The organism is Streptomyces sp. CA-251387, from assembly GCF_050936625.1.
Classification (GTDB): Bacteria; Actinomycetota; Actinomycetes; order Streptomycetales; family Streptomycetaceae; genus Streptomyces.
This window is the reverse complement of record NZ_JBNJMJ010000001.1, coordinates 450473-564000: the sequence shown is the minus strand read 5'-3', so window position 1 is coordinate 564000 and position 113528 is coordinate 450473. Positions and strand designations below refer to the sequence as shown.

At 71.3% G+C, this 113528-nt stretch carries 96 protein-coding genes and 5 pseudogenes (1 of these 101 cut by a window edge); 52 read left to right on the top strand and 49 right to left on the bottom strand.

Translation table 11 applies throughout. The features are described 5' to 3' along the window. The first annotated feature begins 122 nt into the window (after positions 1-122). From ACQEV2_RS02565 to ACQEV2_RS02550, 4 genes are read left to right on the top strand one after another with little or no spacing between them, the layout of a single operon-like run. Entirely contained in the window at positions 123-818 is a 696-nt protein-coding gene (locus ACQEV2_RS02565) for a type 1 glutamine amidotransferase domain-containing protein (protein ID WP_433036053.1), read from the top strand. 3 nt (positions 819-821) lie between these two features. Further along, positions 822-1388, top strand: coding sequence for a TetR/AcrR family transcriptional regulator (locus tag ACQEV2_RS02560; protein ID WP_433036051.1), 567 nt, complete (start codon positions 822-824; stop codon positions 1386-1388). Positions 1389-1432: 44 nt separating this feature from the next. Beyond that, positions 1433-2935, top strand: a complete 1503-nt coding sequence (locus tag ACQEV2_RS02555; protein ID WP_433036049.1) for a purine-cytosine permease family protein — start codon at positions 1433-1435, stop codon at positions 2933-2935. Continuing rightward, entirely contained in the window at positions 2932-3477 is a 546-nt protein-coding gene (locus tag ACQEV2_RS02550; RefSeq protein WP_433036047.1) for a cysteine hydrolase family protein, read from the top strand. Before ACQEV2_RS02555 ends, ACQEV2_RS02550 begins: the two co-directional genes overlap by 4 nt. Before the next feature lie 19 nt (positions 3478-3496). Here ACQEV2_RS02550 and ACQEV2_RS02545 read toward each other — a convergent pair whose 3' ends face one another. Next, positions 3497-4450 carry a peptidoglycan-binding domain-containing protein gene (locus tag ACQEV2_RS02545; RefSeq protein WP_433036045.1) on the bottom strand — a complete coding sequence of 318 codons (954 nt, stop codon included), beginning with the start codon at positions 4448-4450 and terminating at the stop codon, positions 3497-3499. Positions 4451-4571: 121 nt separating this feature from the next. Beyond that, positions 4572-5918 (bottom strand): phosphoribosyltransferase family protein, encoded by a 1347-nt coding sequence (locus tag ACQEV2_RS02540; protein ID WP_433036043.1) that lies wholly within the window; start codon positions 5916-5918, stop codon positions 4572-4574. A 324-nt stretch (positions 5919-6242) separates the two neighbouring features. Here ACQEV2_RS02540 and ACQEV2_RS02535 point away from each other — a divergent pair, with 324 nt between their 5' ends. Beyond that, entirely contained in the window at positions 6243-6644 is a 402-nt protein-coding gene (locus tag ACQEV2_RS02535) for an SseB family protein (protein WP_433036040.1), read from the top strand. Between the two features lie 183 nt (positions 6645-6827). Then, a complete protein-coding gene (gene pqqB / locus ACQEV2_RS02530) occupies positions 6828-7691 on the top strand; it encodes a pyrroloquinoline quinone biosynthesis protein PqqB (RefSeq protein ID WP_433036037.1) in 864 nt (287 codons plus the stop codon). 10 nt (positions 7692-7701) lie between these two features. Here the strand turns inward: pqqB and ACQEV2_RS02525 are convergent, their stop codons facing one another. The 6 genes from ACQEV2_RS02525 to ACQEV2_RS02500 all read right to left on the bottom strand — a co-directional run bounded on the left by ACQEV2_RS02525 (position 7702) and on the right by ACQEV2_RS02500 (position 12861). After that, positions 7702-8091, bottom strand: coding sequence for a MarR family winged helix-turn-helix transcriptional regulator (locus ACQEV2_RS02525; protein ID WP_433036035.1), 390 nt, complete (start codon positions 8089-8091; stop codon positions 7702-7704). Positions 8092-8179: 88 nt separating this feature from the next. Next, a complete protein-coding gene (locus tag ACQEV2_RS02520) occupies positions 8180-8530 on the bottom strand; it encodes a VOC family protein (protein ID WP_433036032.1) in 351 nt (116 codons plus the stop codon). Positions 8531-8691: 161 nt separating this feature from the next. Further along, entirely contained in the window at positions 8692-9723 is a 1032-nt protein-coding gene (locus ACQEV2_RS02515) for a LacI family DNA-binding transcriptional regulator (protein ID WP_433036029.1), read from the bottom strand. After that, positions 9720-10628 (bottom strand): carbohydrate ABC transporter permease, encoded by a 909-nt coding sequence (locus ACQEV2_RS02510; RefSeq protein WP_433036026.1) that lies wholly within the window; start codon positions 10626-10628, stop codon positions 9720-9722. Before ACQEV2_RS02510 ends, ACQEV2_RS02515 begins: the two co-directional genes overlap by 4 nt. Beyond that, positions 10625-11548: a carbohydrate ABC transporter permease gene (locus ACQEV2_RS02505; protein WP_433036023.1), complete on the bottom strand. Its 924-nt coding sequence runs from the start codon at positions 11546-11548 to the stop codon at positions 10625-10627. The genes ACQEV2_RS02510 and ACQEV2_RS02505 overlap by 4 nt, the downstream gene beginning before the upstream one ends. Beyond that, entirely contained in the window at positions 11545-12861 is a 1317-nt protein-coding gene (locus ACQEV2_RS02500) for an ABC transporter substrate-binding protein (protein WP_433036020.1), read from the bottom strand. Before ACQEV2_RS02500 ends, ACQEV2_RS02505 begins: the two co-directional genes overlap by 4 nt. Before the next feature lie 182 nt (positions 12862-13043). Between ACQEV2_RS02500 and ACQEV2_RS02495 the strand changes: the two genes are divergently transcribed. The 3 genes from ACQEV2_RS02495 to ACQEV2_RS02485 all read left to right on the top strand — a co-directional run bounded on the left by ACQEV2_RS02495 (position 13044) and on the right by ACQEV2_RS02485 (position 17271). After that, positions 13044-15065 carry a beta-galactosidase gene (locus ACQEV2_RS02495; protein ID WP_433036017.1) on the top strand — a complete coding sequence of 674 codons (2022 nt, stop codon included), beginning with the start codon at positions 13044-13046 and terminating at the stop codon, positions 15063-15065. A 164-nt stretch (positions 15066-15229) separates the two neighbouring features. Continuing rightward, entirely contained in the window at positions 15230-16798 is a 1569-nt protein-coding gene (locus ACQEV2_RS02490; protein ID WP_433036014.1) for a glycoside hydrolase family 53 protein, read from the top strand. Between the two features lie 185 nt (positions 16799-16983). Continuing rightward, positions 16984-17271, top strand: coding sequence for an ArsR family transcriptional regulator (locus tag ACQEV2_RS02485; protein WP_433036011.1), 288 nt, complete (start codon positions 16984-16986; stop codon positions 17269-17271). Between the two features lie 74 nt (positions 17272-17345). On the opposite strand, the gene ACQEV2_RS02480 is transcribed toward ACQEV2_RS02485, so the two are convergent. Then, positions 17346-18221 carry a ribonuclease BN gene (locus ACQEV2_RS02480; protein ID WP_433036008.1) on the bottom strand — a complete coding sequence of 292 codons (876 nt, stop codon included), beginning with the start codon at positions 18219-18221 and terminating at the stop codon, positions 17346-17348. A 270-nt stretch (positions 18222-18491) separates the two neighbouring features. Between ACQEV2_RS02480 and ACQEV2_RS02475 the strand changes: the two genes are divergently transcribed. The 13 genes and pseudogenes from ACQEV2_RS02475 to ACQEV2_RS02415 all read left to right on the top strand — a co-directional run bounded on the left by ACQEV2_RS02475 (position 18492) and on the right by ACQEV2_RS02415 (position 32338). Next, positions 18492-19454 (top strand): SMP-30/gluconolactonase/LRE family protein, encoded by a 963-nt coding sequence (locus ACQEV2_RS02475; protein WP_433036005.1) that lies wholly within the window; start codon positions 18492-18494, stop codon positions 19452-19454. Positions 19455-19531: 77 nt separating this feature from the next. Beyond that, positions 19532-19993, top strand: a complete 462-nt coding sequence (gene crcB, locus ACQEV2_RS02470) for a fluoride efflux transporter CrcB (RefSeq protein WP_433036002.1) — start codon at positions 19532-19534, stop codon at positions 19991-19993. Further along, the gene (locus ACQEV2_RS02465; protein WP_433036000.1) at positions 19990-20370 is read left to right on the top strand and encodes a DUF190 domain-containing protein; all 381 of its coding nucleotides are present in this window, start codon (positions 19990-19992) and stop codon (positions 20368-20370) included. Before crcB (ACQEV2_RS02470) ends, ACQEV2_RS02465 begins: the two co-directional genes overlap by 4 nt. After that, positions 20367-20740: pseudogene (gene crcB, locus ACQEV2_RS02460) on the top strand (fluoride efflux transporter CrcB). The gene ACQEV2_RS02465 and the pseudogene crcB (ACQEV2_RS02460) overlap by 4 nt, the downstream one beginning before the upstream one ends. A gap of 94 nt (positions 20741-20834) precedes the next feature. Then, complete coding sequence (locus ACQEV2_RS02455) at positions 20835-21674, top strand: undecaprenyl-diphosphate phosphatase (protein ID WP_433035997.1); 840 nt, start codon at positions 20835-20837, stop codon at positions 21672-21674. A gap of 186 nt (positions 21675-21860) precedes the next feature. Continuing rightward, the gene (locus tag ACQEV2_RS02450) at positions 21861-22538 is read left to right on the top strand and encodes a FadR/GntR family transcriptional regulator (protein WP_433054149.1); all 678 of its coding nucleotides are present in this window, start codon (positions 21861-21863) and stop codon (positions 22536-22538) included. Next, the gene (locus tag ACQEV2_RS02445) at positions 22535-23974 is read left to right on the top strand and encodes an amino acid permease (RefSeq protein WP_433035994.1); all 1440 of its coding nucleotides are present in this window, start codon (positions 22535-22537) and stop codon (positions 23972-23974) included. Before ACQEV2_RS02450 ends, ACQEV2_RS02445 begins: the two co-directional genes overlap by 4 nt. A 50-nt stretch (positions 23975-24024) precedes the next feature. After that, on the top strand, positions 24025-25041 hold the full coding sequence (locus ACQEV2_RS02440) for an asparaginase (protein WP_433054146.1): 1017 nt from the start codon (positions 24025-24027) through the stop codon (positions 25039-25041). 117 nt (positions 25042-25158) lie between these two features. Further along, entirely contained in the window at positions 25159-26571 is a 1413-nt protein-coding gene (gene aspA / locus ACQEV2_RS02435; RefSeq protein ID WP_433035991.1) for an aspartate ammonia-lyase, read from the top strand. Positions 26572-26872: 301 nt separating this feature from the next. Continuing rightward, entirely contained in the window at positions 26873-27904 is a 1032-nt protein-coding gene (locus ACQEV2_RS02430; protein WP_433035988.1) for a UDP-glucuronic acid decarboxylase family protein, read from the top strand. Next, the gene (locus tag ACQEV2_RS02425) at positions 27901-29751 is read left to right on the top strand and encodes a glycosyltransferase family 2 protein (protein WP_433035985.1); all 1851 of its coding nucleotides are present in this window, start codon (positions 27901-27903) and stop codon (positions 29749-29751) included. The genes ACQEV2_RS02430 and ACQEV2_RS02425 overlap by 4 nt, the downstream gene beginning before the upstream one ends. Positions 29752-29852: 101 nt before the next feature. Further along, the gene (gene galE, locus ACQEV2_RS02420) at positions 29853-30875 is read left to right on the top strand and encodes a UDP-glucose 4-epimerase GalE (protein ID WP_433035982.1); all 1023 of its coding nucleotides are present in this window, start codon (positions 29853-29855) and stop codon (positions 30873-30875) included. A 35-nt stretch (positions 30876-30910) separates the two neighbouring features. Continuing rightward, positions 30911-32338 carry a UDP-glucose dehydrogenase family protein gene (locus ACQEV2_RS02415; RefSeq protein ID WP_433035979.1) on the top strand — a complete coding sequence of 476 codons (1428 nt, stop codon included), beginning with the start codon at positions 30911-30913 and terminating at the stop codon, positions 32336-32338. Here ACQEV2_RS02415 and ACQEV2_RS02410 read toward each other — a convergent pair. Then, a complete protein-coding gene (locus ACQEV2_RS02410; RefSeq protein ID WP_433035976.1) occupies positions 32272-33906 on the bottom strand; it encodes a right-handed parallel beta-helix repeat-containing protein in 1635 nt (544 codons plus the stop codon). The genes ACQEV2_RS02415 and ACQEV2_RS02410 overlap by 67 nt on opposite strands. 315 nt (positions 33907-34221) lie before the next feature. Here ACQEV2_RS02410 and ACQEV2_RS02405 point away from each other — a divergent pair, with 315 nt between their 5' ends. The 3 genes from ACQEV2_RS02405 (at position 34222) to ACQEV2_RS02395 (ending at position 38099) form a co-directional block, all read left to right on the top strand. Next, a complete protein-coding gene (locus tag ACQEV2_RS02405) occupies positions 34222-35151 on the top strand; it encodes a glutaminase (protein ID WP_433035973.1) in 930 nt (309 codons plus the stop codon). 192 nt (positions 35152-35343) lie between these two features. Next, a complete protein-coding gene (mptB, locus tag ACQEV2_RS02400) occupies positions 35344-36738 on the top strand; it encodes a polyprenol phosphomannose-dependent alpha 1,6 mannosyltransferase MptB (RefSeq protein ID WP_433035970.1) in 1395 nt (464 codons plus the stop codon). Continuing rightward, positions 36735-38099: a glycosyltransferase family 87 protein gene (locus tag ACQEV2_RS02395; protein ID WP_433035967.1), complete on the top strand. Its 1365-nt coding sequence runs from the start codon at positions 36735-36737 to the stop codon at positions 38097-38099. Before mptB ends, ACQEV2_RS02395 begins: the two co-directional genes overlap by 4 nt. Before the next feature lie 83 nt (positions 38100-38182). Here the strand turns inward: ACQEV2_RS02395 and ACQEV2_RS02390 are convergent. From ACQEV2_RS02390 to ACQEV2_RS02380, 3 genes and pseudogenes are all read right to left on the bottom strand, one after another. Beyond that, positions 38183-39016: pseudogene (locus ACQEV2_RS02390) on the bottom strand (D-alanyl-D-alanine carboxypeptidase family protein); the annotation flags it as partial. Between the two features lie 120 nt (positions 39017-39136). Further along, positions 39137-40414: pseudogene (gene rho / locus ACQEV2_RS02385) on the bottom strand (transcription termination factor Rho). Between the two features lie 498 nt (positions 40415-40912). Next, on the bottom strand, positions 40913-41311 hold the full coding sequence (locus ACQEV2_RS02380; RefSeq protein WP_433035964.1) for a nuclear transport factor 2 family protein: 399 nt from the start codon (positions 41309-41311) through the stop codon (positions 40913-40915). A 70-nt stretch (positions 41312-41381) separates the two neighbouring features. Between ACQEV2_RS02380 and ACQEV2_RS02375 the strand changes: the two genes are divergently transcribed. Both ACQEV2_RS02375 and ACQEV2_RS02370 read left to right on the top strand, forming a co-directional pair. Then, a complete protein-coding gene (locus tag ACQEV2_RS02375; protein WP_433035961.1) occupies positions 41382-41939 on the top strand; it encodes a PadR family transcriptional regulator in 558 nt (185 codons plus the stop codon). 5 nt (positions 41940-41944) lie between these two features. Beyond that, entirely contained in the window at positions 41945-42673 is a 729-nt protein-coding gene (locus ACQEV2_RS02370; protein ID WP_433035958.1) for a class I SAM-dependent methyltransferase, read from the top strand. 271 nt (positions 42674-42944) lie between these two features. Here ACQEV2_RS02370 and ACQEV2_RS02365 read toward each other — a convergent pair whose 3' ends face one another. From ACQEV2_RS02365 to ACQEV2_RS02350, 4 genes are all read right to left on the bottom strand, one after another. Beyond that, a complete protein-coding gene (locus ACQEV2_RS02365) occupies positions 42945-43688 on the bottom strand; it encodes a GntR family transcriptional regulator (RefSeq protein ID WP_433035955.1) in 744 nt (247 codons plus the stop codon). Positions 43689-43818: 130 nt separating this feature from the next. Continuing rightward, positions 43819-44985 carry a serine hydrolase domain-containing protein gene (locus tag ACQEV2_RS02360; protein WP_433035952.1) on the bottom strand — a complete coding sequence of 389 codons (1167 nt, stop codon included), beginning with the start codon at positions 44983-44985 and terminating at the stop codon, positions 43819-43821. A 109-nt stretch (positions 44986-45094) separates the two neighbouring features. Continuing rightward, positions 45095-45499 carry a nuclear transport factor 2 family protein gene (locus tag ACQEV2_RS02355; RefSeq protein WP_433035949.1) on the bottom strand — a complete coding sequence of 135 codons (405 nt, stop codon included), beginning with the start codon at positions 45497-45499 and terminating at the stop codon, positions 45095-45097. Positions 45500-45509: 10 nt separating this feature from the next. Continuing rightward, positions 45510-46478: an acetylxylan esterase gene (locus ACQEV2_RS02350; RefSeq protein ID WP_433035946.1), complete on the bottom strand. Its 969-nt coding sequence runs from the start codon at positions 46476-46478 to the stop codon at positions 45510-45512. A gap of 258 nt (positions 46479-46736) precedes the next feature. Here ACQEV2_RS02350 and galE (ACQEV2_RS02345) point away from each other — a divergent pair, with 258 nt between their 5' ends. After that, a complete protein-coding gene (galE, locus tag ACQEV2_RS02345) occupies positions 46737-47774 on the top strand; it encodes a UDP-glucose 4-epimerase GalE (protein WP_433054143.1) in 1038 nt (345 codons plus the stop codon). Here galE (ACQEV2_RS02345) and ACQEV2_RS02340 read toward each other — a convergent pair. Next, positions 47722-49575 carry a glycoside hydrolase family 15 protein gene (locus tag ACQEV2_RS02340; RefSeq protein ID WP_433035943.1) on the bottom strand — a complete coding sequence of 618 codons (1854 nt, stop codon included), beginning with the start codon at positions 49573-49575 and terminating at the stop codon, positions 47722-47724. The genes galE (ACQEV2_RS02345) and ACQEV2_RS02340 overlap by 53 nt on opposite strands. A 157-nt stretch (positions 49576-49732) precedes the next feature. Here ACQEV2_RS02340 and ACQEV2_RS02335 point away from each other — a divergent pair, with 157 nt between their 5' ends. After that, complete coding sequence (locus ACQEV2_RS02335; RefSeq protein ID WP_433035940.1) at positions 49733-50479, top strand: TetR/AcrR family transcriptional regulator; 747 nt, start codon at positions 49733-49735, stop codon at positions 50477-50479. 32 nt (positions 50480-50511) lie between these two features. Here the strand turns inward: ACQEV2_RS02335 and ACQEV2_RS02330 are convergent, their stop codons facing one another. The 3 genes from ACQEV2_RS02330 to ACQEV2_RS02320 all read right to left on the bottom strand — a co-directional run bounded on the left by ACQEV2_RS02330 (position 50512) and on the right by ACQEV2_RS02320 (position 52669). Then, positions 50512-51096, bottom strand: coding sequence for an Rv1733c family protein (locus tag ACQEV2_RS02330; RefSeq protein WP_433035937.1), 585 nt, complete (start codon positions 51094-51096; stop codon positions 50512-50514). 174 nt (positions 51097-51270) lie between these two features. Beyond that, positions 51271-52053, bottom strand: coding sequence for a ferredoxin reductase (locus ACQEV2_RS02325; protein ID WP_433054140.1), 783 nt, complete (start codon positions 52051-52053; stop codon positions 51271-51273). Between the two features lie 10 nt (positions 52054-52063). Continuing rightward, entirely contained in the window at positions 52064-52669 is a 606-nt protein-coding gene (locus ACQEV2_RS02320; RefSeq protein WP_433035934.1) for a sulfite oxidase-like oxidoreductase, read from the bottom strand. Between the two features lie 272 nt (positions 52670-52941). On the opposite strand from ACQEV2_RS02320, the gene ACQEV2_RS02315 reads away from it, so the two are divergent. Then, positions 52942-53760 carry a putative protein N(5)-glutamine methyltransferase gene (locus ACQEV2_RS02315; protein WP_433035931.1) on the top strand — a complete coding sequence of 273 codons (819 nt, stop codon included), beginning with the start codon at positions 52942-52944 and terminating at the stop codon, positions 53758-53760. A gap of 32 nt (positions 53761-53792) precedes the next feature. Here ACQEV2_RS02315 and ACQEV2_RS02310 read toward each other — a convergent pair whose 3' ends face one another. Then, positions 53793-54557, bottom strand: coding sequence for a hypothetical protein (locus ACQEV2_RS02310; RefSeq protein ID WP_433035928.1), 765 nt, complete (start codon positions 54555-54557; stop codon positions 53793-53795). Positions 54558-54726: 169 nt separating this feature from the next. After that, positions 54727-56805 carry a SpoIIE family protein phosphatase gene (locus tag ACQEV2_RS02305; RefSeq protein WP_433035925.1) on the bottom strand — a complete coding sequence of 693 codons (2079 nt, stop codon included), beginning with the start codon at positions 56803-56805 and terminating at the stop codon, positions 54727-54729. A 269-nt stretch (positions 56806-57074) separates the two neighbouring features. On the opposite strand from ACQEV2_RS02305, the gene ACQEV2_RS02300 reads away from it, so the two are divergent. Further along, the gene (locus ACQEV2_RS02300; protein ID WP_433035922.1) at positions 57075-57947 is read left to right on the top strand and encodes a hypothetical protein; all 873 of its coding nucleotides are present in this window, start codon (positions 57075-57077) and stop codon (positions 57945-57947) included. 122 nt (positions 57948-58069) lie between these two features. Continuing rightward, positions 58070-58438: a hypothetical protein gene (locus tag ACQEV2_RS02295; protein ID WP_433035919.1), complete on the top strand. Its 369-nt coding sequence runs from the start codon at positions 58070-58072 to the stop codon at positions 58436-58438. Between the two features lie 46 nt (positions 58439-58484). Here the strand turns inward: ACQEV2_RS02295 and ACQEV2_RS02290 are convergent, their stop codons facing one another. After that, complete coding sequence (locus ACQEV2_RS02290; RefSeq protein ID WP_433035916.1) at positions 58485-59642, bottom strand: M20 family metallopeptidase; 1158 nt, start codon at positions 59640-59642, stop codon at positions 58485-58487. Between the two features lie 120 nt (positions 59643-59762). Here ACQEV2_RS02290 and ACQEV2_RS02285 point away from each other — a divergent pair, with 120 nt between their 5' ends. Both ACQEV2_RS02285 and ACQEV2_RS02280 read left to right on the top strand, forming a co-directional pair. Beyond that, positions 59763-61778: an FAD-dependent oxidoreductase gene (locus tag ACQEV2_RS02285; RefSeq protein WP_433035913.1), complete on the top strand. Its 2016-nt coding sequence runs from the start codon at positions 59763-59765 to the stop codon at positions 61776-61778. A gap of 31 nt (positions 61779-61809) precedes the next feature. Continuing rightward, the gene (locus ACQEV2_RS02280; RefSeq protein ID WP_433035910.1) at positions 61810-62361 is read left to right on the top strand and encodes a PadR family transcriptional regulator; all 552 of its coding nucleotides are present in this window, start codon (positions 61810-61812) and stop codon (positions 62359-62361) included. Between the two features lie 41 nt (positions 62362-62402). On the opposite strand, the gene ACQEV2_RS02275 is transcribed toward ACQEV2_RS02280, so the two are convergent. Together ACQEV2_RS02275 and ACQEV2_RS02270 are read right to left on the bottom strand one after the other, a co-directional pair. Continuing rightward, positions 62403-62945, bottom strand: a complete 543-nt coding sequence (locus ACQEV2_RS02275) for a hypothetical protein (RefSeq protein ID WP_433035907.1) — start codon at positions 62943-62945, stop codon at positions 62403-62405. Positions 62946-63114: 169 nt separating this feature from the next. Further along, the gene (locus ACQEV2_RS02270; protein ID WP_433035904.1) at positions 63115-64092 is read right to left on the bottom strand and encodes a fibronectin type III domain-containing protein; all 978 of its coding nucleotides are present in this window, start codon (positions 64090-64092) and stop codon (positions 63115-63117) included. Positions 64093-64515: 423 nt separating this feature from the next. On the opposite strand from ACQEV2_RS02270, the pseudogene ACQEV2_RS02265 reads away from it, so the two are divergent. After that, positions 64516-65205: pseudogene (locus ACQEV2_RS02265) on the top strand (glycoside hydrolase family 75 protein); the annotation flags it as partial. Between the two features lie 221 nt (positions 65206-65426). On the opposite strand, the gene ACQEV2_RS02260 reads toward ACQEV2_RS02265, so the two are convergent. After that, positions 65427-66188: an SDR family NAD(P)-dependent oxidoreductase gene (locus tag ACQEV2_RS02260; RefSeq protein ID WP_433035901.1), complete on the bottom strand. Its 762-nt coding sequence runs from the start codon at positions 66186-66188 to the stop codon at positions 65427-65429. 114 nt (positions 66189-66302) lie between these two features. Between ACQEV2_RS02260 and ACQEV2_RS02255 the strand changes: the two genes are divergently transcribed. Beyond that, positions 66303-66959 carry a TetR/AcrR family transcriptional regulator gene (locus ACQEV2_RS02255; RefSeq protein ID WP_433035898.1) on the top strand — a complete coding sequence of 219 codons (657 nt, stop codon included), beginning with the start codon at positions 66303-66305 and terminating at the stop codon, positions 66957-66959. Positions 66960-67084: 125 nt separating this feature from the next. Here the strand turns inward: ACQEV2_RS02255 and ACQEV2_RS02250 are convergent, their stop codons facing one another. From ACQEV2_RS02250 to ACQEV2_RS02205, 10 genes and pseudogenes are all read right to left on the bottom strand, one after another. After that, positions 67085-67537, bottom strand: coding sequence for a PTS-dependent dihydroxyacetone kinase phosphotransferase subunit DhaM (locus ACQEV2_RS02250; RefSeq protein ID WP_433035895.1), 453 nt, complete (start codon positions 67535-67537; stop codon positions 67085-67087). After that, positions 67530-68129, bottom strand: coding sequence for a dihydroxyacetone kinase subunit DhaL (gene dhaL / locus ACQEV2_RS02245; protein WP_433035892.1), 600 nt, complete (start codon positions 68127-68129; stop codon positions 67530-67532). Before dhaL ends, ACQEV2_RS02250 begins: the two co-directional genes overlap by 8 nt. A gap of 46 nt (positions 68130-68175) precedes the next feature. Next, complete coding sequence (dhaK, locus tag ACQEV2_RS02240; RefSeq protein ID WP_433035889.1) at positions 68176-69168, bottom strand: dihydroxyacetone kinase subunit DhaK; 993 nt, start codon at positions 69166-69168, stop codon at positions 68176-68178. A gap of 233 nt (positions 69169-69401) precedes the next feature. Continuing rightward, a complete protein-coding gene (locus ACQEV2_RS02235) occupies positions 69402-69788 on the bottom strand; it encodes a transketolase C-terminal domain-containing protein (RefSeq protein WP_433054137.1) in 387 nt (128 codons plus the stop codon). Positions 69789-69998: 210 nt separating this feature from the next. Then, a pseudogene (locus tag ACQEV2_RS02230) lies at positions 69999-71422 on the bottom strand (thiamine pyrophosphate-dependent enzyme); the annotation flags it as partial. A 164-nt stretch (positions 71423-71586) separates the two neighbouring features. Continuing rightward, the gene (locus ACQEV2_RS02225; protein ID WP_433035886.1) at positions 71587-73140 is read right to left on the bottom strand and encodes an aldehyde dehydrogenase family protein; all 1554 of its coding nucleotides are present in this window, start codon (positions 73138-73140) and stop codon (positions 71587-71589) included. 46 nt (positions 73141-73186) lie between these two features. Beyond that, positions 73187-74527 carry an L-lysine 6-transaminase gene (gene lat, locus ACQEV2_RS02220; protein WP_433035883.1) on the bottom strand — a complete coding sequence of 447 codons (1341 nt, stop codon included), beginning with the start codon at positions 74525-74527 and terminating at the stop codon, positions 73187-73189. A gap of 127 nt (positions 74528-74654) precedes the next feature. Continuing rightward, positions 74655-76775 (bottom strand): WD40 repeat domain-containing serine/threonine protein kinase, encoded by a 2121-nt coding sequence (locus ACQEV2_RS02215; RefSeq protein ID WP_433035880.1) that lies wholly within the window; start codon positions 76773-76775, stop codon positions 74655-74657. A 386-nt stretch (positions 76776-77161) separates the two neighbouring features. Further along, positions 77162-79114, bottom strand: a complete 1953-nt coding sequence (locus ACQEV2_RS02210; protein ID WP_433035877.1) for a protein-arginine deiminase domain-containing protein — start codon at positions 79112-79114, stop codon at positions 77162-77164. A 135-nt stretch (positions 79115-79249) separates the two neighbouring features. Then, positions 79250-80155 (bottom strand): EamA family transporter, encoded by a 906-nt coding sequence (locus ACQEV2_RS02205; protein WP_433035874.1) that lies wholly within the window; start codon positions 80153-80155, stop codon positions 79250-79252. Positions 80156-80223: 68 nt separating this feature from the next. Between ACQEV2_RS02205 and ACQEV2_RS02200 the strand changes: the two genes are divergently transcribed. The 4 genes from ACQEV2_RS02200 to ACQEV2_RS02185 all read left to right on the top strand — a co-directional run bounded on the left by ACQEV2_RS02200 (position 80224) and on the right by ACQEV2_RS02185 (position 85651). Beyond that, the gene (locus tag ACQEV2_RS02200) at positions 80224-81078 is read left to right on the top strand and encodes a LysR family transcriptional regulator (RefSeq protein WP_433035871.1); all 855 of its coding nucleotides are present in this window, start codon (positions 80224-80226) and stop codon (positions 81076-81078) included. 407 nt (positions 81079-81485) lie between these two features. Then, positions 81486-82259: an HAD family hydrolase gene (locus ACQEV2_RS02195; protein ID WP_433035868.1), complete on the top strand. Its 774-nt coding sequence runs from the start codon at positions 81486-81488 to the stop codon at positions 82257-82259. After that, positions 82256-84652, top strand: a complete 2397-nt coding sequence (locus tag ACQEV2_RS02190) for a glycoside hydrolase family 65 protein (RefSeq protein WP_433035865.1) — start codon at positions 82256-82258, stop codon at positions 84650-84652. The genes ACQEV2_RS02195 and ACQEV2_RS02190 overlap by 4 nt, the downstream gene beginning before the upstream one ends. A 117-nt stretch (positions 84653-84769) precedes the next feature. After that, a complete protein-coding gene (locus ACQEV2_RS02185; protein WP_433035862.1) occupies positions 84770-85651 on the top strand; it encodes a universal stress protein in 882 nt (293 codons plus the stop codon). Positions 85652-85654: 3 nt separating this feature from the next. Here the strand turns inward: ACQEV2_RS02185 and ppk2 are convergent, their stop codons facing one another. Beyond that, the gene (gene ppk2, locus ACQEV2_RS02180) at positions 85655-86458 is read right to left on the bottom strand and encodes a polyphosphate kinase 2 (protein WP_433035859.1); all 804 of its coding nucleotides are present in this window, start codon (positions 86456-86458) and stop codon (positions 85655-85657) included. Between ppk2 and ACQEV2_RS02175 the strand changes: the two genes are divergently transcribed. The 3 genes from ACQEV2_RS02175 to ACQEV2_RS02165 all read left to right on the top strand — a co-directional run bounded on the left by ACQEV2_RS02175 (position 86457) and on the right by ACQEV2_RS02165 (position 89094). Beyond that, positions 86457-86924 (top strand): hypothetical protein, encoded by a 468-nt coding sequence (locus ACQEV2_RS02175; RefSeq protein WP_433035856.1) that lies wholly within the window; start codon positions 86457-86459, stop codon positions 86922-86924. The two genes, ppk2 and ACQEV2_RS02175, sit on opposite strands and share 2 nt — an antisense overlap. A 65-nt stretch (positions 86925-86989) precedes the next feature. Continuing rightward, a complete protein-coding gene (ctaD, locus tag ACQEV2_RS02170; protein ID WP_433035853.1) occupies positions 86990-88660 on the top strand; it encodes an aa3-type cytochrome oxidase subunit I in 1671 nt (556 codons plus the stop codon). Beyond that, positions 88657-89094 (top strand): cytochrome c oxidase subunit 4, encoded by a 438-nt coding sequence (locus ACQEV2_RS02165; protein ID WP_433035850.1) that lies wholly within the window; start codon positions 88657-88659, stop codon positions 89092-89094. The genes ctaD and ACQEV2_RS02165 overlap by 4 nt, the downstream gene beginning before the upstream one ends. Here the strand turns inward: ACQEV2_RS02165 and qcrB are convergent. The 4 genes from qcrB to ACQEV2_RS02145 form a co-directional block, all read right to left on the bottom strand. Continuing rightward, positions 89043-90551 carry a cytochrome bc1 complex cytochrome b subunit gene (gene qcrB / locus ACQEV2_RS02160; RefSeq protein WP_433035847.1) on the bottom strand — a complete coding sequence of 503 codons (1509 nt, stop codon included), beginning with the start codon at positions 90549-90551 and terminating at the stop codon, positions 89043-89045. The two genes, ACQEV2_RS02165 and qcrB, sit on opposite strands and share 52 nt — an antisense overlap. A gap of 41 nt (positions 90552-90592) precedes the next feature. Beyond that, complete coding sequence (locus ACQEV2_RS02155; RefSeq protein WP_433035844.1) at positions 90593-90943, bottom strand: hypothetical protein; 351 nt, start codon at positions 90941-90943, stop codon at positions 90593-90595. Positions 90944-91018: 75 nt separating this feature from the next. After that, positions 91019-91384 (bottom strand): DUF6479 family protein, encoded by a 366-nt coding sequence (locus ACQEV2_RS02150; RefSeq protein ID WP_433035841.1) that lies wholly within the window; start codon positions 91382-91384, stop codon positions 91019-91021. Positions 91385-91430: 46 nt separating this feature from the next. Next, positions 91431-91835, bottom strand: coding sequence for a ChaB family protein (locus ACQEV2_RS02145; protein ID WP_433035838.1), 405 nt, complete (start codon positions 91833-91835; stop codon positions 91431-91433). A 124-nt stretch (positions 91836-91959) separates the two neighbouring features. Between ACQEV2_RS02145 and ACQEV2_RS02140 the strand changes: the two genes are divergently transcribed. Beyond that, on the top strand, positions 91960-92334 hold the full coding sequence (locus ACQEV2_RS02140; RefSeq protein WP_433035835.1) for a ferredoxin: 375 nt from the start codon (positions 91960-91962) through the stop codon (positions 92332-92334). A gap of 214 nt (positions 92335-92548) precedes the next feature. Then, complete coding sequence (locus ACQEV2_RS02135; protein WP_433035832.1) at positions 92549-93727, top strand: acyl-CoA dehydrogenase family protein; 1179 nt, start codon at positions 92549-92551, stop codon at positions 93725-93727. A gap of 18 nt (positions 93728-93745) precedes the next feature. On the opposite strand, the gene ACQEV2_RS02130 is transcribed toward ACQEV2_RS02135, so the two are convergent. Both ACQEV2_RS02130 and ACQEV2_RS02125 read right to left on the bottom strand, forming a co-directional pair. Further along, a complete protein-coding gene (locus ACQEV2_RS02130; protein ID WP_433035829.1) occupies positions 93746-94141 on the bottom strand; it encodes a hypothetical protein in 396 nt (131 codons plus the stop codon). Further along, entirely contained in the window at positions 94131-94610 is a 480-nt protein-coding gene (locus ACQEV2_RS02125; protein ID WP_433035826.1) for a cupredoxin domain-containing protein, read from the bottom strand. The genes ACQEV2_RS02130 and ACQEV2_RS02125 overlap by 11 nt, the downstream gene beginning before the upstream one ends. Positions 94611-94783: 173 nt before the next feature. Between ACQEV2_RS02125 and ACQEV2_RS02120 the strand changes: the two genes are divergently transcribed. The 5 genes from ACQEV2_RS02120 to ACQEV2_RS02100 all read left to right on the top strand — a co-directional run bounded on the left by ACQEV2_RS02120 (position 94784) and on the right by ACQEV2_RS02100 (position 101024). After that, the gene (locus tag ACQEV2_RS02120) at positions 94784-95365 is read left to right on the top strand and encodes an RNA polymerase sigma factor (RefSeq protein WP_433035823.1); all 582 of its coding nucleotides are present in this window, start codon (positions 94784-94786) and stop codon (positions 95363-95365) included. Beyond that, complete coding sequence (locus ACQEV2_RS02115; RefSeq protein ID WP_433035820.1) at positions 95358-96158, top strand: hypothetical protein; 801 nt, start codon at positions 95358-95360, stop codon at positions 96156-96158. Before ACQEV2_RS02120 ends, ACQEV2_RS02115 begins: the two co-directional genes overlap by 8 nt. An 82-nt stretch (positions 96159-96240) precedes the next feature. Continuing rightward, the gene (locus ACQEV2_RS02110; protein ID WP_433054135.1) at positions 96241-97089 is read left to right on the top strand and encodes an oxygenase MpaB family protein; all 849 of its coding nucleotides are present in this window, start codon (positions 96241-96243) and stop codon (positions 97087-97089) included. 62 nt (positions 97090-97151) lie between these two features. Next, positions 97152-99392, top strand: coding sequence for a tetratricopeptide repeat protein (locus ACQEV2_RS02105; protein ID WP_433035817.1), 2241 nt, complete (start codon positions 97152-97154; stop codon positions 99390-99392). Between the two features lie 54 nt (positions 99393-99446). Then, positions 99447-101024: a phytoene desaturase family protein gene (locus ACQEV2_RS02100; protein ID WP_433035814.1), complete on the top strand. Its 1578-nt coding sequence runs from the start codon at positions 99447-99449 to the stop codon at positions 101022-101024. A gap of 104 nt (positions 101025-101128) precedes the next feature. Here ACQEV2_RS02100 and ACQEV2_RS02095 read toward each other — a convergent pair whose 3' ends face one another. Beyond that, positions 101129-102889, bottom strand: coding sequence for a serine hydrolase (locus ACQEV2_RS02095; protein WP_433035811.1), 1761 nt, complete (start codon positions 102887-102889; stop codon positions 101129-101131). A 127-nt stretch (positions 102890-103016) separates the two neighbouring features. Here ACQEV2_RS02095 and ACQEV2_RS02090 point away from each other — a divergent pair, with 127 nt between their 5' ends. After that, on the top strand, positions 103017-104126 hold the full coding sequence (locus tag ACQEV2_RS02090) for an NAD(P)H-dependent flavin oxidoreductase (RefSeq protein ID WP_433035808.1): 1110 nt from the start codon (positions 103017-103019) through the stop codon (positions 104124-104126). Continuing rightward, the gene (locus ACQEV2_RS02085; protein WP_433035805.1) at positions 104123-105682 is read left to right on the top strand and encodes an acyl-CoA synthetase; all 1560 of its coding nucleotides are present in this window, start codon (positions 104123-104125) and stop codon (positions 105680-105682) included. Before ACQEV2_RS02090 ends, ACQEV2_RS02085 begins: the two co-directional genes overlap by 4 nt. A 43-nt stretch (positions 105683-105725) precedes the next feature. Here the strand turns inward: ACQEV2_RS02085 and ACQEV2_RS02080 are convergent, their stop codons facing one another. From ACQEV2_RS02080 to ACQEV2_RS02065, 4 genes are all read right to left on the bottom strand, one after another. After that, positions 105726-108635: an ATP-binding protein gene (locus tag ACQEV2_RS02080; RefSeq protein ID WP_433035802.1), complete on the bottom strand. Its 2910-nt coding sequence runs from the start codon at positions 108633-108635 to the stop codon at positions 105726-105728. A gap of 183 nt (positions 108636-108818) precedes the next feature. Continuing rightward, positions 108819-109826, bottom strand: a complete 1008-nt coding sequence (locus ACQEV2_RS02075; RefSeq protein WP_433035799.1) for a (-)-alpha-amorphene synthase — start codon at positions 109824-109826, stop codon at positions 108819-108821. Between the two features lie 5 nt (positions 109827-109831). Next, positions 109832-111250 (bottom strand): cytochrome P450, encoded by a 1419-nt coding sequence (locus ACQEV2_RS02070; protein ID WP_433035796.1) that lies wholly within the window; start codon positions 111248-111250, stop codon positions 109832-109834. A gap of 277 nt (positions 111251-111527) precedes the next feature. Then, a protein-coding gene (locus ACQEV2_RS02065; RefSeq protein ID WP_433035793.1) for a penicillin acylase family protein crosses the window boundary here: on the bottom strand, positions 111528-113528 show its 3' portion. It continues 429 nt past the right edge of the window; the window shows 2001 of its 2430 coding nt (coding positions 430-2430); its start codon lies beyond the right edge, outside the window; it ends in the stop codon at positions 111528-111530.

Below are 113528 nucleotides of genomic sequence, written 5' to 3'. Positions count from 1 at the left end.
CCTATTGGATTCCAATGGCAGGGCGCGCGTACGGTCGGGACATCGACGTACTGACGATCTGCATGCACAGCGTCAGGACGCCCAGGAACCCCAGGAACCCCTGACTCTCGAAAGAGCACCCCATGTCGAAGATCCTTTTCGTGATGACCGGCGCCGACCACTGGACGCTGGCCGACGGCACCAAGCACCCCACCGGCTTCTGGGCCGAGGAGGCCGCCGCCCCGTACGAGGCGTTCAAGGCCGCCGGTCACGAGATCGTCGTGGCCACGCCGGGCGGCGTCGTACCGCCTGTCGACCAGGGCAGCCTCGCGGCCGAGGTCAACGGCGGTCAGGAGAACGCCGACCGGATCGCCGCCGTACTCGCCGCGATGACGGAGCTGCGTGCGCCGGTCCGGCTGGAGGACGTGAACCTCGACGACTACGCCGCCGTGTTCTACCCCGGCGGACAAGGCCCGATGGAGGACCTGGCGGTCGACGCCGAATCCGGCAGGCTGCTGACCCTCGCCCTGGAGTCCGGCAAGCCGCTGGGCGTCGTCTGCCACGGCCCGGCCGCGCTGCTCGCCGCCACCCGGGCCGACGGCAGCAACACCTTCGCCGGCTACCGGGTGGCCGCGTTCACCAACGCCGAGGAGTCCCAGGCCGGCCTCGCCGACCAGGCCAAGTGGCTGCTCCAGGACCGGCTCACCGAGGCCGGCGTGCAGGTCCAGGTGGGCGAGCCGTGGGTGCCGAACGTGGTCGTCGACCGCAACCTGGTCACCGGCCAGAACCCGGCCTCCTCCGCCCCGCTCGCCGCCGAGCTGCTGCAGAAGCTGGGCTGAACCATGGCCACCGACCGGCTCGACGAGGTCCTCGACGCCGCCTACGACTGCCTGACCCGGTACGGTGTGCGGCGCACCACGATGGACGACATCGCCCTGCGCATGGGCGTGTCCCGGTCGGCCGTCTACCAGTACGTCCGCAACAAGGACGACGCCTTCCGGCAGCTCGCCGCCCGCCTGCACACCCAGGCGCTGCGGCGGGCCCGGGAGGCGGCCACGGCCGAGGACGCCCCGTACGCGGCACGCATACGAGGCGTCCTCGCCGCCAAGCTCGACCTGGTCCGCCGGCTCACCGGGGACTCCCCGCACACCGCCGAACTCCTCGACGAAAAGGCCCGGTTGTTCGGCGACATCTGCGGCACCTTCACCGCCGAACTACGACACCTGCTGACCGCCCTGTTCGCTCAAGCAGACACCCCCGCCACGCTCGAACCCGCCGAGGCCGCCGAGGTCTGCCTCGCCCTGGTCACCGGCCTCGAATCGGCGCCGGACGGCGAGCGACTGCTCGGGCCCGCGACGGACGCGCTGCTGACGGGCCTGCTGAGCACCCCCGCGCTGTCCCGCCGGTAGGTCTGCGTCTTCCCCGGCGGGGTGAGCGGTGCGACGATGCGGGGATGATCACACCCCCGGACCCCCTCGACGGCAGATCCCCGGGCCGCAAGCTCCAGGTGGAGACCCACGGCCTCGACGTGATCGCCGACACCGAACGCAAAGGCACGCCCCGCACCCTGTTCTGGCCCTGGTTCGGAGCCAACGTGTCGGTGCTGGGCCTGAGTTACGGTGCCTTCGTCCTCGGCTTCGGGATCTCCTTCTGGCAGGCGCTGGCCGCCGGAGTCGTCGGCATCGTCTTCTCGTTCCTGCTGTGCGGGTTCGTCGCCGTGGCCGGCAAGCGCGGCTCCGCGCCGACCATGGTGCTCGGCCGTGCGGCCTACGGTGTACGCGGCAACCGCCTGCCGTCGGTGATCTCCTGGATCCTCACCGTCGGCTGGGAGACCGTGCTCTGTGCCCTCGCCACCATGGCCACGGCGACCGTGTTCGGACGGCTCGGCTGGGGCGGTGGCACCGAGACGAAGGTGGTCGCCCTCGTCCTGGTCGCGGCGTTGACCGTCGTCGTCGGTGTCATGGGCTTCGACCTGATCATGCGGCTGCAGACCGTGATCACCGTGGTCACGGGTGTGCTCACCGTCGTCTACGTCGCCCTCGTCGCCGACCACATCCACTGGTCCGCCGTCAGTGCCGTACCGGCGGGCTCCGCCCAGGAGTTCATCGGCGCGCTCGTCTTCATGATGACCGGCTTCGGCCTCGGCTGGGTCAACGCGGCCGCCGACTACTCCCGCTATCTGCCGCGCACCGCCGCCGGCCGGGGTGTGATCGGCTGGACCGCCTTCGGCGCCTCCCTGGCGCCGCTGCTCCTGCTGGTGTTCGGGCTCCTGCTGGCGGGCTCCTCCCGCGGGCTCAACGCGGCCGTCGCCGCCGACCCCATCGGTGCGCTCACCACGATCCTGCCCACCTGGTTCCTGGTGCCCTTCGCCGTGGTCGCCGTCCTCGGCCTGGTCGGCGGCGCCGTCCTCGACATCTACTCGTCCGGGCTGGCCCTGCTGTCGGCGGGCCTGCGCGTGCCGCGTCCCGTGGCCGCGCTGGTCGACGGCGTACTGATGATCGCGGGCTCGATCTACATCGTGTTCGTCGCCGACGACTTCCTCGGCCCGTTCATGGGGTTCCTCACCACCCTCGGCGTGCCCATCGCCGCCTGGTGCGGCATCATGCTCGCCGACCTGGCCCTGCGCCGCCGCGCCTACGACGAGCCCGACCTCTACCGCCCGACAGGCCGCTACGGCGACGTACCCCTCATCCCGCTGCTCCTGACCCTCATCGCCACCGCCCTCGGCTGGGGCCTGGTCACCAACTCGACGGCGAACTGGCTGGACTGGCAAGGCTATCTGCTCGGCCCCCTGGGCCTCGGCGGCAGGTCCGGCGACTGGGCCTACGCCAACCTCGGCGTCCTCGCGGCCCTCGCTCTCGGCTTCCTCGGCACGCTGGTGCTGCGCCGCGGACGCGTCCGAGCGCAGGAGGCACAGGCACCCAGCCCGACGGCCGAGCAAGGGGCGACCGTATGACCACCGGGTTGCTCACCGTCATCGACATGCAGCGCGTCTTCGCCGACCCCGACAGCCCCTGGGCCGCCCCTCGGTTCGCCGAAGCGGCGGCGGGCGTACGACGTCTGCTGCCGGCCTTCGGGGACAGGGTCACGTTCACCCGCTTCGTGGCGCCCGGCACACCGGAAGGTGCCTGGCGGGCGTACTACGAGCAGTGGCCCTTCGCCCTGCAACCTCCGGACGCCGAACTCTGGCAGCTGACGGACGAGTTCGCCTCCCTCGCACAGCACGTGCTGGACTCCGGCACCTTCGGCAAGTGGACCCCGGAACTGGCCCGACGCGCCACCTCGGAGGGCCGCCTGGTCCTGGCCGGCGTCAGCACCGACTGCTGCGTCCTGTCGACGGCCCTGGCGGCCGCCGACGCAGGTGTCGAGGTGCTGGTCGTCGCCGATGCCTGCGCGGGCGCGGACGACGACTCGCACGCCAAGGCGTTGCAAGTGCTGGAACTGTACCGGCCGTTGATCCGGGTGACGACGGTCGCCGAGCTGCTGGAGGCGACGTGAGTCACCCGCGCACGGCCCGTCAGGGCTCCGAGGTCTCGGATTCGAGTGACGTGCGGGTCGCCCTGCCGTAGACGCCGGACTCGTCCCCGAGGACGAAGCGGGCGAGCTGGTAGCCACGTACGGCGTTCTCGACCTCGCGGTCGTAGTCGCCGTCGGCGTCGCCGCCGTAGAAGCCGATCTGCCGGAGGCGGAGCTGGAGTTCGGTGACCTCAGGTCCCTGGTCGCCGAAGCGCAGGACCGGGGGCTCACCCTCCGGGGCGCTCGGCCCGGTGGTGGGGGAGGCGTTGCCGGTGGCGCCGGGGCTGGACGGGGCCCCGGTCGGTGTCGCGGAGCGGGTCGGGCCGGCCGAAGTGTCCGTCGGGGTCGTACTCGGCGACGGAGTCGGGCTCGCGGACGCCGAAGCGGACGACGTGCTGTGGGGCTGCTCCCCGGGGGAGTTGCCGGTCTGGGCCGAACCGTCGGGCACGGGGGCCCGCACATCGTCGGGCAGGGCACCGTCCCGCGAGGGGCTGTCGTACGAGAAGAGCCCGCCGACGAAAGCCCCCGTCAGCAGCACGGCCACGACGGCGGCCGCCACGGTGATCAGCAGGGTCCGACGACCCCGGCGGGGGGCCGCCCGGACGTCCCCGTCAGGCCCGTCCCGTTCGGCTTCATCGAGCTGGGGCACCTCGGTGAGACCTGGCTCGATGCCGGGCCTGAGATCGGGCTTGGTGCCGGGCTCTCCCGTCGGCGACGAGACGGGCGGGGGCGTGTCGTCCCGGTCCTGCACGTCCCCGGAATCGTCACCGAGCTCCACGAACGGCCGTATCCGCACCGGATCGAAGTCCTCCGCGGCCGCCGCCTCCGCCGTGCGCGCCTCACGACGGGCGTCGGACGCGGCACGGCCGCACGAGCAGGCCGGTGTGCCGTCCGATGCCCGCGGTGTGCCGCAGTCCGGGCAGACACGGGCGCTCGGTGCGTTCGGTTCGCTCACGTGGGGTCCCTCTCCGTGCAGACGTTCGGAATTCAAACAGATCTTCTGCACGCAATCTCCATGAGCCCCGGAATTGACGGAACGGAGCCCTCCGGACGGTCGGGAATCAGCCGCCCGGGTCTTACGCGGACCGGCGTGGCGTCCCCGCGGTGGGCCGGTCGACGTGGGTGGCGAACCAGTCGCGGGCCAGTTCGGCGACCGTGGTGAGGGTGCCGGGTTCCTCGAAGAGGTGGGTGGCGCCGGGGACGACCGCGATCCGGTGCTCGCAGTGCATCCGGTCGGCGGCGAGGCGGTTGAGGCTGAGCACCTGGGTGTCCCGGCTGCCGACGATCAGCAGGGTCGGCGCCCGCAGGCGGGTCAGTGCCGCCGGGGTGGCCAGGTCGGGGCGGCCGCCGCGGGAGACGACCGAACGGACGTCGGAACCGGACAGCGCGGCGGCCTCCAGCGCGGCGGCGGCACCGGTGCTGGCCCCGAAGTAGGCCACGGGCAGGCCCGTTTCACCGCGCAGCCACACGGACGCGGCGTGCAGGCGCCGCGCCAGCAGCAGGATGTCGAAGACGTTGTGCCGGTCGTGCGCCTCGTCGTCGGTGAGGAGGTCGAGCAGCAGGGTGGCCAGGCCCGCGCGGTTGAGGGCGGTGGCGACGTACTGGTTGCGCGGACTGTGCCGGCTGCTCCCGCTGCCGTGCGCGAACGCCACGGCCGCCGACGCCCCGTCCGGCACGACCAGGCGGGCGCCGACCCGCGCGCCGGCGGCCGGGATCAGCACCTCGCGGTTCGACGGCGCTGCCGATGCCGCCTGCCGGGAGGAGGGCGCCGTGGGGGAGCGGGGCGTGGAGCGGGCGGCCTGGGCGAGCAGGGACGTGACATCGGCGTCCGAGACCTGGGCGAAGTCCCGGTACCAGGTGCCCACCGAGCCGAGGATCCGGTGCGTCTGCGGGCAGACGACGTCGTCGGCCACCTGTCGCAGCCGGGCCACGCTGTGGGCCGCCCCGACGGGCACCGCGAGCACGATCCGGGTCGCGCCCTGACCTCGTACGACCCGACAGGCGGCCTCGGCCGTGGCGCCGGTGGCGAGCCCGTCGTCCACGACGACGGCCGTACGTCCGGCGACCGGCAGCGCGGCCCGGTCCTGCCGGTAACCGCGCACACGCCGTTCCAGCTCGCCCCGCTCGGCCGCCTCCACGGCCTCCCGCTCACCGGGATCCAGCCCGGCCGCGTCGATCACGTCCCGGTTGAGGACACGGACCCCGTGCTCGCCGATCGCCCCGAAGCCCCACTCCGGCTGGCCGGGCACCCCCAGCTTCCGCACCACCAGCACATCCAGCGGAGCACCGAGACGCCGGGCCACCTCGGCCGCCACGGGCACCCCGCCCCGCGGCAGCCCCAACACCACCACGTCCGGACCGCGCAGCTCCGCAAGCCTCTCGGCCAGCAGCTGCCCGGCCGCTCTGCGGTCGTCGTAACGCATACACGCCTCCCGCGCCCACGAGGACGGGAGCCTGTCCCTTCCTCTTCAGGCTACGACTGTTCGCCCGCGGCCTCGGCACTCGTGGGCCCCACCATGGCCGAGCCCCTCGCCCGCAGGGTCGGCTGCGACCGGCTGGGGCTGCCGTTCGAGCACATTTCGCTGATTCCCTGAGAGGAGATCCCCTGAGAAGGGATCTCCCTGGGAGCGAGGCCCCGAGAGGCTCCCTGACCACCCGGCCGATCCCCTGGTCAGCCATAGGAATGCTCCCGTCCGGATCGGGTACGCGAGCAGGACCGCCTGACCGCCGCTACCAGGGGATCTGCCATGGAAACACCCGCGAACGACAACACCACCACACCGGCCCGGCGGGCGCTGGACGCGCTGGCCGACAACACCGAGGACAGGGCGGCGATGGACACGCTCGCGAGCAGCGAAGTCCTCGTCCCCGTGCCCGACGACGCCAGCGAGGAGGACGCCACCGACCCGGGCGCCGTGGCGCTGCCGGTCATCGAGCGGGCGGGCGGCGAGCCGGTCGTCCCGGTCTTCACCTCCGAGCCCGCGATGGCCGAGCTGCTGCCCTTCGTCTCCCGCTACCGGCTGGTCCCGCTGGGTGCCCTCGCCTCGCAGTGGCCGGCCGACGACCTGGCGCTCACCATAGACGCCGGCTCGCCGCACCCCCTGACGCTGACGTCGGAGGGCGTACGGACCTTGCTGGCGCGGTCGTAGGGCCGGACAACGACGCCAAGGGGATGAGCGGCACGGAAACCGCTCATCCCCTTCGTGTGCCCACAGCGCCTCTGCTGGGTCGACCCCGCTGCCCGGCCGGTGAAGGTCGGCCGGAACTGCTCCCTGCCGCAGGGTGGTTCGTCCGTATGGAGAGGGAAGATCCCACCGGGAGGCACGAAGGGTTTGGGGGTCGTCTTGAGGGTCGTCCTGCTCGGCACCGCCGCCGGAGAGGGGTTGCCGCGATGGAACTGTTCCTGCGCGCGGTGCGCCGCCGCCCGCGACGGCAAGCTGCCCGCCCGCACCCCGGAGTGCGCGGCCGTCACCGGCAACTCCCGGGACTGGTGGCTGCTGAACACCTCGCCCGACATCCGCGCCCAGCTCACCGCGGCCTCCGCCCTGTGGCCGGGCTCCCGGGACACCCCGGTACGGGGCGTCCTGCTGACGGACGCCGAGGCCGATCACGTGACGGGACTGGCCGTGCTGCGGGCAGGGGCGGGGCTCAAGACGTATGCCGCCCCGCCGGTGCTCGCCGCCCTGGCGCCGGCGCGGGCGGCCCTCGACCGGCACGCCCCGTGGGAGTGGGCGGACAGCCTGACGGAGGGCGGCTTCGTGCTGTCCGGCGGCCTGGTCGTCACGGCGCACCCCGTCGCCGGTGAGGCGCCGGCGTACGCGCCGGGCCGGGCGAAGGACCGCCGCTGGGTGACGGCGTACCGGATCGAGGACCTGGCCACCGGCGGCGTCCTCGTGTACGCGCCCCGCGTGAGCAGCTGGACCCCGATGCTGGACGACCTCGTCGCGGCGGCGGACTGCGTCGTCCTGGACGGCACGCACTTCGCGCCGGACGAGGCGGGGCAGGCGGGGCGCCATCTGCCCGTCTCGGGACCGGGCGGCAGCCTCACCGCCCTGACCCGCCACCCACGGGCCCGGCGGATCTACACCCACCTGGCCGACACGAACCCCCTGGTCGACCCCACCTCGACGGCTCGCGCCCAGGTGTCCGAGGCGGGCGTCGACATCCTCCCGGACGGGTCCGAGTTCGTGCTCTAGCCGCCCGGCGTCAGTCGCCCAGCATCCGCGCCAGCACGGCACGCTGCAACGGCATTACTTCGGCGTGCAGATCACGGCCCCGGCGAGTCAGGGCGACAAACACGCCGCGCCGGTCCTCGGTGCAGACGGAACGCTCCACCAGACCGTCCTTCTCCAGGCGGCCGATGAGCCGGGACAGCGCGCTCTGGCTGAGATGGACCCGTCCGACGAGGTTCTGAACCCGGCACTGAGCCCCCTCCTCGGGTGACTCGGCAGCGAGGATGTCGAGGACTTCGAAGTCGCTCGCGCCCAGCCCGTGCGGGTGCAGCACGCGGTCGATCTCGTTCATCGTGCGCGCGTGCACCGACAGGATGTCCCGCCACCGTTGCTCGAGCCCTGCGTCGGCCGTCTTCACTGCCATACCGGCACGGTAGCACCGATCCGGCCACTCATTGACTGTGCAACTAGTGCATGCGCAAGGGAATCGCGACCGACGGCACGACCGGGGCTCAGGCGGCCGGATCCTGGAGGATCCCGACGAGATTGCCGTCCGCGTCCTTCACGGAGGCGATCAGCCTGCCGCCGCCGACGTCCTTCACACCCTGCAGCGTCTCGGCGCCCGCGTCCACGAGGGCCGCGAGGGTCGCCCTGATGTCGGCCACGTGCCAGTAGGGGACCGGGCCGGTCATGCCCTTGGCGTGTCCGTTGGGGTCCAGGCCGACGTCCTGCCCGGCGTCCTTGAAGCCGACGTAGTACGGCTCGTCCGCATACGGCTCGGTGCCCAGCAGGGCCCTGAACAGGGCCTTCGACCGGTCGAGGTCCTTGACGGGGTAGATGATCGTGTTGAGTCCGGCGGTCATGGTGTCCTCCTCGATGACGTGGGGTCCGACGCGTCCGGCCGGTGGCTTCACGCTAGGACGGGGGAGCGGCCCCGGACTTCTCGATTCCTGACCGATCGCAAGCCGAGGGCCGCTTACGGCAGCCTCACCGTGCGGCGCGCCCTCGGGACCTGCTTACGCCGTTACGTCGACTCCCGCTTCACCAGCTCCGTCGGCAGGATCACCGCCGCCGGGTCCTCGCCGCCGATCTGCGCCAGCAGCACCCGCACCATCTCCGCGCTGATCCGGTCCCAGGGCTGCCGGATCGTGGTGAGCTCGGGGCGGGCGGCGAGCGCGGCGGGGGAGTCGTCGAAGCCGCCGACCGCGACGTCCTGAGGCACCCGGCGCCCGGCCCGCTCCAGCGCCGTCAGCACGCCCTGCGCCATCAGGTCGGACGCGACGAACACGGCGTCCATGCCCGGCGCCTGCGCCAGCAGCCGCTCGGCGCCGGCCTCACCGCTGGCCCGGCTGTAGTCGCCGGAGACGATGAGCCGGTCGTCGATCTCGATGCCCGCCTCGGTGAGCACCTCCTTGTAACCGGCGAGGCGCTCCACACCGCCCGGCGTGTCCAGCGGGCCGGTGACCACGCCGATGCGGCGGCGGCCGACGGACAGCAGATGGCGCACCATGTCCCGGGCGCCGTCCCGGTCGTCCGCCGCCACATAACTGACCTTGGAACCGAGCCCGATCGGCTTGCCGCAGGCCACCAACGGCACCCCCGCCTCACGCAGCTCCTCGGCCACCGGGTCGCCGGAGTGGCTGGACACCAACAGCACCCCGTCGACGTGCCCCGCCGTGATGTACCGCGTTATCCGCCGCCGTTCGTCCCGCGTGCCCGCCAGCATCAGCAGCAGCGGGATGTCGTGCGCCGCCAGCGCCTGCGTGCAGCCGCTCAACAGGACGTTGAAGTTCGGGTCCTCGAAGAACCGCTCCTGGGGCTCCGTCAGCAGGAAGCCGACCGAGTCCGAACGCCCCGTGATCAGCGAGCGGGCATGCCGGTTGACGACGTAACCCGTCTTGCGGATCGCCGCGTTGACCGCCTCCTGCGCGGCCGGGCTGACGTAGTGCCCGCCGTTGAGCACGCGCGAGACCGTGCCCCGTGAGACCCCGGCCTCGCGCGCCACGTCGTGGATCGTCGGCGGTCTGCGTCGGCCCCGCGTGTTGCTCATGGTCATGACTTTACGGCCCCGGAGAGCAGATCCAGGCTCCAGAAGCGCTGGATGACCAGGAAGAGTGCGACCAGCGGGAAGACCGCGAGGAACGCGCCGGTGATCACCAGCGTGTACAACGCGGGTGTGTTGGCACCCTGTTCGAGGAGCGTGTACAGACCCAGCGTGATCGGGAACTTCTCGTCGTCGCTGAGCATGATGTACGGCAGCAGGAAGTTGTTCCAGATCCCCACGAACTGGAACAGGAACACCGTCACCATGCCGGGGATCATCATCGGCAGCGCGATCCGGGTGAAGATCCGCCACTCGCTCGCGCCGTCCATCCGCCCGGCCTCGACCACGTCACCGGGGACGGCGGCCGCGGCGTAGATCCGGGAGAGATAGACGCCGTACGGCGAGAGGATCTGCGGCAGCAGCACGGACAGGTACGAGTCCGTCAGGTCGGCCTTCGCCAGCAGCAGGTACTGCGGGATGGCGAGGATGACCGGCGGCATCAGCACGCCCGCGAGGAGGACGTTGAAGATCGTCTCGCGGCCGCGGAACCGGTAGGTCGCCAGCGCGTACCCACTGAACGCCGACACACAGGTCGACAGCAGCGCGCCGAGACCGGCGTACAGGGCCGAATTGCCCATCCACTCCCAGTACACGCCGTCCCGATAGGCGCTCATGTCCGAGAAGTTGTCCGCGAATCCAGTGCCGGGCAGGAAGGTGAACGTGGAGAACAGCTCGCTGCCGGACTTCGTCGCCGCGATCACCACCCACGCCACGGGCAGCAGGCAGTAGAGCGCGCCGAGCAGCAGCGTGACCGTCGGGATCAGCGCGATCCGGCGGCGCAGCGGTGGCCGGTCCAGGACGGTGCCGGGCGCCGTTCCGGCCGCCGTTCCGGTCTTGCTGACGGCAAGAGAACTCATCCTGCTGCCTCCTGCTTGTTACGACGGTTCGCGGCCCGCAGGAAGCCGAAGGACAGCAGCAGCGTGGCCAGGGCGATGATCGTGGCCTGGGCGGCCGCCGCGTAGATGTCGCCCTTGCCGAAGGCGTCCTGGTACACCTTCATCAGCGGACTCCAGGTCGTGGACACGGAGTTGGTGAGCGGCTTGAGGGTGGTCGGCTCGTTGAACACCTGGAGCGTGGCGATGATCGAGAAGAAGAACGTCAGCACCAGCGAGGGCGCCACCATCGGGATCTTGATCTTCAGCGCGATCTGCAGCGGCGTGGCACCGTCCAGCTTGGCCGCCTCGTACACCTCGGCCGGGATGGCCTGGAGCGAGGTGTAGATGACGATCATGTTGAAGCCGGTGCCGCCCCACACCGCGATGTTCGACAGGGCGAGGTACAGCGGACCGCCGTCCAGCAGGTCCGGCTGCGGCAGGCCCAGCTTCTCCAGCCCGTAGTAGAAGGGGCTGACGTCCGGCAGGTACAGGAAGCCCCACAGCAGCGCGGCCACGACGCCGGGGATGGCGTACGGCAGGAAGATCGCGAGCCGGGTGAAGGGCGCGAGCCGCACCTTCTCGGAGTCGAGCATCAGCGCGAACAGCAGGGCGAGGCCCAGCATCACCGGGACCACGATGCAGCCGTAGCCGAGCACGCGCAGCGCGCCCGCGACCAGTTCGTTGTCGGTGAGGGCGTCCGTGTAGTTCTCCAGGCCGGCCCAGACCACCTTGCGGGCGCCGGCGCCGAGCCCGAGCCCGGAGACCTTCACCTTGCGGAAGCTGAGCCAGATCGCGTAGCCGATGGGCAGCGCGAAGAAGAGCAAGAAGAGGATCGTTGCGGGGAGGAGGAAGGCGTACGGGGCCCCCTTCACCCCGTACGCCTTCCGGCTTGTGCTGGTCACTCGGAGACCTCGAAACCCTGCTTCTCGAGGTCGGCGACCGTGTCGTCCTGCATGGTCTTGAGGGCGGCGGTGAAGTCCGACTTGTCCTTGGCGGCCTTGCCGAAGGCGTCCTTGAAGGTGGTGTAGGCGACGTTCACGTTCGGGCCCCAGGCGGACGGCGCCGTGGTCTCGGCGATCTCCGCGGCCTTCGTGTAGAAGTCGGCCTGGTTGGAGAAATAGTCCGGCGGGGTGCTGAAGGCGCCGCTGAGCTGCGCCGCGGTGGAGGCCGGGTAGATGCCGCTCTTCTTGGCCAGCGCGTTGAGGGCGTCGGCGTCGGTGTTCAGCCAGGCGGCGAACTTCGCTGCGGCCGCCTTGTGCTTGGAGTCCGTGGTGACGGCGGTGGAGGAGCCGCCCCAGCTGCCGGTGACGTTCTGCGACTGCGACCACTGGGGGAGCGGGGCCATGGCCCACTTGCCCTTGGTGTCGGGCGCGGCCGTGGTCAGCGTGCCCGGGGCCCACACGGCGCTGACCCAGGCGATCTGCTTGCCGGTGTTGAGCGCCTTGTTCCAGGCCGGGGTGTACATCGGCTGGTTGTCGATGGCGCCCTCCGCGACGAGGCCGCCCCAGAACTTGGCGACCTTCTGGGAGGCGGCGTCGTCGATGCCGACCTTCCACTTGTCGCCCTCGGTGGTCCACCACTTGGCGCCGGCCTGCTGGGCCAGGCCCGCGAAGAGGCCGGAGTCGTTGGCGGAGAACGTGGTCAGGTCGTTGTCCGGGGCCTTCTTCTTCAGCGCGCGGGCCGTCTCGGCGAACTGCTCCCAGGTGGTCGGGACGCTCAGGCCGTACTTCTTGAAGAGGTCCTCGCGGTAGTAGAACATCATCGGCCCGATGTCCTGCGGCACCGCGTAGACCGCATCCGTGCCCAGCGTGGTCTGCTGCCAGACGCCCTCGGCGAACTTGCCCTTCGCGTCGCCCACCTCGCTCGCTATGTCCGCGACCGCGTCATTGCTGACCAGAGTCGGCAGCGCCTGGTACTCGGCCTGGACCAGGTCGGGGGCCTTGCCGGCCTTGTGCGCGGTGAGGATCTTGGTGACCAGCGTGTCGCCGGACGCCTGCTTCTTCACCGTGACCGTGATCTGGTCCTTCTTGCCCGGGCCCTTGTTCCACAGGTCGACGACCTTGTCCATGCCGGGCGTCCAGGTCCAGTACGTCAGCGAGACCGGACCGGACTCGGTCTCGTTCGCCTTCTCGGAGCCGCACGCGGCGAGAGCGGTGGCGCCGAGGGCCACGGCGATGGTGGATGCCACGAGGCGGGTGCGCTTCGTGATGGGCATGGATCTCTCCCCTGACCTGGGTCTCCGCCTGCTGCGAAGACCTGCCATGCTTCTGTGAGCGTTCACAGTAGAGAAACATCCCGGACACTTGCCAATGGTTGTTGCTGTGCGGGTATGTTGGGCTCGCGCCGCCGACGATGTGTGTGCACGTTCCCAACTGATCGATGATCGGGAGACATTCCATGCCGGAGATCACCCCCAGGGGCCTCACCAGGCTCGCCTTCGGTGGGGACTACAACCCCGAGCAGTGGCCGGAGAGCGTCTGGCAGGAGGACGTGCGGCTGATGCGGGAGGCCGGCGTCACGATGGTGAGTGTCGGGATCTTCTCCTGGGCCCTGCTGGAGCCCTCACCCGGGGTGTACGACTTCGGCTGGATGGACTGCCTCTTCGAGTTGCTGCACGAGAACGGCATCCGCGTGGACCTCGGCACGCCCACCGTCTGCCCGCCGGTGTGGTTCTACCGGGAGCATCCCGAGGCGCTGCCGGTGACGGCGGAGGGGGTGCGCCACGAGTTCGGCTCCCGTGCCGCGATCTGTCACAGCAACGCGGACTACCGCGCGGCCGCCGCGTCCATCACGACCCAGCTCGCCGAACGCTACGGCGACCACCCGGCGCTCGCGATGTGGCACGTGCACAACGAGTACGGCGTCCCCGTCTCGGCCTGTTACTGCGACTCCTGCGCCGCGCACTTCCGCCGCTGGCTCGCGGCGACGTACGAGACGGTCGACGCGGTCAACGACGCCTGGGGCACCGCCTTCTGGGGCCAGCGCTATACCGACTTCGCGCAGATCAACCCGCCGCGCCGTACGCCGACGGCCGTCAACCCGGCCCAGGCGCTCGACTACAAGCGGTTCGCCGACGCCACCATGCGCGAGAACTTCGTGACGGAGCGGGACATCCTGCACCGCCTCTCGCCGGGCGTCCCGGTCACCACCAACTTCATGACGGCCCTCAGCCAGTGCGACTCCGTCGACTACTGGGCCTGGGGCCGCGAGGTCGACATCGTCACCAACGACCACTACCTGATCACCGACGGCCGCCGTACCCACGTCAACCTCGCGATGGCCGCCGACCTGACGCGCTCGGTGGCCGGGGGAGCACCCTGGATCCTCCTGGAGCACTCCACCTCGGGCGTCAACTGGCAGCCCCGCAACCCCGCCAAGGCGCCCGGCCAGATGGCCCGCAACTCCCTCGGCCACGTGGCACGCGGCTCCGAGGGCGCCATGTTCTTCCAGTGGCGGCAGTCCCGGCGCGGCGCCGAGAAGTTCCACTCGGCGATGCTTCCGCACGGCGGCACGGACACGCGCGTGTGGCGTGAGGTGGTCGAACTCGGCGCCTCGCTGGATTCCTTGAGCACCGTGCGCGGCACCCGCACCCAGGCCGACGTGGCGATGCTGTGGGACTGGCACTCGTGGTGGGCGCAGAACCTCGACTGGCGCCCCAGCGAGGACCACGACGCGCGCGAGCGTGCCGACGCCTTCTACGAGGTCCTCTACGACTGCCATCTCACGGTCGACTTCGCCCACCCGGAAGCCGACTTGTCGGCTTATCCCCTTGTCGTCGTACCGGCCCTGTACCTGATGACGGAGAAAGCGGGCCGCAATCTGCGCCGGTACGTCGAGAACGGCGGCACCCTCGTCGTGTCGTACTTCTCCGGCATCGTCGACGAGCACGACGCCGTGCACGAGGGCGCCTACCCGGGACCGCTTCGGGACGTCCTCGGTCTGACGGTCGAGGAGTTCTCGCCCCTGCTCCAGGACCAGCTGGTGCGCATCACCGGCCCGGACGGCTCCGAGCTCAGCGGCGACGTGTGGACCGAGTTCGTCGTCCCGCGCGGCGCCGAGACGGTCTGGACCTACGCCGACGGCCTGACCGCCGGCCACCCGGCCGTCACCCGGCACCGCCTCGGCGAGGGCACCGCCTGGTACGTCTCCACCCGCCTGGGCGCCGAGGGCCTCGACGCGCTGCTCGGCTGGGCGATCGAGGACGCGCAGGTCGCGCCGCGTGTCGACCTGCCGCGCGATGTCGAGGTCGTGCGCCGCACCGGCGAGTCGGGCAGCTACCTGTTCGCCATCAACCACACCGCGTCGGACACCAAGGTGCCGCTGGACGCGCCCGGCACCGAGCTGCTGACCGGTGAACGCGCCGCGGGCCGCCTCGAGGTCCCCGCGGGAGCCGTCCGGGTCGTACGACTCGACGGCTGAGCCGACTCCCCTCCGCCCGCGCGTGCCGCGAGCCGCGGGCGGAGGGGCTCCTCGCCCCGGTGGTCGCGCACCGCACACGCCCGCACCGCAGTGGTGAGGCCCTCGCCGGCCTCCCTGGCGAGGGACACCCCCATCCCCATACGTCGAAGGGACGACGGACGACGATGTTCCATCCCAGACGCACCCTGAGAGTCCTGCTGGTGCCGCTCGCCGCCGGACTCGCCCTCACCGCCCTGCCCGCGCAGACCGCCACGGCGGCGAGCACGCTCACGAACGGCGGTTTCGAGTCCGACGGCACCGGCACCGCCACGCCGTCCGGCTGGTCCACCTACTCGGCGGCCGGCCAGAACTCCGCCTCCTTCACCGAGTCCGGCGGCCACAGCGGGAGTTACCGGCTGACCCACTGGTCGTCCTCGGCGTACAAGGTGGAGACCTACCAGTACCTGTCCGGGCTGACCAACGGGAACTACAAGCTCACCGCCTGGGTCCGCTCCGGCGGTGGCCAGAACTCGGCGTACATAGCGCTGAAGAACTGCGGCGGCGCGGAGCAGCGCACCGACCTTCCGGTCTCCGCGAGCGGCTGGATCCGTATCGTCGTGCCGGTCAATGTGACCACCAACCAGTGCACGATCAGCATCAACAGTGACGCGAACGCGGGCAACTGGATCAATGTTGACGACCTGACGTTCGCGTCCGGTACGGGCGGCACGTCGATCCACGGTGCCGACATCTCCTCCCTCGCCAAGAGCGAGGCCAAGGGCGGCGTCTACAAGACCAGCTCCGGCACCACCGGCGACGCGATCACCATCCTGAAGAACGCCGGCATGAACTACGCGCGCCTGAAGGTCTGGGTCAACCCGGCCGACGGCTACAACAACAAGACGTGTGTCCTGGCGACGGCCAAGCGCATCAAGGCGGCCGGCATGAAGCTGCTGGTCGACCTCCACTACTCGGACACCTGGGCCGACCCGGGCGCCCAGGGCAAGCCGGCCGCCTGGGCGGGGCACTCGTACAGTCAACTCAGTACCGACGTGTACAACCACACGTACGACGTGTTGAACGCGTTGAAGGCTCAAGGCACCACCGCCGACATGGTCCAGGTGGGCAATGAGCTCAACGGCGGCGTGCTGTGGTCCGAGGGTTCCACGGACAACTGGTCGCAGCTCGCCGGTCTGCTCAACTCGGGCTACGACGCGGTCAAGGCGGTCAACTCGTCCACCACGGTCGCCCTGCACCTCGCCAAGGGCGGTGACCTGTCCGGCACCCGCTGGTGGTTCGACAGCGCGGTCGCGAACGGCGTGAAGTTCGACGCGATCGGCCTGTCGTACTACGGCTACTGGCACGGCTCCCTCTACGACTTCCAGACGACCCTCGACGACGCGGCCGCCCGCTACGGCAAGCCGGTCTTCGTCGCCGAGACGGCCTACCCGTTCCGGCTGGACAGCGAGGACTCGCACGAGAACATCATCAACACCACCGGCGAACTGGTCTCCGGCTACCCGGCGAACACAGCCGGTCAGCGCCGGTGGATGAACGACGTGGCGAGCATCGTGGAGGCCGTCCCGAACGGCCGGGGCCTCGGCGTCTTCTACTGGGAGGCGACCTGGACCGCCGTCTCCGGCAACGGCTGGGACCCGACCGACGCCTCCTCCGGCAACGGCTGGGAGAACCAGGCCCTGTTCGGCTACGACGACACGGCCCTGTCGTCGATGGCGTGGTTCAGCCACCGCTGAGTCCCGTGACAAAGGGGCCCGGCCGCACCCGTGCGGCCGGGCCCCTGCGCGTCAGAGCCGAACCTCCTTATTCCGTACGGCCGTTCGGTACCGGACAACGGTCCAGGAGTCCCGGACACGGCGGCTCCGGCTGCGGGACAGTGGGAGGACGCGTGACGACGCGGCCCGACGGAGGGAGGGGCAGGATGCTGAGGACTCCCGTCAGCGCAAGGCGCCTGGACATCCTGGAATGGCTGAAGGACCCGGCCGCGCACTTCCCGAAGCGGCGGCAGGCCGACCCGGTCGAGGACGGCGTCAGCGCGGACGCCGTGGCCGCGAAGCTCGGCGTGCCGCGCAAGGTCGCCGAGGCCCACCTCGGGCTCCTGGTGGCCATCGGCGTGCTGCGCACCAAGCGCATCAGGCGGCGCACCTACTACCGGCGCGACGAGGTGCGGATCGCCGAGGTCGCGCGCATGTTCGAGAAGGGTTGGTAGAGGCGTTGCCCCGGGTGTGCGCTGCGGGCGCCGGACGGGCCCGGTTTCCCGTCGTGTCCGACCGGGCCGTACGTCTACTCGGGCACACCGGGCTGCGCATGGTCCGCGGAACGGTCGGCCGTCGACCCTCGCCCGCGGCGCCGCCGCTTCGGGGCCGTGCGGGTGGGCTCGTCGAAGTCCTCGAACAGCTCGCACAGCAGCCGGCCCACCAGTGCGCCGCCGTAGACCACGAACCCCACGCCGACCAGCCAGGACTCCACCACCAGGACGGTCCCGACCGGGCCGTAGCTGATCGCGTTGGTGACGAGCAGCGGGGTGAACACCAGGTACGAGAACAAGCGCAATCCGACCAGCCCGGCCATGGTGGCGATCGCACCGGGCAGCAGGTCGCGCCAGCGCACCTCACCGCTGAGCAGGAAGTGCGGCCCCCACCAGAAGAACACCAAGCCGACCGCCATGCTCAGCAGGATGCGGGGCGTGCCCTGCAGCACGGTACGGGTCTGCACCTGCGCGTACACATACGCCATGAGCATGATCAGCCAGACCGTCTGCCGCCACACCCGGTGCCAGGGCCCCGCGGGCAGCCGCCAGATCCGCTCGTAGCCGTTCTGGACACTGGCGGCGAAGGACACACCGAACACGGCGAGCAGCGCCACGCTCAGCGCGCTGGTCGTGCTGAGCACCTTGCGAGGCGGAGTGAAGACCTGCGAGAGGGCACGGGCCGACCGGCCGGACAGGTCCATGCCGTCCACCAGCCACAGGGCGAAGCCGCCGCGCGCCAGGGGATCCACGGCCGCCACCACGATCAGCAGCGGAGCCAGCGTGACCAGGGCGAGCGCGGCGAAGCCCATGGCGCGGTGCAACAACTCCAGCTCCTTGCCACGCCGGTAGAGCTCCGCGAGCCCCAGCCGGTGCCATGCCGTGTGTGGCCAGGAGCGCAGGACGTTCAACGCGACCGCCGTGGGTCACGGGCCCCTCTACCGGGGCGGCTGTCGGCGCGCCACCGGGGCGGACGTGACATACGACCACCCTCTCTCCGCCTGTTGTGCGCGCCTGACCGAGTGGCCAGGGGACGTTCTCCGTAAACCGTGGCATACACCTCGCGGACCGGGGCGGATGACACGGCCCGGTCCGGGTACCCGGGCGCCCGTCGTCGTGACGCCCGCACCAGGGTGCATGCCTGCCAGGACCGACTCTCGCGACACCGAAGGTGAGGCTTCATGGACCGTCCCACCGAGCTCGTCCCGCGCCGGTACATGGCGATCGGCGGCCGTGGCCCGGAGGACGTGGTCGCCGACGCCCGGGGCCGGGTGCTGACCGGCGTCGAGGACGGCCGCATCCTGCGCGTCGACGGCCTGACGGAGCTGTCGGCGGCCCGCGTCGAGGTGCTCGCCGAGACTGGCGGCCGCCCGCTCGGCCTCGAACTCCACCCGGACGGAGACCTGCTGGTCTGCGACGCCGAACGGGGGCTGCTGCGGGTCGGCCTCGACGACGGCGTCGTGCGCGTCCTGGCGGACTCGGTGGCGGGGGAGCGCCTGCGGTTCTGCAGCAACGTGGTCGCCCTGTCCGACGGAAGCATCTGCTTCACCGTCTCCAGCCGCCCCTACCCCCTTCACCAGTGGATCGGCGACCTGGTCGAGCACACCGGAACGGGCCGCCTGCTGCGCCTCGCCCCCGGCAGCGAGACCCCCGAGGTGCTGCTGGAGGGGCTGCAGTTCGCCAACGGACTCGCTGCGAGCGCCGACGAGTCCTTCCTGGTCCTCGCCGAGACCGGGGCCCGCCGGCTCACCCGCTACTGGCTCGCCGGACCCCGCGCCGGACACAGCGAGCCCTTCGCCGAGAACCTGCCGGGCATGCCCGACAACCTCTGGCGCGGCACACCGGACGGCCCCATCTGGGTGGCGCTGGCCGGCCCCCGCGTCCCCCCGCTGGACCTGCTCCACCGCGCCGCCCCGGCCGTACGCCGTACCGCCGCCCGCGTCGCCGTGCGCGCCCCCTTCCACCCGACGGGCACGATCGGCGTGCTCGCCGTCGACGACACCGGTCGGTTCGTCCACCACCTGGCCCGCCGCCACTCGGGATTCCGTATGGTCACCAGCGTGTGCGAAACCGGCGGCCGACTGATCCTGGGCAGCCTCTGGGAGCGGGGCATCGCCGTCTGCGAGGCGCCCGTCCCGAAATGAGCCCGGCGTACGCTGTTGACCGGCCGCGATCACCACGCGAGGAGCGGTGACGAGGGCCGGTCAGGAGATGTACGACCATGACAGCCCCGGAGACCGAGACCCTCCGCGCCCCCGCCCCTGCCCCACGGCGGCACGCCTGGCGGACCCAGGCACCGATCGTCGCGGTGGTCGCACTCGGCGGAGCGATCGGCGCCACGGCCCGGTATGCCTGGGCCCTGTGGTGGCCCGCCCAGCCCGGCGGCTTCCCCTGGGCGACCTTCTGGACCAATGTCCTCGGCTGCGCCGTGATCGGCGTGTTCATGGTGGTCATCACCGACGTGTGGGCCGCCCACCGCCTCGTCCGCCCCTTCTTCGGGACCGGCGTGCTCGGCGGCTTCACCACCTTCTCGACGTACGCCGTCGACATCCAGAAGCTGGTGGACAGCGGGCATCCGCGTACCGGTCTGGCCTACCTCGCCGCGACCCTCGTCGCGGCGCTGACGGCGGTGTGGCTCGCGGTGGTGACCACCCGCCGTGTCCTGAAATGGAGGCAGCCATGACGAGGCTGACCGGGCGCGCCCTGCGCGTGACCGTCTTCATCGGCGAGAACGACACCTGGCACCACAAGCCCCTCTATGCGGAGATCGTGCACCGCGCCCACGCGGCCGGACTCGCGGGCGCCAGCGTCTTCCGCGGCGTCGAGGGCTTCGGCGCCTCCTCCCTCATCCACACCTCCCGGCTGCTGTCCCTGAGCGAGGACCTGCCGGTCGCGATCGTGATCGTCGACACCGAGGAACGCGTACGGGACTTCCTGCCGCAGCTCGACGAACTCGTCACCGAAGGGCTGGTGATCCTCGACGACTGCGAGGCCATCAGGTACGTCGGCCGCGACGACAGTCCGGGCACATCGGACACGAAGGGTAAGAAGTCGTCGTGAACTGGCTCCTCGTGATCGCGGGTGCCATGGTCGGTGCCCCCTTCGCTACCTCACCGACCGCGCGGTGCAGCCCCGGCACGACTCGGTGTTCCCCTGGGGCACCTTCGCGGTCAACGTCACCGGCTGCCTGATCCTCGGCCTCCTCACCGGCGCGGCGGCCGCCGGTGCCGCGAGTTCCCACCTCCAGCTGCTGCTGGGCACCGGCCTGTGCGGGGCGCTGACCACGTACTCGACCTTCTCGTACGAGACCCTGCGGCTGACCGAGACCGGGGCGGGGCTCTATGCCGTCGCCAACATCGTGGGCAGCGTGACCGCGGGCCTCGGCGCGGCGTTCCTCGGCGTCTCGATCGCCCAAGCGGTGTGGTCGTAGCCGACCCGACCACGCGTCGTACGCCACGGGCCCACACCCGGAGCTGGTAGGACAGTGCGCGCCACTGTCCCGCCAACCCCCGGAACTGGATCCCATGAGCGCCATCAGCGTCGGTCAGGCCGTCGTCCTCGGAGCCGTCGAGGGGGTGACCGAGTTCCTGCCCGTCTCCTCGACCGGCCATCTGAAGATCGCCGAAGGGCTCATGGGCATCCCCGTCGACGACGACGCGGTCGTCGGGTTCTCGGCCGTCATCCAGGTCGGCGCGATCGCCGCCGTGCTCGTGTACTTCTTCAAGGACATCGTGCGGATCGTCTCCGCGTGGCTGCGCGGGCTGCGGGACAAGGAGGAGCGGTACCACCACGACTACAAGTTCGCCTGGTGGGTGATCTACGCGACGATCCCGATCGTCGCCGTGGGCCTGGCCGCCAAGCCGCTCATCGAGGGGCCGCTGGCCTCCCTGTGGGTGGTCGCGGGGTCGCTGATCGCCGGCAGCGGGGTGATGTGGGCGGCGGATCAGATGGGGCGGCACAAGCGCGGGGAGGACGACACCTCGTTCAAGGACGCGATGCTGGTCGGCAGCTCCCAGATCCTCGCCCTGCTCTTCCCGGGTTTCTCGCGCTCCGGCGCCACGATGTCCACGGCGCTGATGCTCGACCTGGACCGGGTCGCCGCCACCCGCCTGTCCTTCTTCCTCGGCATCCCGGCCCTGACCGGCGCGGGTATCTACGAGCTGAAGGACGCCCTCGGCACGACCGGCACGGGCGCGCTGCCGCTGGCCGTCGGCACCGCCGTCTCCTTCGTCGTCGCGTACGCCTCCATCGCCTGGCTGCTCAAGTTCGTCGCCAAGCACTCCTTCAATGCCTTCGTGATCTACCGGATCGTCGTCGGAGTGCTGCTGTTCGGGCTCTTGGGTGCGGGTGTGCTCAACAGCTGACCTCTGATCGACTGCTGACCCTGGCTCTGGCCCTGGTCCGAGTGTGAACTGTGCTTTCAGGCTTCACACCCGATGAATCTTTCCTTTCAGGTCCCTTGACACCACCCACGGCTCACCCGGAGTATCTCTCCCGTGAACCTGTCAGACAGCCGGACAGCCAGTCAGCCTCCGCGACGCGTCAGCGCCATGGAAGCGGTGCTGGCACACCTCCGTGGCGCCATCGAGCGCGGCGAGTACGCCATCGGCGACAAGCTCCCCTCCGAGGCGGAGCTCTGCCGCACCCTGGAGATCAGCCGCCCCGTGCTGCGCGAGGCTCTCAGGGCCCTGCAGACCATGGGCCTGACCGTCTCCAAGACCGGCAAGGGCACCTTCGTCGTCGCCAACGCCGTCGAGGACCCCACCTTCGGCGACTACGCGGCCAGCGACCTGCTCGAAGTGCGCCGGCACGTCGAGATCCCGGTCGCCGGATACGCGGCCCTGCGCCGCACCCCGGAGAACCTCGACCACCTGGCCCATCTGCTGGACCGGATGGAGCGGGAGACGGACACCACCGCGTGGGTCGCGATGGACACCCTCTTCCACCTGGCCGTGGCCGAGGCGGCCCAGAACCCGGTCTTCCGCCGGGTCATCGAGGAGATCCGCGACGCACTGGCGCGTCAGTCGGCCTTCCTCAACGAACTGGGCGGCCGGCGCGAGCAGTCCAACCGCGAGCACCGGGCGATCGTCGAGGCGCTGATCGACGGTTCCGAACACGACGCGACCGAGGCCATGGCCCACCACCTCGACCGCGTCGAGACGACCCTCACCGACATCGTGCGCCCCGCGCGCACGGACAGCCCCACGGAAGGCGGACCCGAGGCGTGAGCGACCAGCACCTCAAAGAAGAGACGCGCCCCTCGTCCGGTCACGTAGACGCCGGAGACGCCGGCTACAGCAAGTCGCTGAAGTCCCGGCACGTCAACATGATCGCCATCGGCGGTGCCATCGGCACCGGCCTGTTCCTCGGTGCCGGAGGCCGTCTCGCCGACGCCGGCCCGTCCCTGTTCATCGCCTACGCGGTCTGCGGAATCTTCGCCTTCCTCGTCGTCCGCGCGCTCGGCGAACTCGTCCTGTACCGGCCGTCCTCCGGCGCCTTCGTGTCGTACGCCCGTGAGTTCCTGGGCGAGAAGGGCGCGTACACCGCCGGCTGGATGTACTTCCTCAACTGGGCCACCACCGGTATCGCCGACATCACCGCGGTGGCGACGTACACCCACTACTGGGGCATGTTCTCCGACATCCCGCAGTGGGTGATCGCGCTCATAGCCCTGGCCGTGGTCCTCACCGTGAACCTGATCTCGGTGAAGATCTTCGGCGAACTGGAGTTCTGGTTCGCCATCATCAAGGTCGGCGCGCTCGTCGTCTTCATGTGCATCGGTATCTTCCTGCTGGTCACCCAGCAGCCGGTGGACGGCCACACCCCCGGTCCGTCGCTCATCACGGACAACGGCGGCGTCTTCCCGAACGGCCTGCTGCCGATGCTGCTGATCGTCCAGGGCGTCGTCTTCGCCTACGCCTCCGTCGAACTGGTTGGCGTCGCGGCCGGTGAGACCGAGAACCCCGAGAAGATCATGCCCAAGGCGATCAACTCGATCATGTGGCGCGTCGGCCTGTTCTACGTCGGCTCCGTCGTCCTGCTCTCGATGCTGCTGCCCTGGTCCTCGTACAAGGCGGGGGAGAGCCCCTTCGTCACCGTGCTGTCCAACATCGGCGTCCCGGCGGCCGGCGGCATCATGAACCTGGTCGTGCTCACCGCGGCCATGTCCTCCCTGAACTCCGGCCTGTACTCCACCGGCCGCATCCTGCGCTCCATGGCGATGTCCGGCTCCGCCCCGAAGTTCACCTCGGTGATGAGCCGCAGCAAGGTCCCGTACGGCGGCATCCTGCTCACCAGCGGCTTCTGCGTCCTCGGCGTCGGCCTGAACTTCGTAGTCCCCGCAGAGGCATTCGAGATCGTGCTGAACTTCGCGGCGATCGGCATCCTCGCCACCTGGGGCATGATCATGCTCTGTCACCTGCTCTTCTGGCAGAAGACCCAGAAGGGCGAGCTCACCCGCCCCGGCTACCGGCTGCCGGGCTCCCCCTGGACCGAACTCGTGACGCTGGCCTTCCTCGCCTCCGTCCTGGTCCTCATGTACGCCGACGGAGGCGCCGGCCGCACCACCGTGCTGTGCCTGCCGCTGATCGTCGCAGCGCTGGTCGCGGGCTGGTACGGCATCCGTGCTCGTGCCGCGCGCACCTCCACCAAGGCCGACGCGTGAGATCCGTGTCGGTCGACGACCCCTCATCGACCCACGACAACCAGGCAGTGATGTACAGCAGTTCCATAGCGGACGCACCCCTTGTCCGCGAACCCCTGCACGCCCCCGTCGCCCACCTCATACGCGGCGGAATGATCGAAGGCATCCACTACGGCTCCGTCGTCGTCCTCGGCGCCGACGGCGAGGTCCAGTTCCAGCTCGGTGACATCGAGGCCGCCTTCTACCCGCGCTCCGCGCTCAAGCCCGTCCAGGCCGTCGCCATGGCCCGGGCAGGGCTCCCGCTCGACGGCGAGCTGCTCTCGCTCACCGCGGCGAGCCACTCCGGCGAGGAACGCCACCTCGCCGGTACCCGGCGGATCCTCGAACTCGCTGGGCTCACCGAGGACCATCTGCGCAACGTCCCGGACATGCCGTACGACCCCGTCGTCCGGGACACCTGGGTCCGGGAGGGCCGCCTGCCCTCCCGGCTCGCCCAGAACTGCTCCGGCAAGCATGCCGCCATGCTGTACACCTGCGCGCTCAACGGCTGGTCCCTGGACGACTACCTCCACCCCGGGCACCCGCTCCAGCAGGCCATCGCCGAGATTGTCGAGGACCTCACCGGGCAGCGGATCGCGCGGGTGACCGTCGACGGGTGCGGGGCGCCGTTGTTCTCCGTTTCCCTGCACGGGCTCGCCCGCGCCGCCACCCGTATCACCACCGCGGCGCCCGGCACGCCCGAGGCGAGGGTCGCCGACGCCATGCGGGAGCATGCGGAGATGGCGTCCGGCGCCGGGCGGGATGTGGCCGCGCTGATGCGGGCCGTGCCGGGGCTGCTCGCCAAGGACGGTTTCGAAGGCGTTCAGGTTGCCGCGCTGCCCGACGGCCGGGCCGTCGCCGTGAAGATCGCCGACGGGTCCAATCGGGCGCGGGTGCCGGTTGCCGCCGCGGCTCTGGGCAGGGCCGGGGTGGATCCGGGGCTGCTCACCGAGTTCCAGGGTGAGGCGCTTCTCGGGGGTGGCCAGGAGGTCGGGTGTGTGCGGCCCGTTCGTTCGCTGGAGCCAGTTGCTGTTTCGGCATGCGCCTAGGCATGTGCCGGATATCCCGTCTCGCGACTGCGGGCCGTGTGTGGCTGGTCGCGCAGTTCCCCGCGCCCCTGAAAGGGCACTCACCCTCACCTGCATCGAAAGAGGAACCGTTCCCTCATGACCGTCGTCACCCGTAGCGAACACGATCTGCTCGGCGACCGTGACGTCCCCGCCGAGGCGTACTGGGGTGTCCACACCCTGCGCGCCACGGAGAACTTCCCCATCAGCGGGACGCCGATCTCCGCCTACCCGCACCTCATCGATGCCCTCGCCGCCGTCAAGGAGGCCGCGGCCCTCGCGAACGAGGAGCTTGGGCTGCTGGCGCCGGAGAAGGCCGCCGCGATCGTCGCGGCCTGCCGGGAGATCCGTAGCGGCAAGCTGCACGACCAGTTCGTGGTCGACGTCATCCAGGGCGGCGCCGGCACCTCGACGAACATGAACGCCAACGAGGTCGTGGCCAACCGGGCGTTGGAGCTGCTGGGCCACGCCAAGGGGCAGTACCGGTACCTGCACCCCAACGAGGACGTCAACCTCGGCCAGTCCACCAACGACGTCTATCCGACCGCGGTCAAGATTGCGACGGTGTTCGCGGTGCGCGGGTTGCTCAAGGCGATGTTTGTCCTGCAGGACGCCTTCGCCCGTAAGGCCGTCGAGTTCCGTGACGTGCTCAAGATGGGCCGTACACAGTTGCAGGACGCGGTGCCGATGACGCTCGGTCAAGAGTTCTCGGCGTATGCGGTCATGATTGACGAGGACCGGTCCCGTCTTGCCGAGGCGGTCGAGTTGATCCATGAGATCAACCTGGGTGCCACGGCGATCGGTACCGGTCTCAACGCACCCGCCGGGTATGCCGAGTCGGCGCGCCGCCACCTCTCCGAGATCACGGGGTTGCCGCTGGTCACGGCCGCCAACCTGGTCGAGGCGACCCAGGACTGCGGGGCGTTCGTGCAGATGTCCGGCGTGCTCAAGCGGATCGCCGTCAAGCTGTCCAAGAGCTGCAACGACCTGCGGCTGCTGTCGTCGGGGCCGCGTGCGGGTCTTGGTGAGATCAATCTGCCGCCGGTGCAGGCCGGTTCGTCGATCATGCCGGGCAAGGTCAACCCGGTGATCCCCGAGGTGGTCAACCAGGTCGCCTTCGAGGTGATCGGCAACGACGTCGCCATCACCATGGCGGCCGAGGCCGGACAGCTCCAGCTCAACGCCTTCGAGCCGATCATCCTGCACTCCCTGTCGGAGTCGATCACCCACCTGCGGGCCGCTTGTGTGACCCTCGCCGAGCGCTGCGTGGACGGCATCACCGCCAACACCGAGGCGCTGCGCCGGACCGTGGAGAACTCCATCGGCCTGGTCACCGCCCTCAACCCGCACATCGGCTACACGGCCGCCACCGACATCGCCAAGGAGGCCCTCGCCAGCGGCCGGGGCGTGGCCGAACTCGTCCTGGAGAGGGGCCTGTTGCCCGCCGAGACCCTCGCCGACCTGCTCCGGCCCGAGGTCCTCGCGGGCAGCGGCGGGTCGCAGGCGCTGTGACGAGCGGCGCCCGCGTGCCGTGGCCTCGGCCGGGCGCGGGCGCCGTCACACCCACGGATGAAGCGTCGGTGACCCGGCACATACCGGTTCGCGTGACGCGGCGTGGGCGGTAAAGAGTTTGACGGACCGTAGGGGCTACCCGCCGAACGGCGGAGCGTCATTCTCATATATCCGGAAAATCTCATTAATGCTCGTATGCTCCGTTCTGTGGCCACGACCAGGCCGTCTCCTGCCCAGCCACCGGCAATGAAGTCCGGCCGGGCGGAGTGAAGGAAGACTTCGCAGAACTCCGGGAGCATTCATGCGTGTGGCCGTAACAGGCGGTGGGGGTTTCCTCGGGTCACATCTGTGCGAGGCGCTGCTGCGGCGCGGCGATGAGGTGGTGTGTCTCGACGACTTCTCCACCGGCGACGCGGTGAACATCGCCCCCTATCTCGACGACCCCGCCTTCACCCTCGTCCAGGGTGATGTGAGTCGATCCGTGCGAGTGCCGGGCCCCGTGGACGCGGTGGCCCACCTGGCCTCTCCGGCCTCGCCCGCCGACTATCTCGCACGTCCGCTGGAGACACTGGCCGCGGGCAGCCGGGGCACGGAGAACGCCCTGTGCCTGGCCGAGCGCCACGACGCCCGTTTCGTCCTCGCCTCCACGAGCGAGGTCTACGGCGACCCCGAGGAGCACCCCCAGGACGAGACGTACTGGGGGCACGTCAACCCGATCGGACCGCGCAGCGTCTACGACGAGGCCAAGCGGTTCTCCGAGGCTCTCACCCAGGCCTACCGGACCCACCACGGCGTGGACACCGGCATCGTGCGGATCTTCAACACCTACGGTCCGCGCATGCGCCCGCACGACGGCCGGGTCGTCTCCAGCTTCATCGTCCAGGCCCTCGCCGGGGAGCCGCTCACGGTGTACGGCGGCGGCAAACAGACCCGTAGCTTCTGCTACGTCGACGACCTGATCCGCGGGATCGTCGCGATGCTGGACTGCGCCGAGGCCGGTCCGGTGAACCTGGGCAACCCGGTCGAGCTGACCGTGCTGGAACTCGCCGAACTCGTCCTGCGCCTGACCGGAGCCACGACCGAGATCCAGTTCCACCCCCTGCCGGTCGACGACCCCACCCGTCGCCGGCCGGTGATCGCGCGGGCCCGGGAGCGACTGGACTGGTGCCCCGAGGTCGACATCGAGGAGGGCCTGCGCCGCACGGTGGCATGGTTCGCCTCCCGGCCCGACGGCATCACCCACGCGCTCGCGGCGATCCGCGGCGGGCAGCAGGACGGCGTCGCCGCCGCGCAGCCCTGCCCGCTCGGCGTGACGACCTCCGCCGCGTCGTGACCCAGGCCCCCCAGAACCTCGTCGGTCCCGCCACGGACGAGGACCCTGACGCGGCGCTCAGAGCCCATCTGCTGACGCTGTCCGCGGGCAACGTCGTCGACGTGGCGGTCGACGGCCCGGTCTTCGGCCGGCCACGCACCACCCAGGAGCCCCGGCACAAGGTCTGGATTCCGCGCCTGAAGGCGCTGGACCGGCTGAAGGTCACGCTCCTCGCGCTGTGCTGGGCGGCCGCGTTCGTCTGGTTCTGGACGTGGTGGCTGCGGCCCGAGCACCGCGTCGGCTGGGCCGGGTTCGCGGTGAACAGCGCACTGCTGCTCTACCTGTCGCTGCTGCCGCTGTACTTCGTCGTCGTGGTGTGGCGCCTGCGCAGGCTCGCGCCGACCGTCGCCGTACCGGCGCTGCGCACGGCCTTCGTCGTCACCCGCGCCCCGTCGGAACCGTGGGCGGTCGCCCGGCGCACCCTCGCCTCCATGCTCCGCCAGGACTTCCCGCACCCGTACGACGTCTGGCTCTGCGACGAGGACCCGGACGACACGATCCTGACGTGGTGCACGGCCAACGGCGTCGGCGTCTCCTGCCGGCGTGGCGTCCCCGAGTACCACCGGGACACCTGGCCCCGCCGCATGCGGTGCAAGGAGGGCAACCTGGCCCACTTCTACGACCACTGGGGATACCGCGAGTACGACGTCGTGGCCCAGCTCGACGTCGACCACGTGCCCCACCGGAACTATCTGAGCGAGATCGTCCGTCCGTTCGCCGACCCGGCCGTCGGCTATGTCGCCGCCCCCAGCGTGTGCGACGCCAACGCAGGAGCGTCTTGGGCGGCGCGCGGGCGACTGCACCGCGAAGCCACCTTCCACGGACCCATGCAACTCGGCCACACCGACGGACTGGGACCGCTGTGCATCGGCTCCCATTACGCGGTGCGCACCCGCGCGCTGCGGGACATCGGAGGGCTCGGGCCCGAACTGGCCGAGGACTTCTCCACCACCTTCCTGCTCAACTCGGCGGGCTGGCACGGTGCCTTCGCCATCGACGCCGAGGCGCACGGCGACGGCCCCCTCACCTTCGCCGCCATGGTGACGCAGGAGTTCCAGTGGTCGCGCAGCCTCGTGGTGATGCTGCTCGGCATGCTGCCCCGGCATCTGCGGCGCCTGCCCGGGCGGCTCAGGATCCGGTTCGGCTTCGCGCTCTCCTACTATCCGGTGCTGGCGCTGACCACCACGGCGGGCCTGCTGCTGCCCCCGATCGCCGCCGTCACCGGGATCCCGTGGATCAACGTCAACTACGCCGCCTTCCTGCTGCACTTCTGGGCCATGTCCTTCTTCCTGGTGCTGCTGACCGTGCTGCTGCGGCGCCGCGGCCTGCTGCGTCCCGTCGACGCGCCGGTGCTCAGCTGGGAGGGCTGGCTGTTCGGCCTGACCCGCTGGCCGTATGTGGCATGGGGGGTCCTGGCCGCCTGTGTCCAACGCATGCGCCGGAAGAACGTCGTCTTCAAGGTGACCCCCAAGTCCCGCAACGGCCAGGAACCCCTGCCGTTGCGCCTGATGCTTCCCTACCTGCTGATCACGATCGTCCTGTCCGGAGCCGCCGTGGTCGGCCAGCTGACCGGCCCGGCCATCGGCTACGTGTTCCTGTGCCTGCTCGGCTCCACCGCTTACGCACTGGTGACGCTCGCGGTCAGCGTGCTCCACATCCGTGAGACCGCCCGGTCGGCGGGCGTCGGCGTCCACCGGGCCCTGGGCACCGCCGCACTGCCGCTGGCCGCGGGACTGGCCGCCCTGCTCCCGCTGTCCTGGGCCCTGATGCTGTTCCCGACCTACCTGCGCGGCTTCCTCACTAACTGACGGATCGTCACCGACGGTCGGCCGACGGTCCGTTCGCCCCGCCCGCGGCACAGGAGCCGAGCCCCCTCCCACGATCCCTGCTGGACGAAATGAGGTGCCCAGTGCCCGAGACGGTTCTGGTGACCGGCGGCGCCGGCTTCATCGGCAGCCACACCTGTGTCGAACTGCTCGACCACGGTTACGAAGTCGTCGTCGTGGACAACCACGCCAACAGCTCCCCGCACGTACTCGACCGCATCGCCAAGACCGCGAGCCGCCCCCTCACCGCCGCCCACCTGGTCGACGTACGGGACCGGGAGGCACTCGGCCATGTGTTCGCCGCCCACCGCATCGACAGCGTCATCCACTTCGCCGCCCGCAAGGCGGTGGGGGAGTCCGTCGAGCGGCCGGTCGAGTACTACGACACCAACGTCGGCGGCACCTGCGCACTGCTGTCGGCGATGCACGAGCACGGTGTCCACCGCCTGGTCTTCTCCTCCTCCTGCTCGGTCTACGGCGACGCCCGGACGCTGCCCCTGACCGAACACAGCCCGGTGGCCCCCACCAACCCCTACGCCCGGACCAAGCTCATGTGCGAGCGCGTCCTCGAAGACATCTGTGAGCTCCTGCCGCAGATGCGGGTGCTCGCGCTGCGCTACTTCAACCCGGTCGGCGCCCACCCGAGCGGACTGCTCGGCGAGGACCCGTGCGGCGTACCCGACAACCTCATGCCCTACGTCGCCCAGGTCGCCGTGGGCCGGCGGGAGCGGCTGAGCGTCTTCGGGGACGACTACCCCACGCCCGACGGGACCGGCGTACGGGACTACATCCACGTCATGGACGTCGCCGAGGGGCACCGGGTGGCGGTCGGGCACCTCGACGACTCCCCGGGGCTGCGGGTGTTCAACCTCGGCACCGGAGCGGGCACCTCCGTGCTGGAGCTGATCGCCGCCTTCACCGAGGCGAGCGGCCGCCCGGTCCCTCACCAGGTGGTCGACCGGCGGCCCGGTGACGTCGCCGCGCTCGTCGCCGACGCGAGCGCGGTGGCCGAGGCCTGGGGGTGGACCACCACCAGGGACCTCGCGGCCATGTGCGCCGACGCCTGGCGCTTCCAGACCCTCAACCCGGACGGCTACCCACGCTGACCTCGCCGAGGCGGCGTACCACGACAGGAGAACTCATGCGGTTGACCGTCATCGGTACGGGCTACCTAGGAGCCGTGCACGCCGCGTGCATGGCGGACATCGGCCACGACGTCCTCGGCGTCGACACCGACACCACGAAGATCGCGGCGCTGGCGCAGGGACAGGCCCCGTTCTTCGAACCCGGCCTGCCGGAGGTCCTCACCCGGAACAACCGCGGCGGCCGGCTCCGTTTCACCACGTCGCTCCAGGAGGCGGCCGACTTCGCCGACGTCCACTTCGTGTGCGTCGGCACCCCGCAGCGCGCCGACTCCCTCGCCGCCGACCTGACGCACGTCGAGGCGGTGGTCGACGCCCTGGCCGGCCTGCTCACCCGGGACAGCCTTCTCGTCGGGAAGTCGACCGTCCCGGTCGGCACCACTCGCGCCCTCGCCCGCAGGCTGGCCGTCCGCCTGCGCCCCGGCGTGAAGGCCGAGATCGCGTGGAACCCGGAGTTCCTCCGCGAGGGTTTCGCCGTCCAGGACACCTTCAGACCCGACCGGCTCGTCGTCGGCGTCACCTCACCCGAGGCCGACCGGGTGCTGCGCGAGGTCTACGCGCCGATCCTCGCGGCGGGCACCGCCTACGTCAGCACCGACCCCGCCACCGCGGAACTGGTCAAGGTCGCCGCCAACTCCTTCCTGGCCACAAAGATCTCCTTCATCAACGCCATGGCCGAGGTCTGCGACGCCACCGGCGCCGATGTGGTCACCCTGGCCGACGCCATGGGCCATGACGCACGGATCGGCCGCAGGTTCCTCTCCGCCGGCCTGGGCTTCGGGGGCGGCTGCCTGCCCAAGGACATCCGCGCCTTCCTCGCCCGCGCGGAGGAACTGAAGGTGGGGGAGGCGGTGTCCTTCCTGCGCCAGATCGACGAGATCAACCACCGCCAGCGCCGGCGGACCGTCGACGCCGCCTGTCAGCTCCTCGGCGGAACGTTCGACGGGCAGCGGGTCGCCGTACTCGGAGCCACCTTCAAACCGGACAGCGACGACGTGCGCGACTCGCCCGCCCTCGCCGTGGCCGCCGAGATCGCCGACCGCGGCGCCGATGTCGTCGTCCACGACCCCAAGGGTCTCGACAACGCCCGCGCCGTGCTGCCCGGGCCCGCCTACTGCGCCGACGCGACCGAGGCATGCCGGGACGCCGACGTCGTCCTGCACCTGACCGAGTGGAGCCACTACCGGGACCTCGATCCGGCAGCGCTCGCGGACGTGGTCCGGGCACCTCGGATCCTCGACGCCCGCAACGCCCTGGACCCGGCGCTGTGGCGGGCGGCCGGCTGGCACCTGCGTGCACTCGGCCGCCCCGCCTCCGTACCGCAGCCCGGCACGAGCGACGCCCGGCGGGTGACGATCCCTCAGCGCGGCGCTCCCGAGTCGGCCGCCCCCGCCGCCGGCAGCCCGCTCAGCCGCGCCCCGAAGTAGTCCACCGGCCCCGGGTCGACGCCCGCGGCCCGCAGATCGACGGAGGCATCGGACGACGCGCCGGCGCACCGGGCCACCAGTGCGCCGCGCGTGGGGCCGCCGCCGGACACCGACGGTGCGCCGGCGGGCAGGGGGGCCGGGGTGAGACAGGGGTCGGAGGTGGTCCCCGTGGCCCGGGTCCCGAACATCTCCTGCCCCGCGTCTCGGCGCCAGGCGGCCAGATCGGTGTAGGAGCGCCCGCCCCACACCAGGGACCAACCGGCCGTGCCGTGGTAGGCGTTGCCCTGCAGACGCACGGCCGTGGAGTCGAGGTATCCCTGGGCGTCGACCAGGGGGGAGCCCTTCGTGACGAACAGGTTGTTGCGCACGGTGACCCCGCCCAGGCTGGGTTGCAGCCGTAGCGCGGGCGCGCGCACCGGGCCGTTCGCGGTGATCAGCACCGTGTTCCGGTAGATGGCGAGGTCGGTGACCCGCGAGCCGAACGTCACGATGCCGCCGTAGTCCTGGAGTTTGCGGCTGTCGTTGTGGCTGATGTTGAAACGGATCGTGTTCGCGGTGTGGGCGGCGTTCGGCGAGGCGGAGTAGGCGAGGAAACCGGCCCCGTCGTTCTCGTACGACAGGTTGTACTGCATCACCGAGTGCGACACGTTGTTGTCCAGGCCGAACCCGCCGCCGTCCACCGTGGACCCGGTGTGGTTGCGGTAGGAGACGTTGCGCTGGAACGTCACCCGGGTCGCGTCGTACGCCCAGATCCCCTCGGGGCCCTCGACGGCCCTCGGCGCGGAGTACTGCCCGTTGCTGTGGGCCACCGACCGCTCCACCGTGGCGCGGCGGACGCTGCCGAGGACGATGCCGCTTCCGGTGTTGCGGGAGGACGCCGTGGGATCACCCACGTTCTCGTACGCCCTGACCTTCCGCACAGTCACCGACTCATGGGCGTACACAGGCGTGTCGGCGTCGAAGGACGGGCCGTCGGTCACCAGGCCCGCGTCCTGGTTGGTGTGCAGGGCGCAGTCGTTGATCACCACGTCCCGGAAGCCCGACGCCGAGGCGCTGCCGTGCAGCCGGATGCCGTTGCGGAAGCCCGACACGTCGACGCCCGAGACCCGTACGTAGGGCAGCTTGCGGCCGTCCCGGAGATCGCTGACGAACGCGATTCCGTCCTCCGTGCGGTAGGAGGCGCCATCGCCGACGAGGACCAGGTCGCGCACGGTGACGCCGCCGGTGTTGTGCACCTCGATGCCGCGCGAGCCGGCCGCCACGATCGTCGCGCGGCCCTTGCCGTACGAGTCGATCACCACGGGCTTGCGGGGGTCGCCGGCGTCCCCGTCCCCGATGCTCAGTGTGCCGGTGAACCGGGCACCGCCCTTCAGACGCAGTTCGTCACCGGGTTTGAACCGTGTGGCGTCGGCGTGCTCGAGGGTCCGCCAAGCGGTCTGCGGGGTACGGCCGTTGTCGCTGTCGTCACCGTCGGGACTGACGTAGAAGGTCCGTCCGCCCCGCGCATTGTTCTTCAGGGGAACGTGCGGGGTGGGCATCTCGCACCCGGCCAGCAGTACCACCGTCACACACAGGCCCACCGCGGCATGGGACCGCAGCCGGGCAATCCGGCCGCTGGTCCTGATCGCCGGGGCCCGGCGGGAGGCTCGGGTGCATTCGTCTGGCTGGCGCAACGTCTCTCCTGTCCGCTGGGACGAACCGGGATCCGACTCGTGTGGGTCCATCGGCGTTCACCCTGCCGTCAGAGACGGCGAAGAGGCCGGTCAGCGCGCGGTGCAATGACCAACTCACCCCTGATTGGCCGTCGTCCGAAGCGCACGGGAAGTCCCCGGCCCACTCGTCGCCCGACTGTCCCGCACACGCCCCGTAGGGCGCGGTACGGCATGATGATGATCATGTCTTTGCAGTTTCAGCCCGTCCTCGAACGCATCCTGGACGAGGTCGAGCGCACACCGGGCCGGGGCCGGCCCGCCGACTACATCCCGGCGCTCGCGGCCCGCGACCCGCGCAGCTTCGGCATGGCCGTCGCCGAACTCGACGGCTCGGTGTACGGCGTGGGGGACTGGCGCGAACCGTTCTCCACGCAGTCCATCACCAAGGTCTTCACCCTCGCGCTCGACCTCGCCCGCGAGGCCGACGAACTCTGGGAGCACGTGGGCCGCGAGCCCTCCGGCAACCCCTTCAACTCCCTGATCCAGCTGGAGTACGAGAACGGCATCCCGCGCAACCCGTTCATCAACGCGGGCGCCCTCGTCGTCACCGACCGGCTCCAGACCCGTACCGGCGACGCGGCCGGCGAACTCCTCGCCTTCCTCCGCGCCGAGAGCGGCAACCCGACCGTGGACTTCGACCGGGACGTCGCCGCCTCCGAGTCCGCGCACGGCGACCGAAACGCCGCACTCGCCCACTTCATGGCGTCGTACGGCAACATCGACAACCCCGTGCCGGCCCTGCTCGACCAGTACTTCCGCCAGTGCTCCATCATGGCGTCCTGCGCCGACCTCGCCCTGGCCACCACCTTCCTGGCCCGCCACGGCGTTCGCGCCGACGGCACCCGCCTGCTCACCCTCAGCCAGGCCAAGCAGGTCAACGCGGTGATGCTGACCTGCGGGACGTATGACGCGGCGGGCGACTTCGCGTACCGGGTGGGACTGCCCGGCAAGAGCGGCGTGGGTGGCGGCATCATCGCGGTGGTACCCGGGCGGTGCACGTTGTGTGTCTGGAGTCCGGGTCTGGACGAGCGGGGCAATTCGGTGGCGGGGGTGGCCGCATTGGACCGCTTTACGACGCTGACCGGGTTGTCAGTGTTCTGACGGAACCAGTCGACGGGGGATGCGGTCTCGCCCTAGGGGCGCGGTCTGCACATCGCCGCACCAGGCAGACGGGTCGCAGCCTGCAACGCCCAGCACAATCGATCACCGGCCCGTCATACCCCGGCTTCCCCCCGGAGGGAACCCCTTCAACTAACGGCCACTCGGCGTTGACACCCTGACCGAGTGTTGGCCATGGCTTTCCCCGTCGATCTCCGCCGATGCCAGATACTCGGTCTGGCCGGCACCGCCATCCTCGCCCTGGGCGGTGAGACGGCCGGTGCGCTGCCGGTCCGGGAACTCCTGGCACCGTCCTCGGCACACGCAGCCCTGGGCCTGATCGGCGTGTACTTCGGCGTCGTCCTGCTGATAGCGGCCTGGCTGCTGCTCGGCCGGCTCGTGCGCAGCGCCGACCCGCCCACCCCGCGCGCCCTGCTGCTGGTGCTGGCGCTCTGGGCCACCCCGCTGCTGATCGCGCCGCCGCTGTTCAGCCGGGACGTGTACAGCTACCTGGCCCAAGGGGCCATGGTCGACGCCCACATCGACGTGTACGCGTACGGGCCCTCCCACCTCGGGGGCCCGCTCGCGGACGAGGTCGCCCCGCTGTGGCGGCACACGGCTGCCCCCTACGGCCCGGTGTTCCTCGGCGTCGCCTCCGGACTGTCCGGCCTGACCCGCGGCGAACTCCCTGCCGGGCTCCTCGGCATGCGCCTGATAGCGCTGCTCGGCGTGGCGCTGATGGCGGCCGCGCTGCCGCGCCTCGCCCGGCACAGCGGAGCCGACCCGGCCGCCGCGTTGTGGCTGGGCGCCCTCAATCCGCTCGTGCTGCTGCACCTGGTCGCGGGTGCCCACAACGACGCGATCATGCTCGGCCTGCTCGGCGCCGGGCTGGTCGCGGCGCTCGGCCGGTGGCCCATGGCCGGCGCCGTACTCGTCACGCTCGCCGCCCTGGTCAAGGCGCCCGCCGCGCTGGGTCTCGCCGCGGTCGTGCTGCTGCAGATGCGGGCCGGCCACCACCCGGCCAAGGCCGTGCTGACCACGGTGGCCGCGTCCGCCGCCACCACGGTCGCCGCAACGGCCGTCGCGGGCACGGGCTACGGCTGGATAGGCGCCCTGGACACCCCGGTCTCCCCGCAGAACTGGGCGCTCACCAGCCTGCTCGGCCGTGCCACCGCCTCGCTGCTGGAGGAGATCGGCAGCGATCTGGCGCCGCTGGCCGTCCCGGTGTGGCACGTCCTCGGCCTCGTCCTCACGGCGGTCCTCGTGATCCTCATATGGTGGCGCTGGCGCCCGCGCCCGGTGTACGCCCTCGGCCTGAGCCTGGCGGCCGTGGCCGCCTTCGGACCGGCGATCCGCCCCTGGTACGCCCTGTGGGGCCTGTTCCTCATCGCCGCCGCCGCGCCCAGCACCTCGGTACGGCACCGGGTGGCGGCCCTGACCGGAGTGCTCGCGCTCGCCGTCCTGCCCAGCGGCGGCCCCGCGGACGTCAGCCAGCTGGTGCTGGCCGTGTCCGGGGGCGCGCTCGCCGTGGTCGTCCTGTGGCAGGCGCATCTCGCGGCGCAGGCCCCCGCCTTGGAGCGCACCGCATGAGACTTCCGCGCACCGACCGCGCCCGGCTCGCCCTGGTGCTCGTTCTCGCCGCCGCCGTGACCGTCTTCACCGCGACCGTGCCGCTGCTGCGCGACTGGTTCGACCTGCGCGTCTACTACGGCACCGTCGACAGCTGGATCCACCACGGCGGCCGCATCTACGACTACCAAGTGCCCGGCACGACGTACGGCTTCACCTACCCGCCGTTCGCCGCCGTCGTCATGCTGCCCATGGCCCTGGTCGATCTGCACGTCGCGATCGCCGTGGCGCTGCTGCTCAACCTGGCGGCACTGGCCTTCGTGCTGCGCGTCCTGGCCGGACGGGACTGGCGGCGCCACGGCTGGTACGGCTGCGCGCTCGCCGCCTGCGCGCTGGCCCTGTTCGAACCGCTCAGGGACACGTTCAGCTTCGGCCAGGTGAACGTCCTGCTGCTGGCGCTGGTGCTCCTCGACTGCCGGCTGCTGGCCACGGGGCGGGAGCGCTGGGCGGGCGTGGGCATCGGCCTCGCGGCCGCCATCAAGCTGACGCCCGCCGCGTTCATCGGCCTGCTGCTGGTGGCCCGGCGATGGCGAACCGCCGCCGTGGCGACGGCCGTTGCCGCGGGAGGGACGGCGCTGGCCGCCTGGGTGGCCCCTGACGCCTCCCGCTTCTACTGGACGCACGCCATGTGGGACACCACCCGGGTGGGCCGCCTCGACTATGTCTCCAACCAGTCGCTGCAGGGCATCCTGGCCCGGCTGGGCGTGGCGGACCGCGCGGTGTGGGCGGCGGTGGTCCTGCTGGTCCTGGGCGTCTGGGTGGCGCGTACCCGGCGGGCGGCCGCGGCGGGGGACTGGACGGCGGCGTTCGCGCTCACCGGGCTGACCGCCTGTCTGGTCAGCCCGATCACCTGGGTTCACCACCTGGTGTGGCTGCTGCCGTCCTTCGCCGTCCTCGTCCGCGCCGGGCACGCACGGATCGCGGGCGCCCTGTACGCGGTGCTGTGCACCAGTGTGGTGTGGCTGTGGTTCGACGACACGTCCGGCGTGGACGGCTTCCTGGGCAGCAACACGTACACCTGGATCACCCTCGGCCTGCTGCTCCGCCTGCCGGTCGGTCAGTCCTCCTCCGACCGCTCGACGACCTTGCCGCGCAGCACCAGTGAGGTGGCACCGGCCCCCATGCCGGCGGCGCCCGCGATCGCCCAGGCCTCCGCCCAGCCCACCTCGGCCGCCCCGCCCTCCGGCGCCGCCTCCGCCGCCACGGGCCCGGTCGAGGGCCCCGGCCTCGGCTTGACCCGCAAGGCGTCGAGCGACCCCACCGGGTCGACCCGCCCGGCCGCGCCGAACCCCCAGTCGAGCAGCTCGCCGGCCTCCTCGTAGACGGCTGAGCCGCCCGCCCGAGGGTTCAGCACCGTGACGACGAGGGTGCGATCGCCCCGGCGGGCGGCGGCGACGAGGGTGTTGCCCGCCTTGCTGGTGTAGCCGTTCTTGATGCCGATCAGCCCCGGATACGGCTCCACGCCGTCCGCGCCGGTCAGCAACCGATTGGTGTTCCGGATCTCGTACGACCAGCCGTTCCTGCCGGGGAACCAGGCCTCGGCCGTGCCGCAGTACCGCGCGAAGTCCGCGTTGCGCAGCCCCGCCCGGCCGAACACCGCCAGGTCGTACGCCGACGAGACCTGGCCGGGTGTGTCGTAACCGTCCGGCGACACCACCTTGGTGTCGAGGGCGCCCAGCGCACGGGCCTTGTCCTGCATACGGGCGGCCGTGGCGCGCCAACCCCCGTTCAGGGCGGCCAGCACCCGCACGGCGTCGTTGCCGGAGCTGAGGAACACCCCGCGCCACAGATCGGCAACGCGGTACGTATGCCCCTCGGCGACCCCCACGAGACTGCTCCCGGGCCCGATCCCCGTCAGCTCCTCCTCGCGCACCCGGTGCCGGATGCCGACGGGCAGCACCGGCAGCAGGGTGAGGGCGAACAGCGTCTTCAAGGTGCTGGCGGGCGGCAGCTTCCGGTGCGCGTCGTGCGCGGCGAGCACCTCGCCGGTCCCCGCGTCGGCCACCAGCCACGACAGCGCGGAGACATGCGGCAGTCGGGGCGTACCGCCGGTCGGCCGCACATGGGTGCCGGGCCGGTACAGCAGCGTCGGCCGCGGAGTCTTCGCCCGGGATCCGCCCGTCGCATCGGGATCGTGCCCGCTGCGGGCGAACGCGGCGGCGGGCGCGAGCGTCAGCAGCCCGGCCGCGCAGAGCGCACAGGCGGCCGCAAGGGTCCGAGAGGGAAATCCGATAGTCATACCGTCAACGTAGGAACGCCTGCGGCGGACACCGCGCTGCCCGGGCCGAGACCGACCAGCGAGCACCCGGATGCCGCACCCGGGGCCGCAACGGGGCTGGGGAGGCCTCGGTCTTCTCGGTCACGCACCGTCGGTCGGCAGTGTCGGCTGGATCCGCCGCAGGAACGTCGCGTTGTCGGGCGTCTCGCGCATGCGGTCCAGGAGCGTCTCCAGGTTGGACTGGCCGTCCCGGGTCTGCAGGGCCCGGCGCAGGCCGCGTACGGCGGTCAACTCGGCCGGGGGCAGGAGGAGTTCCTCGCGGCGGGTGCCGGACGGGGTGATGTCGACGGCGGGGAAGACGCGGCGAGAGGCGAGGTCGCGGCTCAGGCGCAGCTCCATGTTGCCGGTGCTCTTGAGCTCCTCGAAGTAGAAGTCGTCGGCCCGGGAGCCGGTTTCGACCAGCGCGGTGGCGAGGATGGTGAGCGAGCCGCCCTCCTCCGCCAGACGTGCGGCGCCGAAGAACCGCTTGGGCCCGTGCAGCGCCGCGGCGTCCACGCCGCCGCTGAGGGTACGGCCACCGGACGCGGCCGCGTTGTTGTGCGCCCGGCACAGCCGGGTCAGGGAGTCGAGGAGGATCACGACGTCCTCGCCGGCCTCGACGTGCCGCTTGGCCCGCTCGATGACGAGCTCGGCCAGCGCGATGTGCTGCTTGGGCGCCTGGTCGAAGGTCGAGGCGTAGACCTCGCCCCGCACCGAGCGCCGCATGTCGGTGACCTCCTCCGGGCGCTCGTCGAGCAGGACGACCATGAGGCGGCACTCCGGGTGGTTGCCGGCTACGGCCGCCGCGATCTGCTGGAGCAGGACGGTCTTGCCGGTTTTGGGCGGGGCCACGATCAGGCCACGCTGCCCCTTGCCGAGCGGCGCGATCAGATCGGCGACCCGCCCGGTCAGGCCGGACGCCGGGTGCTCCAGGCGGATCCGCTCACGCGGGTGAAGCGGCGTCAGCTCGCCGAAGCGGCGGCGGTTCTTGTCGGGGGCGCGCCCGTTGACGCGGGCGACTTCGGTGAGGGCGCGCCGGTCGCCGAGTACGCCCTCGACGAGGTCGCCCTTGCGCAGGCCGTGCCGGCGGATCAGCGCGGCCGGAAGCTGGAGATCGGAAGGCGACGGCAGGCAGCTCATGGCGCGCAGGTGGCCCTTGCCGCCCGCGTCGATGTCGAGGACGCCGGTGACGGTCCGGGCGAGCTGCTGCTGGACAGGAGGGTTTTCGAGTGTAGGGGCGGTCATGGTGGTGGGTCCTTTCACGGACGGAAGACATGAGACATGCGGAAGGAAGGGGTGAGCCGCAGACAGTGGGAAGGCAGACAGAGCGCCTTCGGGCGGCGGGAACAGCACCTCGGGTAGGGCAGAGCCACCGGTCACGAGGTGATGAGGCGAAGCCGGTGCGTCGACCGGCGAACTGAAGGAGAACTGGCACCGGCGCCCACGACTGGGCGTACACAAGTGCTGACGGCACCGTACCACACGCCAACGTGCCCGGGCCTTCTTCTATTCCGGGCATCCGCCCGGAGGGAGGTGTCGATTCGGACCCGTCCCATCCGGCGGCTCGGTGGAAGTGCGGCTGGTCTGGGGCGTTCGCGAAACTGACCACACCGGAGATCGCCCGCGCCCTCCTCGTGCGGGAGGCGACCATGGCGATGGGAGTACTTCCCATGCCCGTTCAGAGCTATGGGGGAGCCTGGTGCGTGCCAAGCGGAAGATCCGCAACGCCGGACCGGCACCGTGGCCGTCGGCATGGCCTACGGCGGGGAGCAGGGCCTCGCCCTGGTCGCGGAGTTGAGGGACGAGGGCGAGGTGGGGGGACCGGCGACGGCTCGCGGTGTGTCGAGCCGGACGTTGACCGGTCGGCCGGTGCGGCCGTTACGCCAAGCGGGTCTCCGCCTCCTTCAGGATCTGGTCGAACTGCGCCCCCATGGCCTCAGCGAGGGCCTGGGCGCCGGACAGCGGCCGGACCATGACCATGAAGTCGTCGATCAGGCCGTCCTCGTTCACCCGCAGGAAGTCGCATCCGGTGATCTCCCGGTCGCCCACCCGCGCGGTGAAGACCAGCGCATGATCGCGGCCGCCCGGGTCGTTGATCTCGCGCAGATAGCGGAAGTCCTCGAAGACCCGCATGACACCGCGCAGGATGGCCGCCGTGATCGCCTTGCCGGCGTACGGCTTGAACACGACCGGGCTGGTGAAGACGACGTCCTCGGCCAGCAGGGCCTCCATGGCGTCGGGGTCGCCTGCCTCGACCGCCTCGCGGAACGCGCGCATCGGATCACCTCATAGTCAATTTGTTGAGTAGGTGTCGATGAGAATAATCACCTGCTGTTAACGTGTCCATATGTCCCTCAAGTACGCCGTCCTCGCCGCCCTCCTGGAGGACGAGGCCTCGGGCTACGAGCTGTCCAAGGTCTTCGACGTCTCGTTCGCCAACTTCTGGCCCGCGACCCCGCAGCAGCTCTACCGGGAGCTGGAGCGCCTCGCGCAGGACGGCCTCGTCGAGGCCCGGTTCGTGCAGCAGGAACGGCGGCCGAACAAGCGGATGTTCACGCTCACCGATGCCGGACGGGAGGACCTGCGCGCCTTCGCCGCCGAGCCGCCCCGGCGGCCGACCGCCATCCGCGACGAACTTCTGATCAAGCTGCAGGCCATGGAGGACCCCGAGGCCGCCCGCGCCCTGATCGAGGAGCGCATGACGTGGGCGCGCGGCAAACTCGACCGCTACCAACGCGTCCGCGGCCGACTTCTCGGCGGGCGGACCGAGGAGGAGTACCTGCGCGAGTCCGACCGCATCGGGCCGTACCTGACGCTGCTGGGCGGAATCTCCTTCGAGGAGGAGAACCTGCGCTGGTGCGAGCGCGTTCTCGCCGTCCTCAAGCAGCGCGTGGCTGCGGGGTGACGCGGATGTTCGGCCCCGAAGGCCCCACCTTGCGCGAACTCGCCGTCCAGGCACTGTCGTCGGTCGAGCGCGGATACGACCTGCTCGCCCCGAAGTTCGACCACACGCCGTTCCGCACGCCGGACTCGGTGCTCTCCGCCGTCACGGCGGCACTCGCACGGACGGGCCCGTACGACGACGGCCTCGACCTGTGCTGCGGGACGGGTGCGGGTGCGGAGGTGCTGGCCGAGGTGTGCCGGCGCAGCGTCACCGGCGTGGACTTCAGCGCAGGCATGCTCGACGTGGCCCGGCGGCGGGTGCCGGTGGGGCAGCCGCGTGTCGCCTGGGTGCGCGCGGACGCCCGTGCCCTGCCGTTCACCCCCGCCTTCGACCTCGTGGTGAGCTTCGGGGCGTTCGGCCACTTCCTGCCCCGTGAGCTGCCGGGGCTGTTCGCCCAGGTCCACTCCGTCCTGCGGCCCGGCGGATGCTTCGCCTTCCCCGTCGTGGCCCCGCCGCGTCCCACGTCCGTCGTCTACTGGATGCTGCTCGGCTTCGACGCGGTGATGCGGGTGCGCAACGCCGTGTGGCGGCCGCCGTTCGTCATGTACTACCGGGCCTTCCGGCTCGGCGAGGTACGGAGCGAACTGGCACGCGCCGGCTTCCGGGTGGAGCTGCAGGCCCTCCCGGAGTTCGGGCGGCGGCGCGACGGAAGCCCACGCGTGCGGATGGTGGTGGCGCGACGCCGCCTGGATTGAGAGAGTTGGATCTTCCAACTACTAACACCTGGGAGAGTTTGTTTTTCAAACTCACGAGGTTATGGTGGCTCAGTGATCCTGATAGTGCGTGGCATCTGGCCCCGGACGTACCCGGCCACCAGGGCTGCCGCCGCCTGGAGCTCCCCGAGGAACTCTCGCCGTTCGCCCGGCAGTTGGAGATCCGCCCTGCCACCGGGGACCTCCCGCTCGCAGGCGGCGACAGAGCCGAACTCACGGCCTGGATCCGCTTCGCGGACGGCCGTGTACGCGCTCAGACCGTCGCGGGCAGCGTGAACTCGTAGACCAAGGCGTCCTGTTGGACCTCGACGACCAGGTCAGTTACCTCCAGCGGGCGGGCGTACTGGTCGTGCACGCGCCGTGTGACCCGCACCGAGGGCGCGCCCGGGAGCCGGGTGATCGCGTCCCGATGGTGCAGGGTGAGGCCCGCCTTGCGCATCCAGTCGTAGGCGCGCCGCAGTTGGGCCGACCCGCTGCCGTCGGCGCGGTCGCGATAGCGGCCCAGCTCCGCCACCTCGGCCAGCGCCACCGCGGAGAAGGAGGTCACGGCCGTGCGCCGGCCGCGTCCGTCGGCGCCCGCGGACTCGTAGCGGTGCACCAGGGTCGGCCGGTGCGGGGCGAGCCCCAGGACCTTGGCGTGCTCCGGTGGGGGTGTCTCCCAAGTGACCGTGGCCCGGTCCGCGGCGCCCGGACTCGCGGCCCGGGCACCGACCGGGAAGGTGAGGGACGCCGGGGTCTCCACCGGCAGGCCGGGCAGCGTGGCATGGCTGCCCCGCCGGTCGGTGGCGACCAGACCGCTGCGGCGCAGCACCTCGAGCGCCTGCCGTACGGTCTCCCTGCTGACCCCGAAATGCTCCGCCAACTGCCGTTCCCCCGGCAGTCGTTCGCCGGGCGGAATGGTCCCGTCGCGCAGCTCGCCTAGCAGCTCGGTGGCGATCCTCCAGTACAGCGGCTGGTCTTCGGCGAGCGGGCGGTCGTGCGGGGTGGTGCGGGCCATGCCGCGCCTCCTGTTGGTGACGTGTCGTAGCCGTGCGGGCTCCTTGCGTCACCAGATCCAAGCATTGGTCTAAACCAACAGGGAAGAGCGGCCTGCCACTTCGGCCGAAACGGCCCGCATCGGCCGGCCCTCACAGAGCGCTGTACAGGGCGTCCACCAGTGCCATCTTCCGCGGGTCATCGGCGATATGAGGGCCCATCCGGTTCATCACATAGCCCAGCGACACCCCCGCCTCCGGGTCGGCCAGGCCGCAGGAGCCCCCGTAGCCGTCGTGTCCGAAAGCCCGCGGGTTGGGCCCGTACGAGCCGTTCGGTCCGCTCAGCCAGAGGCCCAGGCCGATCTCCGTCTCCCTGCCGAGCCCGGCGCCGAGCACCAGATCGAGGCAGCGGCCCTGTCCCTCGCGCACCCGCTCGGCCGCCTCGGGGGAGAGGACGCGATGGCCGTCCTGGGTCCCGCGGCCCGCGAAGATCCCGTACAGCGCGGCGACCGCCCGCGCCGTGCCGTGACCGTTCGCGGCGGGGATCTCGGCGGCCCGCCACTCCGGCGAGTTGGCCTCCACGGCACCCAGGACGGGGTTGGCCAGCGCGGCCAGCGCCGCGGGCGCCAACTGGCTGAAGACGGCGGCCTGTTCACTGGTCGTCGCCACCGGCGGCTGCACCAGCTCGGCCACTCGCCCGAAGTCCTTCTCCGGCAGCCCGATCGCGAAGTCGATCCCCAGCGGCCCGGTCACCTCCCGCTCCAGGAACGCCCCCGGCAGCAGCCCCGACACCCGCCGCACGACCTCCCCGACCAGGAAGCCGTACGTGAACGCGTGATACCCGGACCCCGTCCCCGGCGCCCACCACGGCTCCATCGCCGCGAGCCGCTGCGTCGTCAACTCCCAGTCGCAGAGCTGCTGAAGCGAGTGCGGCTCCCGCAGCCCGGACAGGCCGGCGCGGTGCGACAGCAGATGCCGTACGAGGATCTGCTCCTTGCCCGCGGCGGCGAACTCCGGCCAGTACAGGGCCACCGGCGCGTCGAGGTCGAGCAGTCCCCGGTCGGCGAGGATGTGCGCGCACAGCGCCGTCGGCCCCTTCGTCGTCGACCACACATTGACCAGCGTGTCGCGCTCCCAGAGGCGGCTGCGCGCCGCGTCGGCCCACCCGCCCCACAGATCCACCACCGTCCGGCCGTCGACGCGGACGGCGACCGCGGCGCCCAGCTCGCCGCGCTCCCGGAAGTTCGTCTCGAACGCGGTCCGCACCGCCGCGAACCGCGGATCGCAATGCCCGTGCACCTGCGTCTCGTGCTCCGCCATGGCCCACCCCTCGTCGTCCACCGGAAACCCGGGCCGCGACACTGCGACCCGGGCTCCGCTGAACGTACCGACTGGTCGGACTGGGCGGAAGGTGGCGGACCGGCCGAACTCAGACGAAGAACCGCATGCCTTCCGGCTCCCGGTGCCCCGCGACCGTGTCCCAGTAGTCACGGGTCTCGACGGCCAGCCCCGTCGCGTCGAAACGCACGAAGACGCAGCCGGCGAGCGTGGACGGCGCGCCGTCTTCCTCGGCGAGGATCCGGAACTCGGCCACGGCGACCCCACCCTGGCCGACGACCGGCCCGGAGAAGCGGACGTCGGTCACCCGCTCGCCGGCGAACGACCAGCGCAGATACTCGGCCAGCTCGGCGCGCCCCCGGTGCGGCTCGCGGAACGGCATCGAGCGGTGGACGCAGTCCTCGGCGTACAGCTCCAGCAACGCCTCCACGTCATGCTCGGCCCAGGCCCGTTCCCAGACCCGGACGAACCGCTCCGCGGCCTCACGCGTCTCCATACGGGCCCTGTCAGGCGTGCGAGCGCAGCCAGTCCAGCTTGGCCGCCTCGTGGAAGGGGCCGCCGCCCTCGTGGTCGTTGAAGTCGTACACCTCGATGGCCTTCTCGTCGTGGGCCCAGGCGTTGAAGGCCGCGAAGACGGTGGAGGGCGGGCAGGTCTGGTCCTCCAGGGCCGCCGAGAACAGGGCGGGTGCCCGGCCGCGGGACGCGAAGTGGACACCGTCGAAGTAGGACAGGGTGCGCAGGACGTCCTCGGTGCGGCCACGGTGGGTCTTGAGGTAGAGGCCGATCTCGCGGTACGGGTGGCGGTCCGTGATCGTCGCCGCCCGCGGGTAGTCGCACAGGAACGGCACGTCCGGCGCGATCGCCGTCAGGTCCGGCACCAGGCCGCCCACGGCGATCGTGATGCCGCCGCCCTGGCTCGAACCGAGCGCGACCGTGCGCGAGGCGTCGGTCAGGGGATGCGAGCGGGCGGCCTCCACGGCACGGACCGCGTCCGTGAAGACCCGGCGGTAGTAGTAGTGCTCGGGCGCGTCGATGCCGCGGGTCATGAACCCGGGGTAGGCCGGCGCGGCACCCACGGGGTCGGGCGTCCCGCCACCGGCGCCCCACGCGCTGCCCTGGCCGCGCGTGTCCATCATGAAGTGCGCCCGTCCCGTGGACGCCCACAGCAGGTTCTCGTGCGGCAGGCCGCGCCCGCCGCCGTAGCCGATGAACTCCACGATCAGCGGCAGTGGTTCCGTGGCCCCGGCGGGCAGCCGCAGCCAGCCCTTCACCGGGTGACCGCCGAACCCGGCGAACGTCACGTCGTAGACCTGCACCGTGGACAGCCCCGTGTCGACCGGTTCGAAGCGGGCGTCCAGATCGTGCTCGCGGGCCTCTCCGAGGGTCTTGGACCAGAACGCGTCGAAGTCCTCGGGCTCGACGGACTTGCTGCGGTACTCGCGCAGTTCGTCGAGCGGAAGGTCGAACAGGGCCATCTGGGACCGCCTTTGCGAAGAGTGAGTGCGGATGATCACACCGTACGCGGGTGATCGGAGGACCCGCCAGGCCGTAAAGGTCCACGGCGGCTCGGGAGCCCCTCTTGACGCCCGCGGATATTGGAGTCACAGTCGTATATGTACGTCGTAAACGTACGGCGTCGGGGTAGTCAGGAGTCTCGTGCCATGACGCCCAGCAAGCCGGTGCCGGAGAAACCTCCCGGCAACGGAACCGGGCCTCCTGGCCCGCCGTCGACGATCCTCGTCACCGGGGGTGCGGGGTTCATCGGCAGCCACCTCTGCGTCGAACTGCTCGATCACGGCTACGAGGTGATCGTCGTCGACGACTACTCCAACAGCACCCCGCAGGTCCTCCCGCGTGTGGAACGCATCGCCGGGCGCTTCGTGGGCGCCGTCTACGAGCTGGACATCCGCGACCGGCGGGCCCTGTCGGCCGTGTTCGACCGGCACGCGGTGGACGCCGTCGTGCACTGCGCCGGCTTGAAGGCCGTGGGGCCCTCGACGCGGATGCCCGTCGAGTACTACGACACGAACGTCGGAGGCCTGACCGCCCTGCTGCGGTCCATGCACGACCACGGAGTGCACCAGCTCGTCTACTCCTCCACCTGCTCGATCTACGGCGACGCCGGCCGCGGACCGCTCGACGAGGACACCCCCGCCCAGCCCACCAATCCGTACGCGGCCTCCAAGTGGCTGGGCGAGCAGATACTCGCCGACGTCTGCCTACGCCGCCACGAGTACGCGGTGCTGTGTCTGCGGTACTTCAACCCCGTCGGCGCGCACCCCAGCGGACTGCTCGGCGAGGACCCGGCCGGCGACCCCGACAATCTGATGCCCTATGTCGCGCAGGTGGCCATTGGCCGGCAGGAACGGCTCCGCGTGTTCGGCGGGGACTATCCCACGGGCGACGGCACCGCCGTCCGGGACTACCTGCATGTCATGGACGCGGTCGAGGCGCACCGCATCGCACTCGACCACTTCGCCGACGCCCCGGGCATGCGCGTGTACAACCTGGGGGTCGGCCGGGGCCGTTCGGTCCTGGAGGTGGTCGCCGCGTTCTCCGAGGCGAGCGGCCGGACGATCCCGTACGACATCGTGCCCCGCCGCCCCGGTGACGTGGCCGAACTGGTCGCCGACGCGAGCGCCGTGGCATTCGACTGGGGCTGGCGGCCCAGGCGGGACCTCGCCGACGTGTGCCGGGACGCCTGGCGGTTCCAGCAGGTCAACCCGCATGGTTACGCGGGCGCCGCGCGACGCCCGACCCAGAAGCACTGAGACCCGAGGCCCCGAGGCGGGCGGCGCTGAGACCGAACGCCGTCTCGACCAGGGCGATGTGGCTGAACGCCTTGGGTGCGTTGCCCAGTTGGCGCCCCGTTTCCGGATCCCACTGTTCCGAGAGCAGGCCGACGTCGTTGCGGATGGCCAGCACGCGCTCGAAGGCGTCCCGGGCCTGTTCCGCGTGGCCGGTCGCGGCGAGGGCGTCCGCGTACCAGAGGGAGCACGACACGAACGCGCCCTCCGAGCCGGGCACGCCGTCCGCCTGGTGCCCGCCATCACCGTCCGTGGCGTACCGCCGTACGAATCCCTCGTGATCGAGCCCCCGCATCGCGCGGACGGTGCCGCGCACTCGCTCGTCCCAGGCCGGCAGGAAGCCGAGCCGGGGCATCAGCAGCGCCGAGGCGTCCAGGGCCGGGGAGCCGTAGGACTGCACGAAGGTCCGCCGGCGCGCGTCCCAGCCCTCCCGGCACACCTGGCGGTGCACCTCGTCCCGCATGGCACGCCATTCGCCCGAGGAGCCGTTGCGGCCGAGCAGCTCGCCCATCTGCACCGCGCGGTCGGCGGCCACCCAGGCCATGACCTTGGAGTGGACGAACTGCCGTGCCGGCCCGCGCACCTGCCACAGCCCGTGGTCCGGGTCCCGCCAGTGGCGCTGCAGATAGCCCATCAACGCCTCCACCAGGCTCCACACATGGGCCGGCATGGGAATCCCGGCCCGCAGCGACAGGCAGAGGGCGTCCAGGACCTCGCCGTAGACGTCGAGCTGGAACTGGTTCATCGCGAAGTTGCCGAACCGGACGGGCCGCGAGCCCTCGTAGCCGGGCAGCCAGGGCGCCTCCGTCTCCGGCAGCAGTCGCTGACCGCCCACGCCGTAGACGGTCTGCAGATCGGCGGGGTTCCCGGCGATGGCCCGCACCAGCCAGTCCACCCAGGCCGCCGCTTCCTCCCGGTAGCCGCAGCGCAGCAGACAGGACAGGGCCAGAGTGGAGTCGCGCAGCCAGCAGTACCGGTAGTCCCAGTTGCGCTCCCCGCCGATGCAGCCGGGCAGCGATGTGGTCGGCGCGGCGACGATGCCGCCCGTAGGGGCGTACGTGAGTGCCTTCAGCGTGATCAGGGAGCGCACGACAGCGTCCCGCCACGGCCCCTCGTAGCGGCACTGGGTGCTCCAGCGCCGCCAGTAGTCACTGGTCTCCTTCAGGAGGGTCTCGGCCGGAAACGACAGCGGCGCGGGCGTCTCGGGCAGGTGGGAGGGCGACCACACCAGTGTCAGGGCCAGTCGCCGTCCGGCCGGGACGGTGAAGTCGTACACCGTGGAGTCCTCGCGGTCGAGTGCCCGCACGGGCCCGTCGGTGTCCAGCCAGACGGCGTCCGGGCCGGCGACCGCCACCGCGCACTGGTCGACGGCCCGGATCCAGGGCACGACCCGACCCTGGTGGAAGCGCAGCCGCAGCTCGCTGCGCATGGCTACGACGCCGGAGAGTCCCTCGATCACCCGGACAACACACGGCAGTTGGGCGCGGGGCGGCATGAAGTCGGTGACCCGCACGGTCCCCGTCGCGGTCTCCCACCATGTGCCCAGGACCAATGTCTCCGGCTGGTAGGCCCGCCGTGTGCACGACCCGCGGGTGACGGGGGAGACCCGCCAGAAGCCGTTGTCCTCCGTGCCCAGCAGCGAGGCCAGACACGCCGGCGAGTCGAAGCGGGGGAGGCACAGCCAGTCGACGGAACCGTCCTTGCCGACCATGGCGGCGGTCTCCAGGTCGCTGATGAGGGCATAGTCCTCAATGGGAGCACTCATGATCCGCAGGTTGTGTGCCTCGTATATTTACGTTGTAAACATCGTCTCCGGAAAGCGGCGCAGCGTCAAGGGGTGGAGCAAGGCGGGTATGTTTACGCCGTATATGCATGCTGTCGCCTCGGACGGGCCGCACGGTCGCGGGGCAAGGAGGCACGGAATGGCCGGTGGATCAGGAGACAGGCCCGCGCGTCGCGCCAGTGACCGCGGTCGCTACGGCAGGCTCAGCCGTGAGCGCGTGCTGGCCGCCGCCCTGGAACTGGTCGACCGGGAAGGCCTCTCCGCCCTGAGCATGCGCCGGCTGGGGGCCGAGCTCGGCGTCGAGGCGATGGCGCTCTATCGGTACGCGGCCGGCAAGGACTCCCTGCTGGACGGCCTTGTCGAGGCCCTGTACCTGGAACTGGAAGAGCGACTCGCCGGTGGCTCCGACGCGGGCGCACAGCCGCCCACCGACAGCGGGGCGTTCCCGTGGCGTGCCGAACTCCAACGGATCGCGCGTGCCCTGTACGACGTGTGCCTGGCCCACCCCCAGGTGGTGCCGCTGCTCTCGACCCGCATGATGGCCGTTCCGCTCGCCCGTCGGCCGCTCGCGGTCCTCCGGGATCACGAGCGGATCCTCCTCCTGCTCCGGAAGGCCGGGTTCGACGACGCAAGTGCCGCCGCCGTGTTCCGCGCCTACACCGCTTGGGTCCTCGGTTATGTGTCCGTGGAACTGAGGGCCATGGTGGACAACCCCGAGGAATCGGACCCCGCGTTCCGCCTGGGCCTGCACCGCATGCCGTCCCAGGAGCTGCCCGTGCTGCGTGAGACCGCCCCGGCCCTCGCCGAGTCCGGCGGACCGGAAGGCCTGTCCGCGGGACTCGACGCACTGCTCGGCCGCCTGGCACCGGCGGACCGGACTCCCTGACCGTCGTGGTCGGCAGCGCGGCCGGCCACAGGTCACGCCCGGCGGCCCGTCCACTCCGGCTCCGTCCGTGCCCACTCCTGTTCCCATTCCGCCAGGCGGCGACGCATCGCGGCATTACGTACGACGGTGTGGCCGAGGAGGACCAGGCCGCCCGCGCCGGCCGTGGCGCAGACGCCGATGGTCACGGTCTGGTGCCAGACCGCCATGCTGTCGGCAGGAGGGGCGACGCTCCGGCCCTGGGAGTCGAGCCACACGTCGACCATGTCGCCGGTCCGGGTCCCGGGCGGCACACGTGCCGTGGCCGTACGCGGCCCGTCCGCCGGCTCCGTCCACCGGACCGTCGCCTTGGCGGGCAGCTGCCGGCCGCCCTGCGCCGTCGGCAGCGGGGCGGAGCCCCTTCCGGTGACCTCTGCCCGGACGTGACGGCGCTCGGCGCGCTGCTCCCGCACCGTGCTCCGGGCGTCGTCGTGGGCCCACCAGGCCGCGACCACCCCGGCCAGCGGAGCGCCGACGAACAGCAGCGCGATCACGGCCACCACCGTCCACGCCTCGACCACATCCGACCGGCGCCGCAGCGGACTGCGCCGCCAGCGCCAGCCAAGCACCCGGCTTCGCATGCCGTCCAGGTACCCCGTACACGGCACGTCGTGCCTGACGATCTCCGCGGCATCGTCAACGACGGACCTGGACGGACGCACACCACGCGCCTCCCGCACGCCACGCGGCTTACGGATGCCACGTGGCTTCCGCATGCCCCGTGGCTCCCGCACGCCGTCGCGACCTGCCGCAGATCAGCCGAAGCGCTCGATCCGGATGCGGTCCACGGGCTGACCTGCCGCCACGAGCAGCCGCGAGGCATGCTCCGCGAATCCGTTGGAGCCGCACACATAGGCCTCCCACCCACCAGGAGGCTGCTCGGCCAGGAGGGGTTCCACATGTGCGGCGGCCATACGTCCCACCGGCACACCTTCCGGCGCGCTCCGCGTGAACACGGGCGTCGTCTCCGCGCCGTACTCCCGCGCGTAGATCAGCTCCTCGGGGCTGCGTGCCGACACCAGCAGCCGCAGCGGCACGTCCAGCCCCCGCGCCCGGTGGTGCCGCACCATCGACATCAGCGGTACGACCCCGGATCCGGCGCCGACCAGCAGCGCGGGCCGGTTCCCGGGCCAGGCGAAGAAGCCGCTGAGCGGGCCGCGGACCTCGACCGTGTCACCGGGCTCGGCGACCGTATGGAACCAGCCGGACACCTCACCGTCCTCGACGTGGTCGAGGGTCAGCTCGATGTGCCCGGAGTCGTCCGGCGCGGACGCGATCGAGTAGTGGCGCTGGGCCACATAGCCGTCCTCGGCGGTCAGCCGCAGCATCAGGTGCTGGCCGGGCAGATGGCCCGCCCAGGCGGGCACCGCGAGCCGGAAGGTCGCGGCGTACGGGGTCTCGCGGCGGATCTCGGTGATCGTGGCGGTCTGCCACGCCGCGGCGGTCCGATTGCCGACAGCGATCCGGCCGGGCACGGCGAAGCGGGTCGGGGGAGTGAAACCCGGAGTCGTCCCGGTCGTCCCGGTCGTTTCGGTCAGTGCGCTTGCCTCAGTCACCGGAGTACCGCTGCTCCTCCCAGGGGTTGCCGCGGGCGTGGTAGCCGTTCTGCTCCCAGAACCCCGGCTCGTCGTGGTCGAGGATCCTCAGGCCCGCGATCCACTTGGCGCTCTTCCAGAAGTACAGGTGCGGCACCAGCAGCCGTGCCGGGCCACCGTGCTCGGGAGCGAGCGGCTCACCGTCGTAGTCCCAGGCGATCCAGGCCCGCCCGCCGGTCAGGTCGGCGAGCGGCAGGTTCGTGGTGTATCCGGTGTGCGCATAGGCGACCGCATGTGTGGCGGACACATGGGGCCGGACCACATTGAGGAAGGCGTCCAGCGACACGCCCCCGAACCGCACGCCGAACTTCGACCAGCTCGTCACGCAGTGGATGTCGCCCTGGTACACCGACGCCGGCAGCTCATGCGCTTCCTCCCAGCTCCAGGTGCGCGGCTCCTCGACGAGACCGTCGATGCGGAAGGACCACTCGGCGGGCGTCAGCTCGGGCGTGACTTCGGCGGAGAGGACGGGCCAGTCGTCGCCCGCGTCGTACTGGCCGGGCGGCAGTGCGGCGTTCTGGACGCGTGGGCGTCCGGTGAAGCCTCGGGTGACGTTCATGCGGGAGATGCCTCCAGGCCGCCGTAGGCGACGGCCCGCGGGTCGAGCGTGATCAGTACCTGTTCATTCAACCGTACGTGGCCGGAAGCCCTAGTGATCGTTGGGGTAGGGTAGCCGTCCGGCCGGGACAGTCCCGGTGTCACGGAGCCCGGGAGGTGAGACCCATTACCGCTGTGTCAGGTCGGGTGCTCTCACCTCGCATCGGCGCGGACCACCGCCAGTAGGCGCGACCGCGGGAGCACCCTTCGGCTTCCGAAAGGCTCTCGGCCTCCATGCCCCCTCTGTCTTCTTCCTCGCCTTCGCCCTCTTCCCCCTCGCCGCTCTCACGCGACGCCGTCGTGATCGCACTGCGCACCGCCGGCTGTGTCTTCGCCGAGGACGAGGCCCGGTTGATCCTGGCCGCCGCCCGCACCCCGGACGAGCTGGCCGCCATGGTGGACCGCCGCGTCACCGGCCTGCCTCTCGAACTCGTCCTGGGCTGGGCCGAGTTCCGCGGGCTGCGCATCGCCGTGGAACCCGGCGTCTTCGTGCCCCGCCGCCGTACCGAGTTCCTGGTCGAACAGGCCCTCGCCCACTGTCCGGACGCGTCCGTCGTCGTGGACCTGTGCTGCGGCTCGGGCGCCGTCGGCGCGGCGCTGGCCGCCGCGCTCGGCCGGGTCGAGCTGCACGCCGCCGACATCGACCCGGTCGCGGTGCGCTGCGCCCGCCGTAATGTGGCGCCCTTCGACGGTCAGGTGCACACGGGCGACCTGTTCGAGGCACTGCCCGACAGCGTGCGCGGCCGCGTCGGCATCCTCGCCGCGAACGTGCCGTACGTACCCACCGGAGAAGTCGGCCTCCTGCCCGCGGAGGCACGCGACCACGAGCCGCGCGTCGCGCTGGACGGCGGTCCGGACGGGCTGGACATCCTGCGCCGGGTCGCCGCCGAGGCGCCCCGATGGCTGGCATCCGGCGGCTGTCTGCTGGTCGAGACGAGCGAACGCCAGGCGCCGACGGCCCTGGAGGCCTTCACCCGCAGTGGGCTGTCGGCGCGTCTGGTCGTCTCCGAGGAGCTGTACGCGAACGTCGTCGTCGGCCTCAACCAGCCTTGAAACCAGGCCTGATCAGACTTGATCAGGTCTGATCAGGCCGCCGCGCCGCTCTTCGAAGGACTCTCCGAGGGGTCGGGCGCCCGCCAGTCCCAGTGGCGAGGTCCGGGGACCTTGCCCCGCCAGTCGTCCGGCCCCCGGTCCTTCTTCCCGTCCTCATCCTTCTTCCGGTCCTCCCACGTGCCCGAGAGCACGCGGGAGGCCGTCCGGGTGTCGTCGTCGGACCGGGTGCCGACCAGGAAGACGGTCTCGCCCTTCTTGAGGTCGCCGGTGCCGGAGCTCTGCTCCCCGTCGTGGTGGACGGTGGTGTCCGAGCCGACGGTCCACGTCCACTCGGCGCCGTCCTCGCTCTTGACGGTGACCTGGTCGCCGTCGACCTTCTCGACGGTGCCGCGCTGCCAGGTCCGTACGATCCACTCGTCGGTGTCGGGGTCCTTGACCGTCGCCTCGCCGTGCACGCCGCCCCCGCCCAGGCCGAACCCCATACCGTGGCGGTGCCGGCCGCCGGGGTCGTCGGGGCCCGGTGACGCCGACGCCGACCCGGAGGCCGCGGGCGTGGCCCCGTCGCCCGACCCCGAGGACGTCGCCGCGTAGGCGACCGTGCCGCCGAGGGCGAGGACGGCGACCGTGGCCGCCGCGGTCACCGCCCGGGCCCGGACGGACTGCCGCTGCCACAGCCCGCGCAGAGCCGCACCCCGGGCGGGTTCGCGCTGCGGACCGCCCGGTCCGGTGAGGACGTCGAACTCCGTGCCGGCCGGCTCAGGGCCGGCGTTGTGTCGCTGATCCGGATCGTGTGTCACCGCTCGCTCCCCTCGGTCACGGCACCCGGCATCCCCATGCCATGCCTTGCTGTGATTGTGGGTTGCGGACGGTAAGGACCAAGTAATCAGGAGCTGTGAACACCCAAGTAATCAGGAGCTGTGAAAAACGGGCGCCCGCCGCACAGCCCGCGCGTCGGCGCTGTACCCGTCAACTCGGCGTCAGTACGCGGGCGATGAGCAGCGCCACGTCGTCGGAGTTGTCCGGCCGGTGCAGGGTGCGCAGGAGGAGGTCGCAGCATTCCTCCAAGGGGCGGTGGGGATCGTCGAGGAGCTCCAGAAGAGCGTCGAGGCGCTCGTCGAGCGGGTGCTGCCGGGTCTCGACGAGGCCGTCCGTGTAGAAGACCAGCTGGTCGCCGGGCTCCAGGTCGACGGTCGTCGTCGAGAAGGCGACGCCGCCCACGCCCAGCGGTGCGCCCGTGGGCAGTTCGAGGAACTCCGGCGGGTGGCCGGGACGGACGCGGGCGGGTGGCAGATGCCCGGCGTTGGCGATCCGGCACTGCCGCAGGTGCGGGTCGTGGACGGCGTAGACGCAGGTGGCGATCGAGTGGTCGAGACCCTCGGTGATCTTGTCGAGGTGCTCCAGGAGCCGGGTCGGTTCGAGGTCGAGGGAGGCCAGCGTGTGGGTCGCGGTGCGCAGCCGGCCCATCGTCGTGGCGGCGTCGATGCCGCTGCCCATCACGTCGCCCACGACGAGCGCGGTCTTGCCGCCCTCCAGCGGAATCACGTCGAACCAGTCCCCGCCGACCTCGGCGCTGGCGCCCGCGGGCTGGTAGCGGGAGGCGACCTCCAGGCCGCCGGTCACCGCGGGATGGCTGGGCAGCAGGCTGCGCTGCAGGGTGAGGGCGGTGTCACGGGCGTTCTGGTACCAGCGGGCGTTGTCGATCTGCACGGCCGCGCGGGCGGCCAGTTCACGGGCGAGCAGCAGATCGTCCTCGCTGAACGGCAGCGGATTGCGGGTGCGCTTCAGGTCGAGGGCGCCGAGCACCTCGCCGCGCGCGATCAGCGGCACCGCCAGATAGGAGTGCACGCCCGCGCGGCCCAGCTGCACGGCGGCCTCGGGGGAGCGGGCGATACGCAGCAGGTCCTTGTCCTCGACGTGCGCCACCATGACCGGGTTGGCCGTGCGCACGCACTCGGTGACCAGGCGCTCCGGGCCGTAGCGGGCGACCTGCCCGGGCGGGTCGGCGGCGCTCAGGGCCTCCGTGACATGGCCGGCCCGGACGGCCAGGGCGCGGATCACCGCCGGTTCGGTGGGCCCGAGGCTGCTGCGTCTGCCCTCCACCACGGCTTCCAGCAGATCCACGGCCGCCACGTCGGCGAGCTCCGGCACGGCGACGTCGGCCAGCTCGTACGCCGTGCGGTCCAGGTCCAGCGTGGTGCCGATCCGCGCGGAAGCGTCGGCGATCAGAGCCAGGCGCCGGCGTGCCTCCTCGGCCGCTACGGCGGCCTGATGCTGCTCGGTGATGTCCACGGCCATGCCGGCCACGCCCAGCACCGTCCCCGCCGTGTCCTCCAGCCGGTAGAGCGAGATCGACCAGAAGTGCTCCCGGTGCGGATCGGCCGGTGTCCGGCCCACGATGCGCTGGTTGATGAGCGGATCACCGGTCCGCAGTACTTCACGCAGCGCCGCCTCGATGGCGTCGGCATCGATGTCCGGCAGCAGCTCGCGCGGCGTATGGCCGATGTGGTCCTCGGCGGGGATGCCGTTGAGTTGCGCCAGCGCCTCGTTGACCGAGACGTACCGCAGGTCGGTGTTCAGGACGGCCAGGCCGACCGGGGCCTGAGCGATCGTCCGCGTCGACAGCGCCACGTCCCGCTCCAGCCGCCGGACCGTCGTCTGGTCGGCGCACAGGCCCAGCGCGTAGACGTCCCCCTCGTCGTCGAGCAGCCGCATGTTGCGGAACTCCACCAGTCGCGTGCTGCCGTCCTTGCGCCGGATGGGGAAGGCGCCGGCCCAGCCCTCACCGGTCTCCATGACGTCGGAGAACAGCTTGACGACGAGGTCCAGGTGCTGTTCGTGGACCATGATCCGGGCGGCGTACTGGCCCAGCGCCTCGTGCGCGGGATAGCCGAACAGCTCCTCGGCCTGGGGACTCCACAGCACGATGCGCCCCTGGACGTCCAGCACCACCGAGGCCACGCCGAGCACGTCGAGCAGACCGCTCGGCCCCACGGGCCCGTGCACCGGCTCGTCGCCCTCGGGCACGGGGCGTTCGGCTGCAGACATCCCACGCACCGCCTTCGCCCATTGTCGCGGCACGCCGTTCCCCCGTGCCGACTCCCCTAGTTCTACCGCGTTCAACCGTCTCCCGGCCCCCTCGGTCGCTCACCTCCACCATCCCTCAACACGGCGAGGAACGTCCCCCGAAGCCGTCACGAGGCCGCGTGACTGTGGCCGACCCGACAGCACACGTTCGCCTATTGGTCTGTACATGACTACATCGGGCCGCCAAACTGTCCGCCGACACGCACCCCACCCCCCAAGGAGTCGCTCCCATGGCCCTGCGTGCCCGGCAACGTTGTCACGCCGCTCTCACCGGCCTTGTCGCCCTCGCCTGCTCCGCCGTGCTCTCCACCGCGACGCCCGCGCAGGCCGCCGACATCTGGACGGAGGTGGGCTCCGACCGCGCCGACCCGCTGACCGAGAGCCAGGGTCTGACCTCCGTCGAGGTCCCGGCGAACAGCCCCAACCGCTACACCGGCATCGGCACCATCCCCGGCTCGGTCAGCAGCCGCGGCTGGAACCACGTGGGCGACCCGGACGCCTCCTACAACGGCTACTACATCGAGCCGTACCAGGCGGACTCGGGCACCGCGAAGATGTTCCGGGTGCAGGCGCCGGACGGGAGCTGGTCGGAGTACGTCCACACGCTGGGCTCCGGGGAGGCGCTGAACAACTCCTTCGTCGCCATCACGCCCGGCGGCCAGTGGATGGTCTCGGGGGAGTGGGGCACCATGACCCGGCTGCTGGTCCACCCGACACCGGGCGTCAACCCCGGCACGTCACCGTCGGCGAACCTCCCCTGGACGTCCAGCATCCGGCTCGATCACGCCGTACGTGACATCCAGGGCTGCGACTTCCTCGGCGCGAAGACGCTGCTGTGCGCCTCCGACGACCCCGCGGGCACCCTCTTCGGCATGACCAAGCCGCTGCTCCAGATCGACCTCTCGGCCGAGCCCGGCACCTCCGACGTGACCGGCCATGTGACGGCACTGCGGCAGCTCCCGCTGCGCAGCTCCTGCTCCGGCGCGTTCGAGACGGAGGGCATCGACTACGACCGCCGTACCGGCACCCTGCGTGTGATCGTCCTCTCGCCGGGCTTCTGTGTGCTGACCGACAGCAAGACGTACCGGTTCACGCGAGGCTGAGGCGCGGACGGGATGGTTCCGCCGGTAGTGCTCCGCCGCCCGTGGTGCTTTTCTTGGGGTTGGGGTCCGGTTCCGCGGGCAACCCGTGGCACCGCGGTGTTGCCACGAGAGGAGCGATCACGATGGACCGTGAACGACTGCACGAGGAACCCGTCTCCGTCGAGATCAGCGGATGCAGCAAGGAAGATGCCCGGATCGTCTTCGACACGCTGTGCGCGTGCTTCGAGTCCGACCGGGGCCCCGAGGACGTGCCGCAGCAGCTCCATGAGACGCGCCCCATGGTGTGGCTCGGCACGTTCGAGGTCACGGACGCGCACGAGTGCCCGCCGCCCGCCCGGCTCTCGTCGTCCGTAGAGGCGGACGCGCAGGGCGGCTACTGGGCGATCGAACGGCTCCGTACGACGCTGGACTCCCTGTTCACGGTGCACGATCTCTCCTCCGCGTCGGGCGACCAGGAACGCGAGCTGCACGTGGTGCTGGAGAGCCGGTGACGCCACGCGCGCGTGGCTCCGCACAGGCCCAGGAGCGCATGGCTCCTCACAGGCCCAGGAGAGTGAACACGGCACGCCGGTAGACGGCGTGGACGGCGGGCAGGTCCGCGAGACAGGCCCGCTCGTCCACGCCGTGCAGCCCCTCGTACCGCACCCCGAAGCCCGCCGTGGCCGGGATGCCCTCGCCCGCGAGGAGGTTGCCGATGTTCGACGGCCCCGCCGTCTTCGCCCGGACGGTCGGCCCCTCCGCGGCGGCGGCGTCGAGTAGCGCGGCGGCGGGCTGCTGATCCTTTTCGAGGCGGTACGGCGGCCAGGACGCCACCGGCGTGATCCGGGTCGGCCGTGGCGCGGGCAGCCGGGTGTCCAGCTCGGTCACCGCCTCGCGGACCAGGCGTTCGGCGGCGTGGGCGTCGAAGCCCGGCGTGGTCCGGATGTCGACGCCCAGCTCGCATACGCCGGGAACGACGGAGAAACCCTGGCCGCCGTGGCAGGAGGTCACCGTCAGTTTCGGCGGGAGCGGGAAGTCCGGGCCCGCGGGCGGAAGCGCGGCGGCGTCCAGCAGACGCACGAGCTCGGCCGCGCGGGAGACGGCACCCGGCGTCGTACGCCGGGACCCGGAGTGGCCGGAGTCGGCGTGCACCGCGACCGTGGCCCGCCACAGGCCGCGCCCGCCGACCACGACCTCGTCGAGCCCCGGGTAGCCGATCATCACCCCGGCCGGACGGGCCGCCTCCGGGTCGGCCAGGTAGGCGCGGGCACCGCCGAAACCGCCCGTGTGCTCGTCCACGTCGAGCAGCACCGCGAGCCCGCCGCGCAGGGCGTCGGAGCGGCCGTGCAGCTCGGCCGCGAGGTGGCAGAACATCGCCGCGGCCAGCTTGGAGTCGGCGGCTCCGCGGCCCCGCAGCCAGCCGCCCGCGACCTCGCCGCAGTCCGGCGGGAACGACCAGGCGCCCTCGTCGCCGTACGGGGCGGTGTCCACGCAGGCGTCCAGCGCCCACCAGGGGCCCGGCCGCCCGCCCGGGACTTCCACCAGCAGCCCGACGACCCCGCCCTGCTCCTCGTACAACCGCCGATGCGGCAGCTCACGCTCCGCGAGCCAGTCCTCCAGGACGGCGAGGACGGGGCCGTAGTCGTCGATGCCGGCGCGGCTCGGGCGGCGGATCAGCTGCTGGGCGAGGGCGACGACGTCGGCGTAGGGGCTCATGGGGGCACTGTGCCCGACGGTGGTGCGGGTCACCCCTGCCCGCTTGTGCAACTAGTTGCATAAACGCTGTGCGGTCCTCTACAACTACTTCAGGCACGACACCGCGCACGGAGGGCCCCGATGAGCCGTTACCCGCACCTGCTGAGCCCGCTCGACCTGGGCTTCACCACGCTGCCCAACCGCGTCCTCATGGGCTCCATGCACGTGGGCCTGGAGGAGGCCGAGCGCGGCTTCGAGCGCATGGCGGCCTTCTACGCCGAGCGTGCCCGCGGAGGAGTGGGGCTCATCGTCACCGGTGGCATAGCGCCCAACGACGAGGGCCGGCCGTACGAGGGCGGCGCCAAGCTCACCACCGAGGCGGAGGCCGAGGAGCACCGGGTCATCACCGAGGCCGTGCACCGCGAGGGCGGCCGGATCGCGATGCAGATCCTGCACTTCGGCCGGTACGCCTACCACCAGGACCTCGTCGCCCCGAGCCCGCTCCAGGCGCCGATCAGCCCCTTCCCGCCCCGCGAGCTCACCGACGCCGACGTCGAGCGGACCATCGACGACTACGCGCGCGCCGCCCGTCTCGCCCGGCAGGCCGGCTACGACGGCGTGGAGATCATGGGCTCCGAGGGCTACCTGATCAACGAGTTCATCGCCGCGCAGACCAACCGGCGCACCGACCGCTGGGGCGGCGCGTACGAGAACCGCATGCGCTTCCCGGTCGAGATCGTCCGGCGCGTGCGCGAGGCCGTCGGCGACGACTTCATCATCATCTACCGGCTGTCCATGCTGGACCTCGTCCCCGGCGGCTCCACGCTCGACGAGGTGATCACACTCGCCAAGGCCGTCGAAGCCGCCGGGGCGACGATCATCAACACCGGCATCGGCTGGCACGAGGCCCGCATCCCGACCATCGCCACCTCGGTGCCGCGCGGCGCGTACACCTGGGTCACCAAGAGGCTGATGGGCGAGGTGTCGGTCCCGCTGGTCACCACCAACCGCATCAACACCCCGGAACTGGCCGAGGAGTTGCTCGCCGACGGCTGCGCGGACATGGTGTCGATGGCCCGTCCGATGCTGGCCGACCCGGACTTCGTCGCCAAGGCGGCCGCCGGGAAGTCCGAGGCCATCAACACCTGCATCGGCTGCAACCAGGCCTGCCTCGACCACACCTTCAGCGGCAAGATCACCTCCTGTCTGGTCAACCCGCGCGCCTGCCACGAGACCGAGTTGGTGCTCTCCCCGACCCGGCTGCGCAAGCGGGTCGCGGTGGTCGGCGCGGGACCCGCCGGGCTCGCCTGTGCCGTGAGCGCGGCCGAACGCGGCCATGACGTCACGCTGTTCGACGCCGCGAGCGAGATCGGCGGCCAGCTCAACGTCGCCCGCAAGGTGCCGGGCAAGCAGGAGTTCGACGAGACGCTGCGCTACTTCCGCCACCAGCTCGACTGGCAGGGCGTCGACGTACGGCTGAACACCTGGGTGTCGGCCGAGGACCTCGCCGCGTACGACGAGGTCGTGGTCGCCACCGGCGTCACCCCGCGCACCCCCGACATCCCCGGCGTCGACCACCCGAGCGTCGTCGGCTACCTCGACGTCCTGCGCGACGGCGCCCCTGTCGGCGACCGCGTCGCCGTCCTCGGCGCGGGCGGCATCGGCTTCGACGTCGCCGAGTTCCTCACCGACGGCGGCGACAAGGCGAGCGAGGACCCTCAGACGTACTTCCGCCACTGGGGCGTCGACATGGACTACACCGCACCGGGCGGTCTCGCCGCCCCCGAGCGGCCCGCCCCGCCGCGCACCGTGCACCTGCTGCAGCGCAAGACCAGCAAGGTCGGCGCCGGCCTCGGCAAGACCACCGGCTGGATCCACCGCACCGAGCTCAAGCACCGGGGCGTCACCATGGTCCCGGGCGTGCGCTACGACCGGATCGACGACGCCGGACTGCACATCACCGTCGGTGAGGAGAGCACGGTCCTCGAGGTCGACACGATCGTGCTGTGCACCGGGCAGGAGCCGCGCCGCGACCTGTACGAGGAACTGCTCGCCGCGGGCCGCGGCGTGCACCTCATCGGCGGCGCCGACGTGGCCGCCGAACTGGACGCCAAGCGGGCCATCAAGCAGGGCACGGAGCTGGCGGCGAGCCTGTAGGGGCGGCCGAGCGCGTCCCTAGGATGAGCCCATGTCACTCCCGCACGCGATCCTCACCGCCCTGCTCGAAAAGCCGTCCTCGGGGCTGGAGCTGACCCGCCGGTTCGACAAGTCGATCGGCTACTTCTGGTCGGCGACGCATCAGCAGATCTATCGCGAGCTGGGAAAACTGGAGACCGAGGGCTTCATCCGCACGCTGCCGAGCGAACAGCCGGCCCGCGGGCAGAAGAAGAGCTACGAGGTCCTGCCCGCGGGCCGCGCCGAACTGGCCCGCTGGACCGCCGCGTCCCAGGACCCGAGGCCGCACCGCGACACCCTGCTGCTGCGCATGCGCGCCGCGGCCGTCGTGGGCACCGAGGGCATCGAGGCCGACCTGCGGCGCCATCTCGACCTGCACCGACGGCAGTTGGCCGAGTACGAGGAGATCGAGAAGCGGGACTTCCCGCCCGGCAAGGACAGTTCGCAGGACCGGCTGCGGCACCTGGTGCTGCGCGCGGGGATCGACCTGGAGACCTTCTGGACCCACTGGCTCACCCGCGCCCTGGAGGAGTTCGCTGAGCTGCCGGGTCACGACACGGCGTGAACCGATGGGGCCCGAGACCCGTCAGGGCTCGAGGCGCCGCGTCAGAGCCGGTACGGCTTCGACTTGCGGCGCAGGTACCAGGCGGTGGCGAGGGCTCCCGCGCCCACCAGGGCCCCGCCGCCGACCAGCGTCAGCGTGCCGTAGTCCTTCGCGCCCCCGCCCATGCCGCCCATGACCCCGCGCGACGGCGAGGCGGTGGCGGAGATCGTGCGGGTGGGGGTGGGACCCGAGACGACGACCGACTGCGTGCCCGCCGTCGTGCCGTTGGCGCACACGACGATGACGGTGTACGTGCCCGCGCTCACGCCCGACCAGGCGGCCGACTGCAGTGCGGCCGTCCCGGACAGGGAGACCTGGCGCCCCTGGGCGAAGTTCGACTGCCTGCTGTTCAGCAGCGAGGCGGTGCCGAAGCTGCCGTTGACCGGTTGGCTGCACGCGCTGGTCGTGACGGAGACCGTGGACCCGGTCGTGCTCACGGAGATCCCCGAGACCGCGGCGGCCGGAACGGCGGCCACGACGAGGGGAAGAACGGAGGCGGCTGCCACGGTCAGGCCCGAGCGGAGGAGTTGCGATGAGTTGCGCATATGAACTGCCCTCCGGCGGCACGGTCGGCGGTACATCCCTGGCGCCGCCGAGGATCGGGAACGCCCGTGCTGCCTCAGGGGCAGCCAACGCGCCCCGGGGACGGACCGCATGCGGGCCGCGCCCGGACAGGTGACGGGCTGCTGCATCCGGGGGACGCCGGAGGGGAAGTCAGCCCTGCGCGCCGGTCGTCACCGTCCGCTCCGCCGAGAAACCGCCCCAGGTGCCGTCCGGTAGCCTCCCCCGGATGCGCACGCGGTGAGCGACTCCCTTCTCCGGCCCCAGATAGAAGCTGTACGTGGCCCGCTCGCGCGGCGCGCTCCCGCCGTACACCAGCGAGGTGGCCGTACGTCCGTCGAGCCGCACCTCGTACTCCGCGACCACGCCGTCCGTCCGCGGCGGCACCCAGCTCAGGTCGAGGTAGTACGCCCCCTCCTCGCGATGGGTCGTGGCCCGGAAGGCGGTCGGCGCGGTGCCGCGCCCGTCGTCGGTGCCGGGCGTGGTGACACGGACCGCCGCGGTGGCGGGCGAGAGATTGCCGGCCGCGTCCCGGGCCCGGATCGTGAAGGAATAGCGTGTGCCGGGCCGAAGCCCGGTGACCACGGTCGCGGTCTGGTTCCCGCCCACACTGTGGATCTTTGTTTCGCCCTGATGGATGTCGTACGACACCACGTCCCGGTCGTCCGTCGCCCGCGACCACGCCAGCTCGACCGCCCGGCTGGCGACCGCCCGTCCCTGGACCTTCCCCGGGCGGGTCGGGGCCGAGTGGTCGGCAGCCACGGCCCCGGGAGTCGTCGCCCGGACCTCCTTGCTCGGCGGGCCGAGCCGCCCGTCGGTGTCGCGGGCCCGCACGGTGAAGGCATACATGGTGGACGGCTTGAGCATGGTGACGTCCACCATGTGGGCGGAGCCCGGCACTTCCTTGACCTTGGTGGGGCCCCGATACACCTCGTAGTGGTCGATGCCACGGTCCGCCGAGACAGCGTTCCACATGACGTGCACGCTCGTCGCACTCCCCGCGGCGGCCGTGACACCCGTGGGCGCCGCGGGCAGCGGGCCGCCGTCCTCGCCCGCCTCGCTCCAGGCGCAGGAGGAGAGCAGCGCGAACGCCGTACAGAGGGCGGACATGAGTACGAGAACGCGTCGCACGACTCTGCCTCCCGGGGGCGGCCTCGCGGCAATGGTCCGGACCAATATGGCGCCGCTGACGCGATCACATCAAGAGGGCGGTCGTTGGTGGCACACCGGGAGCGTTACGTATGCTGAAGCTCCTCACGGCAACTCCCCACGTGCGTCGGGGAGTTCATGCCGTCGGCACGGGTTGCTGTCGTCGCTGATCCCGCGCCGGGATACGGGTGGCCGGGGGTCGGGGTCCCGTCGCGGACTCGGGCCCCCGGCCCCTGCCCGAAGCTCGAAGACGGTCGCGTGTCGCCCGGGTGCGAGCCGTACGGGCCCCTCTGATGGCAGCATGATCCGAACGGCATCAGATTGACTGAGTGCCCTATTGACAATGCTTCTGACACTGCTTCGGGCTGAGTGCTCGTCACCTCCCCGAGGAGAGGGGTTCGCACAGTGCGTGTCCGGTCGATGACGCTGGCGGCGGCAAGTGCCGCCCTGCTCGCTCCGACGACGCTGCCCACACCCCCGCCCGCCGCGCAGGAAGAGCCCACGACCCGGCGCGAGCCCGACATCGGCGCCGCTGACCTGCTGGCCAAGGTGCGCGACTGCACATCCGTCTCCCACGGGCGCTACCGCACCGACAAGGGCGCGCCCGCGAGGATCCCGGTCTGCGGGGCACCCGGTGCGGTGTTCTGGAAGGCGGACATGGACATCGACTGCGATGGGCAGCCCACCGACCGCTGCAACGGCCGTACGGATCCGTACTTCTCCGCGACGACGGCCTTCCAGCAGTCCGACGGCCGCCACCTGAGTGCCGAACGCCTCCCGTACATCGTCGTGCCCGCCCCGAGCGGCATCTGGAACTATCGTGATCACGGCATCCGCGGGGGTTCGGTGGCGGCTGTCCTGTACCGGGGCCGGGTGCAGTACGCGGTAGTCGGCGACGTCGGCCCGCGCGACATCATCGGCGAGGCGTCTTACGCCACCGCCGAGGCCCTCGGTATCCCGCCCGACCCGCGCCGCGGCGGCACGGCCTCCGGGGTCACCTACATCGTCTTCAAGGGCGAGCCGGTGACGCCCATCGAGGACCGCGCGGCCGCCGTGGCGACCGGACAGCGGCTGGCGAGGGAGTTCGTGCACGGCGGGCAGGTCGTCCAAGGTGCGCAAGGCGCGCGCGGCGAGGAATCCGTGGACGGTGAGCCAATCGTGCGCGGCGAGGAACCCGTGGGCGGTGGGCAAGTCGTGCGCGGCGAGGAACCCGTGCGCGGTGGGCAAGTCGTGCGCGCCGAGGAAGCTGTGCCCGAAGGGCGATCCGTATACGACGAGTGATGCCTGCACGCGCGCGTGCACGTGGTGTCAAAGCGTCAGACCGCCGACCAGCCGTCGTCCACCGGCAGGATCACGCCGTTGATGTTGCTCGCCGCGTCCGAGGCGAGGAACACGATGGCGGCGGCCTGCTCCTCGGGCTGGGCCAGCTTGCCGAGGTTGACGAAGTGCGGGCCGAGGGTCGCCGGCCCGTGGGCGTCCTGCGCGGCGTCCACGACGATGCCGGTCTGTGTGCCGCCCGGGGCGATGGCGTTCGCGCGTATCCCCTGCTTGCGGTACATCACCGCGAGCGACTTCGTCAGCCCCACCACGCCGTGCTTCGACGCGGTGTAGGCGGCACCCGCGGCGCTGCCGCGCAGGCCGGCTTCGGACGCCGTGTTCACGATGGCGCCTCCGCCCGCCTCCAGCATGTGCGGCAGAGCCGCCCGCGTGAGCAGGAACGGGGCGGTGAGGTTGACCCGGATGACCCGCTCCCACTCGGCGTCGGTGACGTCCGCCAGGGCCGACATCCGGTCCATGATCCCCGCGTTGTTCACCAGGACGTCCACACCGCCGAAGCGCCCGACGGCGGTCTCGACCACCTGGTCGACGACGGCCTGCTCGCTCAGGTCGCCGACGACGGCGACCGCGGCGCCGCCCGCCTGGTCGATCTCCTTGACGACGGCCTGCGCGCCCTCGGCGTTCAGATCCGCCACCACGACCCGGGCGCCCTCCCTGGCGAAGGCCAGCGCGGCAGCGCGTCCGATGCCCGAGCCCGCTCCGGTGACGATGACGCTGCGCCCGTCCAGTCCGCTGCTCATGAAGTGCTCCATCCGTGAGTCCGAGACCTCACCACCCGACTTAATGTCTCTGAGTGACATAAAGTCTTCGGGGAGAATTCGGGAAGAGCGATCAGTGCCGGCCGGAGGAGACAAATGACCGCAGCCAGCGGAGGCACGGGACGGCCCACGGGACGACCGCCCCTGACCGAGGAGCGCAAGGCCGAGATCCGGCTGGAGATCGCGCGGGCGGCGGTGGACCTGTTCGTCACCCAGGGCGTGGCGGCCACCAGCGGCGAGCAGATCGGAGCGGCGGTCGGCGTCTCCGCGCGGACGGTGTGGCGCTACTTCCCGAGCAAGGAGAGCTGCGTACGGCCGCTGTTCTCGGCCGGCATCGACCTGATCGCCGGGTGCCTGCGGCAGTGGCGCCCCGGTGAGGCTCTGGAGGAGATCATGGACCGGGAGTTCGCGGTCGAGGAGCGCCTGCTGTCCGTCCCCGACCGCACGACCGTGGGGGCGCTGGTACGGCTGACCCGTGCCGAGCCCGGCCTGCGCGCGATCTGGCTGCAGACGTACGACGAGGCAGAACCGGCGTTCGCCCGCGCCCTCGCCGAACGCGCCGGACTGCCCGCCGACGACCTGCGCCCGGTGATCCAGGCGGCGATGTTCAACGCGGCGCTGCGCGCGGCGGTCGAGCACCACGCCTGGCACACCACCGAGCCCGAGCCCGAACCCGACCCGGCGACGGCACAGGCCGAGCTGATGGCGACGCTGCGCTCGGCGCTGGCGATCGCGGCGGAAGGGTTCGCGTAGGGGCAGCCGCGGAGACGGGGAGGGCGTCGGCGGACTGTGGCTGCCGTGGACAGCTGCCGCAGTCCGGCGCGGTCCTGCCCCCCGGCGGTCCTGCCCCCCGCGGTCCTGCTCTCCGGCGGTCCTCCTCAGACCTTCCGGTACGCGTACGCCTCCGCGGCCGCCGCCTCCACCGCCGCGAGGTCGGCGCCGGTGGACGCCGTCACGACCGCGGCCACCGCGCCCTCGACGAACGGGGCGTCCACCAGGCGTGTGTCGGCGGGGAGTTCGTCGCCCTCCGCGAGCAGGGCCTTCACGGTGAGGACCGCGCTGCCCAGGTCGGTGAGGACCGCGACCCCGGCGCCGCGGTCCACGGCGGCCGCCGCCGCGGCGATCAGCTCGGCGCTGGTGCCGAGGCCACCGCCCTCGGTGCCGCCCGCCGGGGCCACCGGCACGCCCGTTCCGCCGCCCGCGAGGCCCTGCGCCAGCTCGGCCACCGAGGCGGCCACCTGCGCGCTGTGCGAGACCAGCACGATGCCGACGACCCGCTCGCCCTTCTCCTCGTCACCCACCGCTCCGTCACTCACCGTTCCGTCACTCACCGTTCGCCTCCGCCAACCCCGCGATCAGCAGCGCCGAGGACGTGGCCCCGGGATCCTGGTGCCCGATGCTGCGCTCGCCGAGATAGCTCGCCCGCCCCTTGCGGGCCTGCAACGGCGTCGTCGCCAGAGCGCCCTCCTCGGCGGCGGCCCGCGCCGCGGTGAAGCCGTCCCCGAGCGCGTCCACCGCCGGCACCAGCGCGTCGATCATGGTCTTGTCGCCCGGCGCCGCACCACCGAGCGCCATGACCGCGTCCACCCCCGCCCGCAGCGCCTGGGCGAACTGGTCCTCGCTCACCTCGCCGGCGTCCCCGAGGGCCTTGCCGGTCCGGCGCAGCAACGTCCCGTACAGCGGCCCCGACGCCCCGCCGACCGTCGAGATGAGCTGCCGCCCGGCGAGGGTCAGGATCGCTCCTGGCGTCTGCGGGGCCTCCTTCTCCAGCGCCGCCGTGACGGCGGTGAACCCCCGTTGCAGATTGCTGCCGTGGTCGGCGTCCCCGATGGGCGAGTCGAGGGCGGTGAGCCGTTCCGCCTCACGGTCGACGGCGGCTGCGGTCGCCGTCATCCAACGGCGGAAGAAATCGGCGTCGAGCACTGGATCTCCTTGCGTGAAGGGTGCCTTGCGAGCGTCGGTCTGCGGATCACATTCCCCACCGCAGCCCCGGTGTCCTCACCGGCGCGTTCCACAGCCGCAGCAGTTCCTCGTCGACCTGGCAGAGGGTGACCGAGGCGCCGGCCATGTCGAGCGAGGTGACGTAGTTGCCGACGAGGGTGTGCGCGACGGCGACACCGCGCTCGGTGAGCACCCGCTGCACCTCGGCGTTGAAGCCGTACAGCTCCAACAGCGGTGTTCCGCCCATGCCGTTGACCAGGACGAGGACGGGATTGCGTGGGGTCATGTCGTCCAGGATCGCGCCCACGGCGAAGTCGGCGATCTCGCCCGACGTCATCATCGCCCGCCGCTCCCGGCCGGGCTCGCCATGGATGCCGATGCCCAACTCCAGCTCGCCGGGCGGCAGATCGAAGGTGGGGCTGCCCTTGGCGGGCGTGGTGCAGGCGCTCAGGGCGACCCCGAACGTGCGGGAGTTCTCATTGACCTGACGCCCGATCGCCTCCACCCGTTCCAGCGGCTGCCCCTCGTCCGCCGCGGCACCGGCGATCTTCTCCACGAACAGCGTCGCGCCCGTGCCGCGCCGCCCGGCCGTGTAGAGACTGTCGGTGACCGCCACGTCGTCGTTGACGAGCACCTTCGCGACCTGGATGCCCTCGTCCTCGGCGAGTTCGGCGGCCATGTCGAAGTTGAGCACGTCCCCCGTGTAGTTCTTCACGATGAACAGGACACCCGCCCCGCTGTCCACGGCGGCCGCCGCCTTCACCATCTGGTCGGGCACCGGCGACGTGAACACCTCACCCGGACAGGCCGCCGACAGCATCCCCGGACCCACGAATCCACCGTGCAGCGGCTCGTGCCCCGACCCGCCACCGGAGATGAGGGCGACCTTCCCGTCCACGGGAGCGTCCCGCCGTACGATCACCCGGCTCTCCACATCGACGACCAGCTCGGGATGGGCCGCGGCCATCCCGCGCAGGGCGTCGGCGACCACGGTCTCCGCGACGTTGATCAGCATCTTCATGGGTACCTCCCGGTGAGACTGGCGTATAGGCTCACGACCGGCGTTTCTGCAGGTCAGAGCGGGTTGGGTCAGTAGTTGATCGTGGCGGTCGGAGGTGGGTCGGCGAAAACGCTGTTGTCGGCAGTATCGACCTTGCGCAAGCGAAGGTCACGTGCGCGGGTGCCCCTGGGCGTGCCACGGCCCGGCCCGGGGAGCCTCGAGGTCCCCGGGGCCCACTGGGGCCCGACCAGCCGTCACCGTTGACGATGACGGCCTGCTGAGAGCACTTCATCGGCGGCCCGCTCGACGTCGGCCTCGGACACGAGCACCAACTGCGCCGCCTGCCCCAGCGGGACGAAGCTGTCCGCGCTTGCGACCCGCCGGACGGCGCCGACGAATCCGGCGTCGACCAGGGCGGTGACGACTCCCTCCGACACGCCTCCCGTACGGCGCGTCTCGTCGACCACGAGGACGCGTCCCGTCGCCCGGGCCTCCCGCAGCAGGTCGTCGACCGGTAGCGGCGCCAGCCAGCGCAGGTCGACGACCCGGCACGCGACGCCCTGCTGCTCCAGCCGGCGTGCGGCTCGAAGCGAGAGGGGCAGGCCGTTGCCGAAGGTCACGAGGGTCAGGTCCGCGCCCATGCCGTAGGTGCGTGCCCGGCCGATGGGTACGTGCTCGGCGGGTGGCGGATACGCGGCGAGCCAGTCGTTGTCCCCGTCCGTGTGGAGGTCTCGCGTGTGGTAGAGCGCGATCGGCTCGAGGAAGGCGCTGACCGTGCCGTCCACCTTTGCGGCCGCCACGCAGGTGCGCAGCATCGCGGCGGCGTCGTCGGGGCGGGACGGGGAGGCGACGACCAGTCCGGGAATGTCACGCAGGACGCCCAGCGCGTTGTCATTGTGGAAGTGACCGCCGAAGCCGCGCTGATAGCCGTAGCCGGCGATGCGGACCACCAGGGGGTTGCGGTACTGGCCCTGGGAGAAGAACTGCAGCGTGGCGGCTTCGCCGCGCAGTTGGTCCTCGGCGTTGTGCAGGTACGCGAGGTATTGGATCTCCGCCACCGGCAGCAGCCCGGACAGCCCTGCCCCAGCGCGAGGCCGAGGATGGCCTGTTCGTCGAGAAGGGTGTCGAAGACCCGGGCGGCACCGAATCGCCGCTGCAGTCCCCGGGTCACTCCGTAGACCCCGCCCTTGCGGCCGACGTCCTCGCCGAAGACGACCATCTCCGGGTGGCTGCCGAGCAGGTCGGCGAGGGTGTGGGTGATGGCCTGGGCGACGGTGACGGGCTCGCCCACGGGCACCGCGGGCGGTTCGCTCGTACGGCGTGCGGCGGCCGCCACGAGGTCGGGACGGCGGGGTGCGATGGGGGCGGCGATCTGCGTGGCGGTGCTCAGGGGCTCACTCTCCAGGGCCTCCTTGGCCACGGCGAACACCCGTCCGCTCACCTCGTCGTACCGGTCGAGGACCTGCTGCGGGGTGAGGACGCCGGCCGCTGTGAGCAGCCGGGCCGTGGCCAGCAGCGGGTCGCGTTCCAGATCCGCGGCGAGTTCGGACGGCATCCGGTAGGCGGCTTCGGCGTCCGAGCCCGCATGGCCGAGAAAGCGCACCATCGACAGGTGCAGGAACGCCGGTCGCCGGCTCTTGCGCACGTGGGCCACCGCCTCGCACGCGGTGTCGAAGGCGGCGGACGGATCGCAGCCGTCGGCGGCGAAGTAGGCGAGGCCGGGCCGGTTGCCGTAGGCGTGCCGCACCCAGTCGTGCGGTGTCGGCACGCTGATGCCCAGGCCGTTGTCCTCGCAGACGAACAGCACTGGCATAGGCAAGCCCTGGTAGGCAGCGTGGCAGGCGCTGTTCACGGCGCCCGCCGCAGTGGAGTGGTTGACCGAGGCATCGCCGAAGGAACAGCAGACGATGGCGTCGCCGGGCCAGGCGCACTCGGCCCCGAGCCGGTTGGCGCGGGCGATGCTCCACGCCACTCCGACGGCTCGGGGAAGGTGCGAGGCGATGGTCGACGTCTGCGGGATGACAGCCAGTTCGCGGCGCCCGTACACCTTGTGCCGGCCGCCGGCGATCGGCTCGTCGGCCGCGGCGGCCACCCCCAGCAACATGTCCCTGACCGCGTCGATGCCGCCGGCCTGCCGGGCCCGGGCGCAGTAGAAGGCGCCGGACCGGTAGTGCAGCAACGCCGGGTCGGTGGGGCGCAAAGCGAGGGCGAGCGCGGCGTTGCCTTCGTGCCCGCTCGATCCGATGGTGTAGTAGCCACGCCCCTGCTGCTGCATCCAGCGCGCGGCGGCGTCGGCGTGCCGGCTCTCCAGCTGGGCGTCGAACAGGTCCTGTGCGATACGGGTGTCCAGCCCGCCGGCGGCCCGCTCGACCGCCGCGTCCGCGGACCGGAGACCGGCGACTGCCTCGCGGAAGTGCCGGTCCAGGTCCTCGACGGCGCTCACAGGCGGAACGACAGGTCGGGCTCGAGCGTGGCCACGTCCATCTGTGCTTTCTGCAGGCGCCCGGAGTGGTCCCAGTTCATCGACTGCCAGCGGGTGAACTGGTCGAGCACCCACTGCCCCGACTGGCGAGAGCCGTTGCCCGACTTGCCGTTGCCGCCGAACGGAAGGTGCGCCTCGGCTCCGGAGGTGGTGTTGTTGACGCTGACCATGCCCGCGGAAATGCCGCGCCGGAACGTCCACACCTCGTGCGGGTCGGTGGTGTAGATCGCGGCGGACAGCCCGTAACCGTGGAGGTTGGCCAGTTCGAGGGCCTCGTCGAAGTCCCGGTAGGTGGTCACTCCGACGATGGGACCGAAGGTCTCGGTGAGGAACAGGTCGTCGTCGCGGCGCACTCCGTCGACGATCACCGGGTGGTAGAACATGCCCGCCTCGGGGTCCCCGACGAAGCCCTTGCGCGGGTTGTCGGCCGTGATCCGCCCGATGCCGTCGGAGCCGTACGTCCGGTGGTGGTCCTTGATCCAGCCGAGGAAGGTCTCGTAGCGCTGTGCGAACCGCTCGTCGAGCATCGGGCCGTAGAGGACGTCCTCGAACGCGTCGCCGACCCGGGCCGCGCGGCTCGCGGCGTCGAAGCGGGCGAGGAAGTCCTCGTGCACCGACTCGTGCACGAAGAGCGTCCCGAGGGAGGTGCAGCGCTGCCCCGCGGTGCCGAATCCGGAGAACAGCGCCCCCTCGACCGCCAGGTCGAGGTTCGCGCTCGGGGTGACCACCTGGGGGTTCTTGCCGCCCAGCTCCAGGCACGGGGTCTGCAGGTGGTTTCCGCACAGGGCGCCGATCTTCCGGCCGACGAGCGTGGAGCCCGTGAAGCCGACCTTGTCGACCAGCCCGGCGTCGAGGGAGGCCTCCAGACCGGCGTACGTCTGCTCCCCGTCGGCGAGTACGAGATTGAGTACGCCGTCGGGCAGGCCGCCCCCGTGCACGAACAGCTCGTAGAGGGCCCTGGCGCTCGCGGCGGCGTACTCGGCGGGCTTCCACAGCACGGTGTTGCCGGTCACCAGCGCCGGCACGAGGTACCAGGCCGGTACGGCCACGGGGAAGTTCCCGGCGGTGATCACCGCGACCGCGCCCAAGGGGTTGCGGAAGGTGAACAGCTGCTTGTCGGGCATCTCCGAGGGCACCGTCTGCCCGTACAGCCGACGGCCCTCGCCCAGGAAGAAGTCGCAGGTGTCGATGATCTCCTGGACCTCGCCGAGTGCCTCGGCGAACGGCTTGCCGATCTCTTCGGTCACGATGCGGGCGAGCCGGTCCTTGTTCGCCTCGACGAGCCGGCCGATCTTTCCGATCGCGGATCCGCGCACCGGCGCGGGGACGTCGGCCCAGGACCGCTGAGCCGCCTTCGCGGCCTCGGCGGCCGCGACGAACGTCGAGGCGTCCCCGAGCGACACCTCGGTGACCAGCTCGGTGGTACGACCGGGATTGGGGCGCTGAAGGGTCCCGCCGGGAGCGCCGGCGACGGGGTGGCCGGCAACGATCGAGGCGACGGAACGGGCCATGACTTTGCTCCTTGTCGGCTGGGACGGGTCGGTCGGCCGGTACGGGTCAGTGCAGACCGGCGAGGACCCGGTCGAGGGCCCGCAGGGCGACTCCGAGCTCGTCCTGGGTGATGGACAGGGCAGGGCGGAAGCGCACCGAACGCTCACCGCACGGCAATGCAATCACCTGCTCCTCGGTGCGCAACCGCAGCACCACCTCGTCGCGGACGCCGCTGTCGGGAAGATCGACGGCGGTCATCAGTCCGCGCCCCCGCGAGTTGGACACCACCGATGCGCACCGCCCTTCCAGATCACGTAGTTCGGCCAGGAACCACGCTCCCACGGAAGAGGCATGGGCCACCAGATCATCCCGCTCGATGATCTCCAGGATGCGACGCGCCCGGACCATGTCGACCAGCCCACCGCCCCAGGTGGAGTTGATCCGGCCGGAGACCCGGAAGACGTTGTCGGGTACCTGGTCGACCCGGCGTCCGGCCATGATGCCCCCGAGTTGGACCTTCTTGGCGAAGGCGACGATGTCCGGTTCCAGGCCGAGTTGCTGGTAGGCCCAGGCGGTACCGGTGATCCCCACCCCGGTCTGCACCTCGTCGAGCACGAACAGGGCGTCGTATTCGTGACAGAGCCTCTGCATCGCCTGCAGGAACTCCGGGCGCATGTGGTTGTCACCCCCCTCGCCCTGGATCGGCTCGGCGATGAAGCAGGCGACGTCGTGCGGGTTGTCCTCGAACGCCCGCCGCGCCTGCTCGAGGGCCCGCCGTTCGGCCTCCTCGACCTCGGCGAGGTGGCGCTCGAGGGGGAACCGCACGGCGGGTACGTCGATGCGCGGCCAGTCGAACTTCGGGAAGCGGGCCGTCTTGCCCGGCTCGGTGTTGGTCAGCGAGAGGGTGTAACCGCTGCGGCCGTGGAACGCCCGCCGAAGGTGGAGGACCTTGGTGCCGAGCTCGGGTGAGCGGCCTGCGGCCTCGTTGCGGCGGCTCTTCCAGTCGAACGCCGCCTTGAGCGCGTTCTCGACGGCGAGCGCCCCGCCCTCGACGAAGAAGAGTCTCGGCAGGGCCGGATCACCCAGCACCCGGGCGAACGTCTCGACGAACTCGGCGTAGTGCGTGGTGTAGACGTCGGGGTTGGCGGGCTTGTTCGCCGCCACCTGGGCAAGCAGGGTCATGAACTCCGGATCGTCCACGATGCCCGGGGCGTTGAGCCCCAGCGGAGCGGACGCGAAGAACGAGTAGAGGTCGAGGAACCTGTCCCCGGTGCGCGCGTCGACGATCCACGAGCCCTGACTGGCGAGCGGGTCGAGCACGAGTTTGAAACCGTCGGTCAGCACATGACGGGCGAGTCTCTCGTGCACCTCGTCCGGATGGACCGTCGACACAGCGGCAACCGTCATGCAGGCACCTACTCTCGATAGCCGTTTACCGAAGGTATTTCGCCAAACACGAGAATCAGCAGAAATATTTTAGATATGACACAAGAAGAGCAGCAAGGCTTCGTCCCGGCTGGAACTGTGTCACCCGCTATGAAGGGGTCTTCCAGAGCTGCACCGTGCGGTTCACCCGGTCGCTGCCCGCGACGAGCCGGCCGTCCGGGCTGAAGGCCACGTCTGCGATCGCGGCCTCGTCCTCGTCCGCGGGAGTCGACAGGATGGCGCGTGGTGTGCGGCGGGCCACGTCCCACAGCAGCACTCCGCGGTAGGCGGTGGTGGCGAGCGTCTTGCCGTCCGGGCTGAACTCCAGGTCCTCGACCGAGGTGACGTTGCTGTCGCTGAGGGTGGCCTTCTGGCGTCCGTCGGCCACGTCCCACAGCCGGATCTTGTCGTCGAGGCTGCCGGTGGCGAGGGTCTTGCCGTCCGGGCTGAACGCCACACTCGTGACTCCTTGAGTGTGACTGAGGGTGGCGCGTGGACCGTCCTGGCCGTACGGGTCCGGATCGCGGTCCGCCACGTTCCACAGCAGCGCCGAGTGATGCGGGGTCAGGTTGCTGCCGGAGTCGTCGCCCGCGGAGGCCAGCGTCCGGCCGTCCGGGCTGAAGGCCACGCTCGTGACATTCGTCTTGTGGTCGTAGTAGGCGGCCGGCTTGTCCGTGCGGTTGTCGGTGTCCCACAGGTACACCGCGCCGCCCTGACCGCCGAAGGCGAGCAGCTTGCCGTCCGGGCTGAAGGCCACGCTTTCGCCGCCGAAGTGGAGGAAGCGGATCTGCCGGCGCCGGGCCACGTCCCACACCCCCACCGGGCCGCCATCGAGGCCGGTGGCGAGGAGTTTGCCATTGGGGCTGAACGCCACACTGCGGATCTTGAACACATTGCCGACCTCGTCGCGTTGGGTGAGGGTGACACGTGGCTTGCGGCCGGCGAGATCCCACAGCCGCAGCTTGCCGTTGAGGCTGCCGGTGGCGAGTGTCCTGCCGTCCGGGCTGAACGCGATGCCTTCGGCCTCCGGCGACGGGGAGGTGAGGGCGGCCGTGGGCTGGAACGCGGGATAGGGAAGTGGACGTTCACGGCGGTCGGGGGTGGACGGGGGAACGAAGACGGCGATCAGGATGATGGCGAGGACGATGACCCCGACCCCGAATCCGCCGATCAGTACGGGCAGTCGCGGGGTGGGGTCGGTACGGGGTTCCGGGCTCTGCGGGTGTGGCAGCGAGTCTGAGCCCGGCGGATGGGCCGGGTCGTCGGGGGCGGCGACCTGGGTCGGGGCGTGCGCGGCGGGAGTGGGCGCCGCGGGCGTGCCGGCGGCGGGTGAGCCCGGCGGGGGCGGAGCAGCGCGTGTGGCGGCGTCGGGTGAGCCCGGGGCCCCGGGTGAGCCCGGTGCCATGGGCGACCCCGGTGCCACGGGTGGGCCGGGCGTCGCGGGCCCGGGCCGCCCCGGCGGAGGCACCGCGGTGAGCGTGTCGGCGTCGGTGACTGCCGGCTCGGCGATCCCGCGGCACAGCTCGACCACCTCGGCGGGGGTCGGCCGCCGCTCCGGGGCCTTCTCCAGGCAGCCGGCGGCGATGGCCCGGAGGGGCTCGGGGCAGCCGTCGAGGTCGGGAGCCTGTTCCAGGATGCGGTAGGTCACGCCGTGGTCGTTGCCGCCGCCGAAGGCGAGGCGTCCGGTGGCGGCGAAGTGGGCGACGACGCCGAGGGCGAACACGTCACCGGCTTCGGTGACGCTCTGCCCCCTGATGTATTCGGGCGCCATGTAGGCGGGCGTCCCGGTGCGCATCCCGGTGGCGGTCACCGCGGTGACGTCGGCGGCCCGGGCGATACCGAAGTCGATGACCTTGGGCCCTTCCGCGGTGAGGATGATGTTGGAGGGTTTCAGGTCGCGGTGGATCACGTCGGCGGCGTGGATGGACTGCAGCGCTTCGGCCACTTTGGCGATCAGCGCCAGCGCCGCATCGGCCGGCAGCGGCCCCCGTTCGGCGACCGCGTGCTGCAGGGACGGCCCGGGCACATAGGCCGTGGCCAGCCAGGGCTCATCGGCCCGCAGATCCGCGTCGACGACCGGCACGGTGTAGAGACCCTGGACTCGCCGGGCCGCGGCCACCTCCTGTGCGAAGCGCTGACGGAACGACGCGTCGCTCGCGTATGCGCGGTGTACGACCTTGACCGCGACCGCGCTGCCGGCCGGCGTACGCCCGAGGTAGACGCGGCCCATCCCGCCCGCACCCAGAACGGCCTCCAGCCGGTACGGACCGGCCTCGACAGGGTCTGCGGGCCCCAGCGGGCCGTGCGGCGGCGGAGCTGTCGGCCATCCAGGTTGCCGCCCCGCACCGACGAGTGGAACCGACGGTCGACCACGGTCCGGTCGGGACACGCTCCCAGTCACCCCTCGCTGGTCTGCCGACCACGTCTTCCCGCCCGGCCACCCGGTCCAGGCCTCCAACCCTTCGAGCGAGCGACAGCGTAAACGAACCCGGTACACCCGCACAGATCTTCCGCGCAGACCCTCGGGAGCAGACCGAATCCTTCGCCGTACCGTCACTTTCGTGACGCCGTACGAGTGGTCCGCGCCCGGGCAGCTGGGCACGGACCACACAGCCGTCAGTTCGACTTCCACCACGCCGCGGAGGCGTCACGCAGGGTGTTGGTACCGCAGTGCACCTCGCCCATGCCGAGGTGGTAGGTGTACCAGTCGTCGATGTACGACACCTTCAGACCCGCTCGTGCGTACGCCGCCGTGACGGCCTGCGTGAAGATGTCCTTGCCGCCGATGACGGGACCCCACTGGCGCGGGGCGAGGTAGCGGTCGCGGGCGAGCAGGATGCCGTTGACGGCGCCGGGGACGTAGGCGCTGGTCGGGACGGCGGCCCGGGCGGCAGAGCCGCTGCGCTTCTCGTCGAGCCACTTCTGCTGGCCGTACTTGCCGAGTGAGTCGACGAGCGACGGGTCCGCGCCCATGCGGGTCAGACGCGGCACTGGCACGTCCTGTCCGTCGCCCGCGGACATCTCGGCCTCCCGGGTGTACAGGGCCGGCACGCGCACGATCTCGTCGTCGGTGACGCCGGTCTCGCGCTTGAGGATGTCGAGATTGGCCTTGATGCGCTGGGCCGCCATGGTGTTGTCGGCCACGAAGTGCCGGGAGGCGAGGGCCTGTTCGATGGTCTCCCTCGGCGCCGGCTGGTTCCCCAGGCCCGGAACCGAGAACATCTTGGTGCGGCCGTGGCCGTCACGCTGCGCGTCGCGCAGCAGCTTCAGTCCGGCCTGCGGGTCGGCGACCCCGATCCGCCAGCCGCGCGGGGTGTCCGCGGGCAGGAACTGCACGAACTCGTCGACATGGCCGACGCCCAGCCACGAGGTGTCCAGCAGGAGCGGGTCCTGCAGGCCCTGGGACTTCAGCAGGGTGCGCATCGCCTGCGCCGGCCTGGAGCCCGTGTCCTTGCGGTGGCCCATGATGATGCGGCCGGCCGGGAAGGAGCGCCCGCCGTGCGTGTAGGGCGGAATGGTCTCCAGGTTCCCCATGGAGTTGAGCGTCCACTCCTCCGTATCGCGCACGCCGGAGACCTGCACCACGCCGGTGTCGCGGCCGCGCACCTTCTCGAACAGCTCCCGGCCGGCCTCGCGGTCGGGCTGGGCCGAGCGCAGCATCACACGCATCCCCTGCCGCCGCCCGTCGGGGCCGGTCATGCTGACGTAGGCAGGCTCGACGAAATCCTGCGCCCAGATGTCGCCGTACTTGTCGAAGGTCACGAGCGGCTTGGTGATCCCCGCGCGCCGCACCTCGTTCTCCAGGTTCGTGACGAACTGCCGGTAGGGCCGGTCGGCGGGGCTGTTGCCGGGCACCTTGGTGACCATGACCTGCTGGGTGTTCTGCAGATGGTGGTGGGTCAGGAGCGGGGCGACGCGCAGGGTGACCGTGTCGGACGTGGTCCGTTCGGCGGACGTCACGGTCAGCCGGATCACCGCCCGGCCGTCCCACTTCGCGGTGTCCCGGATGATGTCGGTGGCCTCGACGCCGAACTCGGCGCCGGAGCGCAACTCGGCCGCGGACAACCGGGTGTCGGGCGTGAGGAGGACCCAGGCGCCGGAGCGCTTGAGGAAGACCCGGGTGTACTTGGCGCCGGCCGTCACCTGCACACTGCCCTGCGCGCCGGACGCCACATCCGGCATCGGCACGGACCGGATCCGGGCGAGATCGGCGGCGTCGCCCCGCCCGTTGACCTTCTTGTCGGAGGCGTCGTTGCAGGCGGCCAGCCTGGCATCCGGCAGTGGACGGCCGTCCGGGCCCTTGACCGGGCAGCGCTTGGTGTCGTCGTCGATGTTGGGCAGGTAGACCGCTCCGCGGCCGGCGGACCAACTGTCCTCGCCGGCGGTGTCGGTGTCGCCGGTGACGTCGACACGGCCGTCGCGGTCGACGTCCGCGCGGAGGTCAGCGGCCGCGGGCGACGGTGCCGCGAAGGCGGGGGAGAGCGGAGTGGCGAGCACGGAGCCCGCCGCGGTGAGGGCGAGGATCACCTGGCCCGCGGGGGTTGTACGTATACGCGTACGTCTGCGCACGGCGTATCCCTTTCCGGTGGGGGGTGTTACGCCGTGCAAGAGGAGGAACGTGCGCTGTGCGTTCACTGTGTGGGCGAGAGTTCATCCCTGGGTCCGATGCCCAACTCCCAGGAGCGCAGGCCCGATTGCTTCTCGTCAGTCCCGCGACGTGGGAATGCTCAGCGCGTTGGCCGCCACGATGGCGCCGATGCCGGCCCACTCCGGTGCGCCCAGGTCCTGGCCCAGGCCGATCAGGCCGACGACGGCCGCGAGCACCGGGTTGACGCTCATGAACAGTCCGAAGGCCCGGGCGGGGACGTGCCGCAGGGTGAACAAGTCCGCGAGGTACGGCACGGCCGAGGAGAGGACACCGGCGGCGACCGCGCAGGCGAGGGCGCCGGCCGTCGGCGGATGCCGGAGCGCGACGACCGTGCCGATCGGCAGGAACATCAGGGCGGACAGACACGACGCGGCCGCCGCGCCCTGCGCTCCGGGGATGCGCCGGCCGACGGTGCGGTTGAGCAGGATGTACGACGCCCAGCAGACGGCGGCCAGCAGACCCAGGGCCATCCCGGCGTAGTCGGTCGAGGGCCGCGGGCGCATCAGGGTGACGACGCCGACCGCGGCGATCACGGCACAGCCCACGTCCACGCGGCGGCGCGAGGTCGCCAGGGCGATGGTGAGCGGGCCGAGGAACTCCAGGGTCACCGCCAGCCCCAGGCCGATGCGGTCGATCGCGGAGTACAGCGAGAGGTTCATGGTGCCGAACACGACGGCCAGCAGGGTGACCGGCCACCACTGCCGCCAGGTGAACGTCCGCAGCCTCGGCCGGCCGACGGCCAGCAGGACGAGGGCGGCGACGTACTGGCGTACGGCGACGACGCCGACCGGGCCGAGGACGGGGAAGGCGAGGGAGCCGAGCGCGGCGCCGGTCTGGTTGGACAGACCGCTGCCGATCATGGTGGCCACACCGGCGAGACGGCCCCTGGCCGGCTCCGGGTTCTCGAACGAGGCTGCGGGAGTCGGCGCCGGGGCGGGTGCGGGTGCGGGGCGGGTGTGCATGCGCCGATCGTGGGGCCGTTCGATCTTTGCGCAAAATGCGTTCGCGCCACCATCTATACGCTTGGCGTATGGATGTGGAGCTGAGGCAGTTGCGCTGCCTCGTCGCGATCGTCGACGAGGGCACGTTCACCGACGCCGCCATCGCCCTCGGCGTCTCCCAGGCGGCCGTCTCCCGCTCGCTGGCCTCGCTCGAACGCGCCCTGGGCGTACGGTTGTTGCGGCGGACTTCCCGCGAGGTGACCCCGACGGGGACCGGCCTGCGGGTCCTGGCGCACGCTCGGCGCGTGCTCGGTGAGGTGGACGACCTGGTCCGGGAGGCCGGCTCCGGGCACGACCGGCTGCGGATGGGCTACGCCTGGGCGGCGCTCGGCCGGCACACCGCGGATTTCCAGCGCCGCTGGGCCGCCGCCCGCCCCGGGACGGATCTGCAGCTGGTGCGCGTCAACTCAGCCACCGCGGGTCTGGCGGAGGGCGCCTGCGACCTGTCGGTCGTCCGCCGACCGGTGGACGACCGGCGGTTCGACTCGGCCATCGTCGGGCTGGAGCGGCGACTGTGCGCCGTGGCCGCCGACGACCCGCTGGCGCGGCGCCGCGCGGTCCGGCTGGCCGACCTCAGCGGCCGGACCCTCCTCGTCGACCGCCGCACCGGCACCACGACCACCGAGCTGTGGCCGCCCGACGCGCGCCCCGCGACCGAGGAGACCCACGACGTCGACGACTGGCTCACGGTGATCTCCACCGGCCGCTGCGTCGGCGTGACCGCCGAAGCCACCGCCCACCAGTACCCGCGCCCCGGCGTCGCCTACCGGCCGGTCCGGGACGCCGAACCCATCGCCGTACGGCTGGCCTGGTGGCGCGACGACCCGCATCCCGCCGCGCAGGCGGCGATCGAGCTGCTCAGCGCGCTGTACCGGGGAGACTGAGGCCCCGCAAGGGCGCGTGGGCGTCGGGGGGGACAGAACAGGGCGGGAAGGGCCCCATCCGCTTCTCGCGGATCCTGATTGCGCGGTGCACGGCCGTCATCCGTTTCTCCGCGTCGTTCCCGGGTCCTTCCCGTCACCTCCAGCACACCACGTGCGCGCCGGATGTGCCAGGGCCGGTCGGCCCCTGTAGGGCCAGGAGGCGAGGTCCGAAGGTGACAAGGCGGGCCTGACGGGTTACCCATGAGCGGATCCTGCTGGGTGCGGGAGAGCCGTCGAGCGGAGGTGAGGACGCCGTGCGATCCGCGTTCCGCGATGCCGGCGTACGCGGACATCCCCTGGATGCCGTAGGCGCACGGTGCCGCCACGCCCCCGGCCCGGACGCCGACCTGCCGCGGCGGGGGTGACCGATGCACAGGCCGCTCACCCCCGACACAGCACGCGACGTGCTGGCCCCCGCCCTGCGCGACGTGCGCGCGGTCGTCTTCGACACCGACGGCGTGATCACCGACTCGGCCAGGGTGCACGCCGCCGCCTGGAAGACGGCCTTCGACGCCTTCCTGCGCGCCCACCCGCCCGACGACCCCGACCGGCGCCGCCCCTTCGACGAGCGGGACGACTATCTGCGCCACGTCGACGGCAGGTCCCGCCTCGACGGAGCCGCAGCCTTCCTCGCCGCACGCGGCATCGAGGCGTCGCCGGAGACGGTGCGGGCCGTCGCCGCCGACAAGGAGCGCCTCTTCACCGAGCGGCTGCGCGAGCACGGCGTCGACGCCTACCCGGGGACCGTACGGCTGGTGCAGGCGCTGCGCGCGGCAGGAGTGCCCCGTGCCGCGGCCTCGGCCTCCCGGCACGCCGGCGAGGTGCTGCGCCGGGCAGGGGTGCTCGACCTGTTCGACGTCCTGGTGGACGGCGGGGAGGCGGCCCGGTTGGGCCTCGCGGGCAAGCCGGAGCCCGACCTGTTCCTGGAGGCGGTCCGCCGGCTCGGTGTTCCCGCCGACCGGGCCGCCGTCGTCGAGGACGCCCTGGCCGGCGTGGAGGCGGGCCGGCGCGGCGGGTTCGCCCTGGTGGTCGGCGTGGACCGGGCCGCCGGTACCGACACCGGAGCGCGGCTGCTGCGGCACGGCGCCGACATCGTCGTACACGACCTCGGAGAACTCTGCGCGGGAGGAGCGCCGAAGTGACGGACGACCGGATCCCGGAGGCCGAAGCGGGGTGGACCTGGGAGTACGAGGGCTACCGGCCCGCCGACGAACGCCTCCGGGAGTCCCTGTGCACGCTCGGCAACGGCTACTTCGCCACGCGGGGCGTGCTTCCCGAGTGCACCGCCGACGAGGTCCACTATCCGGGGACCTATGTGGCCGGCATCTACAACCGGCTCACCTCCGAGGTCGCGGGCCGCAAGGTGGAGAACGAGGACCTGGTCAACGTCCCCAACTGGCTGCCCCTGCGCTTCCGTCTCCCCGGCGAGCACTGGATCGTCCCCGACACGACGACCGTGCTGGGCCACCGGCAGCTGCTGCACCTGTCCGCAGGGCTGCTGGAGCGCCGGACGCGGTACGACCTCGGCGGCGGCCGGGTGCTGACGGTGCGTCAGCAGCGGATGGTGCACATGGCCGACCCTCATCTGGCCGCCCTGCGCACCGAGTTCACCACCGAGGGGTACGCCGGCCCGCTCGAGGTGGAGGCGGCCCTGGACGGCTCGGTCACCAACTCCGGCGTGCCGCGCTACCGGGACCTCGACGGCCGCCACCTGACCCACGTCCACACCGGCACCGCCACCGAGGACACGGTCTGGCTGCGCTGCCGTACCCGCACCTCCGACACCCGGATCGGTATCGCGGCCCGGCTGACCGCCGACGCACCCCTCACCGTCCGCCACGAACCGCCGTACGCCATCCAGCGGTTGACGCTCGACCTGGCCCCCGATCGCACCGTCACCGTCGACAAGACCGTCGCCCTGCACACCTCCCGTGACCCGGCCATCAGCGACCCGCTGCACGCCGCCGTCGACCGGGTGGGCAGGGCCCCCGGCTTCGACGCCCTGGCCGAGTCGCACCGGACCGCCTGGGCCCAGCTCTGGCGCCGCGCCGAACTCGACGTGCCCGGCGAGTCGGGCCGCATCCTGCGGCTGCACCTCTTCCACGTCCTGCAGACCCTCTCCCCGCACACCGCCGACCTCGACGTCGGCGTCCCCGCCCGGGGACTGCATGGCGAGGCCTACCGCGGCCACGTCTTCTGGGACGAACTGTTCGTCCTGCCCTACCTCAACCTGCACTTCCCCGAGGTCTCCCGCGCCCTGCTGCGCTACCGCCACCGGCGCCTGGAACAGGCCTGCACCGCGGCCAGGGGAGCCGGCCGACGGGGGGCGATGTACCCCTGGCAGAGCGGCAGCGACGGGCGTGAGGAGACCCAGCAGCTCCATCTCAACCCGCGCTCGGGCCGCTGGCTCCCCGACCACTCCCGGCTCCAGCACCACGTCGGCTCGGCGATCGCCTACAACGTGTGGCAGTACGGCGAGGCGAGCGGCGACATGGAGTTCCTGCACACCAAGGGCGCCGAGATGCTGGTGCAGATCGCCCGCTTCTGGGCGGACAAAGCGGTATACGACGACGGCCTGGGCCGCCACCGCATCAAGGGCGTCGTCGGCCCCGACGAGTACCACGAGTCCTACCCGGACGCCGACGTGCCCGGCCTGGACGACAACGCGTACACCAACGTCACGGCCGCCTGGGTGCTCGCCCGCGCCATGGAGCTGCTGGACACCCTGCCCGAGCCCCGCCGACGCGAACTCGTCGAACGCGCCGGCCTGGACGGCGGCGAACTCGAACGGTGGGACGACGTCTCCCGCACTCTCCATGTCCCCTTCCACGACGGCGTCATCAGCCAGTTCGCGGGCTACGGCGACCTCGCCGAGCTCGACTGGAACGCCTACCGCGGCCGCTACGGCGACATCCGGCGGCTGGACCGGATCCTGGAGGCGGAGGGCGACACCGTCAACCGCTACAAGGCCTCCAAGCAGGCCGACGTCCTGATGCTCGGCTACCTCTTCGCACCGGCCGAACTGGAGGGCCTCTTCCGCCGGCTGGGCTACGGGCTCGACGAGGACATCTGGCGGCGCACCCTCGAGTACTACATGCACCGCACCAGCCACGGCTCCACGCTCAGCGGCCTGGTCCACGGCTGGGTGCTGGCCCGGTGCCGGCGCACCGAGGCGTGGAAGTTCTGCCAGGAGGCCCTCCAGGGCGACATCGCCGACGTCCAGGGCGGCACCACCGGCGAGGGCATCCACCTGGGCGCCATGGCCGGCACCCTCGACCTCGTCCAGCGTGGCCTGACCGGTCTGGAGACCCGGGGCGGCGCGCTGTGGCTCGACCCCGTGCCGCTGCCCGAGCTGTCCTCGTACGGGTTCTCCCTGCGCTACCAGGGCAACTGGGGCGTACGGCTGCGCCTGGAACGCGGACTGCTGGAGATCGCGGTCCCGTCCCACGACGTCACACCGATCGACGTACGGCTGCCTGGCCGCGAGGTGACCATCCAGCCGGGGGAGACGGCGCGACTGGTCCTTCACGAGTGACCCCGGCCCTGTGCGGTACGCGGCCTGCGGGGAGAGGCTGGGAGGGCGGAGGACACCGGGGGACGACGCGCGGCGGCCCGTGGAAACCTGCGCGTCCGGCGCGGAAAGGGGAGCGTGATGAACGGCCCGGTTGTCGTAGGGGTGGACGGTTCGCCGTCGAGTCTGGCGGCCGTGGAGGTCGCGGCGCGGGAGGCCGGGCTGCGGGGCGTGGCGCTCCGGCTGGTGCACGCCTTCGGCTGGCCTGCCGCGCACATTCCGGCCGGCGGCCGGTTCTGGGAGCCGAGCGGTGCCGGGGTGCGCGAGCTGATCGACGGCACGCTCGCCGAGGCCGAGCGGCGCGCCCACGCTCTCGCGCCCAGGACGGAGATCCAGCGCGAAGTCGTCGTCGGTGAACCGCTGACGGTGCTGGAGATCGAGTCGCGCACGGCGTCCCTGGCGGTGGTCGGCAGCCGGGGTCACAGCAGGTTCGGCGCCCTGCTGCTCGGCTCCACCGCGGGTCATCTGGCCGCCCATGCCGCCTGCCCGGTGCTGGTGGTGCGCGGCACGCCGCAGCCCGGCCGGCCCGTCCTCGTCGCCGTCGACGGCTCGCCCGCGTCCCGGGGCGCCGTCGAGTTCGCCTTCGCCCAGGCCTCCCTGCACGGCGTGGACCTGCTGGCGCTGCACGCCTGGAGCACCCGGACCGAGCGTGCCTACGACGCTCCGGCCGACCCGCCCTTCGTGACGTACGACGAGGAGCGGCTGCGCGACGAGGAGGAGCGGGTGCTCGCCGAGGCGCTGGGCGGGTTGCGCGAGAAGTATCCCGACGTCGCCGTGGACCGACGGCTGGTGCGCGGCCGGATCCGCCACACCCTCATCGAGGCCAGCGCCGATGCCGGACTGGTCGTGGTCGGGGCGCGGGGGCACGGCGGGTTCGCCGGGCTTCTCCTCGGCTCGGTCAGCCAGGCCCTGCTGCACCACGCGCACTGCCCGGTCGCCGTCGTCCGCACCGAGGAGGAGTGAACCTCAGAGCTCGGCCGCGTGGTCCGGGACGTAGTTCTGCAGATCGCGCGGCGGCCGCCGGTAACCGGTCGACTCCGGCCGTTCCGGCAGCTCCATGACCGGCGGGAGGACGTCCTGGTACGGCACCGAGTCCAGCAGATGGGCGATCATGTTCAGCCGGGCCCGGCGCTTGTCGTCGCTCTCCACGACGTACCAGGGCGCCTCGGCGATGTCGGTGTGGACCATCATCTCGTCCTTGGCCCGGGAGTACTCCTCCCAGCGGGTGATCGACTCCAGGTCCATGGGGGACAGCTTCCAGCGGCGCAGCGGGTCCTCCAGCCGGCGCCGGAAGCGTTCCTGCTGCTCCTCGTCGCTCACCGAGAACCAGTACTTGCGCAGCAGGATCCCGTCCTCCACCAGCATCCGCTCGAAGATGGGGCACTGCCGCAGGAACAGCTGGTACTCCTCCTTGGTGCAGAAGCCCATGACGTGCTCGACACCGGCCCGGTTGTACCAGCTGCGGTCGAACAGCACGATCTCCCCGGCGGCGGGCAGATGACCGATGTACCGCTGGAAGTACCACTGGGTGCGCTCGCGTTCGGTCGGCTTCGGCAGCGCCGCGATCCGCGCCACCCGCGGATTGAGGTGCTCCGTGACCCGCTTGATGGTCCCGCCCTTGCCGGCCGCGTCCCGCCCCTCGAAGATCACGACCAGCCGGGCCCCCTCCGTCCGCACCCACTCCTGAAGCTTCGCCAACTCCGTCTGCAGACGCAGCAGTTCCTTCTCGTACACCTTGCGCGGCAGCTTCTCCGCCTTGTTGCCGGCCATGCCGCCTCCCACAGCCGAGCTCGAACACCAGGACAGCACCGTACTGACCGGGGACGAGCGGCGCACCCCGGACGGTGACCTGCGGCCTTGGCACTCGCGACCGGCCGACGGGCAGGATGAGCGGATGGACGGTGTCGACCCGCACATCCACGTCGAGCAGAGCGTGACCCGCCACGACCCCCGCGAGCGCAATCTTCTGGCTGGCGCCTTCGGCCTCGTCGGTGACCTGCCGGAGACGGTCGCCACCGGCTGTGGGCTGAAGGTGCCGTATGCGATGACCTCTACGCGGCCCGAAAGCGTCACCTGTCTTGCCTGCCGCGAGCACGGCAGCACCCAGCACCTTCTCGTCGCCGAGGAGATCGAACGGCTGGGCTCCATGCCGGGCTCCGTCATCACTGGAGCCCAGGCGAGCCTGGTGGCGGAGCATCATGGGGAACTCGCGCGGAGGTTCGGCGGCGGCAGCTGAGGCGGTCGGGTGAATGCCCCGGGGTGCAGGACTGACGCGCCCGGCGCCGGGGTACCCAGCGGCGCATGGCGGTGGACAGCAGGACCGGGCGGCCGCGTGCGACGCCGCCGCGGCCACGCAGGAGACTCGGCCGGGCGTTGGTGCGGTGGGCGACGACGACCGACCACAAGGTGATCGGCAACCTCTACCTGACGACCGCCTTCGGCTTCTTCCTGCTCGGCGGCGTCCTCGCGCTGCTGATGCGGGCCGAACTCGCCCGCCCCGGGCTGCAGTTGTTCAGCAGCGAGCAGTACAACCAGCTGTTCACCGTGCACGGCACCGTCATGATGCTGCTGTTCGCCACCCCCCTGTTCGCCGGGTTCGCCAACGCGATCATGCCGCTGCAGATCGGCTCGCCGGACGTGGCCTTCCCGCGGCTGAACGCCCTGTCGTACTGGCTGTACCTGGGCGGCGGCCTGATGGTCGTGTCCGGCTTCCTCGTGCCCGGCGGAGCCGCCAGCTTCGGCTGGTTCGCCTACGCGCCCCTCAACAGCGCGGTGCGCACCCCCGGCTCGGGCGGTGACCTGTGGACCATGGGCCTGGTGGTGACCGGTGTGTCCACCACGCTCGGCGCGGTCAACTTCATCACCACGATCCTGTGCCTGCGCGCCCCCGGCATGACCATGTTCCGGATGCCGCTGTTCACCTGGAACGTGCTGTTCACCTCGATCCTCGTCCTGCCCGCGTTCCCCGTGCTCACCGCCGCCCTGCTCGCCCTGGAGGCGGACCGCAAGTTCTGGGCCCACATCTACGACGCGGCGGGCGGCGGAGCGCTGCTGTGGCAGCACCTGTTCTGGTTCTTCGGGCACCCCGAGGTGTACATCGTGGCTCTGCCGTTCTTCGGGATCGTCTCCGAGATCATCCCGGTGTTCAGCCGCAAACCGCTCTTCAGCTACCTAGGCCTCATCGGCGCCACCATCGTCATCACCATGCTGTCCGCCGTCGTGTGGGCCCACCACATGTTCGCGACCGGCGCCGTGCTGCTGCCGTTCTTCTCCCTGATGTCGTTCCTCATCGCCGTGCCGACCGGCATCAAGTTCTTCGCCTGGATCGGCACCATGTGGAAGGGCTCACTCTCCTTCGAGACACCCATGCTGTGGGCGACGGGGTTTCTCGTGACGTTCCTGCTCGGCGGCATGAGCGGCGTGCTCATCGCCTCACCGCCGCTGGACTTCCACCTCACCGACACGTACTTCATCGTCGCCCATCTGCACTATGTGCTCTTCGGCACCGTCGTGTTCTCGATGTTCGCCGGCTTCTACTTCTGGTGGCCGAAACTCACCGGCAGGATGCTCGACGAACGCCTCGGCAGGATCCACTTCTGGACCCTGTTCACCGGCTTCCAGACCACGTTCCTCGTCCAGCACTGGCTCGGCGAGAACGGCATGCCCCGCCGCTACGCCGACTACCTGGCCGTGGACGGCTTCACGCTGCTGAACACCATCAGCTCCATCGGCGCGTTCCTGCTGGGCCTGTCCACCCTGCCGTTCCTCTACAACATCTGGCGCACCGCCCACTACGGAACGAAGGTGACCGAGCCCGACCCCTGGGGATACGGCCGCTCCCTCGAATGGGCCACCTCCTGCCCGCCCCCGCGCCACAACTTCACGGCGCTGCCCCGGATCCGCTCCGAGTCCCCGGCGTTCGACCTGCACCATCCGGACGTCACCCGCCAAGACCAAAGGCAACAGCAGTGAAGACCGAGTCCCGTCTCTTCATCGGCGTGGCGGGGTTCTTCCTCGTCACCGCCGTCGGCTACGGCTGGCGCTCGAAGGAACCCGCCGGAACCGCCGTACTGATCGTGGCCTTCCTGATGGCCGCGCTCGTCGCGTTCTTCCTGCACATGCAGTACCGGAGGCGCGGCCTGCGCGCCCAGGACCGCCCGGACGCCGAAATCGCCGACACGGCGGGCCCGCTCGACTTCTTCCCGCCGCACAGCCCCTGGCCGATCACGACCGCCCTCGGGTCCGTCCTCGTGGCGCTCGGCGTGGTCTACGGCCTGTGGCTGTTCCTGCTGGGCGTCGGTGTGCTCGGGCACGGGGTGCTCGGCATGGTCTTCCAGTACGCGGACCGGGACCGTCAGCGCTCCACCTCACCCGCGGACGGCTCCCGTTCCTCCTCGACGCGGTAGCCGTAGCTCTTCAGCACGTAGCGCCGCTCCTCGTCGAGCGGCTCGTGGCTCTCCTCGTACCCGCCCGCGATGGTCTGCCGCACCTCGCCGGTCTCCTCGCCCTCCGTCAGCCGCTCCTGGTCCTTCTCCTGCAGCGCCACACAGACCCGCTTGGTGACCATGAACGCGATCGGTGGCAGCAGTACGAAGGCGATACGGAACACCCAGGTCAGGGCGTTCACGGAGATCGCGAAGGTGTCGGCGATGATGTCGTTGCCGCCGGCCGCCAGCAGGACGCCGTAGCAGCTGATCGCCGCGACCCCGAGCCCCGTACGCACGGGGTGGTCGCGCGGCCGGTCGCACAGATGGTGCTCCTCGCGGTCGCCGGTCACCCACCGCTCGACGAACGGATACGCGTACAGCACCGCGAACAGCAGTCCCGGCAGCACGACCGCGGGCAGCAGCACGTTCCACATCACCGTGTGCCCGGCCACCACCGTCTCCCAGGGCGGCACCAGGCGCAGCGAGCCCTCGAGGAAGCCGACGTACCAGTCCGGCTGCGAACCCGTCGACACGACGTCCGCACGGTAGGGGCCGTACGCCCAGATCGGGTTGATCTGCGCCACCCCCGACAGCAGCGTCAGCACCCCGAAGACCATGAAGAACAGGCCGCCCGAAGTCGCCGTGAACTGCGGGAACATCGGTTTGCCCACCGCATTGCGGCTAGTGCGGCCGCGGCCCGCCCACTGCGTGTGCTTCAGATAGAAGACCAGGATCAGATGCACGGAGATCAGCGCGAGCAGCAGCCCGGGGATCAGCAGGATGTGCAGGGAGTACAGCCGTGGGATCAGCTCCTCGCCCGGGAACTCCCCGCCGAAGGCGAACATGCTCACGTACGTCCCCACCACCGGGATCGACAGCATGATGCCCTGGGCGATCCGCAGGCCGGTGCCCGACAGCAGGTCGTCCGGCAGCGAGTAGCCGGCGAATCCCTCGGCCAGCGCCAGCAGGAACAGGGTCACGCCGATCAGCCAGTTGACCTCGCGGGGCCGGCGGAACGCGCCCGTGAAGAAGATCCGCAGCAGATGCAGCCCGATCGCGGCGAGGAACACCAGAGCCGCCCAGTGGTGCAGCTGACGGATCAGCAGGCCGCCGCGCACATCGAAACTGATGTCCAGCGTGGACTCGTACGCTGATGACATACGCATCCCGTCGAGCGGCCGGTACGAACCGTGGTAGACGACCTCCGTCATCGACGGGTGGAAGAACAGCGTCAGCCAGATCCCGGTCAGCAGCAGGACGACGAAGCTGTACAGGGCGATCTCGCCCAGCAGGAAGGACCAGTGGTCGGGGAAGGCCTTCCGCAGCAGACCGCCGCCCTCGGAGAGCGGCAGTCGTCCGTCGACGTAGTCGGCGGTGCGTTCAGCGGCACGACGGGCCCGCGCTCCGGCGCGGGCCCTTCTCCTCCTCCACAGCACGGATCACGAGTGCCCCGGCGCCCGTGCGCGGAAACGGACCGTCACGTACGATCACCCTTCGGCTTCCCCCGCTGGTCGGGAGTGCCGTGCGGCGGCGGGCTGAAGGGCTGCGCCGAGGTCGCGGGGGACACCGGGGAGCCGCCCTGATGTGCGCCGCTCTCGGGCCGCAGGGCGCCGGGGTCGCCGGAAGTCGGCTCGGCGCCGGACTGGAGTTGCTCCAGCCGGGTGGCCAGCAGCTCGGTCACCGGGAGCCGGTCGGCGTGTGACCGCTCGTAGGCCAGCAGCTCCTCGACCTCTCCGGCGGTCAGCGACCGCACGCGGCTCTCCAGGCCGCCGATCGGCAGGTGGTCGTAGTCGGGCAGCGGCAGGGTGTGACGCGCGGGGTCGGCCATGATTCTCACTTCCCTCGGTGCGACAGGTGCGACAGGTGTGACGCGTACGGCAGCCCCGGGTCGGGGCCGTCGGCGTCAGGTACCGCCTGTGCCGCCGCTGCCGAACGACCCGCCGTCACCCCTGTTCCAGCGCGGCCGTTTCCTCGACGGGCTCGGGCGGGAGGGGATGTTGCCGTGGGCCGGCAGATCGTGCGGGGTGACCCGGTGGTCGCTCTTCGGCACCTCTGCGGGTTCCCGCTGCTCCCGGACCTCACGGACCGGTCCCCCGTCGGGCAGCCGGGGCTGCTCCTCCGGGCGGGGCGGGCGCGGTTCCCGGCGCCTGACACGGATGCCCAGGACGAAGGCGCCGACGAGCAGCGCCACGACGACCACACCCGCGACGAGCAGCCCGGCGGCTAGTGCGCCCCTGGCTGCGGCGATGTCCATCCAAGCGGTATCCATGGCGCGCGAGTACCCCCGGCACCACACGTGAACCCGATCATCCCGGTCATCCCGATCGTGCCGCGCGGGTCTTCGAGCGGTTCGCCTTGCGGATCGCGTCGAGCAGCTCCGCCTTCGACATCCGGGACCGCCCGTCGATGTGCAGATCGCGGGCCAGGTCGTACAGGTGCTGCTTCGAAGCCTGCTCGTCGACGCCTTCGCCGCTGCGGCCGCCCTGCTGCCGGGGCCGGGCCGACTGCGGGTCCGAGGGGCCCTTGCGGCCGCCCTCCTTGCGCTGCCAGTGGTCGCCGACCTTCTCGTACTTGTGCTTCAGTGCGCCGAACGCCACCCGGTGGGCCCGCTCGCCCTCGCCGTACTGCTCGACGGCCGAGTCGTGCGCCTTGATCCAGGTGCGCTGCGCGTCCTTCGGGGAGCGCTCCAGGGTCGACGGCAGTTCCTCTCGTCCGGGCATCCTGGACACCTCCGTCCGTCGTCGTTGCACGGGCCCACCGAGTGCCCGGCACGGGGCGGCACAACCGGCCGGACCCCGTGCGAGCACCGGGTTTGGGCACCCCCGGACCGGCTACCCGACCGATGTGACACAGACGACAACCCAGCAAGAGCTCGTCCAGTTCCTGGAGGACCGCTTCGCATGCGCGCAGGCCTGCACGGAGTGCGCTCGTGCCTGTGCTCTGCGCGCGAGCCTGTGGGATCCGGACGGGACGGAGGAACAGGAACTTCTGCGGCGCAAGGGCATCCTGTGCGCCGAAGTGTGCGACGCCACCTGTCGTGTGCTGGCCGAACAGAACCTGCTGGACGAGGCCGCGCTGCGCGCCCAGCTGGAGTGGACCCGGGCCGTGTGCCTGGAGTGCGCGCACGTCTTCGACCGGCACCCGGGCGCGGAGGAGGCGGCGAAGGCGTGCCGGGACTGCGCACGCGCCTGCACGGACTTCATGGGGACGCTCGACTGAGGGCGCGCGGGAGGTGCCTGGGCTCGCTCGGCCGAGGCCTCGCGTCAGGTCCATGGGCACGTTCGACTGAGGCCTTGCGTCAGGTCCATGGGCACGCTCGAACGAGGCCTCATGTACGCCCGCGGCCGCCATTCACCGCGTCGCCATTCCCAATTTCTGAAACACGTTCTACGGTGTGCGCCGTCAGGACCGGCCTTGGGAGCCTGGAGGCGCCGTGCACCTCGAATACACGCCCGAGCAGCAGCGGCTGCGCAGCGAACTGCGCGACTACTTCGCCGAGTTGGTGCCGGACCTCGCCCACACCCGCTTCACCGACCCGGCGGCCCAGAAGCGCCACTACCGCGAGACGATCCGGCGGCTCGGCACGGACGGCTGGCTCGGCGTGGGCTGGCCCAAGGAGTACGGCGGACGCGGCCTGACCGCGATGGAACAGTTCATCTTCTTCGACGAGGCCGCCCAGGCGGGCGTACCGCTGCCTCTCATGGCGCTCAACACGGTCGGCCCGACGATCATGCAGTACGGCACGGAGGAGCAGAAGGCGTACTTCCTGCCGAAGATCCTCTCCGGTGAGATCGACTTCGCGATCGGCTACAGCGAGCCCGACGCCGGAACGGACCTCGCCTCGCTCAGGACGCGCGCCGTACGGGACGGCGACGAGTACATCGTCAACGGGCAGAAGATCTGGACGACCAACGGCGACACCGCCGACTGGGTGTGGCTGGCCACCCGCACCGATCCCGAGGCCCCGCCGCACAAGGGCATCACCATGCTCCTCGTCCCGACCACCGATCCCGGCTACTCCTGCACCCTCATCAACACCCTCGCCTCGCACGACACGACGGCCAGCTACTACGAGAACATCCGCGTCCCCGTCTCCCGCCGCGTCGGCGCCGAGAACCAGGGCTGGCGGCTGATCACCAACCAGCTCAACCACGAGCGCGTCACCCTCGCCGCCCACGGCACCATGGCCATCCGCGCCCTGCACGACGTCCAGCGCTGGGCCATGGAGACCAAGCTCGCCGACGGCCGCCGGGTGATCGACCTGCCCTGGGTGCGCCGCCGGCTCGCCCAGACCCACACCAGGCTCGACGCCCTCAAGCTCCTCAACTGGCAGATGGTCAGCGCCGTCCAGGACGGCACGCTCACCCCGCAGGACGCCTCCGCCGTCAAGGTGTACGGCTCCGAGGCGCGCCGGGACGCGTACGCCTGGCTGATGGAGATCGTCGCCGCGCCGGGCGCGCTGAAGGAGGGCTCGGCGGGCGCGGTGCTGCACGGCGAACTGGAGCGCGGCTACCGCTCCGCCGTCATCTTCACCTTCGGTGGCGGCAACAACGAGATCCAGCGGGAGATCATCTCGTGGATCGGTCTGGGGATGCCGAGGGTACGGCGCTGACGTCTGCGAACTCATCCGTCATGTCCGTCCGCGTCTGCTCAGCAAGGCCAGCACCACCAACAGAACGCACCCTGCGGCTTCGACGGCGAGGGTCGGCTTGACCAGGTTCGCGTCGAGAGTCTCCTCGAACCCGAAGAGACCGGAGGTGAGGCTCACGATCAGCGCCGCCAGGGTGCCGGCCGTGAAGAGTGCTCCGAGGGTCGCGAGGAGGGGCAGGAGGCGGGTGGGTGTGATCAGCAGCGACAGCGCGAGCAGGCCGGCCCCGATCGCGTTGAGCAGGAACAGCGTGCCGATCGTGTCCAGATACCGGTAGCCGTCGTACCAGAGGTGGAGATGGATCGCGCCCATGGCCACGGCCGTTCCCGCCGCGGCCAGCCGCAGGGCGACGAGCACGAGCGTGCGCTCAGTAGCCATTGCGGTCGGTCGTGTCCGTGCCGCCGCCCGGTGAGGCGGTGCCACCGACCGTGAGCTCGGTCTTCATGCCCATGTCCTTGTGCCCGTCGACGGGACAGTAGACCTCGTACGTGCCGTCCTTCAGCGTGATGGTGAGGCTCGCCGACTCTCCGGGCTTCAGCGTCCGTGTCTCCTCCTCGGTCCCGGAGCCCTCGATCTCCAGGGCGTGGTCGTGGTCTCCGTCGTTCTTGGCGACGAAGGTGTAGTCACCCGCCTCCAGCGTCGTCTTGGACAGCTGCATCTTGAAGTCGGTCATCTTGACGTCCACCTGCGTGGTCCCCGGCTTGCCAGTCTGCTCCGGGGTTGACGTGGACGAGCCACCACCGTTGTCGTCTCCGCCTCCGCACGCCACGAGGATGCCCGCCAGTGCTCCGGCAGCCAGCCCGGGCGCGACGTTCCTGCGCACGAACGTCATGAGCGTCGTCGCCATGTCTCGGCCCTCCGTGAGAAGTCGGTCCTGACCAGAGGTATCGGTCCTGACCAGAGGTACGGACGGACCACGCCAAGGGATTTCCGGCAAGCGCGACCAAGCGGGAGAATGGGGCCGTGTTCCCGCGGGGAAGCGGGGGAATCCGTTCGGCGAGGTCGGCCGTATCCACTGGTATGCGGAGATCGGGCCTGCCCCTCGGGCGGCTCTCGGACGAGGCGCTGCTGGCGGGAATGGCGAGCGGCGCCCCGGAGATCGCCCTCGCGTTCGTCCGCCGGTTCCAGCGCATGGTCTTCGGTATCGCCGTCGCTGTCGTCGACGACCCCCAGCTCGCCGAGGACATCACCCAGCAGACCTTCGAAAGGGCTTGGCGTCACGCGCAGGTCTTCGACTCGCGGCGCGGATCGGTGAAGACCTGGCTGGGGACCATCGCGCACAACCTGGCGATCGACGCCGTCCGGGCCCGCAACGCGACCCCGGTCTCTCCCGAGGACCTCGACGCTCTGCTCGGCATCGTGACCCGGACGCCCGAACAGTGGGCACTGGCCGACGAGGCGGCATCCCGGATCCGGGCCGCGGTGGCCGGCCTGCCGCGCCAGCAGGCGCGTGCCGTGGTCATGGCAGGGATCTACGGGATGACCGCACGGCAGATCTCCGAGTTCGAGAACATCCCCCTGGGCACCGCGAAGACACGGATCAGGATGGCCATGGGGAAACTGCGGGCGGTTCTGGGACCCGAGCGAGCCGATCATGACTGACAGGGACTGCGCGTGGCTGAGGGCCGTCGCCGACGAGCTGGCGCTGGGGATCCTCCCGGGTCAGGAGCGCGCCGAGGCCCTCGCCCACCTGGACCGCTGCCCCACCTGCCGGGGGCATGTCGAGCAGCTGACGCTCGTCGCGGACGGACTGCTCTCTCTCGTGCCGGGCAGCGAGCCGCCCGCCGGCTTCGAGACACGGGTGATGGACGGGCTGCGTCTGAACCGGCCGGCGCGACGGCGGCGACCACGGGCCGGCGCGGCGGTCGCGGCCGCCGCCGCGATCGCGCTCGGGTTCGGCTTCGGTGGCTGGGCCGTCGGCACGGCCATCGAGGGAGCGTCGGCTCCCTCCTCGCGGAGTTCGCAGCCCCCCGGCTCGGAGCACGGCCTGCTCGCAGCGTCTCTGCTGGCCCCCGACGACCGCCCGGTGGGCCGGATCTTCGCCTACACCGGCTCTCCGGGCTGGGTCTACATGTCGGTCGACCTCGGCCGGGACTGGTCCGGATCCGACTCACAGACCGCAGACGGGTCCGGATCCGACTCCCGCGCCGGAGAGGAGTCCGAGGCCGCGGGCTCGTACGACGGATACCCGGAAGCCGGAATGGTCAGCTGTCGACTGGAGCGTGCGGACGGCACGTCGGTCCCCATCGGGGAGTTCGCCCTCGACGAAGCCGGCCGGGGTCACTGGGGAGCCCCCACGCGAGTCGACCCGGACACGGTGTCCGGTGCCCGGCTGCTGGACGCCGACGGCTCCGTCCTGGCCACGGCCCACTTCGACACACGGCAGAACCGGTGACCGCGGCTCCCGAACCGGCCCCTCGACCACGGATCCGCACCATGGGATCGTGGCCGAACGGGCGTACGCGGAGGTGGGCCGCATGACCGATGCCGATCCGGGGCTGTTCGGGCCCTCCTCGGTGACCTGGCAGATGCACGGCGACCCCATGATGTGGGTCGCCGGAATCCGCGCGCTCTACTTCCAGGCCCTGCACCCGCGCGCGGTACGCGGTGTCATGCAGAACTCGGACTTCCGCCAGGACGCCTGGGGCCGCCTGCTGCGCACCGCGAACTTCGTCGGCACCATCACCTACGGCACCACCGACGCCGCCGAGAAGGCCGGCGCCCGGGTACGCAAGATCCACAGCATGCTGAGCGCCACCGACCCGGACACCGGGGAGCGGTACGGCGTCGACGAACCCGAACTGCTGCTGTGGGTGCACTGCGCCGAGATCGACTCCTATCTGCAGGTCGCCCGGCGGTCCGGGCTCCGCCTCACGGACGCCCAGGCCGACCGGTACATCGCCGAACAGCGGGTCAGCGCCCGTCTGGTGGGCCTCGACCCCGACGCCGTACCGGCGAACCAGCAGGAGATGGCGGCGTACTTCGAGAAAGTGCGCCCCGAACTCGCGTGCGGGTCGGGGGCACGCGCGGTGGACGACTTCCTGCTCCGCCCGCCGACGCACCCCCTCCTCGTCCCGGCGCGCGAGGTGCTGTGGCGGCGCGTGGCGCAGTCGGCGTACGCCGCCTTGCCGCCGTACGCCCACGAGTTGTACGGCAGACCGGCCCCGAAACCCGCCACTGTCACCCGTCAGTTGCGTGCCACGGGCACCCTGCTGCGCTGTGTTCCCGCACGTCTGCGGTGGCAACTCCCGCCCAAACACATCCTGCGCGCCATGGCCCGGCTCGGCCCGGGCTCGCACCCGGCACCGTACAAACTCGGGCGATAGCTCGCCATACTGGACGAGCCGGGGGAGGGTGGGCGGACCGTGACGGGGGGCGATCGCGGGCGATGGGGGACAGCAGGCTGATCCAGGGCCGGTACCGGCTGCTCGATCTGATCGGGCGCGGCGGTATGGGCGAGGTGTGGCGTGCGCGCGACGAGTCGCTGGGCCGGCAGGTCGCCGTCAAGTGCCTCAAGCCGCTGGGGCCGCACCACGATCAGTCCTTCACCCGCGTCCTGCGGGAACGGTTCCGCCGCGAGGCCCGGGTGGCCGCGGCCCTTCAGCACCGCGGGGTGACCGTCGTCCATGACTTCGGCGAGTCCGACGGGGTGCTGTTCCTGGTGATGGAGCTGCTGGAGGGCCGCAACCTCAGCCAGCTGCTGGAGGAGAACAAGCACCACCCGCTGCCCGTCTCCGACGTCGTCGACATCGCCGACCAGGTCGCCGCCGCCCTCGCCTACACCCACCAACAGGGCATCGTCCACCGCGATCTGAAGCCCGCGAACATCATGCGGCTCGGCGACGGCACGGTGAAGATCTGCGACTTCGGCATAGCGCGCCTCGGTCACGACATCGGCTTCACGTCCCGGCTGACCGGCACCGGCATCGCGATGGGCACCCCGCACTACATGTCGCCGGAGCAGATCGGCGGGGAGGAGGTGGACCAGCGCAGCGACCTGTACTCGCTGGGCTGTGTGCTGTACGAAATCGCCACCGGGGTACCGCCGTTCGACCTCGACGACCCCTGGGCGATCCTCGTCGGCCACCGTGACACCCCGCCCCGTCCGCCGCGCAGCCACCGTGCCGAGCTGCCCGAATACTTCGAGAGGATCGTCCTCGACCTGCTGGCCAAGCGCCCCGAGGAACGCCCGCACGACGCCCGCGAGCTGGGCCGCCGGATCGGCCTGGGCCGTACGACACCGACCTATGTGCCGACCGTGGTGGCCCCTCGGCCCGCCCTCAGGCCCCCGGAGCCCGTGGCCCGCGCAACCCGCCTGCCGTCCTGGACCCGCGGCATGACCACCGGCCACAAGGCCACCGGCGCCGGACTGCGCACCACACCCCCCGACGCCGCGGCGGGCCTCACCGGCGAGTGGATCCCCCGTCCGGCCACCGGCCGCCCCGAGGAGACCGCCGTACCGGAAGCACCGCCCGCCCCGTCCGCGGCGACGCTCACCGCACTGGCCGGCCGGCACAACGCCGGGCTCAGCCTCGGCCGGCTGGGCCGCTGGACGGAGGCCGGCGAAGTGCACCGGGCCGTCGCCGCCGAGCGCGAGCACCTCCTCGGCCCCGACCACCCCGACACCCTCGCCAGCCGTTACGAGCTCGCCTTCACCCTCAGCCGCACCGGCCGCGCCGCCGACGCGCTGCGCGAGTACAAGCACGTCGCCCGCGCCCGCAGCCTCGCCCTCGGCCCCGACCATCCCGACACGCTCGCCGCCCGCCAGGAAATGGCGTACGTGCTCGGCCAGTTGGGCCGCCACTTCGACGCGCACCAGGTCTACACGTCCGTGCTCACCGCCCGCGAGCGCACGATGGGCCCCGATCACCCCGACACCCTGCGCTGCCGCCACAACCTCGCCTTCAACCTCAGCAGGCTCGGCCGCCTGGAGGACTCGTACCGCATGGCCGCGGAGGTCGCCGCGGCCCGCGCCCGCGTGCTCGGTCCGCACCACCCCGACACCCTGGTCACCCGCTACGAAGTCGCCTACGCACTCGGCCAGTTGGGCCGCTGGGCGGAGGCCCTGCAGACCTACCGCGAGGTCGCCGAGGCCCGCGCCCAGGCCCTCGGCCCGGACCATCCCGACACCCTCGCCGCCCGCTACGAGGTCGGCATCAGCCTCGGCCGCCTGGGTCGCAGTGCTGAGGCGCTCCAGCTCTACGGCGAGCTCATCGACGACCGCACCCGCGTCCACGGTCCGGCCCACCCCGAGACCCTCCGCGCCCGCCACGGCCTCGGCGTCAACCTGGGCCGCCTCGGCCGCTGGGAGGAGGCCCTCGCCGAGTCCCGGGACGTGTGCGCGATCCGGGAGCGCGTGCTGGGCCCCGAGCACCCGGACACCCTGGTCAGCCGGCGGGAGGTCGCCGTCAGCCTCGGCTGGCTGGGCCGCTGGCCGGACGCGCTCACCGAGTACCGCAGGGTGGCCGCCGCCCGCGAACGCGTCCTCGGCGCCGATCACCCCGACACCCTCGCCAGCCGCACCGACGAGGCCCACTGCCTGCAGCAGCTCGGACGGGGCGCGGAGGCGGTCGAGCTGTACCGGAGGGTGGCGGCGCTGCGGCAGCAGCGGGCGACCGGAGGCGGGTGACTCCGGACGCCCGCACCTCTGGCCGACCTAGATCATCACGTGTTACGAAGAACCATGGCCGCACACGAGGGACACCCGGGACACCGCACCTACGACGCCGTCATCGTCGGCGGAGGCCACAACGGCCTGGTCGCCGCCGCCTACCTGGCCCGGGCCGGACGGTCCGTGCTGGTGCTGGAGCGGCTGGACCACACCGGGGGCGCCGCCGTGTCCACGCGCCCCTTCGCCGGTGTCGACGCGCGGCTGTCGCGCTACTCGTACCTGGTCAGCCTGCTGCCGAAGAAGATCGTCCGCGACCTCGGCCTGGACTTCCGGGTCCGCACGCGCAACGTCTCCTCGTACACGCCCGTCGAACGGGACGGACGGCCCACCGGCCTGCTGGTGGGCGGCGGCGAGCGGCGCACCCGGGAGGCGTTCGCCCGGCTGACGGGCGGGGAGCGCGAGTACGCGGCTTGGCAGCGCTTCTACGGCATGACCGGCGAGGTCGCGCGGCGCGTGTTCCCGACGCTCACCGAGCCCCTGCCGAGCCGCGAGGAGCTGCGCCGCCGGGTGGACGACGAGGAGGCCTGGCGGACCCTCTTCGAGGAGCCGATCGGCGCCGCGATCGAGGAGCGCTTCGCGGACGACCTGGTGCGGGGCGTGGTCCTGACGGACGCGCTCATCGGCACCTTCGCCGACGCCCACGATCCGTCGCTGAAGCAGAACCGCTGCTTCCTCTACCACGTGATCGGCGGCGGCACCGGCAACTGGGACGTCCCCGTCGGCGGCATGGGCGCCCTCACCGACGCCCTGGCCACGGCGGCCCGCCAGGCGGGCGCGCACATCGCCACCGGTCACGAGGCGGTACGCGTCGACACGGACGGCCGTACGGCGGAGATCACCTATCGCACGGCGGACAGCGAGGGCGTCGCCGCCGCCCGGCACGTCCTGGTGAACGCCTCCCCGCAGGAACTGGCCGCCCTCACCGGCGACACGCCCCCGGCCCCCGCCGAGGGCGCCCAGCTCAAGGTGAACATGCTGCTCAAGCGCCTGCCCCGGCTGCGCGACAGCTCCGTGGACCCCCGCGAGGCGTTCTCCGGCACCTTCCACATCGCCGAGGGCTACGACCAGCTGGCCGCCGCCCACGCCGAGGCCGCCGCCGGGGAACTCCCCGCCGCGCCGCCGTCCGAGATCTACTGCCACTCGCTGACCGACCCGACGATCCTCGGCCCCGGCCTCGTGGCACAGGGCTACCAGACCCTCACCCTCTTCGGCCTGCACACACCGGCCCGGCTCTTCGCACGCGACAACGACGCCGTACGCGACGAACTGCTGAAGTCGACACTCGCCCAGCTGGACGCCCACCTCGCGGAGCCGCTCGCCGACTGCCTGGCGACCGACGCCGACGGCCGCCCCTGCATCGAGGCGAAGACCCCGCTGGACCTGGAGCGCGACCTGCGCCTGCCCGGCGGCAACATCTTCCACCGGGAGCTGGCCTGGCCGTATGCCCAGGAGGGCACCGGCCGCTGGGGCGTGGAGACGCGGCACCGGAACGTGCTGCTGTGCGGGGCGGGCGCGGTGCGTGGGGGAGGGGTGAGCGGGGTGCCGGGGCACAACGCGGCGATGGCTGTGCTCCAAGCCCGCGAGGAGTGACGTTGCCTCTACTTACGGGGAGGCAGTCATGGCCGATCTCAGTCCCACTGACCTGCAGAAGGCCCTCCGCGGCGCCGACTACCCGACCCGTCGCGAGGAGTGCCTCAGTCGGCCGACGGAGTCCACCCTTTCCCTTCGATGCGCGCCCGGTCCGCCGGGCGCGCGTCGTCGAACAGGACACCGGCGGCCGTCTCGACGCGCAGCCCGTCGACGTAGGCCCCGCGGCCGACGTACAGCCGGTCCGTCGCGTACCGCCAGCGGAGCGCGAGCTGCCGTGTCGCCGGCAGATCTGCCGTGAGCCGGTGCCAGACGCGGCCCGACCAGCCGGTGACCATGCCGGTCGGGTGCTCTTGGGGCCGGTCGCCGTGGCGTGCGGTGGTGAAGGCCAGCGGCTGCCAGGTGGTCCCGCCGTCGCTGCTCGTCTCCAGGGCGAGGAGGTCCGACTGCGGTTCGGTGTCCCACCACAGGGCGCAGCGCAGGCATGTGTGGCCGGAGGACGTGTCTAGGGCGGGGAGGGTCAGGGTGGCGGTGGTGGTGTTCACCATTCCGGAGAACCATGCGGTACGGCCGTGTCGTGGGCGGACCGGTACGGCCCGGGCCAGGTTGTCGGCGGCGGCGACCCGGGGCGCGGAGCCCGATCGCCAACTCCGCACGGGGTGGACGGAGTTGCCGAGGACAACCAGGAAGGAGTCGGTCGTCGGGTCGAGGACCAGCGAGGTGCCGGTGAAGCCGGTGTGCCCCGCCGTGCGCGGGGTGGCCATCGCGCCCATGTACCAGTGCTGGTAGAGCTCGAAGCCGAGGCCGTGCTCGTCGCCCGGGAAGGCGGTGTTGAAGTCGGTGAACATCAGCTCCACCGATTCCGGCTCCAGGATGCGGCACCGGCCGTAGGCGCCGCCGTTGAGCAGGGTCCGGCCGAGGACCGCGAGGTCCCAGGCGCACGAGAACACGCCGGCGTGCCCCGCGACCCCGCCGAGGCTGAAGGCGTTCTCGTCGTGCACCTCCCCCCATACGAGCCCCCGGTCCAGGCCGGACCAGGGCTTGCGGGCGTCCTCGGTGGCGGCGATCTTCGGTTTCCAGGCGGCGGGCGGGTTGTAGCGGGTGCGGTGCATGCCGAGCGGGGCGGTGATCTCGTCGCGGAGGAGTGCGTCGAGCGTGCGGCCGGTGATCTTCTCCAGGACCAGCTGGAGGGAGATCAGATTCAGGTCCGAGTAGAGGTACTTGGTGCCCGGCGGGTTCAGCGGCGCCTCGTTCCAAATGAGCTGGATCTTCTCCTCGTACGTCGGCGCGTTGTACAGCGGGATCCAGGCGCGGAATCCCGAGGTGTGGGTGAGGAGCTGACGGATCGTGATGTCCTGCTTGCCCGCGCGGCCGAAGTCCGGGAGGTAGGAGGAGACCGTCGCCTCCAGGCCGAGCGCACCGCGCTCGATCTGCTGCACGGCGAGGATCGAGGTGAACAGCTTGGACACCGAGGCCAGATCGAAGACGGTGTCCTCGGCCATCGCGATCTGCTGGTCGGGCGGGAACTCGACGCCGGTGTCGGTCTTCTCGTCGTACGCCCGGTAGCGCACCGCCGCCCCGATGGGCTGGTGCAGGGCCACGGTGCCGCCGCGTCCGGCGAGGAGTACGGCGCCCGCGTACCAGGGGTGCTTGGGGGAGGGGCCGAGGAACGCCTCGGCGTCGGTGAGGAGTCGGCGGAGGTGGGCGGGGAGGAGACCGGCGCGCTCGGGGGAACCGCGGCGGAGAGTGGGACGAGCGGGGGCGGCTACGGCCGGGGCGGCGGGTAAGGGCGCGAGGGCCAGGGCGCCGCTCAAAGCCAAGGCGCCCAGCTGACGGCGGGTAGGTCTGGGGGCCACTTCATCGGTCATCGTGAAACCTTGCTGTCGGGTGCCGGTCGTGTCAATGAGGTGTGTGCGTTCCACGAGGTGAGCAGAAAACTGACGGGGCATCAGGAAACCCCTTCCGTCCTCCGGAGGACTCCGGCATCCTGCGCCCATGCAGACGGAGCTGAGCAAGAAACTGGGAGTCGAGCACGCCATCTTCGGCTTCACGCCGTTCCCCGCCGTCGCCGCGGCCATCAGCCGGGCCGGCGGTTTCGGAGTGCTCGGCGCGGTCCGCTACACCGCCCCCGACGACCTCAAACGCGACCTCGACTGGATCGAGGCACATGTCGACGGCCATCCCTACGGCCTGGACGTCGTCATGCCCGCGAAGAAGGTGGAAGGCGTCACGGAGGCCGACGTCGAGGCGATGATCCCCGAGGGGCACCGGCAGTTCGTCAAGGACACCCTCGCCAAGTACGGCGTGCCCGAACTCGCCGAGGGAGAGGCGTCCGGCTGGCGTATCACCGGCTGGATGGAGCAGGTGGCACGCACCCAGCTCGACGTCGCCTTCGACTACCCGATCAAGCTGCTCGCCAACGCCCTCGGTTCACCACCCGCGGACGTGGTGGACCGCGCCCACGAGCGGAACGTTCTCGTCGCCGCGCTCGCGGGCAGCGCCCGGCACGCCGTCAAGCACAAGGAACGCGGCATCGACATCGTGGTCGCCCAGGGCTACGAGGCGGGCGGCCACACCGGTGAGATCGCCTCCATGGTGCTGACGCCGGAGGTCGTGGAGGCGGTCGACCCGCTGCCCGTGCTGGCGGCCGGGGGCATCGGAAGCGGCCAACAGGTGGCTGCCGCACTCAGCCTCGGCGCCCAGGGTGTGTGGCTGGGCTCCATATGGCTGACCACCACAGAGGCCGATCTCCACTCGCCCGCCCTGACCCGCAAACTGCTCGCCGCCGGATCGGGCGACACGGTGCGCTCCCGCGCCCTGACCGGCAAACCCGCCCGTCAGCTGCGCACCGAGTGGACCGACGCCTGGGACGACGCGAACGGACCCGGCACCCTCCCGATGCCCCTCCAGGGCCTGCTGGTCGCCGAGGCCGTCTCGCGGATCCAGAAGCACGAGGTCGAGCCGCTGCTCGGCACCCCCGTCGGTCAGATCGTGGGCCGGATGAACAGCGAACGCAGCGTCCGGGCCGTCTTCGACGACCTCACCCGCGGCTTCGAGCGAGCCGTCGAGCGCATCAACCGCATAGCCGGAAGGAGCGGCGAGTGACGAGCACGAGCACACCCCCGGCAGGCTTCTGGGCCCAGGCCGCGGCCGACCCCCACCGCACGGTCCTCGTCGCCCCCGACGGCGAGAAGTGGACCGCCGGCCGTCTGCACGCCGCCGCCAACCGCCTGGTCCACGGCCTGCGCGCGGCCGGCCTGGAACGCGGCGACGCCTTCGCGGTCGTCCTGCCCAACAGCGCCGAGTTCTTCACCGCCTACCTCGCCGCCAGCCAGGCGGGCTTCTACCTGGTCCCCATCAACCATCACTTCGTCGGCCCCGAGATCGCCTGGATCGTCGCCGACTCCGGCGCCAAGGTCCTCCTCGCCCACGAACGCTTCGCCGCCCCCGCCCGCCACGCCGCCGACGAGGCCGGTCTGCCGGCCACCCACCGGTACGCGATCGGCACGGTCGAGGGATTCCGGCCGTACGCCGAACTCCTCGACGGGCAACCGGAGTCGGCGCCCGCCGACCGCACCCTCGGCTGGGTCATGAACTACACCTCGGGCACCACCGGCCGCCCCCGCGGCATCCGGCGGCCCCTGTCCGGCAAGCTCCCCGAGGAGGCCTATCTCGGCGGCTTCCTCGGCATCTTCGGCATCCGCCCGTTCGACGACAATGTGCACTTGGTCTGCTCCCCGCTCTACCACACGGCCGTCCTCCAGTTCGCGGGCGCGTCCCTGCACATCGGCCACCGCCTGGTGCTCATGGACAAGTGGACGCCCGAGGAGATGCTCCGGCTGATCGACCGTGAGAAGTGCACCCACACCCACATGGTCCCGACCCAGTTCCACCGCCTGCTCGCCCTGCCCGAGGAGGTCCGGGCCCGCTACGACGTCTCCTCCATGCGGCACGCCATCCACGGCGCCGCCCCCTGCCCCGACCACGTGAAGCGGGCGATGCTCGACTGGTGGGGCCCGTGTGTGGAGGAGTACTACGCGGCCAGCGAGGGCGGCGGCGCCTTCGCCACCGCGGAGGACTGGCTGAAGAAGCCCGGCACGGTCGGCAAGGCCTGGCCCATCAGCGAACTCGCCGTCTTCGACGACGACGGCAACCGGCTCCCACCCGGCGAACTCGGCACCGTCTACCTGAAGATGAACACCGGCGGCTTCGCCTACCACAAGGACGAAGCCAAGACGAAGAAGAACCGCATCGGCGACTTCTTCACCGTCGGCGACCTCGGCTACCTCGACGAGGACGGCTACCTCTTCCTCCGCGACCGCAAGATCGACATGATCATCTCGGGCGGTGTGAACATCTATCCCGCCGAGATCGAGTCCGTGCTGCTCCAACACCCCGCCGTGGCAGACGCCGCCGCCTTCGGCATCCCGCACGACGACTGGGGCGAGGAGGTCAAGGCCGTCGTCGAGCCCGCCCCCGGTCACGCACCGGGCCCCGCCCTCGCGACATCCATCCTCGACCACTGCGCCGATCAACTCGCCGGCTACAAGCGGCCCAAGAGCGTCGACTTCATCACCGAGATGCCGCGCGATCCCAACGGCAAGCTGTACAAGCGGCGGTTGCGGGACCCGTACTGGGAGGGGCGGGAGCGACCCGTGTGACCAGGGCCCCGCACTCGTCCTGGATCGGCGGCCGGCCGGGACCTCAGGAGCGAGGACGCGGAAAGGTCTCCAAGGCCTTGGCGAGGCCGGCGGCGTCGGTGCCGGCCTTGCGGTAGACGCTGGACAGCAACTGCCGCACGCCCTGCTCCGTGAGCCGGAGTTCCTTGGCGATCACGGCCGCCGGCTGGCCCTGGACGGCCAGTTCGGCGGTACGGCGTTCCTGAGCCGTCAGTGTGTCCGCCTGCGCGTATCGCAGCGGCAGCGGGCGCAGTCCGGCTGCCGAAAGTTGTTCCCTGGCCCGGGCGGCGAGCGCCTCCGCCCCACAGTGGACGGCAGCTTCCAGACCTCGGTAGAGCCGATCGGCGGCCTCCTGGACCCGGCCGCCCAAGGACAGGGCGGCGCCGTGGCCGATCAGGGCACGGGCGAGCTCGTAGGAGGCGGGTGACTGCTCCAGGTGGTCCACCGCTTCCGCGTACAGGTCGACCGCCGCCGGTCCGCCGGTCACCTCGGCGAGGGTGTGGAGGGCTTGGCCGATCGTGGAGGCGGCGCCGAAGTCCCGGGCGCGCTTGACCGCGTCCTGGGCGTGACCGATCGCCGCCTCCGGGGCGGTGGGGGCGAGGGCCGACGCCAGGAGCAGCTGCCAGGGGCACAAGGAGGGGTTGCGCGTGCCCCGTGCGTCCAGCCAGTCCCCGACGGCGGACAGCAGGCTCCCGGCCTCGGCATGCCGGCCCTCGGCCAGGAGCAGTTCGGCGTACACCGTGCGGGGATCGGGGTAGATGACGGCGTTCGGGACGACCTCGCCGTAGCGGTAGGAGTCGGCGAGGCGACGCGCGTCGGCGGTGCGGCCGCGGGCGAGCAGGATCTGGATGAGGATGCCGATGGCGAACCACTGGGCGGGGACCGCGCCTGCCACACGGTCGGCGGTGCGCAGGCCGGAGCGTACGAGTTCCTCCGCCTCAGGGAGGCAGCCGCGGCGGTAGCGGATGTAGCCGAAAAGAGTCTGCCCCTGCGCCAGGTGGGAGCCACGCCAGCCCATGCGCTCGCACTCGGCCATGCCCTTGGTGAACAGTTCCTCGGCCCGCCGCGGCTGGTCGCAGTACATGAACACCAGGGCGACCGAGACGGGCACCTCGAAACCCCGGTTCTCGTCCGTCCAGCTCAGTCCACCGCGCAGGGCCTCCTCCGCAAACGCGAGGACGGTCTGCCGGGGCTCGCCCCGCACCATGGCGTCCCAGGCCCGCAGCCCCAGGATGTACCGCTCCTCCAGACCACGGCCGGTCAACCGCTCGGCCAGCCGAGCCAGCCTGCGCGAGCGGGCGAACGAGTCGGGCTCGTCGGTGCGGAAGGCGCTCCAGACGAAGTGATCGGCCTGCATGCGCAGGCGGATGCGCGGGTGGCTGGCGAGCCGCGCCGCGTCGGCGGACACGGTCGCCGCCTCCGCCAGCCGGTCGGTGTGGGCCAGCGCCTGGGTCAGCCGGTAGACGATGGAGGCCCGCAGATGGGGCTCCACGCCGGGCTCCGCCAGCGCCTCCTGGAGATGGCTGACCGTGGCCGTGGGTTCGATCAGGAAGGTCGAGCAGGCGAGCTCGTGCAGGAGTGCGGCCCGGTCCTCCGGAAGCGGTGGCTCCTGCAACGCTCGGGACAGGACGCGCCGGGCGGCCTCCGGAGCCCCGGCCCGAAGGTGCTCACGGGCGGCCTCGCGCAGGCATGCGACCACCTCGGGCCTGCCCTCGGAGGGAACCTCCAGCAGATGCCGGGCGGCGGCGGTCGGACCGTAGCCTGCCGCGCGAACGGCCTCCGCGGCCCGGTCGTGCAGGCCGACCCGCAGGCCCGAGGGGATGGACCGGTAGATCGTCGTGGCGATCAGCGGGTGGACGAACTCGATGCCGCCCCCGGCCCCCTCGGCGTCGGCGAGGATGCGGGCCGCACGCAGCTTCTCGGTGGCCTCCACGGCCTCCTCGCTGCCGATCACCGCGAGAGCCGCGGCGAGCTCCCGTGACACCGGTGGACCCAGTACGGCCGCGGCATGGGCGAAACGGACGGTGGTGGTGCCGAGCGCGCGCAGGCTCTCGATCAGCCCAGGGCCCTTGACCGCTGCGGCCAGGTCGCGCATCGCGGGCAACTCGCTCTGTGCGCCCTTCAGGTTCCGTTCGCCGAGCCTGATCGCGAGTTCGACGGTCTCGAACGGGCTGCCGCCGGTCACCGACCAGCACTCGTCGCAGAACTCGTCCTCGACTCCCTCTCCCAGCTCGTCCCGGACGATCTGGGCCACGCCGGCGGCGCTGAGCCGCGCCAGCGGGTACGGGCGGTTCCCGTGACGTTCGACGACCGTGCGGAAGGGGGCCGCCTCGGGCGGCAGTTCGTCCGGCCGGTAGGCGACGACGAGCAGGAGGGGAAGATCGGCGGCCCGCGGAGCGAACGAGGCGAGCCAGCCGAGCGACTCGAGATCGGCCCAGTGCAGGTCGTCCAGGAGCAGGACGAGGGGTGCCTTCACCGCCACGAGGCGCGTCATGACCCAGTCGAGACCGTCACGCACCCCGGTCGGATCCGGGGCGTGGGCGGTGTCCGTCGCCTCCAGGCCGAGCGCGGCGGCGACGATGTCGTACCAACTGCCCAGGAAGGTGCGGCGTTCCGTCTCGTCCATGGTGGCCAGGGTGGGCTGGACGAGCTGGCGCACCAGACGGAACGCCAGCTCCTGTTCCTTCTCGCCGGCCCGGGCCGACAGCACATGGAATCCGTGTGCCGCGGCGCGGGCGCGTGCCTTCGTGAGGAGTGCCGTCTTGCCCAGCCCGGCCGGACCGGTGAAGGCGAGCAGTCCGGTGGGGCGCGCCCGCTGGACGCCGTCGGCGGCGTCGCCCAGGTCCGACAAGGCGGAGTCGAGCGCCTGGAGTTCCCGTTGGCGCTCCAGCAACCGGCGGGGCTCGGAGTTCGGTTGCCACGACCCATGCGCCATGTGCCCTACCGCTTCCTGTCGTTGATCCGGAGGACAGCGCAGAGCGTACGCCGCAGGTGAGCGCAGGGTGGCCGTGTTCGGGCACGAGGATGACAGAGAAGGATGAATTCCGCGCCGAAGTGGTTCGATTGTCCGCTCTTCGGGTAGTGAACTTCGAATCAGTGCTCTCGGCCGTTGGATGCCTCACAGGAGTGCGGAAGTCAGCGCCGCGTCCGCATAGCGCGGCACACTGCGGGACCAGTAGTAGCACCCTCGGATCCAGCCGATCATGCCGTCCACGTAGCCGATCCCGGCAGGGCTCAACTCCGGCTTGATCTCGTCGTGGAGCCGCTCGAACTCCCTGATCGTGCCGTTGATCTGCCGGATGGCCGGCATGACGGCCGCCGGAAGGGAGCACCCGAGGGCCCGCTGGTGGGCGAGGGCCAGATTGATCACGCCGCCCGTCCGTTGCTCCTTCACCGCGGAGAAGAGGTCGGGTATCCACACCGCCGCATCGGCCGACAGCCGGCTCAGGCGTTGCACGACGGGGTGATGGAGTTCCTCGGGGGACAGATCGCACGGTTGCGCCGCTTCGGCCAGCGGGTGGAAGGGCTCGACGCCCGCGGTGAGCGAACGTATCGAGGTGGTCAGTCCCATGGGCGGGGGGAGGGGCTGGGCCTGGGCCACCGCCTCGTACAGGAGGCCGTGCACGTATTCGCGGCTCTTCCATGCCCAGCGCGCGGCTTGTGCGGGGGTGCACCGCTCTCGGACCTGCCGGTGGAGATCGGCCAGTGCCGCCCCGAGGGGCGTGCTGGGCCGGGCGTCGTCACGCAGGATGCCGATGCTCTCGCTCAGCATGGGCAGCAGCCGGCCCGGCGACCGCCGGCCGATCTCTTCCGCCCGGTCGTCGAAGACGAATTGATAGGCGATTTGGTTCGCCACGATCTGGAGGAGATCCAGCTCCACCGTCGGGCTGATGCAGGACGCGAGTTCGGCGGGCCGGGTGAAGGCGATCATCGCCTCCACCCCCAGTTCGTCGGTCAGCCCGCACGTGCGTAACCACGCATCGACGCCGGCGGCCGCTTCGGGTGCGTGGGCATTGCTCAGAAACGGGAACGGCATATAGAGATGCGCGTCGATCAGTTCCGTGAGATTGGAGGCGGGAATTCCGCCTTGTGTCGCGAGACCGACTTCCTCATGCGTCGTCGACACCGTTGTCACCTTCCGTTCGGGAGTCGCGTACGAGACTCTGTGCCGAGCGGCCGTTGCGCTCGCGGTTCGCAGACCATCACCAAGGACCGCGGCCCCAACGTCGCCGCGGGACGCACGCGTTCGACGTGTCCGGGCACGTGGCGCAGACGCCAATTCCGTGCGACGTACGCGAGAGTCATGGTGGCTTCCGCCATGGCGAAAGAGTCGCCGATGCATTTACGGCTGCCCGCGGCGAACGGAATCATCGCTCCCTGCGGGACGCCGACAGCCTGCCCCGGCAGCCAGCGGTCGGGGAGGAAGCGGTCGGGCTCGGGGAACGAGACCGGGTCGTGATGCAGGAGGTAGGGGCTGTAGAGGACAGTGGCGCCCGGCGGGAGGCGGTGACCGGCCAGATGCGTTTCCTTGGTGGTGACGCGAGTGAAGAGCCAGCCGGGCGGGCGGTGGCGAAGCGTCTCGGTGAGGACGAGTCGGGTGCGGACGAGGCGCGGCAGCTCGTCGGGACCGGGCAGTCGGCCCCCGGCGAGCACGGCGTCGACCTCGGAGTGCAGCCGGCGCTCCTCCTCCGGATGCCGCGCCAGCAGGTCGAGGGCGGAGGTGAGGCAGAGGGCGGTGGTCTCGGCTCCGGCGAACAGGAGCGTGATGAGCTGGTCGTGGACTTCCTGTGCGGTGATCGCCGCTCCGCCATGGTCCTGCGCGGCCGCCAGCAGAGTGCCCAGTACGTCGGTCCGGCCGCCGCATGCAGTGCCCTGTCGGCGCTCGGCGATGGCCGCGTCAACGATCGCGTGCAGGCGGTCGACGGCACGGGTGTAGCGACGGTTCGCGGGCGTGGGGGCGCGGAACAGGGCGTCGACCGGAACCACCGTCCGGACGAAGAGGCCGCGGACGATGGTGGCGAGGCAGCTGCGCAATTCGGCGCCCGTCGCGGCGTCGAGCGAGTCGGAGAAGAGCACACGGCTCATCACCCGCGTCGTCAGTGCCAGCATGGTCGCGCTGACGTCGACCTGCTCGCCGGCCCGCCACTCACGGCACACCGACTCCACCTCCCCGCCCATCAGCACCGAGTGGTCGGCGACACGGGCCGCGCGGAAGTCGGGTTGGAGCATCCTGCGCTGCCGCCGGTGCTCCTGGTGGGGGCAGGTGCCGACCCCGTCACCCAGAAACGACCGCAGCCTGTCGTAGAGCGGGCCCCCCTTGTCGAAGGTGCGCGAGTCCATGAGCACTTGGTGGACCAACTCCGGGTGACACACCATCCAGGCGCGCTGGGGACCCAGCCGTATCTCGACCAGGTCCCCATGAGCGGGCAAAGAATTCAGAAAAGCCAACGGGCGACGGTACAAGGCGATACCGTGGCCGATGAATGGGAATATGCCCGGCGCAGTACCCACCCTCCAGGCGTGTTCTCGTTCAGGCACAGCACGGCTCATGGAAACCTCCCCCTCAAGCGCGGCACGTGAAATGGGGGAACGTGCCACGGACTTGACACTTGACACAAGTCCTGCCCATTTAAAGCGGCGCTCGGTTTCCGGAAACCTTTCCCCAATGGGGCGCACAGAAGCACGGAGTAGCAAAAGCAGCATTCGGTGAACGGTTGTTGTTGCATCATGCAACGACGGAGATTTTCACTCGTCACTCAAGTGTGGTCTCGCACCATGTGGTCCCGCGCTATGTGGTCCCGCCCCATGGGGACGGGACCACAGCGACTCAGCGTTCGTGCACGCGCACCACCTTCAGAGCGGGCGACGCCACGATGTCCTTCTCGCAGAACCGCGAGGTCACCCACTTCTCACCGGAGAACAACCGGGTCTGGTCGCTGAAGTGGGGCGAGTCCGGGTTCGAGGACTGGGAGTACGTCAGCAGCGTACGGACGACCGGGCAGCGGCTGCCGTCCCAGCCCACCGCCTGGATGTGGCTGGAGCCGGTCGTCACCTCCTGATAGCCGCCGCGCGCCTGGTCCCACACGGGCTCGATCTTGTTCCACACGCCCAGCCCTTCCGTGCCGCCCGGAACGGGGATGCGCTGACCGTTCCGTACGACGACTTGGTGCTCGCCGAGGCGCGAGTCGAGCGCGATGCCCGCCGCCCGGAGCTCCGCGACCGTGTCCGCGAGGGCCGTGGCGAAGCCCGGGGCGTCGGTGTTGAGGGTGTTCGGGGTGCGCACCGGGTCCGCCGCCGAGAAGGGCACCTTCCACCGCTGGGCGGCCGGCACCTTCGCCGTCAGCTTCCGCCAGAACCGGTCGAAGAGCAGGGCGCCCCGGCTGCCGCTGTCCATCGTGCGGTCCCAGCTCGCGAGCACCGAACAGGCCTCGGTGACGTCAACGGCCTTGCCGTCACTGCCTGTCGCCGTCCCACCCGGCAGCGCCGCACACGCCTTCGCCACGTCGGCCGCGGCCAGGTCACCGGCAGGCACCCGGTTCGCGAACTGCTGCCGCTCCAGGTCCCGGACGGTCAGACCGCCCCGCTTCGCCATCGCCGCCACATCCTGGATCGCGCCGCGGGTGCGCAGCGACCGCTGGGTGCCGACGTTGCCGAAGATCCGCTCGTATCCGGTGAGCGGCCGGTCGGCGTTGGCCAGCCACGCGCTGTCGTTGGAGTTCTCCGCGTACGGTGCGTCCGTCAGCGTAGGCATGCGTGCGGGCCCGAAGATCCCGGGCCGGACCGCGTCGGCGTCGGTGCCCAGCGCGCAGTCACCGCGGGAGCCGTCGAGCACCGCGAGGCCCGCCGCCGGGTAGGTGACCTTGCCGAGGTCCGTCGAACACCGCGCCGCGAGATCGTCGGTGATGCGCGGCAGCACCTGTGACTGGGTGTAGAGGGAGTGCCCCGAGGAGTCCGCGGCGATGGTGTTCACCCACGGCAGGCCCTGGTGCCGGGCGAGGGACGCGAGGACGTCGGCCGTGCCGCGCGCCTTGCTGAAGCCGAGAGAAGTGTCGGCGAACCTCATGTTGGCCGCGTTGGGGTCGCCCAGCGCGTACGCCGTCGTCGCCGTCCAGGGCAGCGGGAGGTCGCCGTCGGCGGAGGCCACGACAGGGCCGTACCGGGTCCACCACTGGGTGCGGGTCACCGGTGTGCCGTCCTTGACCGCGACGGCCACGGTCCGTTTCGTCATCCGCTCGGGTGTGCCGTCCACCAGATAGACGGTGGGGTCAGCCGGATCCAGCGTCAGCCTGTGCAGGTTGAACGGGACACCGGTCGAAACGGTGTGGCTCCACGCCACATGGGCGTTGTAACCGATGGAGATCGTCGGCGAGCCGAGCAGCGACGCGCCGGCGACGTTGAGCTCGCCGGGAATCGTCTGCTGCGCCTGCCAGAAGCGGCGTCCGCCGTGCCACGGGTAGTGCGGGTTGCCCAGCAGCAGACCGCGGCGGCTCGCCGTGGTGTCGCCGTGGAAGGCGACCGCGTTCGAGCCCATTTCCGCGTCGGCGGTCCGCTCGCGCACGGCCCGAATCAGGGCCTTGGCGTCCGGGCTGGTCCCTAGGCCCTTGGCGCGGGCTGCGGATCCGGTGGGTGGCTGGGCGGACGTGATGTCGTCCACGGCGCCGCCCTGGCCGCCGAGCACGGCGACGGCGTAGAAGCGGGCGGCCACGTCGAGCGCGGTGACCGGTCGCACCCAGGCGGCCCCCTTGCACGCGGGGTCCGTGATCCGGTTCTGCTTCAGCCAGGCGTTGTACCCGGCCGCGAAGCCGCGCATCAGGTCCTTCACCTGACG

Coding starts and splice junctions, on each gene's coding strand:
- ACQEV2_RS02565 (WP_433036053.1), top strand. CDS start 123: ATGTCGAAGATCCTTTTCGTGATGACCGGCGCCGACCACTGGACGCTG.
- ACQEV2_RS02560 (WP_433036051.1), top strand. CDS start 822: ATGGCCACCGACCGGCTCGACGAGGTCCTCGACGCCGCCTACGACTGC.
- ACQEV2_RS02555 (WP_433036049.1), top strand. CDS start 1,433: ATGATCACACCCCCGGACCCCCTCGACGGCAGATCCCCGGGCCGCAAG.
- ACQEV2_RS02550 (WP_433036047.1), top strand. CDS start 2,932: ATGACCACCGGGTTGCTCACCGTCATCGACATGCAGCGCGTCTTCGCC.
- ACQEV2_RS02540 (WP_433036043.1), bottom strand. CDS start 5,918: ATGCGTTACGACGACCGCAGAGCGGCCGGGCAGCTGCTGGCCGAGAGG.
- ACQEV2_RS02535 (WP_433036040.1), top strand. CDS start 6,243: ATGGAAACACCCGCGAACGACAACACCACCACACCGGCCCGGCGGGCG.
- ACQEV2_RS02525 (WP_433036035.1), bottom strand. CDS start 8,091: ATGGCAGTGAAGACGGCCGACGCAGGGCTCGAGCAACGGTGGCGGGAC.
- ACQEV2_RS02520 (WP_433036032.1), bottom strand. CDS start 8,530: ATGACCGCCGGACTCAACACGATCATCTACCCCGTCAAGGACCTCGAC.
- ACQEV2_RS02515 (WP_433036029.1), bottom strand. CDS start 9,723: ATGACCATGAGCAACACGCGGGGCCGACGCAGACCGCCGACGATCCAC.
- ACQEV2_RS02510 (WP_433036026.1), bottom strand. CDS start 10,628: ATGAGTTCTCTTGCCGTCAGCAAGACCGGAACGGCGGCCGGAACGGCG.
- ACQEV2_RS02500 (WP_433036020.1), bottom strand. CDS start 12,861: ATGCCCATCACGAAGCGCACCCGCCTCGTGGCATCCACCATCGCCGTG.
- ACQEV2_RS02495 (WP_433036017.1), top strand. CDS start 13,044: ATGCCGGAGATCACCCCCAGGGGCCTCACCAGGCTCGCCTTCGGTGGG.
- ACQEV2_RS02490 (WP_433036014.1), top strand. CDS start 15,230: ATGTTCCATCCCAGACGCACCCTGAGAGTCCTGCTGGTGCCGCTCGCC.
- ACQEV2_RS02485 (WP_433036011.1), top strand. CDS start 16,984: ATGCTGAGGACTCCCGTCAGCGCAAGGCGCCTGGACATCCTGGAATGG.
- ACQEV2_RS02475 (WP_433036005.1), top strand. CDS start 18,492: ATGGACCGTCCCACCGAGCTCGTCCCGCGCCGGTACATGGCGATCGGC.
- crcB (WP_433036002.1), top strand. CDS start 19,532: ATGACAGCCCCGGAGACCGAGACCCTCCGCGCCCCCGCCCCTGCCCCA.
- ACQEV2_RS02465 (WP_433036000.1), top strand. CDS start 19,990: ATGACGAGGCTGACCGGGCGCGCCCTGCGCGTGACCGTCTTCATCGGC.
- ACQEV2_RS02455 (WP_433035997.1), top strand. CDS start 20,835: ATGAGCGCCATCAGCGTCGGTCAGGCCGTCGTCCTCGGAGCCGTCGAG.
- ACQEV2_RS02450 (WP_433054149.1), top strand. CDS start 21,861: ATGGAAGCGGTGCTGGCACACCTCCGTGGCGCCATCGAGCGCGGCGAG.
- ACQEV2_RS02440 (WP_433054146.1), top strand. CDS start 24,025: ATGTACAGCAGTTCCATAGCGGACGCACCCCTTGTCCGCGAACCCCTG.
- aspA (WP_433035991.1), top strand. CDS start 25,159: ATGACCGTCGTCACCCGTAGCGAACACGATCTGCTCGGCGACCGTGAC.
- ACQEV2_RS02430 (WP_433035988.1), top strand. CDS start 26,873: ATGCGTGTGGCCGTAACAGGCGGTGGGGGTTTCCTCGGGTCACATCTG.
- ACQEV2_RS02415 (WP_433035979.1), top strand. CDS start 30,911: ATGCGGTTGACCGTCATCGGTACGGGCTACCTAGGAGCCGTGCACGCC.
- ACQEV2_RS02405 (WP_433035973.1), top strand. CDS start 34,222: ATGATGATGATCATGTCTTTGCAGTTTCAGCCCGTCCTCGAACGCATC.
- mptB (WP_433035970.1), top strand. CDS start 35,344: ATGGCTTTCCCCGTCGATCTCCGCCGATGCCAGATACTCGGTCTGGCC.
- ACQEV2_RS02395 (WP_433035967.1), top strand. CDS start 36,735: ATGAGACTTCCGCGCACCGACCGCGCCCGGCTCGCCCTGGTGCTCGTT.
- ACQEV2_RS02380 (WP_433035964.1), bottom strand. CDS start 41,311: ATGCGCGCGTTCCGCGAGGCGGTCGAGGCAGGCGACCCCGACGCCATG.
- ACQEV2_RS02375 (WP_433035961.1), top strand. CDS start 41,382: ATGTCCCTCAAGTACGCCGTCCTCGCCGCCCTCCTGGAGGACGAGGCC.
- ACQEV2_RS02370 (WP_433035958.1), top strand. CDS start 41,945: ATGTTCGGCCCCGAAGGCCCCACCTTGCGCGAACTCGCCGTCCAGGCA.
- ACQEV2_RS02365 (WP_433035955.1), bottom strand. CDS start 43,688: ATGGCCCGCACCACCCCGCACGACCGCCCGCTCGCCGAAGACCAGCCG.
- ACQEV2_RS02360 (WP_433035952.1), bottom strand. CDS start 44,985: ATGGCGGAGCACGAGACGCAGGTGCACGGGCATTGCGATCCGCGGTTC.
- ACQEV2_RS02355 (WP_433035949.1), bottom strand. CDS start 45,499: ATGGAGACGCGTGAGGCCGCGGAGCGGTTCGTCCGGGTCTGGGAACGG.
- ACQEV2_RS02350 (WP_433035946.1), bottom strand. CDS start 46,478: ATGGCCCTGTTCGACCTTCCGCTCGACGAACTGCGCGAGTACCGCAGC.
- ACQEV2_RS02340 (WP_433035943.1), bottom strand. CDS start 49,575: ATGAGTGCTCCCATTGAGGACTATGCCCTCATCAGCGACCTGGAGACC.
- ACQEV2_RS02335 (WP_433035940.1), top strand. CDS start 49,733: ATGGCCGGTGGATCAGGAGACAGGCCCGCGCGTCGCGCCAGTGACCGC.
- ACQEV2_RS02330 (WP_433035937.1), bottom strand. CDS start 51,096: ATGCGAAGCCGGGTGCTTGGCTGGCGCTGGCGGCGCAGTCCGCTGCGG.
- ACQEV2_RS02320 (WP_433035934.1), bottom strand. CDS start 52,669: ATGAACGTCACCCGAGGCTTCACCGGACGCCCACGCGTCCAGAACGCC.
- ACQEV2_RS02315 (WP_433035931.1), top strand. CDS start 52,942: ATGCCCCCTCTGTCTTCTTCCTCGCCTTCGCCCTCTTCCCCCTCGCCG.
- ACQEV2_RS02305 (WP_433035925.1), bottom strand. CDS start 56,805: ATGTCTGCAGCCGAACGCCCCGTGCCCGAGGGCGACGAGCCGGTGCAC.
- ACQEV2_RS02300 (WP_433035922.1), top strand. CDS start 57,075: ATGGCCCTGCGTGCCCGGCAACGTTGTCACGCCGCTCTCACCGGCCTT.
- ACQEV2_RS02295 (WP_433035919.1), top strand. CDS start 58,070: ATGGACCGTGAACGACTGCACGAGGAACCCGTCTCCGTCGAGATCAGC.
- ACQEV2_RS02290 (WP_433035916.1), bottom strand. CDS start 59,642: ATGAGCCCCTACGCCGACGTCGTCGCCCTCGCCCAGCAGCTGATCCGC.
- ACQEV2_RS02285 (WP_433035913.1), top strand. CDS start 59,763: ATGAGCCGTTACCCGCACCTGCTGAGCCCGCTCGACCTGGGCTTCACC.
- ACQEV2_RS02280 (WP_433035910.1), top strand. CDS start 61,810: ATGTCACTCCCGCACGCGATCCTCACCGCCCTGCTCGAAAAGCCGTCC.
- ACQEV2_RS02275 (WP_433035907.1), bottom strand. CDS start 62,945: ATGCGCAACTCATCGCAACTCCTCCGCTCGGGCCTGACCGTGGCAGCC.
- ACQEV2_RS02260 (WP_433035901.1), bottom strand. CDS start 66,188: ATGAGCAGCGGACTGGACGGGCGCAGCGTCATCGTCACCGGAGCGGGC.
- ACQEV2_RS02255 (WP_433035898.1), top strand. CDS start 66,303: ATGACCGCAGCCAGCGGAGGCACGGGACGGCCCACGGGACGACCGCCC.
- dhaK (WP_433035889.1), bottom strand. CDS start 69,168: ATGAAGATGCTGATCAACGTCGCGGAGACCGTGGTCGCCGACGCCCTG.
- ACQEV2_RS02235 (WP_433054137.1), bottom strand. CDS start 69,788: ATGGGCGCGGACCTGACCCTCGTGACCTTCGGCAACGGCCTGCCCCTC.
- ACQEV2_RS02225 (WP_433035886.1), bottom strand. CDS start 73,140: ATGGCCCGTTCCGTCGCCTCGATCGTTGCCGGCCACCCCGTCGCCGGC.
- lat (WP_433035883.1), bottom strand. CDS start 74,527: ATGACGGTTGCCGCTGTGTCGACGGTCCATCCGGACGAGGTGCACGAG.
- ACQEV2_RS02215 (WP_433035880.1), bottom strand. CDS start 76,775: ATGGGCCGCGTCTACCTCGGGCGTACGCCGGCCGGCAGCGCGGTCGCG.
- ACQEV2_RS02205 (WP_433035874.1), bottom strand. CDS start 80,155: ATGCACACCCGCCCCGCACCCGCACCCGCCCCGGCGCCGACTCCCGCA.
- ACQEV2_RS02200 (WP_433035871.1), top strand. CDS start 80,224: ATGGATGTGGAGCTGAGGCAGTTGCGCTGCCTCGTCGCGATCGTCGAC.
- ACQEV2_RS02195 (WP_433035868.1), top strand. CDS start 81,486: ATGCACAGGCCGCTCACCCCCGACACAGCACGCGACGTGCTGGCCCCC.
- ACQEV2_RS02185 (WP_433035862.1), top strand. CDS start 84,770: ATGAACGGCCCGGTTGTCGTAGGGGTGGACGGTTCGCCGTCGAGTCTG.
- ACQEV2_RS02175 (WP_433035856.1), top strand. CDS start 86,457: ATGCCGCCTCCCACAGCCGAGCTCGAACACCAGGACAGCACCGTACTG.
- ppk2 (WP_433035859.1), bottom strand. CDS start 86,458: ATGGCCGGCAACAAGGCGGAGAAGCTGCCGCGCAAGGTGTACGAGAAG.
- ctaD (WP_433035853.1), top strand. CDS start 86,990: ATGGCGGTGGACAGCAGGACCGGGCGGCCGCGTGCGACGCCGCCGCGG.
- ACQEV2_RS02155 (WP_433035844.1), bottom strand. CDS start 90,943: ATGGCCGACCCCGCGCGTCACACCCTGCCGCTGCCCGACTACGACCAC.
- ACQEV2_RS02150 (WP_433035841.1), bottom strand. CDS start 91,384: ATGGATACCGCTTGGATGGACATCGCCGCAGCCAGGGGCGCACTAGCC.
- ACQEV2_RS02145 (WP_433035838.1), bottom strand. CDS start 91,835: ATGCCCGGACGAGAGGAACTGCCGTCGACCCTGGAGCGCTCCCCGAAG.
- ACQEV2_RS02130 (WP_433035829.1), bottom strand. CDS start 94,141: ATGGCTACTGAGCGCACGCTCGTGCTCGTCGCCCTGCGGCTGGCCGCG.
- ACQEV2_RS02125 (WP_433035826.1), bottom strand. CDS start 94,610: ATGGCGACGACGCTCATGACGTTCGTGCGCAGGAACGTCGCGCCCGGG.
- ACQEV2_RS02120 (WP_433035823.1), top strand. CDS start 94,784: ATGCGGAGATCGGGCCTGCCCCTCGGGCGGCTCTCGGACGAGGCGCTG.
- ACQEV2_RS02115 (WP_433035820.1), top strand. CDS start 95,358: ATGACTGACAGGGACTGCGCGTGGCTGAGGGCCGTCGCCGACGAGCTG.
- ACQEV2_RS02110 (WP_433054135.1), top strand. CDS start 96,241: ATGACCGATGCCGATCCGGGGCTGTTCGGGCCCTCCTCGGTGACCTGG.
- ACQEV2_RS02105 (WP_433035817.1), top strand. CDS start 97,152: ATGGGGGACAGCAGGCTGATCCAGGGCCGGTACCGGCTGCTCGATCTG.
- ACQEV2_RS02100 (WP_433035814.1), top strand. CDS start 99,447: ATGGCCGCACACGAGGGACACCCGGGACACCGCACCTACGACGCCGTC.
- ACQEV2_RS02095 (WP_433035811.1), bottom strand. CDS start 102,889: ATGACCGATGAAGTGGCCCCCAGACCTACCCGCCGTCAGCTGGGCGCC.
- ACQEV2_RS02090 (WP_433035808.1), top strand. CDS start 103,017: ATGCAGACGGAGCTGAGCAAGAAACTGGGAGTCGAGCACGCCATCTTC.
- ACQEV2_RS02080 (WP_433035802.1), bottom strand. CDS start 108,635: ATGGCGCATGGGTCGTGGCAACCGAACTCCGAGCCCCGCCGGTTGCTG.
- ACQEV2_RS02070 (WP_433035796.1), bottom strand. CDS start 111,250: ATGAGCCGTGCTGTGCCTGAACGAGAACACGCCTGGAGGGTGGGTACT.